At 60.8% G+C, this 112,932-nt stretch carries 110 protein-coding genes, 1 tRNA gene and 11 pseudogenes (2 of these 122 cut by a window edge); 73 read left to right on the top strand and 49 right to left on the bottom strand.

What is annotated here, in order from left to right; translation table 11 throughout:
- On the bottom strand, positions 1-87 hold the start of the coding sequence (locus FOM02_RS45905) for an ATP-binding protein (protein WP_027564670.1). It extends 2,127 nt beyond the left edge of the window; 87 of the gene's 2,214 nt are visible here — the first part of the coding sequence; its start codon is at positions 85-87; the stop codon falls past the left edge of the window.
- Positions 88-599: 512 nt separating this feature from the next.
- On the opposite strand from FOM02_RS45905, the gene FOM02_RS45900 reads away from it, so the two are divergent.
- From FOM02_RS45900 to FOM02_RS45875, 7 genes are all read left to right on the top strand, one after another.
- Positions 600-1,676, top strand: a complete 1,077-nt coding sequence (locus FOM02_RS45900) for a sensor domain-containing diguanylate cyclase (RefSeq protein ID WP_265441298.1) — start codon at positions 600-602, stop codon at positions 1,674-1,676.
- Positions 1,677-2,123: 447 nt separating this feature from the next.
- The gene (locus FOM02_RS45895) at positions 2,124-3,683 is read left to right on the top strand and encodes a winged helix-turn-helix domain-containing tetratricopeptide repeat protein (RefSeq protein ID WP_027564671.1); all 1,560 of its coding nucleotides are present in this window, start codon (positions 2,124-2,126) and stop codon (positions 3,681-3,683) included.
- A gap of 358 nt (positions 3,684-4,041) precedes the next feature.
- Positions 4,042-4,494: an Hsp20 family protein gene (locus FOM02_RS45890; protein WP_027564672.1), complete on the top strand. Its 453-nt coding sequence runs from the start codon at positions 4,042-4,044 to the stop codon at positions 4,492-4,494.
- Positions 4,495-4,579: 85 nt separating this feature from the next.
- Entirely contained in the window at positions 4,580-4,903 is a 324-nt protein-coding gene (locus FOM02_RS45885; RefSeq protein WP_084335052.1) for a hypothetical protein, read from the top strand.
- Positions 4,904-4,924: 21 nt separating this feature from the next.
- Positions 4,925-5,143: a hypothetical protein gene (locus tag FOM02_RS45880; protein ID WP_027564673.1), complete on the top strand. Its 219-nt coding sequence runs from the start codon at positions 4,925-4,927 to the stop codon at positions 5,141-5,143.
- 1 nt (position 5,144) lies between these two features.
- The gene (locus FOM02_RS47465) at positions 5,145-5,369 is read left to right on the top strand and encodes a Lar family restriction alleviation protein (RefSeq protein ID WP_084335054.1); all 225 of its coding nucleotides are present in this window, start codon (positions 5,145-5,147) and stop codon (positions 5,367-5,369) included.
- Between the two features lie 695 nt (positions 5,370-6,064).
- Positions 6,065-6,637, top strand: a complete 573-nt coding sequence (locus FOM02_RS45875; RefSeq protein WP_265442279.1) for a polysaccharide deacetylase family protein — start codon at positions 6,065-6,067, stop codon at positions 6,635-6,637.
- A 1,725-nt stretch (positions 6,638-8,362) separates the two neighbouring features.
- Here the strand turns inward: FOM02_RS45875 and FOM02_RS45870 are convergent.
- The 8 genes and pseudogenes from FOM02_RS45870 to FOM02_RS45830 form a co-directional block, all read right to left on the bottom strand.
- Positions 8,363-8,830: a low affinity iron permease family protein gene (locus tag FOM02_RS45870; protein ID WP_322596943.1), complete on the bottom strand. Its 468-nt coding sequence runs from the start codon at positions 8,828-8,830 to the stop codon at positions 8,363-8,365.
- 569 nt (positions 8,831-9,399) lie between these two features.
- Entirely contained in the window at positions 9,400-9,576 is a 177-nt protein-coding gene (locus FOM02_RS45865; protein WP_167336538.1) for a hypothetical protein, read from the bottom strand.
- 284 nt (positions 9,577-9,860) lie between these two features.
- Positions 9,861-10,100: a hypothetical protein gene (locus tag FOM02_RS45860; RefSeq protein WP_027565142.1), complete on the bottom strand. Its 240-nt coding sequence runs from the start codon at positions 10,098-10,100 to the stop codon at positions 9,861-9,863.
- Positions 10,101-10,573: 473 nt separating this feature from the next.
- Positions 10,574-10,789 carry a hypothetical protein gene (locus FOM02_RS45855; RefSeq protein WP_265441297.1) on the bottom strand — a complete coding sequence of 72 codons (216 nt, stop codon included), beginning with the start codon at positions 10,787-10,789 and terminating at the stop codon, positions 10,574-10,576.
- A gap of 176 nt (positions 10,790-10,965) precedes the next feature.
- Positions 10,966-11,190, bottom strand: a complete 225-nt coding sequence (locus tag FOM02_RS45850) for a hypothetical protein (protein ID WP_265441296.1) — start codon at positions 11,188-11,190, stop codon at positions 10,966-10,968.
- Between the two features lie 393 nt (positions 11,191-11,583).
- A complete protein-coding gene (locus tag FOM02_RS45845; RefSeq protein ID WP_035730367.1) occupies positions 11,584-11,763 on the bottom strand; it encodes a hypothetical protein in 180 nt (59 codons plus the stop codon).
- 63 nt (positions 11,764-11,826) lie between these two features.
- Complete coding sequence (locus tag FOM02_RS45840) at positions 11,827-12,042, bottom strand: hypothetical protein (RefSeq protein ID WP_027565144.1); 216 nt, start codon at positions 12,040-12,042, stop codon at positions 11,827-11,829.
- Between the two features lie 391 nt (positions 12,043-12,433).
- Positions 12,434-12,700: pseudogene (locus FOM02_RS45830) on the bottom strand (hypothetical protein); the annotation flags it as partial.
- Positions 12,701-12,871: 171 nt separating this feature from the next.
- Here FOM02_RS45830 and FOM02_RS45820 point away from each other — a divergent pair.
- Entirely contained in the window at positions 12,872-13,102 is a 231-nt protein-coding gene (locus tag FOM02_RS45820; protein ID WP_027565146.1) for a hypothetical protein, read from the top strand.
- 194 nt (positions 13,103-13,296) lie between these two features.
- Here FOM02_RS45820 and FOM02_RS45815 read toward each other — a convergent pair whose 3' ends face one another.
- On the bottom strand, positions 13,297-14,052 hold the full coding sequence (locus tag FOM02_RS45815; RefSeq protein WP_265441295.1) for a ThuA domain-containing protein: 756 nt from the start codon (positions 14,050-14,052) through the stop codon (positions 13,297-13,299).
- 322 nt (positions 14,053-14,374) lie between these two features.
- Here FOM02_RS45815 and FOM02_RS45810 point away from each other — a divergent pair, with 322 nt between their 5' ends.
- Positions 14,375-16,351 carry an adenylate/guanylate cyclase domain-containing protein gene (locus FOM02_RS45810; protein ID WP_051378234.1) on the top strand — a complete coding sequence of 659 codons (1,977 nt, stop codon included), beginning with the start codon at positions 14,375-14,377 and terminating at the stop codon, positions 16,349-16,351.
- 401 nt (positions 16,352-16,752) lie between these two features.
- Here FOM02_RS45810 and FOM02_RS45805 read toward each other — a convergent pair whose 3' ends face one another.
- Positions 16,753-17,607, bottom strand: a complete 855-nt coding sequence (locus FOM02_RS45805; protein ID WP_265441294.1) for a hypothetical protein — start codon at positions 17,605-17,607, stop codon at positions 16,753-16,755.
- Positions 17,608-17,697: 90 nt separating this feature from the next.
- Here FOM02_RS45805 and FOM02_RS45800 point away from each other — a divergent pair.
- Together FOM02_RS45800 and FOM02_RS45795 are read left to right on the top strand one after the other, a co-directional pair.
- A pseudogene (locus FOM02_RS45800) lies at positions 17,698-18,126 on the top strand (ATP-dependent DNA ligase); the annotation flags it as partial.
- A gap of 44 nt (positions 18,127-18,170) precedes the next feature.
- The gene (locus FOM02_RS45795; protein ID WP_265441293.1) at positions 18,171-18,506 is read left to right on the top strand and encodes a hypothetical protein; all 336 of its coding nucleotides are present in this window, start codon (positions 18,171-18,173) and stop codon (positions 18,504-18,506) included.
- Positions 18,507-18,745: 239 nt separating this feature from the next.
- Here the strand turns inward: FOM02_RS45795 and FOM02_RS45790 are convergent, their stop codons facing one another.
- The 3 genes from FOM02_RS45790 to FOM02_RS45780 all read right to left on the bottom strand — a co-directional run bounded on the left by FOM02_RS45790 (position 18,746) and on the right by FOM02_RS45780 (position 20,175).
- On the bottom strand, positions 18,746-19,072 hold the full coding sequence (locus FOM02_RS45790; protein ID WP_265441292.1) for a hypothetical protein: 327 nt from the start codon (positions 19,070-19,072) through the stop codon (positions 18,746-18,748).
- Between the two features lie 70 nt (positions 19,073-19,142).
- Complete coding sequence (locus FOM02_RS45785; protein ID WP_265441291.1) at positions 19,143-19,634, bottom strand: Hsp20/alpha crystallin family protein; 492 nt, start codon at positions 19,632-19,634, stop codon at positions 19,143-19,145.
- Between the two features lie 82 nt (positions 19,635-19,716).
- The gene (locus FOM02_RS45780) at positions 19,717-20,175 is read right to left on the bottom strand and encodes an Hsp20 family protein (protein WP_265441290.1); all 459 of its coding nucleotides are present in this window, start codon (positions 20,173-20,175) and stop codon (positions 19,717-19,719) included.
- Positions 20,176-20,505: 330 nt separating this feature from the next.
- Here FOM02_RS45780 and FOM02_RS45775 point away from each other — a divergent pair, with 330 nt between their 5' ends.
- The 4 genes from FOM02_RS45775 (at position 20,506) to FOM02_RS45760 (ending at position 22,181) form a co-directional block, all read left to right on the top strand.
- Positions 20,506-20,733, top strand: a complete 228-nt coding sequence (locus FOM02_RS45775; protein WP_416207751.1) for a hypothetical protein — start codon at positions 20,506-20,508, stop codon at positions 20,731-20,733.
- Positions 20,730-20,909: a hypothetical protein gene (locus tag FOM02_RS45770; RefSeq protein ID WP_194482988.1), complete on the top strand. Its 180-nt coding sequence runs from the start codon at positions 20,730-20,732 to the stop codon at positions 20,907-20,909. Before FOM02_RS45775 ends, FOM02_RS45770 begins: the two co-directional genes overlap by 4 nt.
- Positions 20,910-21,729: 820 nt before the next feature.
- Complete coding sequence (locus tag FOM02_RS45765) at positions 21,730-21,912, top strand: hypothetical protein (RefSeq protein WP_035730357.1); 183 nt, start codon at positions 21,730-21,732, stop codon at positions 21,910-21,912.
- Positions 21,913-22,004: 92 nt separating this feature from the next.
- Positions 22,005-22,181, top strand: coding sequence for a hypothetical protein (locus FOM02_RS45760; RefSeq protein ID WP_265441289.1), 177 nt, complete (start codon positions 22,005-22,007; stop codon positions 22,179-22,181).
- 621 nt (positions 22,182-22,802) lie between these two features.
- Here the strand turns inward: FOM02_RS45760 and FOM02_RS45755 are convergent.
- Together FOM02_RS45755 and FOM02_RS45750 are read right to left on the bottom strand one after the other, a co-directional pair.
- Positions 22,803-23,087 carry a hypothetical protein gene (locus FOM02_RS45755; RefSeq protein ID WP_265441288.1) on the bottom strand — a complete coding sequence of 95 codons (285 nt, stop codon included), beginning with the start codon at positions 23,085-23,087 and terminating at the stop codon, positions 22,803-22,805.
- Positions 23,087-23,449 carry a hypothetical protein gene (locus FOM02_RS45750; protein WP_231164208.1) on the bottom strand — a complete coding sequence of 121 codons (363 nt, stop codon included), beginning with the start codon at positions 23,447-23,449 and terminating at the stop codon, positions 23,087-23,089. Before FOM02_RS45750 ends, FOM02_RS45755 begins: the two co-directional genes overlap by 1 nt.
- 304 nt (positions 23,450-23,753) lie before the next feature.
- Here FOM02_RS45750 and FOM02_RS45745 point away from each other — a divergent pair, with 304 nt between their 5' ends.
- On the top strand, positions 23,754-24,524 hold the full coding sequence (locus tag FOM02_RS45745) for a class I SAM-dependent methyltransferase (protein ID WP_265441287.1): 771 nt from the start codon (positions 23,754-23,756) through the stop codon (positions 24,522-24,524).
- 1,703 nt (positions 24,525-26,227) lie between these two features.
- Positions 26,228-26,587: a YybH family protein gene (locus FOM02_RS45740; protein WP_265441286.1), complete on the top strand. Its 360-nt coding sequence runs from the start codon at positions 26,228-26,230 to the stop codon at positions 26,585-26,587.
- A 187-nt stretch (positions 26,588-26,774) separates the two neighbouring features.
- Here the strand turns inward: FOM02_RS45740 and FOM02_RS45735 are convergent, their stop codons facing one another.
- From FOM02_RS45735 to FOM02_RS45725, 3 genes are all read right to left on the bottom strand, one after another.
- A complete protein-coding gene (locus FOM02_RS45735) occupies positions 26,775-27,029 on the bottom strand; it encodes a hypothetical protein (protein WP_265441285.1) in 255 nt (84 codons plus the stop codon).
- A gap of 38 nt (positions 27,030-27,067) precedes the next feature.
- Entirely contained in the window at positions 27,068-27,370 is a 303-nt protein-coding gene (locus FOM02_RS45730) for a hypothetical protein (protein WP_265441284.1), read from the bottom strand.
- A gap of 668 nt (positions 27,371-28,038) precedes the next feature.
- A complete protein-coding gene (locus tag FOM02_RS45725) occupies positions 28,039-29,760 on the bottom strand; it encodes an extracellular solute-binding protein (protein WP_265441283.1) in 1,722 nt (573 codons plus the stop codon).
- Positions 29,761-29,916: 156 nt separating this feature from the next.
- Here FOM02_RS45725 and FOM02_RS45720 point away from each other — a divergent pair, with 156 nt between their 5' ends.
- From FOM02_RS45720 to FOM02_RS45690, 7 genes are all read left to right on the top strand, one after another.
- Positions 29,917-31,179: a GMC family oxidoreductase gene (locus FOM02_RS45720; RefSeq protein ID WP_265441282.1), complete on the top strand. Its 1,263-nt coding sequence runs from the start codon at positions 29,917-29,919 to the stop codon at positions 31,177-31,179.
- On the top strand, positions 31,089-31,583 hold the full coding sequence (locus FOM02_RS45715; protein ID WP_265441281.1) for a GMC oxidoreductase: 495 nt from the start codon (positions 31,089-31,091) through the stop codon (positions 31,581-31,583). Before FOM02_RS45720 ends, FOM02_RS45715 begins: the two co-directional genes overlap by 91 nt.
- 62 nt (positions 31,584-31,645) lie before the next feature.
- Complete coding sequence (locus FOM02_RS45710; RefSeq protein ID WP_265441280.1) at positions 31,646-31,786, top strand: hypothetical protein; 141 nt, start codon at positions 31,646-31,648, stop codon at positions 31,784-31,786.
- Between the two features lie 298 nt (positions 31,787-32,084).
- Positions 32,085-32,624: a hypothetical protein gene (locus FOM02_RS45705; RefSeq protein ID WP_265441279.1), complete on the top strand. Its 540-nt coding sequence runs from the start codon at positions 32,085-32,087 to the stop codon at positions 32,622-32,624.
- Positions 32,625-33,051: 427 nt separating this feature from the next.
- A complete protein-coding gene (locus FOM02_RS45700; RefSeq protein WP_265441278.1) occupies positions 33,052-33,285 on the top strand; it encodes a DUF2188 domain-containing protein in 234 nt (77 codons plus the stop codon).
- An 835-nt stretch (positions 33,286-34,120) separates the two neighbouring features.
- Complete coding sequence (locus FOM02_RS45695; RefSeq protein ID WP_265441277.1) at positions 34,121-34,345, top strand: universal stress protein; 225 nt, start codon at positions 34,121-34,123, stop codon at positions 34,343-34,345.
- A 37-nt stretch (positions 34,346-34,382) separates the two neighbouring features.
- A complete protein-coding gene (locus FOM02_RS45690; protein ID WP_265441276.1) occupies positions 34,383-34,823 on the top strand; it encodes a DUF1772 domain-containing protein in 441 nt (146 codons plus the stop codon).
- A gap of 473 nt (positions 34,824-35,296) precedes the next feature.
- Here the strand turns inward: FOM02_RS45690 and FOM02_RS45685 are convergent, their stop codons facing one another.
- Together FOM02_RS45685 and FOM02_RS45680 are read right to left on the bottom strand one after the other, a co-directional pair.
- On the bottom strand, positions 35,297-35,785 hold the full coding sequence (locus FOM02_RS45685) for an Hsp20/alpha crystallin family protein (RefSeq protein WP_265441275.1): 489 nt from the start codon (positions 35,783-35,785) through the stop codon (positions 35,297-35,299).
- A 76-nt stretch (positions 35,786-35,861) separates the two neighbouring features.
- The gene (locus tag FOM02_RS45680; RefSeq protein WP_265441274.1) at positions 35,862-36,518 is read right to left on the bottom strand and encodes a BON domain-containing protein; all 657 of its coding nucleotides are present in this window, start codon (positions 36,516-36,518) and stop codon (positions 35,862-35,864) included.
- An 818-nt stretch (positions 36,519-37,336) separates the two neighbouring features.
- Here FOM02_RS45680 and FOM02_RS45675 point away from each other — a divergent pair.
- Entirely contained in the window at positions 37,337-38,044 is a 708-nt protein-coding gene (locus FOM02_RS45675; RefSeq protein WP_265441273.1) for a helix-turn-helix domain-containing protein, read from the top strand.
- Positions 38,045-38,583: 539 nt separating this feature from the next.
- On the top strand, positions 38,584-39,381 hold the full coding sequence (locus FOM02_RS45670; RefSeq protein ID WP_265441272.1) for a universal stress protein: 798 nt from the start codon (positions 38,584-38,586) through the stop codon (positions 39,379-39,381).
- 446 nt (positions 39,382-39,827) lie between these two features.
- Here the strand turns inward: FOM02_RS45670 and FOM02_RS45660 are convergent, their stop codons facing one another.
- The gene (locus tag FOM02_RS45660; RefSeq protein WP_265441271.1) at positions 39,828-40,100 is read right to left on the bottom strand and encodes a hypothetical protein; all 273 of its coding nucleotides are present in this window, start codon (positions 40,098-40,100) and stop codon (positions 39,828-39,830) included.
- A gap of 246 nt (positions 40,101-40,346) precedes the next feature.
- Here FOM02_RS45660 and FOM02_RS45655 point away from each other — a divergent pair.
- The 3 genes and pseudogenes from FOM02_RS45655 to FOM02_RS45645 form a co-directional block, all read left to right on the top strand.
- Positions 40,347-40,475, top strand: a pseudogene (locus FOM02_RS45655) (DUF5335 family protein); the annotation flags it as partial.
- Positions 40,476-40,545: 70 nt separating this feature from the next.
- The gene (locus FOM02_RS45650; protein ID WP_322597005.1) at positions 40,546-40,695 is read left to right on the top strand and encodes a DUF5335 family protein; all 150 of its coding nucleotides are present in this window, start codon (positions 40,546-40,548) and stop codon (positions 40,693-40,695) included.
- 367 nt (positions 40,696-41,062) lie between these two features.
- Positions 41,063-41,458, top strand: coding sequence for a DUF3775 domain-containing protein (locus FOM02_RS45645; protein WP_265442275.1), 396 nt, complete (start codon positions 41,063-41,065; stop codon positions 41,456-41,458).
- 245 nt (positions 41,459-41,703) lie between these two features.
- Here the strand turns inward: FOM02_RS45645 and FOM02_RS45640 are convergent, their stop codons facing one another.
- The 5 genes from FOM02_RS45640 to FOM02_RS45620 all read right to left on the bottom strand — a co-directional run bounded on the left by FOM02_RS45640 (position 41,704) and on the right by FOM02_RS45620 (position 46,810).
- Entirely contained in the window at positions 41,704-42,717 is a 1,014-nt protein-coding gene (locus FOM02_RS45640; protein ID WP_265441270.1) for a quinone oxidoreductase family protein, read from the bottom strand.
- 125 nt (positions 42,718-42,842) lie between these two features.
- Positions 42,843-45,275 (bottom strand): endopeptidase La, encoded by a 2,433-nt coding sequence (lon, locus tag FOM02_RS45635; RefSeq protein WP_265441269.1) that lies wholly within the window; start codon positions 45,273-45,275, stop codon positions 42,843-42,845.
- A 16-nt stretch (positions 45,276-45,291) separates the two neighbouring features.
- Complete coding sequence (locus FOM02_RS45630) at positions 45,292-45,699, bottom strand: Hsp20/alpha crystallin family protein (protein ID WP_265441268.1); 408 nt, start codon at positions 45,697-45,699, stop codon at positions 45,292-45,294.
- A 155-nt stretch (positions 45,700-45,854) separates the two neighbouring features.
- Complete coding sequence (locus FOM02_RS45625) at positions 45,855-46,673, bottom strand: universal stress protein (protein WP_265441267.1); 819 nt, start codon at positions 46,671-46,673, stop codon at positions 45,855-45,857.
- Between the two features lie 8 nt (positions 46,674-46,681).
- Positions 46,682-46,810, bottom strand: a complete 129-nt coding sequence (locus FOM02_RS45620; protein WP_265441266.1) for a hypothetical protein — start codon at positions 46,808-46,810, stop codon at positions 46,682-46,684.
- A 223-nt stretch (positions 46,811-47,033) separates the two neighbouring features.
- On the opposite strand from FOM02_RS45620, the gene FOM02_RS45615 reads away from it, so the two are divergent.
- Positions 47,034-47,198, top strand: coding sequence for a hypothetical protein (locus tag FOM02_RS45615; RefSeq protein ID WP_265441265.1), 165 nt, complete (start codon positions 47,034-47,036; stop codon positions 47,196-47,198).
- A gap of 135 nt (positions 47,199-47,333) precedes the next feature.
- Here the strand turns inward: FOM02_RS45615 and FOM02_RS45610 are convergent, their stop codons facing one another.
- The 5 genes from FOM02_RS45610 to FOM02_RS45590 all read right to left on the bottom strand — a co-directional run bounded on the left by FOM02_RS45610 (position 47,334) and on the right by FOM02_RS45590 (position 52,328).
- Positions 47,334-47,573 (bottom strand): hypothetical protein, encoded by a 240-nt coding sequence (locus FOM02_RS45610; protein ID WP_265441264.1) that lies wholly within the window; start codon positions 47,571-47,573, stop codon positions 47,334-47,336.
- Positions 47,574-47,656: 83 nt separating this feature from the next.
- Entirely contained in the window at positions 47,657-48,979 is a 1,323-nt protein-coding gene (locus tag FOM02_RS45605) for a PQQ-dependent sugar dehydrogenase (protein WP_265441263.1), read from the bottom strand.
- Positions 48,976-49,407 carry a DUF2231 domain-containing protein gene (locus FOM02_RS45600; protein WP_322596942.1) on the bottom strand — a complete coding sequence of 144 codons (432 nt, stop codon included), beginning with the start codon at positions 49,405-49,407 and terminating at the stop codon, positions 48,976-48,978. Before FOM02_RS45600 ends, FOM02_RS45605 begins: the two co-directional genes overlap by 4 nt.
- A 298-nt stretch (positions 49,408-49,705) precedes the next feature.
- A complete protein-coding gene (locus FOM02_RS45595) occupies positions 49,706-51,400 on the bottom strand; it encodes a thiamine pyrophosphate-dependent enzyme (protein WP_265441261.1) in 1,695 nt (564 codons plus the stop codon).
- A 175-nt stretch (positions 51,401-51,575) separates the two neighbouring features.
- Positions 51,576-52,328, bottom strand: coding sequence for a TMEM175 family protein (locus FOM02_RS45590; protein ID WP_265441260.1), 753 nt, complete (start codon positions 52,326-52,328; stop codon positions 51,576-51,578).
- A 465-nt stretch (positions 52,329-52,793) separates the two neighbouring features.
- Here FOM02_RS45590 and FOM02_RS45585 point away from each other — a divergent pair, with 465 nt between their 5' ends.
- Positions 52,794-53,627 (top strand): universal stress protein, encoded by an 834-nt coding sequence (locus FOM02_RS45585; RefSeq protein ID WP_265441259.1) that lies wholly within the window; start codon positions 52,794-52,796, stop codon positions 53,625-53,627.
- A 257-nt stretch (positions 53,628-53,884) separates the two neighbouring features.
- On the top strand, positions 53,885-55,129 hold the full coding sequence (locus FOM02_RS45580) for a hypothetical protein (protein WP_265441258.1): 1,245 nt from the start codon (positions 53,885-53,887) through the stop codon (positions 55,127-55,129).
- A 295-nt stretch (positions 55,130-55,424) separates the two neighbouring features.
- Here FOM02_RS45580 and FOM02_RS45575 read toward each other — a convergent pair whose 3' ends face one another.
- The 4 genes from FOM02_RS45575 to FOM02_RS45560 all read right to left on the bottom strand — a co-directional run bounded on the left by FOM02_RS45575 (position 55,425) and on the right by FOM02_RS45560 (position 59,661).
- A complete protein-coding gene (locus tag FOM02_RS45575; protein WP_265441257.1) occupies positions 55,425-55,889 on the bottom strand; it encodes a host attachment family protein in 465 nt (154 codons plus the stop codon).
- Positions 55,890-56,838: 949 nt separating this feature from the next.
- The gene (locus FOM02_RS45570) at positions 56,839-58,452 is read right to left on the bottom strand and encodes a PAS domain-containing hybrid sensor histidine kinase/response regulator (protein ID WP_265441256.1); all 1,614 of its coding nucleotides are present in this window, start codon (positions 58,450-58,452) and stop codon (positions 56,839-56,841) included.
- Positions 58,364-58,915 (bottom strand): PAS domain-containing protein, encoded by a 552-nt coding sequence (locus tag FOM02_RS45565; protein WP_265441255.1) that lies wholly within the window; start codon positions 58,913-58,915, stop codon positions 58,364-58,366. The genes FOM02_RS45570 and FOM02_RS45565 overlap by 89 nt, the downstream gene beginning before the upstream one ends.
- Complete coding sequence (locus FOM02_RS45560) at positions 58,912-59,661, bottom strand: PAS domain-containing protein (protein ID WP_265441254.1); 750 nt, start codon at positions 59,659-59,661, stop codon at positions 58,912-58,914. The genes FOM02_RS45565 and FOM02_RS45560 overlap by 4 nt, the downstream gene beginning before the upstream one ends.
- 760 nt (positions 59,662-60,421) lie before the next feature.
- Between FOM02_RS45560 and FOM02_RS45555 the strand changes: the two are divergent.
- The 15 genes and pseudogenes from FOM02_RS45555 to FOM02_RS45485 form a co-directional block, all read left to right on the top strand.
- Positions 60,422-62,079, top strand: a pseudogene (locus FOM02_RS45555) (Clp protease N-terminal domain-containing protein); the annotation flags it as partial.
- Between the two features lie 10 nt (positions 62,080-62,089).
- Positions 62,090-63,529: a UDP-glucose dehydrogenase family protein gene (locus FOM02_RS45550; RefSeq protein WP_265441253.1), complete on the top strand. Its 1,440-nt coding sequence runs from the start codon at positions 62,090-62,092 to the stop codon at positions 63,527-63,529.
- Positions 63,530-63,649: 120 nt separating this feature from the next.
- Positions 63,650-64,450: pseudogene (locus FOM02_RS45545) on the top strand (DEAD/DEAH box helicase); the annotation flags it as partial.
- Positions 64,451-64,513: 63 nt separating this feature from the next.
- Positions 64,514-65,410, top strand: a complete 897-nt coding sequence (locus FOM02_RS45540; protein WP_322597004.1) for a GDP-L-fucose synthase — start codon at positions 64,514-64,516, stop codon at positions 65,408-65,410.
- A 76-nt stretch (positions 65,411-65,486) separates the two neighbouring features.
- Positions 65,487-65,939 carry a DUF2231 domain-containing protein gene (locus FOM02_RS45535; protein ID WP_027564439.1) on the top strand — a complete coding sequence of 151 codons (453 nt, stop codon included), beginning with the start codon at positions 65,487-65,489 and terminating at the stop codon, positions 65,937-65,939.
- Positions 65,936-67,270 carry a PQQ-dependent sugar dehydrogenase gene (locus FOM02_RS45530; RefSeq protein WP_027564438.1) on the top strand — a complete coding sequence of 445 codons (1,335 nt, stop codon included), beginning with the start codon at positions 65,936-65,938 and terminating at the stop codon, positions 67,268-67,270. Before FOM02_RS45535 ends, FOM02_RS45530 begins: the two co-directional genes overlap by 4 nt.
- 32 nt (positions 67,271-67,302) lie before the next feature.
- The gene (locus FOM02_RS45525; RefSeq protein WP_027564437.1) at positions 67,303-67,506 is read left to right on the top strand and encodes a hypothetical protein; all 204 of its coding nucleotides are present in this window, start codon (positions 67,303-67,305) and stop codon (positions 67,504-67,506) included.
- Between the two features lie 40 nt (positions 67,507-67,546).
- A complete protein-coding gene (locus FOM02_RS45520) occupies positions 67,547-67,717 on the top strand; it encodes a hypothetical protein (protein ID WP_167336494.1) in 171 nt (56 codons plus the stop codon).
- 442 nt (positions 67,718-68,159) lie between these two features.
- The gene (locus FOM02_RS45515; RefSeq protein WP_027564436.1) at positions 68,160-69,548 is read left to right on the top strand and encodes an MFS transporter; all 1,389 of its coding nucleotides are present in this window, start codon (positions 68,160-68,162) and stop codon (positions 69,546-69,548) included.
- A 118-nt stretch (positions 69,549-69,666) separates the two neighbouring features.
- On the top strand, positions 69,667-70,494 hold the full coding sequence (locus FOM02_RS45510; protein ID WP_027564435.1) for a 3-keto-5-aminohexanoate cleavage protein: 828 nt from the start codon (positions 69,667-69,669) through the stop codon (positions 70,492-70,494).
- A gap of 135 nt (positions 70,495-70,629) precedes the next feature.
- Positions 70,630-71,835, top strand: coding sequence for an MFS transporter (locus FOM02_RS45505; RefSeq protein WP_027564434.1), 1,206 nt, complete (start codon positions 70,630-70,632; stop codon positions 71,833-71,835).
- A 153-nt stretch (positions 71,836-71,988) separates the two neighbouring features.
- On the top strand, positions 71,989-73,218 hold the full coding sequence (locus FOM02_RS45500) for a CaiB/BaiF CoA transferase family protein (RefSeq protein ID WP_027564433.1): 1,230 nt from the start codon (positions 71,989-71,991) through the stop codon (positions 73,216-73,218).
- Positions 73,219-73,222: 4 nt separating this feature from the next.
- Complete coding sequence (locus tag FOM02_RS45495; protein ID WP_027564432.1) at positions 73,223-74,098, top strand: 3-keto-5-aminohexanoate cleavage protein; 876 nt, start codon at positions 73,223-73,225, stop codon at positions 74,096-74,098.
- Between the two features lie 170 nt (positions 74,099-74,268).
- On the top strand, positions 74,269-74,484 hold the full coding sequence (locus tag FOM02_RS45490; RefSeq protein WP_027564431.1) for a hypothetical protein: 216 nt from the start codon (positions 74,269-74,271) through the stop codon (positions 74,482-74,484).
- A gap of 89 nt (positions 74,485-74,573) precedes the next feature.
- On the top strand, positions 74,574-74,966 hold the full coding sequence (locus FOM02_RS45485; RefSeq protein WP_265441252.1) for a RidA family protein: 393 nt from the start codon (positions 74,574-74,576) through the stop codon (positions 74,964-74,966).
- Positions 74,967-75,031: 65 nt separating this feature from the next.
- Here FOM02_RS45485 and FOM02_RS45480 read toward each other — a convergent pair whose 3' ends face one another.
- The gene (locus tag FOM02_RS45480; RefSeq protein ID WP_027564429.1) at positions 75,032-75,694 is read right to left on the bottom strand and encodes a TetR/AcrR family transcriptional regulator; all 663 of its coding nucleotides are present in this window, start codon (positions 75,692-75,694) and stop codon (positions 75,032-75,034) included.
- 316 nt (positions 75,695-76,010) lie between these two features.
- Here FOM02_RS45480 and FOM02_RS45475 point away from each other — a divergent pair, with 316 nt between their 5' ends.
- From FOM02_RS45475 to FOM02_RS45465, 3 genes are all read left to right on the top strand, one after another.
- Positions 76,011-77,246, top strand: coding sequence for an acyl-CoA dehydrogenase family protein (locus FOM02_RS45475; RefSeq protein ID WP_265441251.1), 1,236 nt, complete (start codon positions 76,011-76,013; stop codon positions 77,244-77,246).
- A 127-nt stretch (positions 77,247-77,373) separates the two neighbouring features.
- Positions 77,374-78,432 (top strand): phosphotransferase family protein, encoded by a 1,059-nt coding sequence (locus tag FOM02_RS45470; RefSeq protein WP_027564427.1) that lies wholly within the window; start codon positions 77,374-77,376, stop codon positions 78,430-78,432.
- A 210-nt stretch (positions 78,433-78,642) separates the two neighbouring features.
- A complete protein-coding gene (locus tag FOM02_RS45465) occupies positions 78,643-79,269 on the top strand; it encodes a LysE family translocator (protein WP_027564426.1) in 627 nt (208 codons plus the stop codon).
- A gap of 119 nt (positions 79,270-79,388) precedes the next feature.
- Here the strand turns inward: FOM02_RS45465 and argE are convergent, their stop codons facing one another.
- The 4 genes and pseudogenes from argE to FOM02_RS45445 form a co-directional block, all read right to left on the bottom strand.
- On the bottom strand, positions 79,389-80,576 hold the full coding sequence (argE, locus tag FOM02_RS45460) for an acetylornithine deacetylase (RefSeq protein ID WP_027564425.1): 1,188 nt from the start codon (positions 80,574-80,576) through the stop codon (positions 79,389-79,391).
- A gap of 361 nt (positions 80,577-80,937) precedes the next feature.
- A pseudogene (locus tag FOM02_RS45455) lies at positions 80,938-83,524 on the bottom strand (PAS domain S-box protein); the annotation flags it as partial.
- Between the two features lie 118 nt (positions 83,525-83,642).
- Entirely contained in the window at positions 83,643-84,089 is a 447-nt protein-coding gene (locus FOM02_RS45450) for a hypothetical protein (RefSeq protein ID WP_194389464.1), read from the bottom strand.
- Between the two features lie 30 nt (positions 84,090-84,119).
- Entirely contained in the window at positions 84,120-84,488 is a 369-nt protein-coding gene (locus FOM02_RS45445; protein WP_231164280.1) for an antibiotic biosynthesis monooxygenase family protein, read from the bottom strand.
- A 97-nt stretch (positions 84,489-84,585) separates the two neighbouring features.
- On the opposite strand from FOM02_RS45445, the gene FOM02_RS45440 reads away from it, so the two are divergent.
- From FOM02_RS45440 to FOM02_RS45420, 4 genes are all read left to right on the top strand, one after another.
- The gene (locus tag FOM02_RS45440; protein ID WP_027562320.1) at positions 84,586-85,059 is read left to right on the top strand and encodes a MarR family winged helix-turn-helix transcriptional regulator; all 474 of its coding nucleotides are present in this window, start codon (positions 84,586-84,588) and stop codon (positions 85,057-85,059) included.
- Between the two features lie 856 nt (positions 85,060-85,915).
- Positions 85,916-86,122, top strand: coding sequence for a hypothetical protein (locus FOM02_RS45430; protein WP_265441250.1), 207 nt, complete (start codon positions 85,916-85,918; stop codon positions 86,120-86,122).
- Between the two features lie 681 nt (positions 86,123-86,803).
- Positions 86,804-86,926 (top strand): hypothetical protein, encoded by a 123-nt coding sequence (locus tag FOM02_RS45425; RefSeq protein ID WP_265441249.1) that lies wholly within the window; start codon positions 86,804-86,806, stop codon positions 86,924-86,926.
- Between the two features lie 654 nt (positions 86,927-87,580).
- Positions 87,581-88,102, top strand: coding sequence for a hypothetical protein (locus tag FOM02_RS45420; protein ID WP_265441248.1), 522 nt, complete (start codon positions 87,581-87,583; stop codon positions 88,100-88,102).
- Between the two features lie 85 nt (positions 88,103-88,187).
- On the opposite strand, the gene FOM02_RS45415 is transcribed toward FOM02_RS45420, so the two are convergent.
- The 4 genes from FOM02_RS45415 to FOM02_RS45400 all read right to left on the bottom strand — a co-directional run bounded on the left by FOM02_RS45415 (position 88,188) and on the right by FOM02_RS45400 (position 91,414).
- Complete coding sequence (locus FOM02_RS45415) at positions 88,188-88,784, bottom strand: anthranilate synthase component II (RefSeq protein ID WP_092220783.1); 597 nt, start codon at positions 88,782-88,784, stop codon at positions 88,188-88,190.
- Positions 88,781-90,175 (bottom strand): aminodeoxychorismate synthase component I, encoded by a 1,395-nt coding sequence (gene pabB / locus FOM02_RS45410; RefSeq protein ID WP_265441247.1) that lies wholly within the window; start codon positions 90,173-90,175, stop codon positions 88,781-88,783. Before pabB ends, FOM02_RS45415 begins: the two co-directional genes overlap by 4 nt.
- Positions 90,176-90,328: 153 nt before the next feature.
- Positions 90,329-90,646, bottom strand: coding sequence for a Dabb family protein (locus FOM02_RS45405; protein ID WP_265441246.1), 318 nt, complete (start codon positions 90,644-90,646; stop codon positions 90,329-90,331).
- 132 nt (positions 90,647-90,778) lie between these two features.
- Positions 90,779-91,414 (bottom strand): GntR family transcriptional regulator, encoded by a 636-nt coding sequence (locus FOM02_RS45400; RefSeq protein ID WP_265441245.1) that lies wholly within the window; start codon positions 91,412-91,414, stop codon positions 90,779-90,781.
- A gap of 114 nt (positions 91,415-91,528) precedes the next feature.
- Here FOM02_RS45400 and bioB point away from each other — a divergent pair, with 114 nt between their 5' ends.
- The 6 genes and pseudogenes from bioB to FOM02_RS45370 all read left to right on the top strand — a co-directional run.
- Positions 91,529-92,584: a biotin synthase BioB gene (bioB, locus tag FOM02_RS45395; protein WP_265441244.1), complete on the top strand. Its 1,056-nt coding sequence runs from the start codon at positions 91,529-91,531 to the stop codon at positions 92,582-92,584.
- Positions 92,575-92,928, top strand: a complete 354-nt coding sequence (gene panD, locus FOM02_RS45390) for an aspartate 1-decarboxylase (RefSeq protein WP_027562312.1) — start codon at positions 92,575-92,577, stop codon at positions 92,926-92,928. The genes bioB and panD overlap by 10 nt, the downstream gene beginning before the upstream one ends.
- 76 nt (positions 92,929-93,004) lie before the next feature.
- Positions 93,005-94,155: pseudogene (locus tag FOM02_RS45385) on the top strand (8-amino-7-oxononanoate synthase).
- Positions 94,155-94,790, top strand: a complete 636-nt coding sequence (gene bioD / locus FOM02_RS45380) for a dethiobiotin synthase (RefSeq protein WP_265441243.1) — start codon at positions 94,155-94,157, stop codon at positions 94,788-94,790. The pseudogene FOM02_RS45385 and the gene bioD overlap by 1 nt, the downstream one beginning before the upstream one ends.
- Positions 94,787-96,052 carry an adenosylmethionine--8-amino-7-oxononanoate transaminase gene (locus FOM02_RS45375; RefSeq protein WP_265441242.1) on the top strand — a complete coding sequence of 422 codons (1,266 nt, stop codon included), beginning with the start codon at positions 94,787-94,789 and terminating at the stop codon, positions 96,050-96,052. Before bioD ends, FOM02_RS45375 begins: the two co-directional genes overlap by 4 nt.
- Before the next feature lie 976 nt (positions 96,053-97,028).
- Positions 97,029-97,802 (top strand): annotated as a pseudogene (locus FOM02_RS45370) (metal-dependent hydrolase family protein); the annotation flags it as partial.
- A gap of 60 nt (positions 97,803-97,862) precedes the next feature.
- Here the strand turns inward: FOM02_RS45370 and FOM02_RS45365 are convergent.
- Positions 97,863-99,920 carry an ATP-dependent helicase gene (locus FOM02_RS45365; protein WP_027559992.1) on the bottom strand — a complete coding sequence of 686 codons (2,058 nt, stop codon included), beginning with the start codon at positions 99,918-99,920 and terminating at the stop codon, positions 97,863-97,865.
- Between the two features lie 128 nt (positions 99,921-100,048).
- On the opposite strand from FOM02_RS45365, the gene FOM02_RS45360 reads away from it, so the two are divergent.
- Entirely contained in the window at positions 100,049-100,639 is a 591-nt protein-coding gene (locus FOM02_RS45360; protein ID WP_265441241.1) for a TMEM175 family protein, read from the top strand.
- Positions 100,640-100,651: 12 nt separating this feature from the next.
- Here the strand turns inward: FOM02_RS45360 and FOM02_RS45355 are convergent, their stop codons facing one another.
- The gene (locus tag FOM02_RS45355) at positions 100,652-101,032 is read right to left on the bottom strand and encodes a YciI family protein (protein WP_027559990.1); all 381 of its coding nucleotides are present in this window, start codon (positions 101,030-101,032) and stop codon (positions 100,652-100,654) included.
- A gap of 196 nt (positions 101,033-101,228) precedes the next feature.
- Here FOM02_RS45355 and FOM02_RS45350 point away from each other — a divergent pair, with 196 nt between their 5' ends.
- The 6 genes and pseudogenes from FOM02_RS45350 to FOM02_RS45325 form a co-directional block, all read left to right on the top strand.
- Complete coding sequence (locus FOM02_RS45350) at positions 101,229-101,408, top strand: hypothetical protein (protein ID WP_027559989.1); 180 nt, start codon at positions 101,229-101,231, stop codon at positions 101,406-101,408.
- Positions 101,409-101,435: 27 nt separating this feature from the next.
- Complete coding sequence (locus tag FOM02_RS45345; protein WP_027559988.1) at positions 101,436-101,639, top strand: hypothetical protein; 204 nt, start codon at positions 101,436-101,438, stop codon at positions 101,637-101,639.
- 327 nt (positions 101,640-101,966) lie between these two features.
- A tRNA-Gly gene (locus tag FOM02_RS45340) sits at positions 101,967-102,040 on the top strand.
- Between the two features lie 133 nt (positions 102,041-102,173).
- On the top strand, positions 102,174-102,920 hold the full coding sequence (locus FOM02_RS45335; RefSeq protein ID WP_265441240.1) for an outer membrane protein: 747 nt from the start codon (positions 102,174-102,176) through the stop codon (positions 102,918-102,920).
- A gap of 135 nt (positions 102,921-103,055) precedes the next feature.
- Positions 103,056-104,159 (top strand): acyltransferase family protein, encoded by a 1,104-nt coding sequence (locus FOM02_RS45330; protein ID WP_035729581.1) that lies wholly within the window; start codon positions 103,056-103,058, stop codon positions 104,157-104,159.
- Between the two features lie 197 nt (positions 104,160-104,356).
- Positions 104,357-104,824 (top strand): annotated as a pseudogene (locus FOM02_RS45325) (GDP-mannose 4,6-dehydratase); the annotation flags it as partial.
- A gap of 142 nt (positions 104,825-104,966) precedes the next feature.
- On the opposite strand, the gene FOM02_RS45320 reads toward FOM02_RS45325, so the two are convergent.
- Together FOM02_RS45320 and pobA are read right to left on the bottom strand one after the other, a co-directional pair.
- Positions 104,967-105,386 (bottom strand): PaaI family thioesterase, encoded by a 420-nt coding sequence (locus FOM02_RS45320; protein ID WP_027565041.1) that lies wholly within the window; start codon positions 105,384-105,386, stop codon positions 104,967-104,969.
- Positions 105,387-105,619: 233 nt separating this feature from the next.
- Entirely contained in the window at positions 105,620-106,789 is a 1,170-nt protein-coding gene (gene pobA, locus FOM02_RS45315; RefSeq protein ID WP_027565042.1) for a 4-hydroxybenzoate 3-monooxygenase, read from the bottom strand.
- Between the two features lie 264 nt (positions 106,790-107,053).
- On the opposite strand from pobA, the gene FOM02_RS45310 reads away from it, so the two are divergent.
- The 6 genes and pseudogenes from FOM02_RS45310 to FOM02_RS45285 all read left to right on the top strand — a co-directional run.
- Positions 107,054-108,070 carry a TRAP transporter substrate-binding protein gene (locus tag FOM02_RS45310; RefSeq protein ID WP_027565043.1) on the top strand — a complete coding sequence of 339 codons (1,017 nt, stop codon included), beginning with the start codon at positions 107,054-107,056 and terminating at the stop codon, positions 108,068-108,070.
- Positions 108,071-108,296: 226 nt separating this feature from the next.
- Positions 108,297-108,806 (top strand): TRAP transporter small permease, encoded by a 510-nt coding sequence (locus FOM02_RS45305; protein ID WP_027565044.1) that lies wholly within the window; start codon positions 108,297-108,299, stop codon positions 108,804-108,806.
- 2 nt (positions 108,807-108,808) lie between these two features.
- Positions 108,809-110,126 (top strand): annotated as a pseudogene (locus FOM02_RS45300) (TRAP transporter large permease).
- A gap of 12 nt (positions 110,127-110,138) precedes the next feature.
- On the top strand, positions 110,139-110,600 hold the full coding sequence (locus FOM02_RS45295) for a DUF3237 domain-containing protein (protein WP_027565046.1): 462 nt from the start codon (positions 110,139-110,141) through the stop codon (positions 110,598-110,600).
- 259 nt (positions 110,601-110,859) lie between these two features.
- A pseudogene (locus FOM02_RS45290) lies at positions 110,860-111,668 on the top strand (crotonase/enoyl-CoA hydratase family protein).
- Positions 111,665-112,932: the 5' portion of a feruloyl-CoA synthase gene (locus tag FOM02_RS45285; RefSeq protein ID WP_027565047.1), read on the top strand. It continues 619 nt past the right edge of the window; 1,268 of the gene's 1,887 nt are visible here — the first part of the coding sequence; it begins with the start codon at positions 111,665-111,667; its stop codon lies beyond the right edge, outside the window. Before FOM02_RS45290 ends, FOM02_RS45285 begins: the two are co-directional and overlap by 4 nt.

The raw sequence follows: 112,932 nt of genomic DNA, 5'->3' as shown, positions 1-112,932 counted from the left end.
CTCAGCTGCCGCGCCAATGAGGCCGCCCGCGGCAGTGAGGATCCCGGACATGAGCAGAAGTTGCTTTTGGGTGTTCTCTGAGATCATGCTTTTCAACTCTCGAAGATTTTCTGCTTGAGTTTGAAAAAAGCAAAGCCGTCGCTGAGAGCCAGACCGACATCCCATGGAAGGCAACATTCCGAGCCTGATCTTGCTCGGACGCCATTATCGCTGCTGGGGAGCGCGTGAAACTATCGCGGTCTTATCGAAGATCGAGTCATCATCTGCTCCTCAACGGAACGACTCGGTCTAATGTTAATATGACTCTGCTGGAAGGTGTGTGAAGAGGGTCACACTTGATGATGGCAAGTCAACAGCATTTCCGGTTGTGGCCCATCGGCGACGTTGCGCCGCGTCTGACGGAGGTCCGCCTATCGCGGCAGAGCGGACCAGATTTGCTCCACCTGAGTTCTTAAGCATTTTGACCCGTTGCAGACCTCGAGCACGTTCGGCGAAGATATCTCCAATTTTACCTATTGAGAGAACCGGGCGTTCAGCGCAATTGTGAACTTGGTAGCAATCGAGACGTGCTCAAAGGTCAATGCCTAGGGAGCTATCAAGTGTTGCCCAACATACAGTTTATTGATCCAAAATTGCCGCATTCAGCGGCCCGCAGCCTTCAATCGATGCTCGCGGATGAGCGCTTTCTGCTCCCTTACCTGCTAGCGCTAGCACTGTTTTCGACTGCGTTGGGGCTGACGGCAGGGGATGTGGTGATAACTTCCTTGGCGATGACAAACGTCACGTTGGCTCTATTTCGCATCGGGTTCGTAAAACTATGCAGGTCAAGCCCCGCTTATTTGCCGACCTTGCTAGCGATTGGCGTCACTTATTCCGCGTTACTCGCTGCTCTCGTTGTGCGAGCATTCTCGCTCGGGAATGAAGTTGCTATCGCTCTTGTGGTGCTGGCCGCTTCGGGGCACATTCCCGCCGTGACCATCAGAGGCGCTGCAGTACCGGCGCTCGCAATTCCGAACGTCTCCACGCTGTTTGCGTTGCTTACTACAGCGGCGCTGGCGCACGGCACCGATTATTGGGCAGTTGCAGCGATACTAATATGCTTTTGGATTGGGACTCTTCAGCAGATAAATTCATTGCACAGCCGAGTTCGTGATCAGCTCCTTGCAAAGGAATACATGTCACGGGCAGCTCTAACAGACGCATTGACGGGACTTGCAAACCGTGCAGCGCTCGAAGATGCGCTTGAGCGACAGTTAGCATCTGGCGTCACGGTAGTCGCCCTGATTGATCTAGATCGATTTAAGGCTGTCAATGATACGTATGGGCATGACACGGGCGACGAACTGCTCAAGTCAGTTGCTACACGGATCCTCGATGAGCTCGAAGGCCATCATCTCGTTGTGCGTCTCGGCGGCGACGAGTTCGCCATACTTTTTGAAACAGGATTCGGAGCGGCGAATGCTACACGCGAGGCAGAGCGCATTGTATTGGCACTTGAAAGACCTTTTGTCATTGGCCCCAACATGGTCACTATAGGCGCGAGCATCGGCATAGCTGCAGCGGTTCACGGAGATACTGCCCGCTCACTCAAGCGGCGCGCAGACGACCGTCTCTACGATGTAAAGCGCGGAGGGCGTGGATACGTCGCCCATGACAGTGCTATCGCCGCTGCTTGACCAGGGACATCTTAGTACGACGACTGCTTCTGGCCCATCTGCGAAGTGGCGCCTCGTCTGCCCAAGGTCCGCTAATTGCGCCCGAGCGGACCAGATTTGCTCAATCTGAGTTCTTCGCAGTTTGACCCATACCGGAAGTCGGCATCTGTGCCACGATGCGGCTGGCCGAGTCCAATTCCGACCGGCCACCACTGCCAGTTTCGACATCGCAGTCGCTCCCATTTCCGCCATTCTTGAAACGCGCCCGACAAATTCTTGAGGGTGCTGGGATCGCGTCGCTGCGACACGGTCGTCTGAGCTAATTTATTTCCACTCAGACAAGGCGCCAAGTCCCCGGTGAGCACGCTTGACGTGCTGCTTACATTTTCTTTACCGGCAGCTTATTCTTTGTGTTCCAAGTGTCGATAGAGCCCCGATGACCGGAGACCCCCTAAAGGGATTGGCAGCTTGCGCTATCTTTTCGAGAAGTACGCATTCGACACCGACCGGCGCGAACTGCATCGCGGGGCAGACGTCGTCTCCGTTGCGCCCCAGGTATTCGACCTGATCGATTACCTGATCCGCAACAGGGAGCGAGTTGTCAGCAAGGACGACCTCATCAAAGCTATTTGGAATGGGCGCAGCGTATCCGACGCGGCGCTGACAACCCGTCTGAATGCCGCCCGGACTGCAATCGGCGATTCCGGCGAGGAACAGCGCTTCATCAAGACACTACCGCGCAAGGGCTTCCGTTTCGTCGGAGCAGTCCGGGAAGCGAAGGAACCAGCAGGCGCAGCAGTTGCCGACGACCAGCTAGAACTTCAAAAGCCCGACCTTGCGCTCCCCGACAAACCTTCCATCGCCGTGCTGCCGTTTGAGAACATGAGCGGCGATCCCGAGCAGGAATATTTCGCCGACGGCATGGTGGAGGAAATCATCACTGCGCTGTCGCGCTTTAAGTCTCTGTTCGTTATCGCACGTCACTCGAGCTTTACCTTCAAAGGCAAAGCTGTCGATTTCAAGGAGGTCCGACGCGGGCTTGGCGTGCGCTATGTGCTTGAGGGATCTGTGCGCAAGGCATCTGGGAAAGTTCGCATCACAGGGCAATTGATTGATGCGGTGACAGGTGCCTATCTATGGGCGGACAGATTCGAGCGCGATCTGACGGATATTTTCGCTCTCCAGGACGAAGTAACGCTCGCCGTCGTCTCGGCTGTTCAGCCAAAGATGCTTCAAACAGAAATCGAAATGGCGACGCGGCGGCGACCAGAGAACCTCACTGCCTATGACTTTTTTCTCCGATCCATACAACAGTATTACCTGACGACCCGCGAAAGTTTGGCCGAGGCGATCAGGCTCGCTCATCGCGCTTTGGAGCTAGACCCGAAGTTCGGCTCTGCGGCGGCTCTGGCAGGTGACTGTCATGCGAGCAACGTCGCTTTAGGCTATGCCAACGATCCCCAGTTCGACTGCAAGGAAGCAGTTCGGCTTGCTCGTTTGGCATTGAGGATCGATGATGGTGATCCGGACACGTTGTCAAGGGTTGCCGTAATCTTGGCGGGCATGGTCGGCGATAGTGAAGCCGAGATCGAAATGGCTGACCGGGCGGTCGCGCTCAACCCAAACTCATGGCGCACTTGGAACAACAGAGGCTGGGTCTATATAATGGCGGGGCTGCCGGAGGAAGCGATCCGAAGCTTTGAACGCGCCATTCGCATGAGCCCGGTAGACCCGCTGCTGCACATGACGTTTCTTGGCATTGGGCATGCCCTTATGGGGCTTCGCCGCTTTGACGAGGCGATCGTCGTATTGAAGAAAGCCCTTCGTCAGAATCCCTTCTTTGTGCCAGCTTGCCGCGGCCTCGCGTCCGCCTTCGCCCATCTCGGACGCGACGCTGAGGCGCACGCCGCGGCGGCGCGCGTGCTTGAGATCGATCCCGCCTTTACAATATCGGCGCATATCGCCCGGGTCCCCAAAAACTCGAAGCTGTTTATTGAGGGTCTTCGGAAAGCGGGGTTGCCCGAATAAGCTTCCTGCGCTGTGCGGACGATGTGATCGAATGACCGCTTCTGGCCCTTAGCCGACCCGAGCTGAGGCATGACCATGTCGGCTATTTGGACGCAGACCGCCGCTTGTGCCCCCGAGCGGCCATAGAGCGCAGCGAAGCGGTTGAGACCTTCCACGACAAACAACAACGCTTAGCCAGACCGCCCGTTAAGGCCCTAAAATTTTTCGTTACCCTCTTGAAACTTTTTTGCCCGTGGCAGATTTTTTGGTCGCCGCAGACATGGCGGCCGGGGCGCCTTCGGGGCCCCGAAAACAAGGCGGGCGCCGGACGGTGTCCGGTGCCAGCTCGTACCCAACTTGCTCTTTGGAGGATTTGGCTATGAGGTATGATTGGACTCCCCTGTGGAGGTCGACGATTGGGTTCGACCACCTGTTTGACGTTCTCGACGAGGTCCAGCGGACCGCCGAAGAGAGCTATCCCCCCTATAACATCGAGCGGCTCGACGAGAACCGGTTCCAAATCTCGGTGGCGCTCGCCGGATTCTCACCGGACGAGGTGGGCCTTACGGTGGAGCAGAATGTCCTGACGTTGGAAGGCCATAAGGCCGAGAAGGACGAGAAGACCTTTCTGCATCGCGGAATGTCGACACGCTCGTTCAAGCGCCAGTTCACCTTGGCTGACCACGTCGAGGTCAAGGGCGCGCACTTCGAGAATGGTCTGTTGGTCATCGAGCTTCAACGCGAGATTCCCGAGGCCATGAAGCCGCGGCGCATCGCCATCGCGGGCGCAAGCGCCGGGCAGGTCAAGCAGATCGAGGGCAAGGCCGCCTGACCAACGCGGCTTGGTTCCGATCGCCGCCGCGCGGGATTGCTCCCGCGCGGCCACCTTAATGCGACTTATGATGGGAGGTTGAGCCATGCGGACGACGCCCGCACACGATAACGTCTTCGATTTAAATGCCCTTCTTCATCCCGGCACGGTGTTCTCGCATCCGCGCGACGTCGTCGCTGACCCGACTTTGAGTCTGGCCGAGAAGCGGGCCATCCTCGCGTCATGGGCTTCTGACGCCTCGGCGATCGCGTCCTGTCCAGCGTTGCGCTCACCGGTGGGACTAAAGGCGTCTGTTCGTATCGACGAAATTCTGGAAGCGCTACGCGCGCTGAATGGGAACGGTCCGCGCAACCCGCCGCGCGGCAAGCCCATGCGTCTGCGCTCGACTGAGCGTTGCGCTGCGGCGTGAGCGAGGGTCTCAAATGATTCCATGACTGACGTCACACAGCTGATTCCAGGTCGCTTCTATTGGGTCCTTGTGCGCTCAAGCACGAAACATCCCGAGTGGCAGCCGGCACGTTTCACCGGCACTACTTGCCAAGAGGACGGCGCGAAGTGGGACTTCATCGGCTTCAACAGCGACGTCGGTCATCATTTCGTCGAGGTCGTCGACATCGGCCCAGAACTACTGCCTAAACGCTCGTGTTAAGATGCCTAGGAAGCCTAGCGACAGCCCAGCTATCGATCCACTGCGCGGACTCCCCATTTCTGTACAACCGCTGCGGCCCTGTCCTTTCTGCGGCAGTTCGGAAGTTTGGATCAACAGCGACATCGATCCAAAATTTGCAGTATGTAAGGAATGTTCAGCTTTCGGCCCCAATGCGCCGACCGTTAGGCAGGCGGCCGAGCATTGGAACAAACGAACCAGCTCCTAAGGCGCACGCGATACATGCCTGCTCCGCGCCGCTCGATCTCGCATACGGGATTTTTTGCCGCAGCGATGTCCGCTCGTGGCCCTTAGCGGACCAATCGCGGTTTGTGTGCCACGGCAGCTTTTGACCCAAGTCCGACATGCGGGGAGCGATCCCTCGCGATGGCATCCCGGGACATTGTCGCTATCACCGGCTTAGCGAACGGAATCCGCCGGCAGGCCCTCGTAGCCACAATTGGGTAATCACTATTGCCCTCGGCTGTACCCTAATTCTCAACTCTCTTCCTACATTTGCGTCGAAGTTTACGAGCAGAGTGCGATTTTGGGGGGACAGATGGCTGCATTTGATGCCCCAGTAGCTGTCATTGGTGTTGGTCCATTCGACGCATCGACCGCCACGCGTTTGCGGTCTTGGGGCGTAAACCTTCTTATCTTTAGCCCACCCGTCAACTGCCGGCGCAAGTCTGAGCGCTTTGCTTCCAGTTTGGCGGATCCGGCCGAGTACTACTCTCTACAGAAGTCCCGCAAAAGGGCAGCGCGGACGTTTTCTGAAGCTGACCGTCCTGACCGAACGGATTTCTTCCGTGGAGGTAGCCTCAAGTGAAGCAGCTGTTAAAACATAGCCTGTTTTATGGAGTTAAGGGTCTCGGACTTCTCCCGGTTTGTCGCAGATTTTTCGCTGGCAGAGCGGTCATCTTGATGTTCCACGAGATTCAGCGAGATTGTCGGTCGGAATTGATGACCGGCGCTTCGGTTGAACTTTTCGAGTTTTTGGTAGATTGGCTGCAACGAGAAGGATGGGCGATCGTTAGTCTCCAAGAGTGCCTTAAGCGCTTGGCCGAAGATGACCGATCTCGCCGCTATGCGGTCGTCACTTTCGATGACGGGTACCGGGACAATGTCTCGGTAGCGCTTCCGATCCTCGAGCGCCACAACGCTCCATTCACAATGTATGTGCCGACAGATGCTTTAAAGCGGACCATGCAGTGCTGGTGGCTGGGAGTGCGCGAACTAATTCGCTCGAGAGAAGCGGTAACGATCGACGCAATGGGTGCGCGGTTTCGTTGCCCTGATGAGCGGAGCAAGCGAGCTGCCCTCGGCAAAGTAAGAGACTGGGTGCACCAGGATTATAAACGTGCCGCGTCGCTCACGGCGACATTCGAAAACGCCGGCATTTCCACGGCGGCGCTGAATGATCGGTATTTCCTGGATCCGGGCGAGCTCCAAAGTCTGGCGCGTCATCCTCTCGCGTCGAGGATGAATACCCTGTAATTATGGTGCACGGATGCACGCCAATTGCTCATTTGTCACCCAGAAAGTCGGCGTGCATCGCGAGGCAGCCGCTCGCTTATATTGTTGTAAAAATTCCTATGCAGGGTGAAAAATTTAGAGCTACCCAAATCGGGAAAAAGTGGCAATGGGAACTGCGCTTTGCTGCGTGTTTATCGGCGCAAGCCGCTAGTTACCCAGAGCCACATCCAGCCAAGGAAGAAGAGAAACCGGCCGCCGGGTAGGCCGGTTTTGGAATCGCAGAAACAGGTGGCCTTGGCGGGAGGAAAATCGCACAAAGGTGCCTTCGTCTTGAACGGCGCACAGTCACTATCGTACTTGGCCCGGACCGCAGCCGATGCGCGCTCGTAAGCGCGCATGGGCATCGCCCTTCCAAGCGAGGATGGCCATCGAGCCAGCAACACAGCCCCAAAGCAAAGAAAGAACCATTCAAAGCAGCAGCAAACGCCTCGCCGGATTCATGGTCTCCTCGACTAAGAATGGAGGAATGCGGTTCTTAGATGCCAGGCTAAGCTCTGCGCCCAAATTCGGCCCATCGTCGGACCCAAACCTTTCCGCCACATGATTACGCACGCAAGTACTCTTCCGCGCTAAGTGACCAAGTCGGGCAGTTCATCGGGAAGCCTTCGCGCTCCATTAGACGTACCAAAGTTGCGAGCTGTACCGGCACGACATACTCACCAGGCCTCCAAGACCGCACGCTGCGCGGCGCGGCAGCAATGCCACGGACAAAGCTCGATTGATTGTAACCAAGTGCGATTAGAGCGGCGTCGAGCTGCTTTCTGCAGCGCTGCGGCGGCTCATCCTCGTGCGGAGCCGCACCCTGTCAACTCGGAGGCGGACAATCGTGACGCCGGTATGTATCGGAAAGCGGACGACCGCCCCGGCCAGGCAGGGGACATGCTGCTGAAGGATGTAGGCCGCGGCCGCGACTGGAGGTGCTTGGTCGGTTGCACCAAGCAGAGGTGTGGTTTGAATGGAGTAGCCCTTTCCGCCGACGAGAGCACCTGCCGCTTATAGAGAGGGTCGCGAGCGCTCGGATGGGATCAGGTGAATCTGCCGCAGATTGGGAAGGTGCGGCTGACGACGGGCGAGATAGCGGTGCCGAACGAACGCGCCCGCGTGGCGTCCCCTTCGACGCCATGGCCTTCCACCAGGGGATCTGATCCTGTGACGGCTTGCTGAAGTGGTGACCGCGATGCAATCCTGTTACTTGGATCGTTTACTGCGCCGGTCGCTTTGCTGCTGGCTTGCGCGAGATGATCGCCTCCACCTTCCTCAGCGTCTCTGCAAACTCAGATTGGAGAAATTGTTCATGTTCTCGGTCTTTCGGCTCAGAGAGGAACGCGACCTTCACGAGGAAACGGTTTAATAGCGACGCAATGGCAAAGTTGTCCGAGTGTTGCGAACGGAGTGCCGTGAGTTGCCGACGCATCTCAAGGAGATCGAGGGCGCCGCTGTCTGACTGCCTTTTCAAATGAAACTCGCGAGATGCCTGCAATCAAACGAAGCCGCCGCGTTGAGTATGACGGCTTCGCCATCGGGGGACTCGGACCATGGGCGATGTCCGGCCGTGAGAAGCTAACGCTCCGCAGCTTCGCTGCAATCAAAGTCTGGAATTAAGCTTGATGTCGCGGTGTCGGGTTAATTCCGGAACCGCGACGGTGAGCATTCAACGCGACCGAGTTGTTTAAATTAGACCGCGGCTCACGATGCACGCACCTCTGCTCGTTCCCGCTCGACTTCCTCAGCGTCCTTGTCATCGATATTCATAAGCGAGTTTCTGGCGTCCGCATGAACTTTCAGGAGTTCGTCGAGCTTGGCATGAATAGCTCGCGTGTCGCGATGCTCGGCGCGCTGGATCACGAGGGTTCTCCAGGTCACGAGAGTGGCAAGCGAATGCCACTCTAGGCTCTTGCCGAAGGCCATCCAAAGCGCGGCATAAACGAGAAACACGACGAACGCGGCTGGCCGTGCAGCCAGCACGCCGATATTGGTCAACCAGCTTCGGACTTCCTTCAAGGCCATGGCAATCAACGTGGCGCTGCTTTTGTGGGTTCCACGAACCTCTACAGATCGCGATCCATTGCCGTATGCCGGCGGTTCTTCACTTTGGTCCAATGCTTTCGGCGCCCGAACACGCGGTAGGTTCCTGAGCCAGAGCGAAATTTCCATGGCCGCGCCTGGGAATGGAGCGTGACCTTGAGCGGTTCATTGCCTTCCAACCAGCGAGGAAGGTCATGACGACGAAGACGAAAAAGGAGCTGGCGGTTTTGACCCTGAGTACATTGGCAGCTCTGCCGGCATTCGGCGCTGTTGGCCTTTTTATGTTGGGCGTAATTGCTTGGTAATGTCGGTTGGCTGGAGGCCACGCGGGCCCATGCCATCAGAAAAAAACCGGCAACGGGTGCGAGCGGAAGCTGAACCATCATGCCGTCAGCAAACGCCAATGCCGTTGTAGGGGTCGTATTGGTCGCGGCGCTCCTTTATCTGATTTTGCGCACTAATTGCCCGCGGCCGAACGACGCCGGATCGCGCCTCGGCACGTTCAGCCAATGGGCGCGCTGCACGCGTTAGTTAGCGCTTGCTCTTCAGAGACGCTCCGCAGAGCTCTGAGCGCTCCGTTCCATAGAAGGCCCTATCGCAGTGATCGACCGGAAGCGGCCTTGCTAAATAGACTTTGCAGCTGCTGCTGCAACAGCAGACGGCTAACACAATGTTCATGTGACGTTGCGGACGAAAGGTTACGCGGCGAGATCGAAGGACGCGATCAGGGCACGCACATCATCAGCCAGTTCATGATAGTGCCGGCTAGCCCGCCGGTACAGATCGCGATTGCTTCCTTCCGATTTCTTGGCAATTTCCTCGCACTCGGCGGCGAGGCACTCAAATCGATCCAGTTTCGCCTGAAAAGCACTCATGAAAAACGCCTCTCACATTGGTGATCCGACGTTTAGCCGCAGCGATCGGCGAGAGTAAACACAATTCGATGCTGCGCTGCGGCGGCTGATGGTTCTCAGCCACGGGGATCGGGTCGGCACTTATACCGGCCTGGCGCGGGTCTCCCTCGCGCCAGATAGGCGGCGAGCAGCCGCCGGCTGAAACAACTCTGCTATTGTTGACGGGGTTCCCGCGTGGGCGCGATCGGGCACCGATCCTTTGCCTATCTAGCGACCGCCGACAACAAGGCCCCAGAAAAGTGCCTTCAGTTATGCTCAGCTCTTTCTCCGGCAACTGAGCCCGGCGGCGGCTTCAATTGCTCCATACCTGCTTCAATGATCGCGAGTTCGTCTTGGACATCCTGAATGGCCTTCGCGGCATCGACGCTAGAGATGCCGCGAAGGTCGTCGAACATTTTGCGCCGGTGTGCAAGCAACTCGGAAAGCGCTCGTTCGTCTCTTGCGGTGACGTATCCGGCGACAATCAGCTCCATCGCTTTCGACATTTGGATCGCTCCTTGGCGCCGGTTAATTCCTGGTCTTTGAAAGGTGGACGGCTGAGGTGTGGCTGCGCCGTTCCTTTGCTTCGGTGCTGAGGCGCGGGACCGTTGTGACAATCGCCGCAACGAGCGCGATCCAGAAACAGACACCGAAGATGTACAAAAGCAATTTGCGCATATCGCTTTTCGCGCAGAGGGACGGAGCCGACGCGCCGAATATAATGGCGCGCCGACTTCGCCACGGGGCCGGACGAGCAACATCCGGTGGCGGTAAACCTAGCGGAGCCGGCTGCCGTCGCAACCAAAGTCGCGAATTAAGCTTGATGTCGCAGCTACAGGTTAATTCTGGAACTGCGAATTTGATGCACGGCAGTTCTTGGTACGTGCGTGATCTGATGACCGACAAAAGCGCCGCGAGCGAAGGCTTGTTTTGATTGAGACTAACGAGCGCGCACGCAAGCGGCGCGCGCCGCCTACTCCTATTCAGGGCCGCCGATGTCAAACGCGCCGAGGCGAAAATCCTCGTCGGACTGCTCCACCATGGAGCCCGCGATCAAAGTGAATGCAGCTTCCGGGTAGCGAGCCCAGACTTCGATGTCCTCTGACGTGACGGTTAGGTATCCGAAAAAGCACCTGTATCGGCCCGGCTCAGTCACCCGGCCGATCTTGTCCCACGTGATCTTGTTAACGCGCATCTCTGTCGATCAAAAAAAAGAAGCCCGCTCACCAAGCGGCGAGCGGGGCTCCTCATGCCCATGTGTATCGCCCTGTCCGGTAAGTGAGGCGCTATCAAGCATCATAGAGACTGGTTTCCAACCGGCTACAAACGCGAAATGAGCCGATCAAACTGAGGCGAACTCACTGGTCCCACTCATTGTGAGGCAGTGCGCCGGGCGGTGGCTTGAGTTTCTTCGAGGCCAGCTTCGATCAGCGTTAGCTCTTCTTGGATCGCTTTGACCGCGTTTTCAGGATTGATGCCTGACAAGCCTTGCAGCTGACCGAGGACCTTGCGGCGATGCGCCAGCAAATTCGTCAGGGGGCGCCGATCGCGCACCTTGACGTAGCCAGCGACGATAAGTGCCATGGCCTTCGACACCTGAGCTTCCTCATGCAGTCGCTTCTATTCAGGGGTCCGTTGCGGGCATTGTACAGTCGGCTTCAATCGCGGCCGGCTGAGTGCCGCCAGTCCGGCTTCGGTAATTCGATACTCGACACCGGCTTTGGATGATCGTGTCTGCATCCATCCGCTGCGGACAAGGGTAAGCTTTGTTCCGGGTCTGTCGTCCAATTTCGAGCTCGCTACCCATTCAAGGTCGCGCAGCCGATCGAGAAATTGTCGGTGGTGCTGGTTAAATGTCGGAGGGCGTTTCGCCTTTCCTTGGAGGCTTCGCACGATGTCTCCTAGAGAGCGTTCTGCTTCTATGGGCGTGCAAGATCGCATAGCAATGTTGGTGATGTGTTTGCCTTCGGGAAAGTTCGGCAATGTCTTCTAAAACCTGTCTGGACTATTCTCGAGGCAATGGACCACGACGATATACCTGCGGGGTTCGCGGTCAGTGTGCTCCTCGGCGGTCTCGGTCCATGCCCGGCCAAGGTGGGCGCCGAAATCATCGAGCACGAGATAGATGTCCCGATCGGAGCCGGGCACAATCGAGGGCGAGATACGCATGACGCTTGCTCCATCAACCCGCTAATCCAATCGGGTCGCACCGAGTGCGTCAAGGTCGCCCTTTCAGGGTTGAAGTCTTGAAAGCAAGCGCTGGCGATCCTGATTGCGGCGCCGCTGCTCTGCGCGCAACCGTTCGAGTTCGGCTTCAGCGTCGGCGGTGTCCCCCTTCTCTCGCTTCAATGCGAAAACGAGCGCCTCTTGCTCCGCGAGCCGACGTTCGCCTTCAACGACTTCGCGCTCGACTTGTCTCAGTTCGTCCCATATCGCAGTCTGGTCCATCGCGAACCTCGGACGGCAAAGGAAGGAAGACGGCCCCGGCGGGGATGCGATGATGGGGATTGAACCGGGGCCGCTCCACCAGCTCTTAAGCCAGCGAAAGAAGAACCGCCGTCGCGTTTGCCAGTTCCTATTGCCCGGAGAGCAGGTCTTCCCTTCGGATCAGGCGCACGTAGGTGCCGCTCTCGTGCAGCTCAAGCCAGCCCTTCTCGATTGCATACTTGATCCCAGCGCCGAACTCTGACCGCTGGCCTTGAGCGTGAAGAGGAACGGCGCGTTGATCTTCTCGATGTGGATGCGGCCGTTTTGGACCGGCGCAATGCTGGCGGCGAGTTCGATCAGCTTGCCGCGGTTTCGGGGTCGGCGAAGGCCCGTTCATCGGTCAGTTTCAACTTCAGCGCTCGCCCGGCCACCAGATCGACGGCGGGTCAGTGGCTGAGATTCTTGTGGTCCGCAAGGCCACCAAATGGCTGCGCTTGAACGGCCGTTCTTGGCGATCAGAGCACTGCCGACAACGCATGTAGCGCTCCAGCTCGTGAATAGGGGCGGTCTTCGCGCGCCTGACAACGTCCAGCGCGACGGTCTGGTGGGCGTCGCAGCCCAGGCACTTCACCTCCAGATAGTGCTAGCCGGCATTGAGAGCGTCACCGAGCATCGCGGACCGTCAGCGCAAGGAAATCCTCCAGCTCCAGCGGGCCGGGATAGGGACGGCATCGGCCGAAGCCCTCCTCGCGCGGATGCAAGCGAAGGTGGATGAACTCTGTGCCCAGCGGGATGAGAAGAAGAAGGCTGAATCGCGCGAGATCAAGCCGCGGGTGCTCGGGGGGCGGAAATGGTGAGAGTTCATCCGCAGTATTTCTCGGACTGGGACAACCCGCCCGAATACATCAAGGCGTTGGAACTGGTGAGAAGGCTCGGCACCCTTGAGGGCTGGTGTCACGACCACGTCCTCGCCATCCAAGTCGCCATCGACCAGTACGCCGAGGCCGCGCTAGGCAACCGTGAGTTCTTCCTCAACAAGCCGTACGGCATCGGGCCTCGGAGCCAGACTGATATCCCGTAGTTATTTCTTCTCGGCCTGACCGTGGTTCGTGCCGCTTTCCGGTCCGATGTAGATGCCGGTACGCATGCACTACTCGCCGTCGCAAAGGCTCTTGTTGATCCGCTTCACCACGCAAACAGGCGAGCGGCATTGTCGATAGCCGCCACAATATTTGCCTGTAGGAAAGGCACAAGCGGCATAGCAATCCGGTTGCACTAGGCCGACCTTCTCGTAGACCAGACGATAGCGTTAGTGAGGATTTTCTGGCAGCGAGGGTCCTGCCAGACCGACGCCTCGTGGCCAAGCGCCGAATAGAATACTCGCCCCTCGCCGTAAAATCGTTTCCAGGCGAGCGGCCAACCATAGAAGCGTTGATGCACACCGGCCTTATTGAGGTCCACCGAGCTTTGGTCGAGGCGCAGGAGCACGCGTGATCCACGATAGTCGAAGTCGCTAATCTGGTAGATTTCATCGTTCAACTGCAACGAATTCCCCAGAAACGCCACCAGTGGATCCGCAACATCAGCCACCTCGATGGTCACACCCTGATGCCAGGGATGACCGTTGAAGTAGCCGCCGATCAGATCGAGATAGTCTGGCCAAGTGTAGAATGTGTCCGTGGCCGAGTGGACGCTGAGAAAGCCACGGCCCGAGCGCACAAAGTTGAGAAGTGCTAGCTTTTGGGCGCCGCTCATCGGAATTTCACCGCTTGTGTAGAACATCACAGCGGCGTACCGCTCGAGGTTTCCGGTCGAAAATTCAGACAAGTCTTCCGTTGCGATGACTTCAAAGGCACCGGAATTCCTTCCAAGCTGCGTCAGGATTGCTTCGGAAAGTGGTATCACGTCGTGCCGATAGCCGGCCGAGTATGTGAAATAGAGGACACGTTCTGGCGGGCGCTCTGCACGCGCGCCGAGCGGTCGGATTGCCGCCGCGCTGCTGACGAGTGCGATGAACTCGCGTCGCGTCACAGTCCTCTCCCGATGCTTAACCGGCCAGAACAGCTTAGCACATATCAGCGCGCCGCGCGCCAAGCGGCGCCACTCTACGCCCGCGGTTCAATTGATAGCCTCGACTTGGCAATGTCGCTTAATGGCCCATCGCTGCCGCATCACACGACCGAGGATATGTCGGCTGTCAGGGGTAGACCGGGCCTAACTTAAGCGGGGCCAGACTGTCGCGATTGACCGGATTCGAACATTAGCGGCGCCAGACTATCAATTCGACCACACTGACCCGCGGCGCATGTGGTAGCTTACCCTTGGCAGAAAGGCTTCGGAATCGGGGACTGCTATGCCTGAAAGCCAGTTGCGCAGGCTCACAGCCATCCTGGCAACCGATATCGCCGGGTACAGTCGCCTCGTCGAAAATGACGACGAAGGTACGCTGGCCCGGTGGAAGGCACATTGTCACGAGCTCATCGAACCTAACATCAAGGAATTTCACGGGCGGATAGTAAGGGTCATCGGGGACGGAGCAATCGTAGAATTCGCAAGCGTGGTGGACGCTGTGCGGTGTGCCGTTGAGATACAGCGCGGAATGGCCGCACGCAACGCTGACGTGCCGCAAGAAAAACGAATCGTGCTCCGTATGGGCATCAACTTCGGAGAACTCATCCTTAATGGCGGCGACGTTTGGGGCGATGCTGTGAACATAGCGGCACGTTTGGAGGCGCTGGCGGAGCCTGGGGGCATTTGCGTTTCCGGCAGGGTACAGGAGGACGCCCGGGGCAAGCTCGACGTCGTCTTTGAGGACGCGGGTGAGCAGCAGCTAAAGAACATTGCACGGCCAGTGCGCATATACCGCATAGGCATAGGTTCGGGGGTGTCTTCTCCTCCGGTCATCCGGCGGAAACCGGGCGCCGCCAGATCCAGGCTGCGGGTGGGCCTAGTCGCGGTCGCACTGCTTTTCCTGCTGGGCGGTGTCTGGCAACTGGTCTTCCACCCGTTCTCTCTATCGCAGGTATTCCCCGAGGTGCAGACCCCAGCTCTGCTCCCTGACAAGCGCTCTGTTGCCGTGCTCCCCTTTCTCAACATGAGCAGCGACCCTGACCAAGAGTATTTCAGCGATGGGATGACCGAGGATCTCATTACGGACCTCTCCAGGCTCGAAGGGTTGGTCGTCATCGCCCGCAACTCCGTTTTCACATTTAAGGGCAGGGCGGTCAAACCAGCCCAAGTGAGCCGAGAGTTAGGGGCACGATACCTCGTCGAGGGAAGCGTGCGCAAAGCCAGCAACCGAGTTCGGATCACGGCACAGTTAATCGACGCCAACACGGGTTATCACATGTGGGCCCAGTATTACGACCGGGACTTACAGGACGTCTTTGCCGTGCAAGAGGAGATCGCCCGGAGGATCACGAGTGCGTTGGCAGTGACGTTAACAAACGAGGAGGATAAGCACATGGGACGACCATACACGAGCAGTGAGGTGGCTTGGGAGTATTTCATGCGCGGGGCAGAGCTCTATCGACGCTTCACACCCACGGACAATGCGCATGCGCGGGACCTTTTCGAGAAAGCTATTGGCCTGGACCCGGAGTTTGCAAGGGCGTACGCGAATCTGGCCTCCACCCATCGGACAGATTCCAATGGGAGTTGGACTCAGGACCCCGAATCTTCAAAGGAGCTGGAATTTCGCATGGCGCAAAAGGCGGTTGAGCTGGCGAGAAGGGAGCTCGAACCTAAACCTTCGTTGCCATTTGCTCTCGAAACAATGGGCCGGTGTCTCTTGTACAGAGAGAGACAACAAGAGGCCCTTCAGGCGGCAGAGGAGGCGGTCCAACGCAATCCCAACTACGCGGATGGCTATTCCTTATGGGCGCAAGTGCTGGTCTATTTGGGTAAACCGGAAGAAGCGCTTCGCAAGTCGCAAGCAGCTATCGACCGCAATCCCATATATCCGTTCTACTACGCCTTCTACCGCGGCCAGGCTTATTACGTCTGGGGCGTCCTGACCTCAGCACAGGACCCCAACGCCAGCAGGCAACGTTTTGAGGAGGCCGAGACACACCTTCGGGAGGCCCTCAGCAAAAACGAAAATTTTAGGCCGGCCCGCTCGTACCTCGTGGCTGTCCTCAGTGAGCTTGGTCGGCAAGACGAGGCGGCGCAGGAGATGAACATATCCTTAGAGAAAGGTGAGCCGTTGGCCAAGATCTTGAAGGGTGGCAACCAGCAGCTCGTTGAGGAGCATATCCGCAAGCTAACCCCATATACAAATCAAGAGATCAGAAACCGCCTTGCGAAGGCCTGGCGGGAGGCGGCGAGTTGAAGAAGGCTCCACAAGCATAGAAAAGGTGCCCCGAGCTGTAAAACGGCGTCAACTGCCCGTTCAGATTCGCCAGGACGTCAAACACGTTGGCGATGGTTTTCGGCATGTCCCGCTGACAGCTCCGGTAAGGGTTACATCAACCCTGCGAGCAGGCTGCACTCGTGGTTTGTTGCAGCGCATGAGTCCGTTCATGGCCCATCAGCGAAGTTGCGCCTCGGCTGACGGAGGTCCGCTCGTTGCGGCAGAGCGGAATTTGCTCACTCTGCGTTCTTTGCATTTTGACCCAACTCAGACATAGCTGTACATGTGCATTCGGCAACCTTATGCGAGCGATGGCACGCCGCAAATTCGCGCCGATGAAGGGCCGAAGACATCATCGCAACCAAGCTCGGTCGTTCGTCTCAATATATGACGACACCGCTGGATACGTCGCTACCTGCGCCCCCGGAAACGCATTGAGTAGGTGGATCGTTGAAGCAGCCGACCCTCACGCCCCCGCTGGACGCAAAGCCACAGCTTGGGTACCCGACGCAAACGCTCACGCAGCTTGCGCATGATCCCTCGCCGACGCAGCGGCTGCACCTCGGCGGAGTACCGCGCCCGTCACACCCCCCGCCACCAACGCCGCCATTCGAGCGCTGCATCGTTTGATACTGCTGCTCTGCGTCTTTGGGCATGGGCACCGGCCAAGACCACGAGATGAAGAAATCTTTTGTGTCGGCATCGCCGGAATCGATCGGGAGGGGTGTGTCCTTGACGGCGTCCTGCATGCACTTGAGAGCAGCGTGGTTCTGCTCATGGTCAAGCACCGTCGAATGGGCCAGAATCACCTTTTCAGGCATCCAGTACTTGTCCCGCCTCGCGAAGGTGTATTCCATCCTGATATCGCCCGTTCCTTTGAGAGAGTCCCAGCAACTCTTGAGACGGGTCGTCACCTTGTCATGAAAATAGGTGGCCACGCGCTTTTGGGCCGCGACCTCCTTGGCCAGTTCACCCTTGGAAAGTCTCTCAGGACCAAAGCGTCCGTGAGCAGTGGGTCGGTCCAGCATATCGGACTCGCTCATGGATCGAGCCGGCGTGCCCGACTGGGTTGGCTGGTCGGCTGCACCGGATTGAGCGTTATTGGACAGGCTCTGTTGGGAGAGGCCGGGCGTTGACCCAAACAAGGCAAACACCAGGCCGAAGACTAGCACGAGATCTTTCTTCCGATTTGGCGCTAGCAACAGCAGGCTCAAGATCACGGACAATCGTCTCATGGAATCCTCCCCTAGCTACGCGGGCGGTCCCCTAGTGGACTGTAGCCCCTCGCGACAGGTATTTGCAACCTTTGGTAACCTTGTGGTAGGCTGTCACCCGGACACCGATGGCTGTTCAGTGACTGCCACGTCGATGGCGATGACGGCCGCGCCTACACGCGAAACGGCCACCACTGGGTTCACAAATTCTCCGTCATCGCCGGCGCCTTCGATGTCCAAGGTCAGGCCATCGTTGACGGCGAGGTCGTCGTTATCCACGAGGGGCGACCCAACTTCTCCGAGCTGCAGGCCGACCTCGCCAGAGGCGATCAGGATCGCTTAGTTTACTTCGCCTTCGATCTCCTTTGGCTTGATGGCCACGATCTCCGGAAGCTTTCCCAGCTTGCGCGTAAGGAGCTGCTCAAGGAGCTAATCGAGAGCAACGAGATTAAGGATCCTATTCTCTACAGCGAACACCATGAAGGTGACGGGCAGGCGCTGTTCGAGGCAGCCAGCAGGCTGAAGTACGAGGGCATCATCTCCAAACGAGTGGATGCTCTTTACCGATCGGAGCGGGTTGAAACGTGGCAGAAGATCAAGGCCGTTCAGAAGGGAAAATTCCCCGTCGTCGGCTTTACAAAGATCCCACCGGTGTTGCCGCTCTCTATCTCGGCAAACAGGAAGGGAAGGAGCTGCGCTATATGGGCAAGGTCGGCACGGGATGGAGCCGAACCACCTCGCGCAAGATCAGGGATGCACTCGATACTGTAGTCAGCCCCAAGAGTAGATTGAGTAAGCAACTCAAAAAGCCCAAAGCCACTTGGGTCGAGCCGAAGTTTGTTGCTGAAATCGAGTATCGCGACATAACTTCCGAAGGGCTGCTCCGCGCCAGCTCATTCAAAGGTCTAAGCCGGAAATAAACTTATGTCTCTGCGGCTGTCTGCACGCCGACGTACAATCAATTCGTCAGCAGAAGGAACATGCGATGGGATTGAAGCGCCCAGGATATGCGTGAGCGCGCAGACGGAAACGGTCGGGCTCAGGATAATGCGGAGCCTATCAGTCCCAAGCCCCTGCCCATACTGCGACGAACGGAACGGCCCATGTCGCCGAATCGTGCCCGATCAGAACCATCGTCATGACGGTGCCTGCGTGAATATCATGCCGACCTCCGGAGCGCGGCGGCCCAAGGCCGCCGCCGCCGCATCGGCACCCCGCCAGGCGGCGGGTCGTCGTCTTCGCCGTCGAGCCGCCGCAGCGCGGCGAGGATCTCGGCGAGCCGGATGGCGTGGCTCATGCCAGGTACCTCGCGCAAGGCGGGAAAGGACTCGACGGCGAACATATCGGACGCCCAGGACGACAGGATGATCCGCTTCTCCGGCGCGGAGAGCTCCGGATCGTTCAGGACATCTTCCGGAGACGCATAGTGCGCCGCCGGATGGAAGAGGGGATTGAGATTGCCTGCGTTCGTGCCAGCTTTTGTCATCGATGCCTCCCTTTACGCTCCTTCCTCGGGGGGTCTTCGGTGAGTTCGGGGTCGACCGCCGCCCGGGTCTTTACTGCGACTTGATCGCGATGCGCTTGACGCCCGCGCGCGGATTCTCGGACTTTGGTATCGAGATCGTCAGGACGCCGTCCTTGAACAAGGCCTCGGCCTTGTCTTCCTCGACGTCCTCGAGGGCTTTCTGCCGCTGGAAGGAGCCGTAGTAACGCTCGGTGAAGTATCGGCCGTCGTCCTTGCGCTCGCTCTTCTTCTCGCCGCGGATGGTCAGCATCCCGTTCGCGATTTCGATCTGGACATCCTTCTCCGTCATGCCCGGGAGCTCGGCAGAGATCGTCAGCCCCTTGTCGGTCTCGCTGAGCTCGATCTTGGGCCAACTGAATTGCCCCTCGATGAGCGGAGACAGGCTTGTGCCCCCGAGGCCGCGGAAGACATCGTCGAAGAGCCGGTTCATTTCGCGGTGAAGCGTCATGAACGGATCGCGGGTGCCGCGCGCCGGTGCGACCTCCTGGTTTCTGGACCAGGGAATGAGATCACGAACTGCCATGGTTTTTCTCCCTCATTGCATGAGCCAGGGAGCGCGGCCGGGCTTGCGCGCGCCGCGCTCCGCCGTCGAACCTTGGCCGGCCTCAGGCCGCCTTCTGTTCGATGTGTGAGGCAGGAGAGGCGCCACTTCCGATCTGGATCCGGCGCGGCTTCATGGCTTCCGGCACCTCGCGGACCAGATCGATGATCAGTAGTCCGTCGCGGAAGGAGGCATCCTTCACCTGGACGTAGTCGGCCAGGTTGAACACACGCCGGAACGGTCGCGCAGCGATGCCCTGGTACAGGTACTCGCCGGCCGCCTTCTCGGGCTTCCTGCCCTCTATGGTCAGCGCGTTCTGCTCAGCGGTCACGGCGATGTCGTCGGTGCCGAACCCGGCGACGGCGAGCGAGATCCGGTAGTGGTCATCGCTGGTGCGCTCGATGTTGTACGGGGGATAGTGGTCTTCGCTCGGCTGGCGCAGCGTGCTGTCGACGAGGTCGGCCAGGTGGTCGAAGCCGATGGTGGAGCGCCACAGGGGCGCGAAGTCAAAGGTGGTCCTCATAACCAAGTCCTCCAAAGAGCAATCTGGATACAAGGAGCGCAAGGCAGGGTCAGAGCGGGTCTGGTACCCGGCCGGCGCCCGCGCCGGACCCGTGACGGCGCCCGGCACACCGCTCTCGCGGCGAAAAAAACTTAGAAAAACGCAAGGGCGATTCAAGGGGGGGCGAAATTTTTTGAGCTCGCGGATTGGTTAACACGCCACCGCTCAAGTTTGACGCACTGCACCACTACAATCTTGACAGCGATTTCGCGCCGAATATTTTTTCGGCGGGAGTTCGATTTCCCGTTTTTCGAACCGCAAAAAGGACCTTAGAGACCGTCAGGAGTGGCGATGATGATCGATGAAGATTTTGCCCGCATTCGCGCGCACCGCAACAACATCCACCGCTATCGGAGACTTCTGAAGACGCGGCTCTCCGACCTCGAGCGCCAGTTCATTGAACGGCGTCTCTCCGAGGAGAGTTCGGCGCTGGAGGCGTTGACGATCGAAACCTTCCCCATCGCATTCACCAAGCTCCAGAGGCAGTGCTCGCCTGCGACCGCGGGGTCGGCGTCATGACCGACGTCAGGGACCTGCTGATCCGCGGCAGCGAAAAGGTCATCGCCCACTATCGGCTGCTGCTTGCGAGTGCGAAGACCGAGAAGGAGCGCGAACTCTACCTGAGCCGGATCGAACGCGAGCAGCGGCTTCTGGACCAGCTCCAGGGCGGCTTGCCGGGACGGATCGCGGCATGAACACTCGAACCGGCGAAGAGAACTACGCGGGCTTCGATGTCGTGTTGAAGCGACGCGGGCGCGGCCGATGGAAGTGGGCCGTCTGCGCAGCTGGAGGCGAGGTCGTGATGTCCGGCTCGGAGTGCAGCCGCGACAGCGCCAGGCCGCAGGGAGGGCACCGCCCGGGGCTGGCGGCAATGGGCGGGCTCTACAACCTCAATACGACGCCTCTTCTTTCCCCAACGACCCGTCCCAGGCTGTCCTTTTCGCCTCTTCAGGTTAAGCGGTGGTGATGACGACCGCAGTTCATCCTACCCAGCCAGGGCACTTTCGGCCTTCCGGTGCATTTTGGGGTCACGGAAGAGGACGCTGTTAGATACCTCCGGCAAGCAAAGGACTGCCTCGATGAAGCTCAAAAAGCGAAGCGTCGAGCGGACAAAGAGGCGTGGCTGAAACTGGCGGAAGAGTGGATGGCCATGGCAGAGAAAGCTCGAAGGCCAAGGTTCGACGAGAACTAACCTTCAGCACGTGGTCACCGCGGATTCCACGCGGTTCCGTTAGCCTATGTGTTTTGAGGTATGTACACTTTGGTACAGCGTGAGCGGCTTACTAGGAATGGAAGTAGCCGTGGACGACGCCAACGCAGCCGCCCGATCTTCCCGGCCTTGCTGTCCGACCTGCTCGGCCACGCCACGCCTTGTGGCCTCCATGTTCGATTCCAAGAAGGGAGGGGTTGTCAGGGTCTACGAATGCCCATGCGGGAAGGTCGTCTGGGACCCCTCGGAACCGGCCGATGTAGCCTGAGTTGATCTCTTCGGGTAAGCACCTGGGAGAGGCGCCAATGTTGCCAAGCGACTGGGAATGGCTGCGTCACTGCCTGAAAGCCTGCGATGAAAGACACCAGGCCAAAGACGACACGACGCACGAGATGTTGCGTCGGTCATGGGAGGCGCTGGCGCGCTCCGAGGAATTGTTGAGAGCGCCGGTCCCGGTCGTCTGGCATCCCGAGCCGCTTAAAGAGTAGGAAGGCTCAGTCGGCGGATTCAGTTTGTTCTCGAAAGTGACTGTACGTCTTTCTGTTAGGATGTCATCGACAACGGCTCTAAGAGGCTCGCGATGACCCTGCATCGCCGTCGAGTGAAGCAGACCCGATCCCTTGAAGAGCGGATGGCCGAGCAAACCGCTCGGCTGAAAGAGCGGGCCAGCCAGTTGCCCGCCGGGCCAGAGCGGGAAGCTCTTCTCAAAAGCGAGCCAGCATTGCGGAAACCGGCGCGCACATTAGCGATCGGCTGAAGTCCGCCGGCCTTCAGCCTCCGGAATAAGCTCAGCTCTAGAAACGTACGCCCCGTTTGTTACCTGTACGGGATGCAACGGGTTTATTTGGTTCGGGTCACAACCGATAGCGGCGAACGCCAGCTCTGGCTGGCAGCGACGGAGCGAGGGGCTGCTGTGGATCGAGTGCTCGACGCCATTCCCGAAGGCTGGGCGGCGAGCCTCGTTGAACGGGAGTTGGATGCGGACCTGACAGCTTCATTGAACATGCAGCCGGGCGAAGTCCGGCGACATCGGGTGTCCTAATTTCCCTCTGCGGGTACGAACGGCCCCGGGCATCTCCGGGGCTGGACCGAGACGCACCGAGACCGCCCGACGCACCATACTCAACGCGGCACGCCGGTTGACAGCGTCTCGCCCGCGATTCGCTCCCCGAGTCTCAAATGATAGAGTGTCCGAAATTTAAGCTGCGGGTGTCCTAATTAGAGCAGCATCCTTCAGAGAGGCCGCGCTCCGTGTTTGTTGAGCAGACGTAAGTTCCGCTCTCGTGCAGCTCCAGCCAGCTGCACTGGACAGCATGGATCGGCAGCTTCAAGTCGATGGCGTGCCAAGCTATAGGACGATTTCGCGCCTTTCCTACGTTTAGTCCGGCTTCTGCTGTCCAGCGAGCAGGTCTTCGCGCTGGAGCAAGCGAACATACGTGCCGCTCTCGTGCAGCTCGAGCCAACCATGCTCGACGGCGTATCGGAGGCCGTTCCCGAACTCCGGATACCCACGGCTGCCCTTCAAGAGGGCCACGAATTGCGCGTTGATCCGCTCGATGTAGATCCGGCCATCCTGCACGGCCGGCGTGGCGGCGGCAATCTCAACCAGCTTGCGCGCGGCGGCTTCGGGGTCGGAGTAGGGGCGGGCGTCAAGATGTTTCACTAGCGAACCTTTCCCTCGGTCTGCGCGGCATAGATGTGGGCCCGGTGCGGGTAGCTCTCATCGGGCTTCCAGCTGTCGAACGTGGTGCCGCAGGGACAGCGCATCAGGGTTCTCCGGATGATCTCGCTCGCGAGCTTCTCGCCGCGGGCGCGTTTCTGCGCCACCTCGGCGCGCCAGTCGCGATCGCTACGCCATTCGGCAAAGGCGGTGTCAGGGATGATGGGCAGCAGGGCGGACCATGCGGCCTCGAAGTCCTCGCGGGCGGCATCGAAGCTCGAGGCGATACCGCCCCGCTGCGTGCCCGGCTCCATACCCAGACAGAAGCCGAAGGACCATGCCCATTGATCGGCGTGAACGCGCACGCCGGCGCGCTCGCCGACCCGCCGACGCGGACGTCGTCGAAATAGATCAGCCAGGTCTCCCCGTGCGGGTTGTCCCTGTGACGGCGCCTGAGTGCGGTCATGGGGGCGTCTTACGAGGTGCAGAGAGGGCCTTAGCCACGCCAGCCCCAGGTTGACGCAATCCCAAAAACAACAACGCCGCGGGCAAACCTGGTGCCAACGGACTACCTCCAATGATTGGCTTCAAGCTCAACTTACGAGCGCTAGAATGCGTCAAACTGTCGCGATTACCAGTGTTGGCCGCTATTTATGATGCGAGAGAACGATGCAGCGACCCGATCCGAAATCATTTGACCGCTACTTCAATACCGCAGAAAGCGGGATGGTCCGCGGAAATCACCGTTTCTATGTAAACTATCTTTTTGAAGGAATCGATTTCAAAGGCAAGACGATGCTCGATATTGGCGGAGGCGATGGGATGCTGTCGCTTTACGCCGCATGTTCAGGAGCAGAAAAAGTCATCTGCCTTGAACCGGAGATCGCGGGTTCGACCACTGGCACAAGCGCTGCGTTCCAGCGCACTGCCTCCGTCCTTGGCCAAACAGAGGTGCAACTGCTTCCTAGCCGGCTGCAGGACTATGACCCCGGCGATGGCACGTTTGACATTTTACTCCTGCACGCATCGATCAATCACCTGGACGAAGCCGCGTGCATCGAACTGGCTCGCGATCGCGAAGCGCAGCGCTCGTATCAGCAGTTGTTTGGAAAGCTTTCCTCCTTGGCACGTCCCAACGCAAAACTCAACGTTGTTGACTGCGCTCGGCGAAACCTGTTTGGCGACTTGCGCCTAAAGAATCCGTTCATGCCCACGATAGAGTGGCACAAGCACCAGTCGCCACAGTTGTGGGCGCGGCATCTTGCTCAGGCGGGCTTCGACAATCCCATCATTCGATGGCATTCATTCAACACCTTAAGATCCGCCGGACGGCTGCTTCTTGGCAACCGCGTAGCCGCCTACTGTCTCACGAGCTCGTTCTGCCTCACCATGGAGAAACGGCCCGAGGCCTCGGCCGGTTCGCTCGCGCATGCCGGGTGAAACGAGGTTTCTCGGTCACAGGCGGTCTCGACGCGAGACGTCCGGGACTTCATCGGCCTCTCAGCCCTCGAAGTCGGCTCGCAACCGCGTTGAGGGGAAATTGGCACGTGACCCCGCGACAACCACCGGTCACTAGAATTACTTCGTCGCGGAGTGGTGACGAGTACCGCGGTACGCATGGGCATTGAGACCCGTGCACCCAGGCCGGCGGCTTTTTCCTTTTGAGCTGCGACTGGGGCGCGGCCCACCGCTCGTCGCCTTCTGGGGACTGCATCATCACGTATGATGGTGCTCTATGCAGTGCCTCAGAGCTCGCCGGCCCGCGCGCGCTTTCACTTGTGGACGTCTTCCCTCTCGCGTCGTAAGGGCGGCATCTGCGTCTTGGGTGTCTGGACTGGTGTGTCCGGCACCGCATCTGCTTCTTCCTCCTGCTTTCGGCGGACGAGCACACCGATGATGCCGATGATGACGAGCGTAGCACCCGTGACCAAAAGCCAGAAAGCAAGCGCCTGCCGATTGACGTTAGCGGGCCGCTACATCGGCAGTTGGAGAAAGCCATAGGCGCCAAGGCCCAACAGCGCGGCTTTATCGCAACTCCTCAGAAAAACGGAACATGACGCTACTCCGAAAGAACTAGGGGTAAGACTATCACCGAGAAGGTGTGACATGGCTAGACCGTCGACCCGATTCACCGGGCGGGTTCCCGTTGTAGCCAAATCGCGTGCGCCCCTAATCATGTGGAGCATCGCGGCCCGGCTGCAGGCTCCTACCAGCGCGACGCTTGGCGGTCATCTCTTTGTCAGCCGACCTGTGGGATTTTGGGCAACACATGCGGGATAATGGGCAAGGGATGGAACAGCGGCTGGGAGATCAGCTTGTGTCTCCGGCGACGGCCTCAGTCCCACGAGGCACGAGCCTGTCCGGAGGCCCCAGCATCATCATGCCCCCCGGCCCGATGCTGGGGCCACCACGGGGAGGCTGAATTGGAAGAGACTTGGAGAATCGCTGTCGCGATTAGTGCGACCGCTATAGTCGCCGCAGGCTCCTTCTTTGCCATCCGGTTTATTATCGGGTTGCACCTATGACTCGACCCTAGGCATGACTTACAAACGCTACCGCGGATCAGCGCGTCGTTACGCCTACAGCGACGGAATAGCTGACCATACTGCTGCTTGGGGCCAAGGCGGACACAGAGCGAGGCGCCGAACGGCTATCAGATAAAGCCTTCGATGTATGCTCGCGCGGTCCTCGTGTCGCCAGCCGCGGCGGCAATGATGCCGAATGCGTGGATTTCACGAGGTAATCCGCCGCTCGGGCTCTCCCGCATGTCCACCATCATCGAAGAAACCGCCTCTCGTATTCGGCCAACGCTCAGAAGCGCGAGCGCATTTTCCTTGCATCGTTTGAGATATGCTTCTCGGGTCAATGGGGTCGTAGTTGTCATTGATCCTTGGTTCAGTTTGAATCGGAGTTCGGTCCTAGCCTATTGCCACTGTTTCCCGGCGTAAAGTTTACTTTTAGACACCGGTCTCGAACACGCATTTTCGAATTCGAATGGCTATCACCAGCGGATAAGCATCGCCCTATGGCACTCGGCATATGGGCTTGGCCGAGTGAAAATCAAAGAGTTCGCGAGTCGATTGGCGAAGAGATTCAGCTGGGTACCTAGCCAAATCTCTGTGTCTGGCGCGGGAGGTGCTTGTATGTCTTTTGACCCGATGGCCGCCGCCGTCGACTGGTTTGATGCCTACCGCGCCGGCGATATCGAAACACTACTCGAAATGTACGCCGAAGATGCCGTGGTCTACTGCGATTGTGACCAGTTGGCGATCTCCGGGAGACAAAACCTGCGTGGCTACTGGGCTATCCATCTGCAGGAACACCAAGCTGCCGAGCTGGACAATCTTCAGCCCTCGGAGGGGGGCGCAACAATCTCGTACGTCAGCGGGGAAAACGTCGTGCAGGCCGTCTTGGACTTTGATGATGCCGGGAAGATCAGGACACTGAGCTGCAGGCCGATACGTCAGGCTTCGTCCATCGCCTGCCAAGGCGTAGTGTGCTAGGGGTCAAAAGCTGCCCTCGGCGTCTCCCTTATGGCTTTCCGCTCAGCCTAAGAAGCGGACCCTGCGCGGCCAAGGGGGAAAATCAGCCACGGGCTATCTCCGGCCTCATGCGCGGCAGCAAAGGCGGCACGGTGATGCCGAGAGCGTTCGCCGCCACCAGTCGGCCTTGCCGACCGTTCGACAATGACTAATCCCCCTCACCACGACGTGTATTCCACTCGTCATCCGGCAGTGATCCGCGCGGGGGCGCAAGCTCTTCGAGGCCAGCTTCGATCAGCACCACTTCTTCTTGGATTGCTATTACCGCATTCTCTGTGGTGACGCCCGAAACGGCTTGCAATTGAGCGAGCATCTCACGGCGATGAGCCAGCAACTCCGTCAGAGCGCACCGATCCCGCACCTTCACGTAGCCAGCGACAATTAGCTCCATGGCCCTCGACATCGCGCCGCTCCATGCAATCACTGCTGTTCAGGTGCTCGCTAGAAGGCTCCTGTCGTCGCTTTCAAACGCGGTTGGGTAAGCGCCGCCAGTCCGGCTTCAGTGATGTGATACTCGATACCGGTTGCAGACGACCGCATCTCCATCCATCCATTGCGGATGAGGGTGAGCTTTGTTTTGGGTCTGTCCTCCAATTTGGAACTCGCCACCCACTCAACGTCACGTAGCCGATCGAGAAGCTGACGGTGGTGTTGATTGAAAGTCGAATGACGCTTCTCCCGCTTGCGCGTGTCCCGCAAAGTATGCTCGAGCGGCGACCGTTCTGCTTTCATAACCATCAACATTGCATTTCAATATTGAGGATTTCTTACGGCCGGGAAGATCTAGCAATTATCAAATCAGCGGAAGGCGCACGACGGTTCGTCTTTACCAATGCCCGTGCGGCCAACGCATCTGGGTGAGTAAGGGTGCCCTAGTTGGCAGCCCCTCCTTCACGCTGGCGGCTGTCTCACTCGTCTCAAAATAGAACGCTGCCGGGCTCGAAATAAACGTCCCGGCAGCGTTTCAGTCCCGGACTGAGCACTGAAATCCCAGTCAGCTTAGCTTTAGCAATGGCCATGCCACAGGGTTTTCATAATGCAAAAACGGCCTCAGCAGTTCCGGGGCTGGCTTTTCGAGAGCACAACAGCCCGCCGTAGGAGACGCAATAATCGAATTGTCCGTTTTGGACTTTTCAGTGAGGGGCGATGGACATGAGAACTCGCGTCGCTCCGCATCGTCGAACGTATCGCGCGGAGACGTCGGGCCTTTCGGGTGCGCGCTTCGCGCGCGCCCACGGGTCAGTACTGAAACGCCGCCGCCTTTCTGGCTGATGAGATGTCAGAGGCGAGGCGACAACGAAGCCGTTTCTTCCGGCCGTCTACACCACCGGGATACGATAGCCCGTGCGATAGTTTGCGAATGGAGGTGATCGAGCCAAGTCCGGCAACATCCAGCCAGATGGAACACGAGATCATGATCGCTTGACGTTGGCCAAATGCCGCTCCTGCTTCAAGACTGCCTCGATGCGGTGCTGCGCATCGGTCAGAGCCGCCGCGTCTGGTTTGCGACCGGTCAGTGCGTCATGCACCTCCTCACCAATGATCGTTTCGACAGCGATGTAGCCTGGCACCGCCGGACGCTGCCAAGTCTGAAGCTGCCCGCGCCGAGCCATTTGATCGATGGCGCGCACGATCGGGGAGCCCGCGGTCGTGTCCGGATTGGCGGCCATGCTGAAGCGCGGTAGGACAGGGAAGCCATTGTCGATCTGGTTCTGGATCGATTCGCGCGAGGTCATCCTGCCGATCGCGGCCGCGGCGGCCTCGACGCGATCTGGCGGCAGATTGGCCGGGATCGCCAGCAGGAAGCTGCCGAGCGGCGTGACATTGCCGCCACGTGGCCCCGCCGGCTGCGGCAGGTAGCGCACGCGGCGCTTGACCCGCGAGCGCATATCCGCCTCGAAGCGCACTGCGCGCATGGACCAAGCGTAGGCCATCGCCGCGCGACCGGTCAGGAACAACTCGACTGAGGGATCCCAACTGAGATCCAACACGTTCGGCGGCGAAATGGTGCAGAGCCGGTGCATATAGTCGAGCGCCGCGCGCGCGGCGTCACTGTCCAGGGAGGGCATCAGTTCGGCGGCACTCCAGTCGATCACACGGTGTGTGGCGGGACCACGTGGTCCCTCCAGCACGGCGCCGCCACAGCAGCCGACCAGGGACATGAAGCTTGACGCGATCGGCATGCCGCGCACGCCGTTCCAGGTGATGCCAAAACGCCCTTCTGCGGGCGCGTGGAGCTTCCGCCCGGCAGCGACTACCTCGTCGAAACTCCGGGGGAAGTTGAGCGATTTCTCGGCGAACAGATCGGTGCGCGCGGCGAACAGTTCGATCGAAGAGACGATCGGTACACCGTACTGGCGGCTGGCCCATCGCCCGGTCGCCCAGACCGAAGGATCGAAGTCCAGCGAGTCGATGCCGACATTCAGCAGATGTGCATCCAGGCATTGCACCCGCCCGCTCTCGGCGAAGGAGCCGAGCCAGGGCGCGTTCAGGGTAATGACGTCGTATTCGGAGACCGGACGCTGGGCATTGGCAACGGCGCGCTTATACATGTCGTCCAGCTTCAGCAGATCGAAGTCGCGGCGAGATGACAAGTTGTTGCGCCAATCGGCCCAGAGGTCGCGCATCGCAGCGAAGAAGGCATCGTCCTGCAGCAGGAAGCGCAGAGTCCGGCCGCTGTCGATCGTGCGCTGCATGATGCTAGGAGGTGGCTTGAGAAAGGTGTCTATGCGGTCCACGCCGAAGCTGAAATCCTCGGCGTTTTCCGCGCTCGACCGCACGCCGACGGTTTGCGCAAGCACGGACTTGATGTGCCGGGCATAACCGGTGAAGGCGGCCATCATCGGCTCGCCTGGATGCAACGTGAAACTCTTTCCCGTGCGCGTGCGTGGGAGACGAATGATCCAGCCGCTCGCGATAAGCTCATTGATCCGGCGCAGCGCGGTCGCGTGAGGCACGCCCGAGAGCTGGGCTAGTGCGGAGATGGTCAGGATTTCGCCGCGCAGCTGCGCTGTCACTAGGCTGGTGACGATGGCCCAAGTCGGATCCTGCTGGGCAACAGGGAATAGCTCACCAAACGGCTCGTGCAGCCGGTCGAGGAAACCGATGACCCTGAGCAGCTCTCCGTCGTTCATGCCGACGAAAATCCATCTTTAACTTATTTTTGTTCAGTATGGATAAAACCCTAATTGCCGCAAGACTGCACAAAGCGGACGGTGGTCTCCAGAAAAGAGGGAGGACAAGTTCATGGCGGTTCGGACGCGAGCGCGGGTGGCGCGCGGGTATCCGGCATGATCGCGGACTATGTCATCGTCGGCGGTGGCAGTGCCGGTGCGGTGCTGGCATCGCGCTTGTCGGAAAGTCCGGCGAACCGTGTGGTCCTGCTCGAGGCAGGCGCCGATACGCCGCCGGACGCCACGCCCGCCGATATTGACGACACTTTCCCGAGCTCGAGCCTCAACCCCGGATATTTCTGGCCGGAGTTGCAGGCACGCCGGCGGGAGGGCGGACCGCTCCATCCCTATCCGCAGGCACGGATTATGGGCGGGGGTTCCAGCATCATGGGCATGTGGGCCTTGCGCGGCATGCCGTCGGATTATCGGCGCTGGACCGAGGCCGGCGCCGAGGGCTGGGACTGGCCGGACGTCTTGCCCTATTTCCGTCGCGCCGAGGCGCACGCCGATGAGCCGTCATCGGGCGGTCCCTACCCGATCCGTATCCCGCCGCGCGCGGAATGGCCGGGCTTTGTGCGTGCCATCGAGGCGGCGATGCAGACCCGGGGTTTTGGCCATATCGAAGACATCAATGAGACGCCCGGCTGCGGCTTCTTCGCCATGCCCAATGCCGCGACCGCACATAAACGTTCCTCGACCGCGTCCCGCTACTTGACTGCTGCCGTGCGCGCTCGGCCAAACCTGATCATCCTTGCGGGCGCCACGGTACGCGCACTCCGGATCGAGAACGGTCGCGCCATGGGCGTCAGTGTGGAGCAGGCGGGCGCGAGACGAGAACTCGCGGCCGGCGAGGTTATCCTCAGTGCCGGCGCCATCCATTCGCCGGCGTTGCTCATGCGCGCCGGAATAGGTAACGCCCAGTCGCTGTGCGACCTCGGCATCGAGCCGCGCCTCCACCGCCCCGGCGTCGGGCAGAATCTGCAGAACCATCCCTATCTGCATATCGCGATGACGCTGCCGGCACGCGCGCGGCTGCCGGCGGAGTTGCGCCGCTTTGCGCTGGCTGGCGTGCGGCATTCGTCTGGTTTGGCGGGTTGCCCAGCGGGCGATCTGGTGTTGACGGCGATTGGCCGGGTCAGTTCCTACCGTTTCGGGGTCGATCTCGCCATGTTCAGCGCGGCACTGTATGCGCCGTTTTCGCGGGGCACAGTGGCTCCGACCAATGCGCGCCGGAAGCGCCGCCGGTCATTGATTTCCGCTTCCTGGACGATCCGCGCGATGCGCCGCGGATGCTGCAGGCCGCTCGTTTCGCTGAAAGCCTGCTTGCCGACCCTCTCTTCGGGCAGCACTACCATGACGCCTTTCTGCTGCCGCCGGTGATGTCGCTCGATCAATTCGGCAAGACCGGGCTTGCCGGTGCGTTGACCGCGCTGGGGGCATCCCTGGTGCTGAACGCGCCGCCGCCCATTTCGCGTCTCATATTGTCGCGCCGGTTGGCGCCTGGTTTCTGGATCGCCAACCGCGGCCACCAGCGGGTGTTGAATGACGACGATATCTTGAGCGCCATTGCGCCGATGGGACATATCTCCGGCACATGCCGCATGGGACATGTCGAGGATGCCGGTGCGGTTGTCGATACCCATTGTCGCGTCATCGGGATCGAGGGCTTGCGCGTCGTCGACGCGTCGGTCATGCCTTGCGTGCCTAGCGCAAACACCAATTTGCCGACGATCATGGTCGCGGAGAAGGCTGCCGACCTCATTCGACGCGTCCGTGAACGTTAGGTCCCGATCGATGCGCCGTGACTGTGCGCCCACGGGTGAAACCGCAGTTTGGGCGACGACCGGTGTCAGGAGTCGTCCCGGCGGGTGTAGAGCGCCGCAGCGAGCACGATTACGATGCCTTTGATGATCAGTTGGGCCTGGACCGGGATGCCGAGCAGCAGGTGCGCTTGCGCGCCGATCTCGACGAAGCCAAATGGCGATGATCAGTCACTCATAGGCGCGCCCCGTGGACTACTTTGGCTCGATCTACCCGTCTAATTCGGTCGGCTGCCCGTATTGCCTGTCGTCAACGCGTTCATGCGCAATGGCCGGAGATCTCCGTCAATACCTCGCCTATGAGTAAGATTGGATGAGATATCGTAGGTTTGGTTGGTGTGGGGCAAGGCGGTCGCGCTCCGGTGACTCGAACCCCCGATGTTTCGAATATGTCGATCTGCCAACCACGACGAACTTTGCGGTTGGATTTCTCATTGTAAGCCATTGATCTCTAATGATCGGCTTTTGGCTCAGTTGGAAAAAACCTCTTGTAAAATCAATGATCGTATCGTGTCTCTTAATCAGCGGCTCTATCGGGAACGCAGGGGCGCGCCATTTATCTTCGCATTAGAGCGCGCGCAGCAACTACGTTCCCTTGGGTGTCTGATGCGTGCCGAAGAAGCAGCTCTTCATTTGGAAATGCCTGCTAAGCAATTGATATTACAAGAGGCGAATTCTGCGATTTCTTCCAAATGCGCGTTGAAATCGTTGAATAATCAAACTGATTTTGATTCCGCCATTCGGAGGTTCGATCCCTCTCCCCCCCCCCCCCCCCAGCCATTTGATGTTGCTAGAGAAATTGCCTTTTCAGCTATCTCATTTGGAAATTGGGTAGTCCGCTGCCCCTCGAAAAGAACGCCGCTGTCGCTTGAAATTCCTTGCTACTCGCCAGCTTCATATCCGCTCCGTCCGCAGCCGCAGGGTGTTACCGACGACGCCGATCGAAGACAGTGCCATCGCGGCCGCCGCCACGATCGGCGACAGCAGAAGGCGAACGCTGGATAGAGCGACCCTGGCGTTCGCCTACCATGCAGCGGGCATTCCGATGTCTACCCGAGCGTGGTCCGATCAGATTGGGCAGCCAGCAACGAATAGTGGACTTCAACGAAACGACCAAAGACGTAGGGCGGCGGAGCAGATCCGAGCGGCGCGTCTTGCAGGGAGGCCGTCCCGACCTCGCGGGCACCGCTCTGACACTTGTGCGCGCCGACGCTGCTCATCGTCGCAGGAAACGACTTCGAGGTCATCGAGCTGCATCGGGAAGCACTCAAGCACCTGAGATGCGAAAAGAAACGCGCCCTGGTGCCTGCCGCAACACATTTTTTCGAAGAACCGCGCGCGTTGGACCTTACCGCGTGAACGATTGACGTCTGTCAGCGTGCTTCAACGCTTCTGGCATTATCCAGCTTTGAGATTACCACGTGGAGCTCAGATGATGTCAGATGCCGCGGTTCACGTCATCCCCGACGCCAATTTCGAGGACTGGATCGTACGCGCCGACGCGGGCAATGAAGTCGCTCATTATGCTACGCGCGAAGCGGCGGAGCTGGTCGCCCGGCAGATCGCACAAGAGCGGGCGATCGACCTTGTCGTTCATCTTCCTGACGGAAGAACCACTCGAAAGAGCTTCGCAAAGGGATGGCTATCCAAGCTATTCGGAGAATGATCATTGCGATCGCCGCGGCTCACGCGCTCACGGCTGCAACATGCACTCGCTCCGTGCCACGAGCTGCGACAAGATCATGAGTCCCGATCTGCGCGCGTTTTTTGCGCGGAGCGCAACAGCATCTGGGGCGGGGACACCCTGGATCGAAAATCGCCGCTCCGGCGCTGTAACGGCATCCACTTTGATCAATCTAACCTCTGGCTCGAGCTGGCCGGCAAAGCGCACGCCAACGCGATCTGCTCCCAAGATCGGTGCTCCGACCTCGGAAATTGTCCGGATAATCGTTGACGAACGCCAATGCGCGAGCGGAGCACGCGGGTAGCATCTCCATGGCGATGGGCTAGATGGGCTAAGTATACGTAAACTGCGTTGTCGGGTTGGATGCTCAATTCGTCAGGCAAACAAAGTGGAGATCTGCGATGAAGAAGGCTCTGACCACACTCGCCATTGGAACGTCTTTTGCATTTGCCGCAATTGCGAGTCCGTCGTCGGCGCAAGCTCGCTGGAGGCACCCTAATTTCCCGGTCGCTCCTGTGGTGGGCGGGCTCGCGGCAGGGGCTCTGATCGGCGCTGCGCTCGCGGCACCAAGACCGTATTACGTATATGAGCCTGTCTTCTACGGACCGCATTGCATCGTCAGACGCGAACGGGTCTGGGATGGATGGGCTTGGCGATTTCGCAGCGTAGAGGACTGTTACTGAGCTTGCCTAGGAGTGGGGTGCGCCGGAGAAAATCTACGGAGTATCGACGCTCGTGGATGGCAGACCCGAAGGACGTGCCCCTGAGCAATGCGCGCAGTTTGGACGGGAGAGCATCGGATGATCAAGGACGTCAGATGGCGGACCATCTCGCCCGGCACGGTGTCAAGGTCGAGGTCGAGGCCATGCCGGCTCCCGACATCGATGTTGCAAGTGCCATTCTGTCCTATGCACCTGATTGCTCAGCAAGTCCGATCGTTATGGGCGGCTATGGCCACGCCCGGATGCGCGAGTTCATTCTCGGCGGTGTCACCCGTGACATGTTGAAGTCCATGACCGTTCCGATGTTCATGTCGCACTGATCATACAGTTTCTGGATCTGTGTCGGGAGCCCGCAGCATGCGGCCTGGTCTTTACGCCTTCGCTGTCGCCGCCGCCTTTCTTGGGGCGACGCTCTATATCGGGGTAGTCGAGCAGCCAGCCCGTCTGAAGCTCGGCGGCCGCGCGATGTTAAAGGAATGGACTTTTAGCTTTCGTCGCGGCACGCTCACGCTGTCCGTCCTCGCGGTCGCGTCCGCAGTCCTCGCTTCCATTCAATTCAGGCTTGATGGCGACGTGCGCTGGATCATTGGCGGCATCACGATCCTGGCGAGCTGGCCATATGCATATTTCGTAATGATGCCGATGAACATATGGCTCTGCGCCATGTCACCCGGACAGGCGATCTCTCCTGTCCGCAAGCTGATGCGGGATTGGGGGTTGCTGGAATGGGGGCTCACGTTGATCGGTTTCGCTGCCTGTTGCTCGTTCGCCTGGGTGCTTGAACTGCCGGCTCACTGACGTTCGTCAGCTTGGCAGGCGAAGTTCGTGGCACGGCTATACAGGAGATCTTCCGCTGCTGCTGAGATGAGGCCACCATGCTTCACATCGATATTCCGGCGCAGACGAAGTCAAGAATGTGGCTCTAGGGAAGGGCGAAACCTGTGTCTCACTTTAGATGCCACGTCGCGCCTCGGCACGCGCCCCGGGTCAATCGTCATTTTCGAGTTTTTGAGGATAATTGTCGGGGAGCGCTGGCGCAGCTGAATGGGGCTGGAGCAGATAAGAGCCAGGTTGCCGTTTTCGAGCAGCGCATTGATCGCATCGGGGGGCTGATCTACGGGGGCTGGTTTTCCTCCGCCGTGCGGAAGAGCTCGCTTCTTGGTAGGACTTGTGGTGTTGCGATCGATCAGCTTAGTCATCAAGCGAGGCGGGACGCGCCTGGGCCGTTGGGAGGGAAACGGCAGGCGCGTCCCGCAAGCCGCCTGGGGACTTCAAGCGGCTTGTCTGGTTTCTTCCTTACCTTCCTTGACCTCGATTTTCTTCGGTTCGGGTTTGGCCGGCTTGGGAATCGAGATTTTCAGGACTCCGTTTGACATTGTCGCCTGCACGCTCGATGGGTCGATTCCCGGCGGAAGCTGCAGCACGCGCAAGAACACGCCGTAGCTGCGCTCGCTGTGCTGGACGTTCTTGTCCGTCTTGTCGTCCTCGATTTTCTTCTCGCCACGAATGGTGAGCATGTCGTCGTCGATCGATATCTCGACGTCCTTGCGCTCGAGGCCGGGCATTTCAGCGCTGACCTCAATCGCTCTATCGTTTTCCGAGATCTCGACCTTCGGGACAAGCTGCGCGCCGTTTTGGCCAATGCCCTGGGCGACTTCATTGAACAACCTGTCTATCTCGCGATGCAGGCCGAATAAACCGAAATCCGGCTGCATCAGCGCGCCGGGTTCGCGGAACGGGACAAGTGATCTCAACCTCATGGGGAATCTCCTAATCGTTTGGGTCGACTTGTGGTTTGCTTGCGACATGAGACCCGCGGACATCGCGGGCGATGGCTTAGTAGGGACTGACCACGATGCGATCGTCGACCGTAGTGACGCCAGGTGCCGACCAGGCAACGCGCTCCGCTTCCTCGCGTTCGATCCAGGAGCGAACGGTTCCTTTCAGGACCACCTCGCCGCCATTCGCTTCGACGGAAATATGGTCCGCATCAACCTCCGCATTCCGCTTGAAGGCGTCCATGATCTTGCGCTTGATTTCCGTCGGCTCAAGATTCGGCTTGACGGTGATGACGTTGGTCACGCCCTTGACGCCCTTGATCTTCCGCACCGCGTTTTCAGCGGCCGTCTTTTGATATTGCCACTCGACGGCCCCTTCCAATGTGATCCACCCGTCCTTGACGACGGCCTTAATCTTCTCGTGGGAGATGGGCAACTCCTGCTTCAGCGCCGAGACCGCATCTCGCGCGATATCCGGATCGGGGCGCTGATCGATCGAAGGCAGCCGAACCTCGATGTCATTCGCCACAGCCTTGACGCCGGCCACGCGCTTTACTGCCGACTCCGCTTCAAGCCTGTCGGCATAGCTATGGGTGAAGCCCGTAAGGGTCACCACGCCATCCTTGACCGAAACGGCGATATCGGAGGCGTCGAGATCTGGATCCCATTTCAACTCGTCGCGGACATCGCGTTCGATTTCGCTGTCGGATTTCATTTTCGTTGTCTCCTTGCTGCTTCAATTGCGCGTCGGCTCACCAAGTTACCGATCGCCCCAGTTTAGAAATGGGGACCGCCGAAGCCATGACGACCGTCAACTCCTGTACTTCGTTTCTTCCCTGCATCGATGATGCTTAGGGCACAAGCTGCACTAAAGGGCACTCCCAGGGCATTCATCGCCCCGCTCGGAATCCGGTCGCGGCGAACGGAGCGGACACTCTGTGCTTCTTGAGTCTCGATCTCGGGGGCGTGGACTGCTTCGCCGCCACGCTTGGTCAAGATTTTCTGGACTATCATCTCGTTCTCTGGGTGAGTGTGAGTTGACCCGTACCCAGATCTGCAAAACATTCCACTCAGAGATTGCTTCCAGTCCCTCGCGAGTTCTGGCTGAAGGGACGGCGCACCGCATTGTTGGCAATTCCACTAGCCAAAACGCAAAACAAAATCGGTCCGAAGCGCAACGGACATAATAAACTTATTGTCGAAGACGAGGTAGACCGGGGTGCCTACTGCCAATACCAGCCAAATTCTCTCCTGATTGCGATGCGTAGAGAATAGCTCGGCACGTCCAGTGCGGCGCTGACTGTTGTCAATTTGGATTGTCTATTCGTTCGCGCCGGCTGGGCCGAGGCGCTTGATCATCCTTGTCTCCGCGAGGGGCTTTGCTCGGCCCCTCACACCTGGCAGCGTTAAGTATTATTACTTATCGCAGATTTCCCCAATTTCTGGGTTGTTAAGGCGGATCGATAGTTTGGTCTCGCTCGGTGAGAATTTCTCAGGACACTAAAGAGCTGCTTGCCAGAAAAGGTGACGCCTATGAAGGTTACAATGCACGCGGCAGATCACTATCGTCGAATGCTGTCGGTTCAGCCTCATGCGTTGAGGCGACTTGATGGGTCAGCCACAATCTTGAAATGCAATCGGGATCAGGAAATTCCGGACCGTTCGGAGACTGCCGGGCACTGGTGCTACCTCATCGCTGGAGCAGTTCGCCGCAGCATGATACGACCTGACGGACGGCGACAAATTCTCGAACTCATGTTGCCGCGCGACTTCTTTTTTGTTTCTGACGATCAAAGGGAGGAAACGGTCGAGGCGATCGCTGAACCGACGGTTCTCGCGAGCTATCCTGCTGAACGTGTCGATTTGCTTGCCGACCGTGACCGCGAGCTTGCGCGGGAATTGCGAGGACTTTCGTCCCAGTTGCTGAGGCGAACCAGGGATCAGCTCATGATCCTCGGGGGCGTCACCGCCGTTGAAAAAGTCGGCTGGTTTTTACTGGCTCTTGAGAAGCGGGCGTCCGATCAAAAGGGACAGGTGGAACTTCCGATCACCCGGTATGACATCGCCGAATACCTGTCGGTCTCGGTCGAAACGGTTTGTAGAGCCATCACAGATCTGCAGCAGCGCGGCATTATTGTCCTGGTGGGCACGCGGAAGATCAAGATTCTCGACAGAACTGCCTTGGAGGAGCATGGTGGAAAGACGCCGCAAGGCTGCAAACCGGGTTTGATCGCAGCCTAACCCTCGTGATGGTAGTCGAACCTGGCCGTGCCCCGCTCCCGAGGCGAATGAGCTCAGTCGCTTGGCGTATTCTACGGCCCTCGATCATCCGCGCTCGATGACCCTGACCGTGCGCAGCTGATTCCGAGATCATAGGCGAGCAGCTTGTTCGGTACGCGAGGGCTGCCACAACGGTGCTGGCTTCGGCAAGCCCCATTATACCCGCGATCGTGAACACATCATGATATTGCAACACCGAGGAAAGCGCCGTGATAAAGATCAATTTTATGCCGCGCAAGAAAATCGCGCGTAGCTGACGATCATCAATGGGGAGGCCGGCCTGCGCACTGTATCATGCGCCGAGGGTGGCCCCAAGGCGAACGGCCGCTTGCTGTTGGAGCCGCTCGACCTGCCGGACTGATCGAATGCATCGATGAATTCGAGAGGCTCGACAATGAGATCGAGTTGCGGTCGATCCTCGAGCTGCGAGAACGGCAGAGTAGCCAAACATCGCGACGGCAGTCGTGAGGAGGGAGAGAGCAATGATCAGGGATGTAATGGTGTGGCTGGACGGCGGCGCCTCCGACGAAATTCGCTTGGCAGCCGTCGCCGATATCGCTCGCCAGCTCGAGACCCGCGTGGTCATCGGGTTGTATCTCAACGTTCTGCCATTGCCGGGACCGATCGAGGGCGACGCCACCGCCGCGATTGTCGAGCATGCGCGCGAAACTGGCGACGCGATGGAGGATGCGTTAGCCAAGCGGCTGCGTATGCTGGATCGGGCGGTCGAGATCCGGCGGTTCGATGTGCTGTCCGACGACGTGGCCAGAATTGCCGCGCGAGAGGCGCGCTCCTCCGACACCTTCGTGGCGCTTCGTCCCAATGGCGCGATGGATCCGGAGCAACTCGTCGAAGGCGTGCTGTTCGGCTCGGGCAGGAACGTCTATCTCGTTCCTGAGACGGAGCGGCCGAAGATCGCTTTCGACAGCATTATGGTCGCCTGGAACGGGAGCCGGGAAGCCGCTCGTGCGCTTGCCGAAGCGATGCCGTTTCTGCACAAGGCCGAAAAAGTGTCGGTCATCGTTGCGACCGGCGAAAAGCCAACCGAGGAGGACGCCGTGATGGGGATCGATGCCGTCAATCATCTTCGGCATCATGGAATCGAGGCCAGCCTGCATCGCATCAAGTGCCGCTCTGGCGAAGTCGGCCCGCAATTGATGGCGGAGGCCGAGCGCCGGAAGGCGAACCTTATTGTCATGGGCGGATATAGCCATATGCGCCTGTTCGAGCGGCTGCTCGGCGGGGTGACCTACAGTCTGATGCATGAATCGTCGATCCCGCTGCTGATGGCGCACTAGGAAAGAGATCGCACCCTGCCGCCGACAGCGAGATTGCAGATGCCGACTTTGAAAGCCGCCGCGACCGCCAAAAGACACTCTCAAACGACCGAATGTAGCCATCCTGGTCACCGACGGCTTCGAGCTCGTCGACCTCACCGGACCGCGGAAGGCCCTGAACGAAGCTGGCGCAACCACAAAGATCGCATCACCGATGCCTGACCGCGTGCGAGCCCGGAATTCCCTGACTGGAGGAGCGTGGAAGTCCTGGTCAATCTGGCGCTTGAGCAGCCTAGGCCAGCAGATTGGACGTTCTGCTGCCTGGCGGCGTCGCCAATCCCTACAAGAGTTGCGCCGGTGGACCGTTATCCAAACCAACGCGGCGCACGGCTGTCGCATGACCTGCTTGTCGGAGATGACGAAGCGCAGGTCGGCCTGCCAATCTGACTTGGAGACAGACTCGGCTTTCAGCGGTTATCCCGCCGCCACTCTTCCGTTGCCAGCCGCATGGCTTCCGTGCGGTCGCAGCCGGTCCGATCCATCCAGCGCTTGATCAAGCCCTCTTTCCCCTGCGCGCTCGTCATCGCAAAGACGCGCTGAAAATCCCGCTGGACATCAGATTGCCGTCCCAAGTCGGGAGCCGGCCGCAGGGCGTGCGATCTATTTTGCGAGAGGTAATAGGCGACGCCGCCGACTAACAGCAGGAGCAATAGAGCCAGAGCGATTTGTACCGTATCCATGTTCGCCACTCCGCTTGTGAAGGGCGCAATATCCCTCCGGGTCCGGCCATTTGCATTGACGGATAGCAAGCCGGTGGGTGACGGATCGCTAGCTTGCTTCCTGAGATGATGACGTCGGGTCTTGACAGCACGCGTCGCGCTGGCAGGAAAGACTTCGTCTAAATTGATCGTTGTCAGCGCGCAGAAACGGGCTGCTGGCTTGTAATCATCGAGAACCCGTCGGACTCTCACTCGGAGACTCGAACAATGGCGAAGAAGCTCGAAAAATCGCAGTGGAGCGTCTATTTCGATCTCATATCGAAAGCGCTGACCGGCAAGCGTGCCGAGATCGAGGTGGCGTCGCTCAATCGCGGCGATCAGATCGAGGCGGAATGGCTACCGTTCTATGGCATTTCCTATGATCCAAGAAACGACGTAGTCGCGCTCGCTCTAAGGACACGACCATCTGATCCACAAGCCCAGAGAGATATACATCGAAGGAGAAGGTCTGGAGTCGTCCAGTCTCGAGGTTATCGATGCGGATGGCGTGCGGCAGATCGTCGTCCTCAGAGATCCTCTGATGCTGCCAGCGCCATCCGCGGCAAAAGCGGGCTGATCGCCCCAACGATCCGAATAATCAAACGGTCTGCGTCGGAGCGCGTAGCGCCTCTAGACGGCAACTCTAGCGGTTGCCAGGTTAAGGTGGACTCGCACAAGCGTGGTTCGGAGCGGATCTAAGGCATCGAGGGCCGGCCGACAATGCTGTAGCATCGACTTGAGGATGAAAGGCAGTTCCGGCTTCACCATCCAACTCCACGAACCTGTCAATTGATCGCAGCGCATAATTGTCGGCGCGTCCGCCGAGCAAGGCCGGCACGCTGCGGATTTCTGCAGTTTGGTCCAATTGGTCATCTCGCCGCCAGGCGCGTTAATCCTATTCCTAAGGAGCGAGCGATGCTCGAACTAGCCACTTCTCGCGAAAAATCAGCTTTCTGATTGAAAAGGCCCACGAGTTTGATGTCAAGGATTTGCCGACGGATGAGGAATCCGGATCGAATCCTATTGACGATGCTGAAGTCGACGTATTGCAGGACGATGGTGGCGACTCGGTTGCTGTCGAGTTAGCGAGCTTCATCAGGGCCTTGAATGAGGACGAACAGATCGATCTCATTGCGCTGATGTGGCTCGGACGGGGCGAGGGCACGATCGACGAGTGGGACGATCTGCGTAGCCGCGCAGCTGGGCGGCGGAACGGATATCGCAACCTACGCTGGGAGACCGCGCACTACCTGCTCGGCGAGCCGTTGTTGGGCGATTTCCTGGCCGAGGGCCTCGACGAGTTCGGAATTTCCTGGATCGACGAGGTCCGCGCGCCCTGATGAGCACAATCCGACGCCGAAATTGGGTATGATCACGATACATTTGCGATCTTGATCGGCGGACTCGCACGCCCTCGAGCAGCACTGACCGTTGTCAATTAGCAAGAGCGTTGGATCTGAGAGCATCGCGCGCCGGAGCTAGGTGCCTCGCATCGTCCGGGCCGCGTCAGGCCATGACGCCGTCGGTGTGGACACCCAATCCGCGCCGGCCGATACTCCGTGGGCGCAAGCCAGCTATCTTGGCGTCAGGATGCGTGTATCGAGAGGACGATCTTGCCAACCACGTGCCCATCGGCAAGTCGCTCATGCGCCTTATAGGCGCGCGCGAGGGGATAGCATTCAGCGATCGCGACCTTCAGTCTTGCAGCCTGCGCCGCCGCGTTGAGACGTTCGAACTCGCGAAGGCCGGAAATGCCGTCGTAGCGGATCAATTCGAGGCCGCGCCGCTTCTTCGGCGCCGGCTGAATACCATTCGGGTGCGCCAGCCGGCCGTTGGGCTGAAGCACATTCATGCATTTTTCCAGCGCGTCGCCACCGGCGAGCGCCAGTATGGCGTCGGCGCCATCGGGAGCGAAGCGTCGCGCCTGGTCATCGATATCGATACGCTTGCCATCGACAGTCACGTGGGCGCCCAGCTCCCGCACCAGTTCCACGCCTTCCGGGCCGGATGCCGTTGCGAAGACTCGGGCTCCGCGAAGTCTTGCGAACTGCACCGCGAGGGTTCCAACACCGCCTGAGGCGCCGTGAATGATGACGGTCTCGCCCTTCTTCAGTTTTAGAGCGTCGTCAATGCCTTGCAGCGCCGTCAATCCTGTGGTCGCGATCGCGCCGGCGTGCCGCAAGTCAAGCCGCTTTGGGATCCGCGCGACCTTGTCGGCGGGTACAGCGACGTATTCGGCATAGAAGCCGCCTTTCGGGTTCTCCCAATTGTAGGAATAGACCTCGTCGCCGACTTTAAGCCTCCGCACCCGTGATCCAACCGCGGCGACAATGCCGGAACCGTCGTAGCCGAGTACAAAGGGAAAATGCGGCTTGCGGGGCGCATAGTCCCCTTCGCGGACGTCGGCATCCCACGGGCCGACGCCGGCGGTGTCGACAGCGATCATGACTTCGTCGACGCCCAGCGGTGGCACCGGCAAAGCGTGACCGGTGATCACCTCCGGTTCGCCGAAGCGATCGATTGCCGCAGCGAACATGGTGCGGGGGACCTGCATCATCTGGTGCCGGGGTAGTGAAGCATTACGGGTACGATCGAGCATATTAGTAATCTCGCGGGGTTTTCACCTGCATGGACGACATTGCCGGGCGCTACGATGACGTCGGTCAATTTTGCGAGGCAAATTTGCGAGGCAAATGCACGGCCACAGGCCGCCAGACCGGCCTGTTAGCGGGACCGCGCCGCCCGCCGTTCCGTCGTGGTCGCGCGCGTCATCCCGGGCAGGTCCTGCTTGTCGGTTTGCGGAGGATCAAAGGCGGCTTCGACAGCTTCATCGACCCGTTCAAGCCAGACGAAGCGAATCTGCTTGCGCGTTTTTTCGGGCACGTCCTCGATGTCCTTGCGGTTGCGTGCCGGCAGCATGACCGTGGCGATACCGGCTTGGATCGCCGCCAGCACTTTCTCTTTCACGCCGCCGATTGGAAGCACCAGACCGCGCAGCGAGATTTCGCCGGTCATGGCCGTGTCGCTTCGGATTGTGCGCCCCGTCAGAAGCGACGTCAGCGCCATAAACATTGCCACGCCGGCGCTTGGACCGTCCTTCGGGATCGCGCCGGCCGGAACGTGAACGTGGACGTCGGCCTTCTGCAACCTTTTCGGGTCGATGCCGAATTCGAGGGCGCGCGACTTCACCAGCGTCAGTGCAGCCTGGGCGCTCTCCTTCATCACCGCGCCAAGCTGACCAGTGAGGATCAGATTGCCGCGGCCGGGAATGCTGGTCGCCTCGACGAACAGTATTTCGCCTCCGGCAGGAGTCCACGCGAGCCCGGTCGCCACGCCGGGTACGCTGGTCCGCATGGCAGTCTCCGGCTCGTACCGCTTCGGTCCCAATATGCTCTGGAGATCCGCCACCGCGATGACGACGCGCGTCGATTTGCCCTCGGCGATCAGCATCGCGGCGTGCCGACAAAGTGCGCCGATCCGGCGCTCGAGGCTTCTCACCCCGGCCTCGCGCGTATAATCGTGGATGACTGCCCGCAGGACGTCGTCGTCGATCTGGCATTGTTCTTCACCGAGGCCGGCCGATGCCAACTGACGTTTGATCAGATAACGTTTCGCGATTGCCAACTTCTCGTCCTCGATGTAGCCGGGAATTTCGATGACTTCCATCCGGTCGCGTACCGCGGGAGGAATGTTATCCAGCACATTGCCCGTGCCGATGAACAGGACTTTCGAAAGGTCGAAGGGAACGGCAAGATAGTTGTCGCGGAACGTCGCGTTCTGCTCCGGATCGAGAACTTCCAACAGTGCGGCGGCGGGATCGCCGTGGAATCCAGCGCCCAACTTGTCCATCTCGTCCAGCATCATTACCGGGTTGCGGGTGCCGGCCTTGTTGATCGACTGGATGATGTTGCCGGGCAATGCGCCCACGTAGGTGCGACGGTGTCCGCGTATTTCACTCTCGTCGTGTACGCCGCCGAGGCTGAGACGCACGAACTTTCGATCGGTTGCGCGCGCGATGCTCTGGCCGAGCGACGTCTTGCCGACGCCGGGAGGGCCGACGAAGCAAAGAATGGGACTCTTGCCTTCCGGATTGAGCTTGCGTACCGCCAGATATTCCAGAATGCGACGTTTTACTTTCTCGATGCCATAGTGATCCTCTTCGAGGATCTGCCGCGCTGCATCAACATCAATGCGCCCGGGATCGCACTTTGACCACGGCAACTCCACGAGCCATTCGAGATAGCTCCGCACCATGCCATATTCGGCCGCTATCTCGGGTAGCCGTTCAAGGCGCTTCAGTTCCCGCCGGGCCTGCTCCTCAGCGTTCTTTGGCATGCCGGCCTTGTCGATTTTTTCTCCCAGCTCCTTCAATTCCGCGGATTTGGGGTCGTCGTCGCCCAGCTCCTTCTGGATGTGACGAAGCTGTTCGCGAAGAATGTGTTCGCGCTGTTGCGATGACAGGGTTTGTTCGGTTTGCTCACCGATTTGCTTCGAAAGTTGCAGCACCTGGATTCGCTTCGCTAACAGCCCGAGTAGCTTGTCAAGAAGCTGAGTGACGTCGAAGGTCTCGAGCAGATCCTGCTTTTCGGCGACCGGTATGTCGATGATCCCGGCGAGGAAGTCGGCGAGCGCCGACGGTGACTCCAAGCCCTCGATCGCAGGGCCGATCTCTTGCGGCAGGTTCGGTAGCAGCTGAATCGCGTCGCGCGCGCGCATCTTTAGTAGATGCATCCGCGCTTCAATCTCGGGTGTGATCACCTCCGATACGCCGATCTCCTTGACCCGCGCTACCAGAAATGGATAGCCCGGGAGAAAGTCTCCCACACGGAATCGTCGTAGTCCCCGGCAGATGACGTAGTGGGTTAGCTCCGAGGTGACATAGCGTAATATCTCGGCAATGGTGCCGACGCGCCGCAGTTGCTCCGGCTCCGGCTGTTCGATGTTGGGATCGTCCTGCAGCAGCAGGCCGATCTTGCGTGCGCTTCGAACAGCCTCCTGGACCGCCGCGATCGAGGACGGTCTGGCGATCGTTAACGGCAACACAACGCCCGGAAACAGCAACGTGTTTCGGATGGGGAGGATAATCGTAGCATCATCCGGAATGACGGGATGGCTTTGAGTGGCCGCGGCGCTCGAATTGCCGGTCGCATCAGGCATGGAGCCGTCCTTCCATCTAGGGTTGTTTGGTGAACCTCAGCGAGAGGCAGCCAAAGGCCAGTTCGGACTCACTAAGCTGAAGCCCCCTGCCGGTGAAACTAATCTGCCGTTCAAACCTTCCGTAGGGAATTTCGAGCCGATGAACGCGGCTCTCGCGCGGGATCGAGCTCGGACGCCGCGATCCCACCACCAGAACGCTGTCGGCTCCGACCGAGACCTTCACGGCATTCTCGTCAACGCCGGGGAGAGCAACGGTGATCAGGATATCGGACTCTGTCTCGACAATATCGACTGGCGGTTCCCAAATTGCGTCGCCGATTGACTCCGCTGTAGGCCGGAAGAACTGGCGGTGCAATCGCTCGGCGCGATCGATCAGTTCACATGCCCTGGTCCACATCAGCGCCCTTGGATCGATCGCGGCCATGAAACGGTTCCCGAGCTGAGCCGAAAGCGCGCTAGGCTTTCCGCCGTCCAGCTACTTCCAATTGGTTACCCTGTCGAGACACCCTATGATGCGCCGCGCGAGCCAACCTTGACAGCCGTCAATCGCGAGTTCGAGACGTAAGATCGGCCTTGGAACTAGTGCGCGATGAGCAAGGGAAGTGGCGCGATGCGCAGGATCCGGGTGGTCGTGCTGCCTGGCAGCAATTCGTGCAAGCCTGAGTGACCGTAGCTGCCCATCACTAACACGTTCGCACCGAGGCTGCGGCATTCTGCGACCAGGATGTCGGCCGTATCGTCTTCCTCACCGACTGAGCGATATTTGACGGCATCGATGCCATGATGCCGGAGGTGTTGTACGGCATCATTAGCCTTCAGCGGATCAGCTCTGCTTTGCTCGCCTTCTACTACAAGCACGCCAACCTTCTTCGCAACTTGCAACAAGGGCAGGGCCTCCGCAATGGCGCGCGCGGACTCTCGGCTGCCATTCCAGGCGACGATCGCGTTGTCCAGGGGCTTGAAGCCGGTCCAGTCATCGGGAACCAGAAACAGATGGCGTCCGGTGCCGAAAAGCAAATTGTCGATCAGGTCATGCGGCTCATTCGACCGACCGTTCGGCCGGAGCGCTATAAATGTATCGGCGGTGCGCGCCATCAGCAATGCGGTCTTGGCCATATCAAGATCGCCAGTTACGTCGAAGCGACGTAAGTTTGCTGAATGCTGCAAGCGTGTGAGACGCTGGAACAGTATGGCTTCAGTGGCGTCGCCGGCCTGCCTTGCTGCCTCTTTCGATTTTGCGGTTTGGTCGGCGCTGCCGCCTTCAAGTTCGTCCCGAACAATATTGAAGAACAATCCGGTGATATGCCCGTCGAACATTGCTGCGATCTGGGCAGCGGCGGCCAGGCGCGCGTCATCCGCAGATGTCCCGTCCAGCCGGAGCATTACGTCCTTGATCATCGCGTTCGTCATAGCTTGAGGTCAAGTGCGAAAGAGGTGATCAGACCCATCGACAGCAGGACCGCGTCGACTGCGTCCTTGAGATCAGCCAGTTGGATGCATTCAGCCCGCTCAAGTACCGCAGATAGGGTCGCCATGGCGTGATCCTTTCGTCGGAGCAAATAGTCAACGTTTTCGCAGGGAGGACCATGATGGTCGTCAATCGGAACTCGGTAAAAGAAGGACCGCGCGGCTTTAGCCGGCGGTCCAAGTCGGGGCCCGGGAGAAGGGCAAGCGACGTGAGGAGTCGCAAAATGCAATTTAGCAGAAGGAAGAGCCGCATGCGTTGACAAGGCTCAATTTCTGCTTAGGGCACCTCGCGTGCAGCGCGCGATCTTGAGCCAGGGCGCTCACGATTCCGATGCCGTGGTTGATCTCGCGCGGACGCTGATACGTTGGCCGGATCGGGCGGACGATTTCGTCATCAAGCTGCTCGCTATAGCGGACGAGATTTGGCAGGCGTTCCACGAAGATCGCATCGCATGATCATTCAACGTGAATTGCGACCTTTCGGAGAGAGCTGGTGGGCGAGGGGCGTCGTGCCGCTTTGCTGCAATGAGCGAGGCAGGCCGGTTGAATATTCTTAGTACGCGCCGTCCGCGGCTGGCTGCCTGCGCGGTCTCAGCCCGGTCTCCCACGCTCGTCCTCGTCGCTCTCCGCCGGCTTGATCAGCACCACCGGTTCGTTATAGCCGCCGCGGCTGCTGTAGAACACCAGCGTCATCAAGCCGACGCCCACTACCAGCGACAACACCACCCCCATCACCAGGGCGACGTAGCCGGACTCCGGCACCTGGATATCCGTACTGGTCCAGCCGAGATAGCCGAGCACACAGGCCGCGACGAGCAGTGCGATCAGCACGGAAATGATCGCTCACCTGGCGAGCTTGCCGTCTCGCGGGTTGGATGTCTCGATCGTCGGGGGTCCATATCGGCATCGCGCGCTCATTTACCGTTGGCAGAGCCGCTCACTCTCCAGACCGCGTTCCCGACATCGTCCGCGACGATGAGTGCACCGGTCCGGTCAAGTGCCACGCCGACCGGCCGCCCATGAACCGTTTTTTTATCCGGCGCGAGGAAGGCCGTCAGCACCGGGATCGGCATCCCGCTCGGCCGTTCGTTTGCGAAGGGAACGAAGATGACCTGATAGCCGTTCAGTGGATCCCGGTCCCAACTGCCATGTTCACCCACGAACGCCCCATTGGCGAATTCCGGTGACAGCGTTTCCCCTTGACTAAATACAAGGCCGAGTGCCGCAACATGGGAGCTAAGGCCATAATCCGGCTTGATCGCCTTCGCCACCATCGCAGGGTCCTGCGGATGGACCCGTACGTCCACATGCTGTCCCCAATAGCTATACGGCCAGCCGTAGAACCCGCCGTCCTTGATGGATGTAAGGTAATCCGGAACTAGATCGGGTCCGATCTCGTCCCGCTCGTTGACCACCGCGAACAATTGGCCCGTTCCTGGCTGAATGGCAAGGTTCGTTGGATTGCGCGTTCCTGTCGCGAAGAGGCGCTTGGCACCGGTGAGCCGATCTACTTCGTAGATCGCTGCACGCCCTTCTTCGATGTCTAGCCCATTCTCGGTGATGTTGCTGTTAGAGCCGACCCCCACATAGAGCTTTGATCCATCGGGGCTGGCCACCATTGACTTGGTCCAGTGGTGATTGATCTGGCCGGCAGGCAAATCGGCGAGCTTCGTTCCGGGCGACGTAATCTCCGTCTGGCCCGGCGTGAAGGGAAACGCGATGATCGCGTCGGTATTGGCGACGTACAAAGTGTCCGCGACCCATGCGACGCCGTATGGCGAATGAAGATGGTCGAGCAGGATAGTCTTCATTTCCGGAACGCCGTCGCCGTCGGCGTCGCGCAACAAAGTGATGCGATTGCCGCCCTTGTCGGACGCACCGGCCCGTGCCTTCACTTTGCCTGAGATGTAATCCTTGGGCCGGAATGGCTTGGTGCCGGGACCGTTGGCTTCAACGACGAGGATATCGCCGTTAGGTAACGGGTAAACGATGCGCGGATGCATCAGTCCGGTCGCCATCGCTTGGATGCGCATGCCCGCGGGAACGGTGGGCGTTTCCCCAGTCTGCCAGCCAACCGCCTGCGGTACGCTCATGGGCGGCACCAGATACTGGCGAGCGTCAGGAAGCTCGGGATTCGGTCCATATTGTTTGGATGGATCGCCGCCTTGGTCACTGCAGGCCGCGAGCAGCGCGAGAATCATCAGTCCCGAAGTCATTCGAACCGGGTTCGCGATCATTCGCGTTCTCCCCGGTCCGCACTCTTTACAGCGGTAAGGCACCAGCCCCGAAGGCCGACGGCAAGCAGGAGGATCGTGACGATCGTGGAAAGGGTGATGCCAGTCGGGACAACGGAAGTCCACGCATCTCGCGTATGAACGAAGGCGTTGACCAGGGAGAGGATTGCGGCGGCAACTAGCAACCGAAAATCGAGCCAGCGGATCGCCCCGGCCTTCCCGAGCGCGACGTCAATCACCACGAAGATCGTGGCGATGAGGGCCAGCACGAGGCCCCCTGTGATCAGCCAGACCGAGAAGTTGGCCCACTGCGACAGCGAGTTGCTCGCATACATATAGTCGGTGAACAGTGCGGCCATGAGCAACGCACCCCCCAATCCAACGAAAAACGGGTGCAGTGGCGTACTAATCCCGCTAATTGGCCGCGCCATGTCTTCCTCCCGTTTACTTCGAACCAGAGCAAGGTTTCTTCGCAAGTGCTACCGAGGCTGAGCCAACATGGGATATCCATTAAATACGATGCGCGGCGAGCGCGTTGACAGTCATCAATTATGGTCGCGTCTGCGCCGCTGTCAGTGGGTCCGAATTCAGGACCGCCGATGTAACGGCCGGCTCTTGCAAACGGAGCCTCCGGTATGATGCTGGTCACACTAAGAGCCGACCTCACTGACAATCGTCAAAGGCGGTCTCGCTCGAGCAGACGACCAATGCAAAGAGTGTTCGATCGCATCAACCGCCCGTTACGGCGAGAACCGCCTCCTTGATCTTGGCGAGCGCAAAGTGCCCGACCTGCTCCAAATCAACATGGGGCACGTTCGGCATCTCGTCAGCGAGCACGACGGCGTCCACGATTGCTGGCCCTTCGGCGGCAAATGCCTCCGGCAGCGCCGACATCAGTTCCGCCGGATTCTTTGCCGGGAAGCCGTGCCCTCCGCAGGCCCGCGCCAGCGCGGCAAAATCCGGATTAGGAAATTCGATCGCCTGGCGGAACGGCACGAGACCGACGCTCTCGGCCTCGAGCTTGATTAGGCCGAGCGATGAATTGTTGTAGATGACGACCTTGACTGCCAGCTTATGTTGGACTGCCGTGAGGAATTCGCCCATCAGCATGTTGAAGCCCCCGTCACCGATCAGCGCGATCACTTGCCGCGAGCGTTCCAGGGCCTGCACGCCGTTGGCCTGCCCAAGGGCCGTCCCGACGGCAGCATTGTTGAAGGAGCCGAGAATCCGCTGCGAGCCGGTCTGACGAATCCAGTTGGCAGACCACAGCGTATTCAGCCCGGTGTCTAGAGCGAAGATCGCATCGGGGTTGGCGAGATCGCTGACTGCGCGCGCCACCACCTGTGGATGAAGCTTGTCCTTGCTGCGGCGCAGGTCGGCCTGCTTGTCGAGCATCTCGTCCCATTTCCGTCGTTTTCGCGTAACCAGGTCCCAGAACAGGCCATCGGTTTTTGGGGCGACCTCGGCGAGCAGCAGCGCCAGCGTCGGCCGCGCAGAGCCGGTGACGCCAAGCGTCGTCGGCGCGCGCCTGCCCAGAACTTGCGGTCGCACGTCGACCTGAATCACCTTTTCTTTGTCGGGCAGGAAGTTGGAATAAGGATAGTCGGTACCGACCATCAGCAAGAGCTCACAATCCCGCACCGCTTCGTAGACCGGCTTGGTCCCGATGATGCCCAGTCCGCCCATCCAGCGGGGATCGTCATAGGCCATCAACTCCTTGCCACGAAACGAATGAACCAGCGGTGCCTTAAGGCGGTCAGAGAGCTTCCGCAGTTCTTCGGTCGCACCGCGGCAGCCGGCGCCGCACATGATCACGATGCGGTCGACGGCATCGATTCGGCGCGCCATCTCGGCAACGTCATGCTCGTTTGCTGCAAACTCCGGCCGCGGTTGGAGGGTGGCGATGCTGGCAACACTGCCCTCGGCCTTCGTGGCCAACACATCCTGCGGGAGCGTCAGATGCGCGACACCAGGCCCTGCATAGGCTGCCGCGATCGCCTGATGGATCACTGCTCCGGCCTGCGCCGCGGACGCAATCGTTTCGGTGTAAAGCGAGACGTCCCGGAACAGGAGATCGGGCTCGGTGGTCTGGATGTAGTCGGTGCCATGGAATTTGCGCGGCATATCGCCTGAGAGCGCCAGCACTGGAGCGTGATCGCGGCAAGCCTCATAGAGGCCGGCGACAAGATGGTTGCTGCCTGGACCCGTCGTGCCCGCGCACACCGCGAGCTGCCCGGTCAACTTTGCTTGTCCCGCAGCTGCCAGCGCCGCGCCTTCCTCGTGCCTGACGCCGATCCATTCCACCTTGCTGCGGCGCACGGCATCGGCAAGCGGATTGAGTGAGTCGCCAATCAAGCCGAAGATGTGTTTGACGCCGATCTGTTCGAGTGCGCCAACCAGAACGTCCGCAACTGTCCTTGACATCTTGCGCTCCCTTCCCGGTCGCCGTACCCGAGAGGTTTAATGCCGCGATCAATGCGTGCGCGCCTTGACGGGCGTCAACGTAGCCACCTGGCGCGGTCGATCCGGTAATCTGGCAGGACTGGCTAGCGGCGGCGCAGACCTAAGGAAGGGACAGTCAAAAAAGCCATGGTAGCTATTAGGCGGGGTCTGCAACGCGCTTGATCGCAGCCTCGCGCTGGGCCTTGCCAAACTGCAAGCGTATCCGGGTCTCCGTGAGGCCTTCGCTGGTGATCCCGTAGAAGACGGGCAGCGCCAGGAAGATAACCAAAGCGAGCTTCGGCATCGACAGCCCCGCGACGCCCGCCACCGTGTAGCAGACGACGCCAAGGATGGCGCGCAACCGTTCCTTGGGAAAGAAATCAGAACCGATGTGGTGCTCGACGAGCCAGGGATGAATGCTCAGAACGTGAAACAAGATGAGCCACGCCAGGCACATGCTGCCGGCAATAGCGGCATAGAGCACGACGGCGATCCTCGCATCAAAATCATTGCCGGTCTGCAGCGAGGACGAAAGGATCGCGGTCGGGAACGGGATGAGCCCGGATGTCAGCAGCAGAAACAGATTGGCAAGATGCAGGCCGCGGTCGCAGTAGCGCACGCGGGAAAACACCGCGCGATGATTGAGCCAGATGACTCCCGTGTAAAAAAATGACGCGAGGAACGCGATGTAGCTGGGCCATTGCTCGACCAGCCTGGTCAGGAGTTGACCGGGCGCATGTTCGGGCCGGACAATTTCGGCGACGAGCAGCGCTATTGTTATCGAGAGTACGCCATCACTGAAGGTTTCCAGTCGATCGGTACCGGATAGCCGTACCTGCGGCCATTGGGACGTGTCCACCGCTGCCGCCGTGCGGCGCAAATCCCGCCTCGATGTGCTTTCATTTTTCACGAAGAATACTCCGCTCTACAGGAGGACTTAACAAGCATGGGCCGATTCCGGGAAATTCAATTGATAACCGTCAGGGTAGGGGCGGCATGATGATGTGAAGATGCCGCGGAGCCGGATCTGTTGCGGCAAAACAGGTGGAACTCTGTGATGAAGAACAGCCTGATCACGATCGCGGCGGCCGCCACGTTGGCGATAGGCGCTGCCATTTCCCCGACCGTGGCAGAGGCGCGATGGCATCAGGCTTTCCCGTCGCTCCCGTTGTAGAGGGCGGCTTGGCGGCGGGCGCATTGATCGACGCCACACTCGCCGCGCCGCGTTGTTACTATGGGTACGAGCCAGTCAGCACGGACTGGGCTGTGTCCTCCGGCGTGAACGTTTCTGGAATGGATGGGGCTGGCACGTTCGTCGCGGCGAGGATTGCTACTGATGCCGAAAGCGTGTGCCGGACGTAGAGGAAACTTCTCGATGATCAAGGATATCGTCGTCAATCTGGAGCATGACGTTTCACGCGACCGGGCGCGCCAGTTCGCGATCACGGTTGCGGAAGCGTTCGATGCTCACATTGCAGGCGTTGCCTTTGCTTATGCGCCGGACTTCCCAGGCTACGTGATGCTGGAGATTCCGCCTAATATCGTCGCAATGATGGTGGAGGAGAGCAAGAAAGCCGCCGAGGCAGCAATCAGGAGGTTTGACGAGGCCGCAAGGAGCCGCCTGCTGTCGGCGGAACATCGTCTCGTCAGGACCGTGGGGGCGGAGGCGCCCACACTGTTTGCGGCGATCGCCCGGCGCTTCGATCTCAGCATATTTCTTCAGTCCAGCCCAGACGGGGTAGCCAGTGACGACATGATCGAGAGCGCGCTCTTCGAGTCGGGACGTCCAGTCATCGTCGTGCCATACATCGACAAGAACGGATTGAAGCTCGACCGCGTGGTATGCTGCTGGGACGGCAGCCGCGCGGCGGCGCGGGCAATCAACGATGCGCTACCACTGCTGGCGAGGGCGAACCAGAGTGATCTGCTGATCATCGAGAACGACAAGACGAAGAATGAGGACACCGAGATTCGCGGGGTCGAAATGGCAAGCCACTTGGCGCGCCACGACGTCAAGGTCGAGATCGAAATCATACCGGCACCGGATGTCGACGTGGCAGACGCGATCCTGTCTCATGTCGCGGATGCGTCCGGAACCCTGATCGTGATGGGTGGCTATGGTCATGCCAAGCTGCGCGAAATCATTCTCGGCGGCGTCACCCGCGCCATTTTGAAGTCGATGACGGTTCCGGTCTTCATGTCGCACTGAACGGACCGCGGTTCGGCGGTGACGTGTCTGGATCATCGGCGGCCTCACGACCATGACAGGCTGGCCTACGATTACTACGTGCTGGGACCGGTGAGCATCTGGCTCTGCGCCATTCCGCCTGAGAAAAGGCTCGGCACCGGCGCGCAAGTCGATGCGCGATTGGGGTTTGCTGGCCTGGGGTTATACCCTGATCGGATTGGCTGCCTGCGGCGCATCTGCTTGAGCGCTCAAGCAGCTTCCGTGATTGACGATCGTCAATGTCATTCGGCGATGATATCGCGAGAATCTGCATTGTGTTTACCGGCACCCTTGAGGACCCGATGCTTCACATCGATCTACCAACCGTGGCAGAGTTCAGGGATCTAGCGCAGCTAAGGGCCCAGTTCTGTGTTTCCCTGTACATGCCAACGTCGCGCCTTGGCGAGAAGGCCGAGGCGAATCGTACGCTGTTCAAGGATTTGGCGAAGCAGGCGCTCGCGCAATTGCGCGACGCTGGCGCCGACAAGCGTGTGATCGAAGCGTTCGAACAGCGCTTCGAGCAGTTGGCGGGCGGCCAACATGACCCGGATCAAGGCAAGGTCCGGCAGCGCCAGCGGGCGAAGCCGGACGAGGCTCTCTCGTTCTGGAATCATCAGGGTAACGGACTTGCGGTGCTCGCGCTGCCTGAAACCTTGCGCACCTTCCGTCTGGCGGAAGCGCCAAAGCTGCTCGCCGAGGTCGCGGATCGTTTGCACCTGACGCCGCTGTTGCGGGCGATGACCTCGCGGCACGATGCTTTCGTGCTTGCACTTGCGGAAGAGAGCGTCCGGCTCGTTCACGTCTTTGCCAATTTCCCGCCGTCGCGGGTATGGGTGCCAGGATTGCCAAAGAATGCGGAAGAGGCAACGCAACGTCCATCATTCCATGTCCGCGCGCCGCGCGGACATTTGCAGAACCGTGAGGGCGAGAAGGTGCTCTTGCACCAATATGTTGAGAAGGTGGATCACGCCGTCCGCGATACATTACGCGGACATACGGCGCCGCTCATCCTCGCCGCCACCGAGCCGCTGGCTTCGATGTTCCGTGCGATCTGCGACTATCCGGAGTTATCCGAAGAAGTTATAGAGGGAAATCCTGACCGATCTACCGACCCCGTGCTACAGGATCAGGCGATCCCGATCCTCGATCGTTCGACCGCGCGGGAAATCAGGGACTTGATCGCGCGGTATGACGAGTTGAAGCCGCGGCGCGGCACAACGGATGTTTCTTACGCAGCCCACGCAGCAACCGCAGGTGCGATCGAGCAGTTGCTCGTCGACTTCGACGCCGTCGTGCCAGGGCTCGTGAGCGATATCGACGGCAGCGTGACTTATGCCGCTTCCGATGATGCGGAGGTCTACAGCGTCGTCGACGAGGTGGCACGGCGCGCGCTATGCACCGGGGCAAGGGTATTGGCCGCATCACGAGAACAATTGCCGGAGCGCGCTCCATTGACGGCAATCCTTCGCTATCAATTCATTTGACCGCAACCGGCAGACGGTATTCGGCTCGCTGCCCCGGTGCCACGGCCAGCCGTTCGTCGTGCTGTAGAACATTAGCGCCAACAACACGACGCCGATGAGCAGCGGGAACATCACCCGGTACAGCGCGAAATTGCGGAGGGCGGAACATCCATGATCGACCGTCAAGCACCGATAAGGCCATGAAACGGCAGCCGCGAGCAGCGGCAATAATGCCGCGCCACGGCGCGCCAGAGGCGAAAGGCATCTAAGATTCAGTTCGGGAGCGGCGGGAACGCCGGCCAGCAATATGAACCAGCTACGATCGGGCGGCGAGATATTGCGAGATGTCGTTGACGCTTAGGCCGGTCAAGTCCTTTGCAAGCTCCGCAACAATAGACTTTTGGACTGTGGGAGAAAGTGATCGACGCAGGTCTGCGAGTGTTCGCGGCGGTGCTACGATTACAAGACGCTCTGTTTGTAGCTCTCCCAGAAGGCGATCCAGAGCACCTGCGACGGTGCGCGCGAACCTATGCTTCTCGATGTCATGCCAGTCCATCTGCTCCATCGCGCTGCGGTTCGGCTCGGTGGCAGACAGAGCTCGTCCGGGCTTGTCCGATCCTTGCTCGTGAGTCGGCGGGTTCTCATCTTCAAACGCCTGTTGGACTACAAGGTGTGGTTTTAGACCATCCCCTTCATTGAGAAGAATAAGGGCCTTGCTGCCGTCTCCGACAAAAACGACCGCGCGATGCGGCAACCTGATGTAGGGCTCTTTTTTCGGCATGGACGCCTCGCAAGGTTGAGGTTTCAATCACTCCCTGCGAAAGAGCTAGCGATCGCAGGGAAGGGGTGCGGATGGCCTGCATTCGAATGCACGAAATCCGTCCGACCCATTTGCGTTCTGTTCTTGGCTGTGGTGTTCATGGACTCGGTGCCATTCGCTAGTGCCTCCCGGGATCCCTATTGTGCCATCCGGTCCTCTGGACTCCATCATGACCTCTTGTTCGGAGCAGGGCGCGTCTAGGTGTGGTCGTGAGCACGAGAGAAATGGGAGGTCACCTGCCGGCCCGCCAAGAGTGGTCGGCCGACCTCGTGCATCGTCGCTCCAGGATGCCCGCAAGACTCTCGATTGAGCGTCGATGCGCCATGACGGCCGTCAATATTCCGGCACGCTTTCCCGCATCAGATTGACACACTCGGCCGCCTGATCACACGCGCCTTGCGGGGTGACACCTTTCCCACCCCTGTTTAGGTGGTGGCCCCCTTTCTAATTTAATTGTTGGCCCCTTGCCGGTCGCCGCCCAAACCTCATGTTCTGAGCGGGGCGTTTGGAGAGTTCATATGCATACCGAACATCAGACCTTTCGCGGCTACGAAATCCAGGTCGCGAACAACCCCGCCCTTTGGTACGCCGCGATTTATCGGACAAACCCGACGCTGCCGGAGATTGATTGGGTGGCCTTGAACATTCGAGCCACTAGCGTTTCACCAGCATTGCAGGAAGCAAAGCAAGTAATCAATAGGGCCTTGGGTAGGTAAAGGTCTATCACTTGAGTAGACCTGTAGGGGCCGCCTCAGTCGGCGGCCTCTTTCTCATAAGGGAGACCTAAGCCGTGAACCCATAAAGCTGCCGAGCTGAAGTCTAGCGGGACTCCGCTGTGCTCCGGTCGCGATCAAATTCCGCTTGCAGCGAAACGACGCGATGGGCCAACAACTGATATCGGAAGCTCGCACTATTTAAGTGCAGCGTCGATCGTGTTAACCAAGTCATCTTCCGTGAAGGGTTTCAAGATTATTCGCGAGTCCTTGAGTTCCTTCAGGAGGTCTAGATCGCTATAGCCGGTCATGAGGATGACTGGCAAAGTTGGCCGCATCGCGCAGATCACTTTCGCAAGCTCACCGCCGCTCATTTCCGGCATCGCGAAGTCCGCGAGAACGATATTTATTGTTTGATTCCCTGCGAGCAGCCGGAGCGCTTCATTGGCGCTCTCCGCTGACGCCGTTGCATATCCGAGAAACTCGAGCATCCTGACCGTGGACTTGAGGACAGCCTTGTCGTCATCCACGACCAGAACACGCAATCCCGTCATAGTCTGCGGACCGTTGCTCGCATCAACGAAGTCCGCCTGGTCATCAGAAAGGTCGACCCAAGCGCGCGGCAAGAAGATCGTAACCGCCGTACCCTGACCGAGGCCCCGTCTCAAGACGCACGCCACCACAGGATTGTTTGGCAAAACCGAAGACTTGCGCCAATCCGAGGCCTGAACCCTTCCCCGGCTCTTTCGTCGTGAAGAGGGCTCGAACACAAGCGGCAGCACGTGGTCTGGGATACCGGTGTCGGTGTCCTTGACGGCGAGACCCACGTAGTCTCCGGGCGACGGCTCTTCCGGCCGGACGGGCTCGCTTTCGATAACGGTGTTGAACGTCTCGAGAGTGAGCGTGCCGCCCGGCTGCATCGCATCCTTGGCGTTAATGGCAAGGTTGAGAACGATCATTTCGATTTGGATTGGATCGATCAAAGCGGGCCAGAGATCCGGAGCAAGCGTCCTTTTGAGTTGCACCGTGCCGCCCAAGGTGACGCTGAGTAGATTGAGCATCCCGACGAGCTTGCTGTTTAGATCGACCTCATGCGGTTCAAGCCGCTGTTGGCCCGAAAAGGCAAGGAGTTGCGCAATGAGCTTCGCGCCCCGATCAGCAGCGGTTCGGATCAATTCGATGCCTTCCTGCTCGTCAGGTCTTTGCACTGTGCGGGAAAGCAGACGCGCATTGGTGAGCACGACACTGAGCAGGTTGTTGAAATCGTGTGCTATGCCTGATGTGATCTGTCCGACCGCATCGAGCCGCTGCAGCTGCTGGACCTCGGCTTCGGCGAACTCCCGTTTCTCCATCTGAGAGCGCAGCTCCCGGTTGGCCTCCGCCAGTTCGCGCGTCCGGTATTCAACGCGGCGCTCGAGTCCTCTTTCAATAAGTTTGCGATTGGTGACCTCCAGAGCGACGCCGAAAAACGAAACCGGCACGTTGTTCTCGAAATTGGTCTGCCCACGCGTCCCGATCCAGCGTTCCACACCGTCCGTTTTTCCGACCACCCTATATTCGATTTCGTAGACTCCATCGCCCCGTGGATCGGTGCACCGCTGGATCGCAGCCTCGACGCGCGCGAGATCGTCTGGATGCACGCCGGACCTCCACACCTCGTAATCGACAGGCGCGCCTGCAGCCACGCCCCACATTGCCCTCAGCGTGTCGTCCCATTGCAATTCATTGGTTTGCGGATTCCATGCAAAGCGGCCGAGCTTCACGAGATCGACGGCGGCCTGCAGCCGCGCTTCGCTTTCGCGCAGACGCATCTCGGCGTGCTTCTCCCGGGTGATCTCGCGAACGGCTCCAACGACCCCCCCGGGCCTTACCGTCCACAAAAGTGGTCTTGCCGCAGCTCGAAACCCAGCGTTCGAGCCCATCACTAATGCCGATAACGCGAAACTCGACGTGAAATATGCCTGCGCCCTGCAGATCGTTGGCCCGTGCGATGCTCGCATCAAGGCGGGGAAGGTCATCCGGGTGGATGGCCGAGCGGGCGAGAGCGAGGTCGACTTCCGCTTCGGGAGGCAGCCCCCAGATCGCCTTGGTACGCTCGTCCCATTCGACCGTACCAGCCGACAAATCCCAGGAATAGACAGACAGGCCTACCAGATCGACCGCCGCCTGCAGCCTCGACTCGCTTTCGCGCAGTGCCCGTTGTGCATACAATCGTTCGGTGATGTTTCGCGCGATTTTTGACGCGCCGATGACTCTGCCATCCTTATCCTTCAAGGGCGACACTGTGAGGAAATATCTACTGGACTTCCGTCTTTACGCCGGCGAACGGTTTCGTAAGAATCAATGCGCTCGCCTCTGCGGAGGCGCTCAAGAATTGCGGCTTCTTCGTTGTGGCGATCCGGGGGGATCAGAATCGTAATCGGCTTGCCGATGACTTCCTCGGCCAGATAGCCAAAAATGCGCTGCGCGCCGCCGTTCCAACTCATTATCGTGCCATCGAGATCTTTGCTGACGATCGCGTCGTCGCTTGATTCGATGATAGCGGCGAGCCGTATCGCGGCCTCCTCACCACTTTTGCGCTCCGTAATATCCTGGAAGCAGTTGACCGCGCCGACAATGTTTCCATCGCTATCCTTGATTACGTCGATATCGATGAGCGCAATGCGACGCAAGCCGTCCGGTCGCTCAATGTGTACTTCCTGTTCGCGCACGGCAACACCTGTGCGCAGCACATCTGCCATGGGGCATTCATGGTGCGGGAGAAGACTGCCGTCCGGGCGGAACATTCGATACGATCCGCAAAACCGTTCATTAGGATCGCCGATTTTAGGCGACCGGCCCCATAGTTCGGCGGCGCGGCGATTGTATCGAAGAACGAGACCGTCCCGGTCACAAAGATAGACGGCAAACGGCAGTTGTTCGAACAGCTGCGCGAGCACTTCGAAGGCCTGTTCCTCGTGACGCAAACCAAGGGTGACGCTGGCTGCGTTCGCGACCGGATCCTCGATAGAGGTGGTCACGGTTTTGCGTCCTGATTTTCGTTTTGCTGCCGACCAGCAAATCAGCCTTTCACAAGGCGGCATATGTCCGATTTAGGTCCGAGGGTCATTCGCGACCTTCAACGGCTTAGCGCTACGGTTTTGGTACAAAACGGTGGTACAATGTCCCTTGCGATGTCATGTCCTTGGAAGCATCCTAAAACAGGCATCTATCAGGCCCGGATTGTGGTGCGTCTCCGGCCGATTATGGGGTCGTGGCCACGGGCTCTGCGCGAGCCAGCTTTACCTCATTAACGAGCCTTCTGTGATCAGCCGAGGAAGGCGTGCGTCAATCATCTCTTATTCTCGATCGAGCCAACAGAAAGGAATGGGCGCACGCGACGTCGAGTCAGAGTACGTCGAAGGACTATGCGCTACGATTGTAGCGTTCGAGCGGCGAGATTGGCAAACGTCTTGAGCGATGCGAGCCGGCTGCGGGTGAGACGCGCTGCCCGAGCGGTTAGCTGGCGCGGATAGCTAGGGCACCGGTCAAACTGTCGCGGTAGCCTTTAGCGCCGACGACGGAAAGCCGCTCGGCGAGTTGACAAATGTCAGTGCGAGCTTGCGGAAACCCAAAGAGCATGCGGTATGCGTGCCTCTACGCATCATTCGCTAAACGGCGTGCGGTTGGCGAGCAGATCGTGGATCTTCAATACTTTGACCGCGATCGAGCGAGAAGCCGGTACCCTCCTATTGCTGATCGCACTTCGGGGGCGTGGCGGCACGCCGAGGGAAGACGACGATGAATATTGAACAATATACCGAGCGCTCGCGCGGTTTCATCCAATTGGCGCAGTCGCTGGCGATGCGAGAAGGTCATCAGCAGTTTTCCACGCTGCATCTGCTGAAGGTCCTGCTTGATGACAGCGAGGGCCTTGCTGGCGGTCTGATCGACCGCGCCGGCGGCAATTCCCGCGCAATCCTGAAGGCGACCGAGGACGCCCTGAACAAGCTGCCTAAGGTCTCTGGCGGCGGCGCCGGGCAGGTTTATCTTGCTCCCGAACTCGCGCGAGCCTTCGACGCCGCTGAAAAGGCAGCCGAGAAGGCCGGCGATAGCTTTGTCACGGTTGAGCGTCTCCTGCTTGGCCTCGCCATGGACAAGAACAGCGAGGCGGGCCAGCTCCTGGTGAAGGGCGGCGTTACCGCGCAGAACCTGAATGCTGCGATCGAATCCCTGCGAAAGGGCCGCACGGCGGATTCCGCGACCGCGGAGAATGCCTATGACGCGCTGAAGAAATATGCCCGCGACCTGACCCAGGCCGCGCGCGACGGCAAGCTCGATCCGGTCATCGGCCGTGACGAGGAAATCCGCCGCACCATCCAGGTGCTGTCGCGCCGGACCAAGAACAATCCGGTCCTGATCGGCGAGCCCGGCGTCGGCAAGACGGCCATCGCTGAAGGCTCGCGCTGCGCATCGTCAATGGCGACGTGCCCGAGAGCCTGCACGACAAGAAGCTGCTCGCGCTCGACCTCGGAGCGCTGATCGCCGGCGCGAAATACCGCGGTGAGTTCGAGGAGCGGCTGAAGTCCGTGCTGCAGGAAGTCACCGCGAGCGAGGGCAATTTCATCCTGTTCATCGACGAGATGCACACGCTGATCGGCGCCGGCAAGGGTGATGGTGCGATGGACGCGTCCAACCTGCTCAAGCCCGCACTCGCCCGCGGCGAGCTGCATTGCATCGGCGCGACCACGCTCGACGAGTATCAGAAGCACGTCGAGAAGGACGCCGCGCTGGCGCGGCGGTTCCAGCCGATCTTCGTCAACGAGCCCTCGGTCGAGGACACCATCTCGATCCTGCGGGGGTTGAAGGACAAGTACGAGCAGCACCACGGTGTGCGCATTACCGATTCCGCGCTGGTTGCGGCTGCGACGCTTTCGCACCGCTATATCACCAACCGTTTCCTCCCCGACAAGGCGATCGACCTCATGGACGAGGCCGCAGCGCGGCTGAAGATGCAGGTCGATTCCAAGCCGGAAGAACTGGATTCGCTGGATCGGGAAATTGTCCGGCTGAAAATCGAGCAGGAAGCCCTGAAGAGGGAAAGCGATCCCGGCTCCAAGACTCGGCTGCAGTCGCTGGAGAAGGAGCTCGCCGATCTCGAGGAGAAGGCCGCGGCGCTGACGGCGCGCTGGAGCGCTGAGAAGAGCAAGCTCGTGAACGCCCAGAAGCTGAAGGCCGAGCTCGATGGGCTGCGCGTCGAACTCGCCAATGCGCAGCGACGCGGCGAATTCCAGAAGGCGGGCGAGCTGGCCTATGGCCGCATTCCACAACTCGAGAAGCAGCTTGCCGAGATCGAGGCCAAGGAGAACTCCGGCGAAATGGTGGAGGAAGCCGTCACCGCCAACCACATCGCGCAGGTGGTCTCGCGCTGGACCGGCGTGCCCGTCGACAAGATGCTGAGGGTTTTTCATGCGAATCGCGATGATCGGCACGGGTTATGTGGGACTGGTATCCGGGGCCTGCTTTGCGGATTTCGGTCACGACGTCACTTGCGTCGACAAGGATGAGAAGAAGATCGCTAGCCTTCATCGCGGCGAGATCCCGATCTACGAGCCCGGGCTGGACGAGCTGGTTGCGAACAACGTCAAGGCCAAGCGGCTGGACTTCACCACCGATCTGTCGAAGCCGGTCGCCGAGGCCGACGCCGTGTTCATCGCGGTCGGCACGCCCTCGCGCCGCGGCGACGGCCACGCCGACCTGTCCTATGTCTATGCCGCCGCGAAGGAGATCGCGCAGGCGCTGTCCGGCTTCACCGTGGTGGTGACCAAGTCGACCGTGCCGGTCGGCACCGGCGATGAGGTCGAGCGCATCATCCGCGCGGCCAATCCGAACGCTGACGTCGTCGTCGCCTCCAACCCCGAATTCCTGCGCGAGGGCGCGGCGATCCGCGACTTCAAGTTCCCCGACCGCATCGTGGTCGGCACCAACGACGAGCGCGGCCGCAAGGTGATGGGCGACATCTATCGCCCGCTGTCGCTGAACCAGGCGCCGCTGATGTTCACCGCGCGCCGCACCGCGGAGATGATCAAATACGCCGCGAACGCGTTCCTCGCGACCAAGATCACCTTCATCAACGAGATCGCAGACCTGTCCGAAAAGGCCGGCGCCAACGTCCAGGAGGTCGCGCGCGGCATTGGCCTGGACAACCGCATCGGCACCAAGTTCCTGCATGCCGGTCCCGGCTTCGGCGGCTCGTGCTTCCCGAAGGACACCAAGGCGCTGATCAAGATCGCGCAGGACCATGACGTGCAGCTGCGCATCGTCGAGTCCGTGCTGGCGGTCAACGAGAACCGCAAGCGCGCGATGGCGCGCAAAGTCAGCCAGGCGCTCGGCGGTTCGTTGCGCGGCAAGACCATCGCGGTGCTCGGCCTCACCTTCAAGCCCGACACCGACGACATGCGCGATGCGCCGTCGATCCCGCTGGTGACCGGCCTGATCGATATGGGTGCGACGGTCAAGGCGTTCGACCCGGTCGGCATGGAGCAGGCCAAGGGTGAGCTGCCCAGCATCACCTATTGCGAGGACGCCTATTCGTGCGCGCAAGGCGCCGACGCGGTCGTCATCGTCACCGAATGGGTGCAGTTCCGCGCGCTCGACCTCGACCGGCTGAAGAGCGCCATGGCACAGCCCATCGTCGTCGACCTCCGCAATATCTATCGCCCGGAAGAGATGGAGGCCGCGGGCTTCACCTACGAGAGCGTCGGGCGTCTATCGCCCGGAAGAGATGGAGGCCGCGGGCTTCACCTACGAGAGCGTCGGGCGTCCGCCGGTGCAGGGCTGACGCTCCCACGACAGTGCATAATTCCGTCATGGCCGGGCTTGTCCCGGCCATTCACGTCTGTTTTCTAATCCAAGACGTGGACGCCCGGGACTTTTGTGCGAAGACGCGCTTCGCGCTTTTGCCCGGGCATGACGAACGGATAAAGCTATTTGCCTCGCACCTTCGACACCCCCCTCCCGATCGATGCCGTGCTCGACGACCTCTCGCGCACGCTGGAGGCGCATAACGCCGCCGTGTTGGTGGCGCCGCCCGGCGCCGGCAAGACCACGCGCGTGCCGCTGGCGCTGCTCGACGCACCCTGGGCGCAGAATAAGAAGATCATCGTGCTAGAGCCGCGCCGCATCGCCGCGCGCGCCAGCGCCGACCGCATGGCCAAATCGCTCGGCGAGCGCACTGGGGAGACCGTCGGCTACCGCGTCCGCTTCGGCTCGAAGATATCTCGCGCCACGCGCATCGAGGTCGTGACCGAAGGCATTTTCACCCGCCAGATCCTCGACGATCCCGAGCTCTCAGGCGTTGCCGCGATCCTGTTCGACGAATTCCACGAGCGTTCGCTCGATGCCGACATGGGCCTCGCGCTGGCCCGCGATGCGCAACTCGGCTTGCGCGAAGACTTGCGCATCCTCGTGATGTCGGCAACGCTCGACGGCGCCCGCGTCGCCAAGCTGCTCGGCGAGGCGCCTGTCGTCGAGAGCGAGGGCCGGGCGTTTCCGGTCGAAACGCGCTATCTCGGCCGCAAGGCGGACGCGCCGGTCGAGCGGCAGATGGCGGATGCGATTGCCTCCGCGCTCCGCGCCGATAGCGGCTCGGTGCTGGCCTTCCTGCCGGGCGCCGCCGAGATCCGCCGCACCCAGAACTTCCTCGGCGAGCGCGTGCAGGACGCTTCCATCGAGATCGTGCCGCTGTTCGGCGCGCTCGACGCCGCCGTGCAGGATCGCGCCATCGCGCCGGCGCGGAAGGGCACGCGCAAGGTCGTGCTGGCGACCTCGATCGCGGAAACCTCGCTCACCATCGAAGGCGTCCGCATCGTGGTCGATTCCGGTCTTGCCCGCGTGCCGCGCTACGAGCCCGACATCGGCCTGACCCGGCTCGAGACCGTGCGCGATGCGAGGCTCGTCACGGTGGACCGCCGCGAGCTCGATCTCTGCAACCAGGCCGCCGTGTTCGACTGGTTCGCGCGCGTGCGGCCGCAGGTGATCTTCCTTGCCGCCGCCAAGGTTGGCGGCATCGTCGCCAACAACACGCTGCGCGCCGAGTTCATCTACGACAACATAGCGATCGCGGCCAACGTGATCCATGCCGCGCACCAGAACGGCGCCGAGAAGCTGATGTTTCTGGGCTCGTCCTGCATCTATCCGAAGCTGGCGCCTCAGCCGCTGCGCGAGGATTCCGTGCTGACCGGCCCGCTGGAGCCGACCAACGAGCCCTATGCGATTGCCAAGATCGCGGGCATCAAGATGGTGGAGGCCTATCGCAGCCAGTATGGCAGCGATTTCATCAGCGTGATGCCGACCAATCTCTACGGCCCCGGCGACAACTATCATCCTGAGATGAGCCACGTGGTCGCCGCCCTGATCCGCCGCTTCCACGAGGCGAAAGTGTCCGGCGCGACGAATGTCGTAGTCTGGGGCACCGGCACGCCGCGGCGCGAGTTCCTCTTTGTCGACGACATGGCGGATGCCTGCGTGCACCTGATGAAGACCTATTCGAGGCCTGAGCTCATCAACATCGGCACCGGCGAGGACATTGCCATCGCCGAATTCGCGCGTGTCGTAGCCGAGATCGTCGGCTACAGCGGCGAGATCAGCTTCGACACCTCGCGTCCCGATGGCACGCCGCGCAAGCTGCTCGACGTCGGCCGCCTCAATGGGCTCGGCTGGCGCGCGACCACCTCGCTTCACGATGGCTTGAAGCGCGCCTATGCGGCCTATCTGGCCGGCCTGGCATGACTGCGCAGGTGTAGGAACCTTCGCTGCAAGCACGAGTTGGCCGGTCGGGCAGGGCGAAAGCCACATGAGGCCAACCGTGCAAGAAGCTGTGCGCGTGCGCTCCACCGCGCAAATCGCAGGCCATCCAATTCATCCAATGCTGGTGCCGATCCCGATTGCGTGCTTCATCGGCGCGCTCTTGACCGACATCGCCTATGTCGTCAGCGCCGAGATCATGTGGGCGGATTTCTCCGCCTGGCTTCTGCTGTTCGGCGTCGTCTTCGGCGTGCTGGCGGCGATCGCGGGCCTGACCGATTTCCTCGGCAACCGCCTGGTGCGGGCACAGCCGCCGGCCTGGCCGCATCTGATCGGCAACGCCGTGGCACTGATCCTGGCGATTTTCAACCTGCTGATCCACACGCGCGATGCCTGGACCTCGGTGTGGCCGACCGGGCTCATCCTCTCGGCGATCACCGTGCTGATCCTGCCCGTCACTGGTTGGCTCGGCTGGGCCATGGTGTACCGCCACGGCGTAGGAGTTGCGCGATGAAATTCTCAATTGCCCACGCGCTTGTATGCTCGTCGCTGCTGTGCCTCGCGGGGTGCAATGACGGCAGCGGCGATCCCAAGGCGCAGATCGGCGCCAATCCAAAACTGCCCGACATCCAGCAATATCTGCTGCCGCCGATGCACATCGCGCGCATCGTCGGCTGGAAGAAGGACGAGACGCCGACTGTTGCGCAGGGGCTCCAGGCCAAGGCCTTTGCGACCGGCCTGCAGCATCCGCGCTTCCTCTACGTGCTTCCGAATGGCGACGTGCTGGTGGTGGAATCCAAGGCGCCGAAATCCGCGCCGATCAAGCGGCCCAAGGAAATCGTGATGGGTTATGTCGAGTCCTGGGCGACATCGGGCGGCGATACCGGACCGAGCAATCGCATCACGCTGTTGCGCGACACCAACGGCGACGGCGTGCCTGATGCGCAGAGCGTCTTCCTCGATCACCTCAATTCGCCCTTCGGCGTCGCGCTGGTCGGCAACGACCTCTACGTCGCCAACACCGACGCGATCGTCAGATATCCCTACACGGAAGGCGACACCAAGATCACCGCGCAGGGCACGGTGTTGACGGAGCTGCCGGGCGGTCCGATCGATCACCACTGGACCAAGAGTCTGGTCGCGAGCCCCGATGGCTCGAAGCTCTATGCCGGCGTCGGCTCCAACAGCAACATCACCGAGAACGGCATGGAAGCCGAGCACAATCGCGCCGCCATCCTCGAGGTCGACCGCGCCAGCGGGCGCTGGCGGATCTTTGCAAGCGGCCTGCGCAATCCGAACGGCCTCAGCTTCGAGCCGCAGACCGGCGTGCTTTGGACGGTGGTGAACGAGCGCGACGAACTCGGTCCCGATCTCGTGCCCGATTACATGACGTCGGTGAAGGACGGCGGCTTCTACGGCTGGCCCTACAGCTATTACGGCCAGCACGTCGATCCCCGCGTCAAGCCGGAGCGGCCGGATCTCGTCGCCAAGGCGATCGTGCCTGATTACGCGCTGAGCTCGCATGTCGCGCCGCTCGGCATGGCCTTCACCACCGGCACCAGCCTGCCGAGCGCCTATCGGGGCGGTGCCTTTGTCGGCGAGCACGGCAGCTGGAACAGGCAGAATCTGAACGGCTACAAGGTCGTGTTCGTGCCGTTCGCGGACGGCAAGCCGAGCGGCCCGGCGCAGGACGTCGTGACCGGCTTCCTCGACAACGACAACCACGCGCGTGGCCGCCCGGTCGGCGTCGCCATCGACAAATCAGGTGCGCTGCTGGTCGCCGACGACAGCGGCAACACGGTGTGGCGCGTGACCGCCGCGCACCCGCAGCTCACGCAACGATAGACACGGATTGGAAAGAGCTGGAGGAGGAGACCATGGGCCTTGCTCAATACACAATTGTGCCGGTGCAGGACGAATGGGGCGTGCTGCACGACGGCGACGTCAAGAGCAGATATGCCACCAAGGAAGCCGCATTCGAGTCGGCTGTCGCGGCAGCGTCCCTGGCGCTGCGTGAGGGCCACGAAGTCCATGTCAGCGTGCCCGGCCGCGACGCCGGCGAGAACGCGCTGGGAATTTGAGGCGTCCGACAGCGGACCTGCAAAAAACAAGGAGCTCATGATGAGCAAGCCTCGTGAGCCGAACGGCGTCGAACCTTCACGGTCCGAAGACGACATCCAGCGTGATCAGTTGGGCCCCCGAGGTGTGCCCAACGCACCTGACCCGGCGAAGATGACGCCTCAGCGTGACAAGAAGACGCCGAAGCAGGTCGATCCCGGCCACACTGCCTGACTGCGCGTTTGCTGGTCTTGTGTGACTGGAAGCCGCGGATGGCGTGCACTGCACGACGACAGTCAACCGGCCGGTGCCGCGCCGAAGCCGCCGCGGAAATGGCGATGAATGGGTGTGCTGATAGCCGAGCTGAGTCTGATCGGCGTCTTTCGCCATACCTTCAATCAGCCTGAGTTGATCTCTCTGTAACAGCTTGTTGGGTCGGTCCGCGCCCATGCTGTGGGGGGTGAGCCTTCGCGTGCAAATAACATCATGTTAGGTTTCTCGCATAACTGGGTAATTGTGTTAGCCCAGCGATAGCCTATTGTCGCGACCAATCAGACACCTATCGGCAGTGACAAGCGCTCGCGAAGCTTTCGCAGAGCGGGCGGAGAGTGCTGCCCAATTGCTCCAAGAAGCCCGGCAGCGGGACGTCAGAAAAACCCAGTGGAGGAATTTTGAGATGACCGCGACCCGTCAGACGAGTCAGTCCAGGAAGGCCGCTGCCAGCGGCTGGATCGGTTCGGCTCTCGAATATTATGACTTCTTCATCTACGCCACCGCCGCCTCGCTGATCTTCCCGCAAATCTTCTTCCCGTCGGACAATCCCACGGTTGCCATCGTCGCATCGCTGGCGACCTATGGCGTCGGCTACGTGGCCCGGCCGATCGGCGCCTTCGTGCTCGGACATTGGGGCGACACCCATGGCCGCAAGACCGTGCTCATCGTCTGCATGTTCCTGATGGGCATCTCGACCATGGCGGTGGGGCTTCTGCCGACTTATCAGCAGGTCGGCATCTTGGCGCCGATCCTGCTCGTCATCCTCCGCCTCGTGCAGGGTTTTGCCGTGGCCGGTGAAATCTCCGGCGCCAGCTCGATGATCCTGGAGCACGCACCGTTCGGACGGCGCGGCTTCTATGCGAGCTTCGCGCTCCAGGGCGTGCAGGCCGGACAGATCCTGGCGGCGGCCGTGTTCCTGCCGCTGGCGGCCTATATGCCGACCGAAGCCTTCAACAGCTGGGGCTGGCGGATCCCGTTCCTGCTCAGCTTCTTCGTCATCGTCGCCGGCTACATCATTCGCCGCGAAGTCGACGAGACCCCGGCCTTTGCCCGCGAGGGCGAGCGGGGGGAAACGCCGCGGGCGCCCATCGTCCAGGCCATCAAGCTGAGCTGGCGCGACATGCTCAGGGTCATCTGCATGGCGCTGATGAACGTCATCCCCGTCGTTGCGACCATCTTCGGTGCGGCCTACGCGGTGCAGCCCGCCTACGGCATCGGTTTCGCCAAGGACGTCTATCTCTGGATCCCGGTGCTCGGAAACATGCTGGCCGTGTTCGTCATTCCCTTCGTCGGCCATCTCTCCGACAAGGTCGGCCGCAAGCCTCCGATCATCGTGGGCGCGCTGCTCTCCGGTCTGCTCGCGTTCGGCTACCTCTATGCCATCAGCATCCGAAACGTGCCGCTCGCGATCCTGCTGTCGCTGTTGATGTGGGGCGTCGTCTACCAGGGCTACAACGCGATCTTCCCGAGCTTCTACCCGGAGCTGTTTCCGACCCGCACCCGCGTGTCGGCAATGGCGATCTCGCAGAACATCGGCACGACCATCACCGCGTTGCTCCCGGCCTTGTTCGCGACCGTGGCGCCTCCCGGCTCGGCCAACATTCCCTTGACGGTCGGGGCGATCGCTTTCGGCATCACGGTCATCGCGGCGCTGGCGGCGGTCACCGCGCGGGAAACCTACCGGATCAGCATCGACGATCTCGGCAATCCCAAGGCCGTGCCGATGCCGCGGGCCGATTATGAGCGGCAGCGCGCGGAGGCGGCGGGCGGTGCGGCCGCAATTCCGACCTGAAGAGTGTAAGGAGCCATGCCGCTGCGAGCGATGATGTTTGCAGCGGCAGGCTCGACGCATTACGTAATTGCCCACTCGAACCTTCTGCGCGCGAGCGCGATCATCATGAGGTCAAGGGATGAACCCCGTCGTCGTTGCTGTCGCTATCACCGGCTCCGTTCCGCGCAAGAAAGACAATCCGGCGGTGCCCATCCTGCCGTCGGAACAGATCGAATCGACGCAACAAGCCTTCGAGGCCAGCGCTACGCTGGCCCACATCCATGTTCGCAACGATGACGAGACGCCGTCCTCCGACCCCGAGCGCTTTGCCCTCGTGCAGGAGGGCATCAAAAAGCATTGCCCGGGAATGATCGTTCAGTTCTCGACCGGCGGGCGAGGCCGCGATCCCTCGGCGCGCGGATCGTCGCTCTATCTGAAGCCCGACATGGCTTCGCTGTCCACGGGCTCGGTGAACTTTCCGACGATCGTCTACGAGAACAGCGCCGCCCTGGTCGAGACCCTCGCCACCGGCATGAAGACGAATGGCATCCGGCCGGAGATCGAGATCTTCGATCTGTCGCATCTGCATGGAGCTCGCCGCCTGATCGAGGCGGGGCTGATGGACCAGCGTCCGCATGTGCAGTTCGTCATGGGCGTCAAGAACGCCATGCCGGCTGACGAGCACGTGCTCGACATCCTTCTGGGAGAGTTGAAACGGCTGATTCCGAAGGCGACGTGGACCGCGGCCGGGATCGGGCGCCACCAGGCCGAGGTCATGGGCTGGGCACTCGCGCGAGGCGCTGATGCGGTCCGCACCGGGCTCGAGGACAATATCAGGATCGACAAGACGCGCCTGGCCGCCAGCAACGCCGAGCTCGTGACCGTCGCCTGTGAGGCTGTCGCGCGCCACGGCCGGCGCGTCGCGACCTCGGCCGAGGCGCGATCCCTGCTCGGGCTCGCGGGGTAGGGGCTACTGCCTCCTGCTGACATGCTCCCGGCTGCATTCTGCCATTTCGGCGGCTGGCGTTCCCCCGCGCTGAGTCTCCGGGTAAGACGGGCGTCACAGGCGTGATCGGCGCCTGCCGGGCAGGCGACGGTTGGAATGCGGTTCTTGAAATCTGACAGCAGGCTCATCGGCGTCCTGCTGGTGCTGGCGATCACCCAACTCATTGGATGGGGGACGATCGGGCTTCCCGCCATCGTCGGGCGCGATCTTGCGGCTGACCTCGGCATGAGCCTGCCGGCGGTGTTCGGGGGCACCTCCGTTCTCTATGTCACGATGGGCCTGTGCGCGCCCTGGCTTGCCAAGGCATTCGCGCGGCATGGCGCGCGCAAGGTCATGATGGTCGGGACGGTCCTCACCGTGCCCGGATTCGTGCTGCTGTCCTTCGCGCGCGAGCCGGTGCTCTACTTCGCCGCCTGGACCATCTTCGGCGTCGCCGGCAGCGCCACGCTCTCGACCGGCGCCTATATCATGCTGAACGAGATCGCCGGGCGGCAGGCCAAGAGCGCGATCGGCGCGCTCATGCTGGTGACGGGCCTTTCCAGCAGCATCTTCTGGCCGGCCACGTCGTTCCTCAGCGGCCATCTCGGGTGGCGCGGGACCTGCCTCGTCTATGCCGCGATGCTGATCCTCGTGTCGTTGCCGCTCTATGCGTTCGCAGCACCGCGCCAGACCGTCGCGAAGGACGACGGTGCTGCGCCGGCGAAGCGCGCGGAGGCGCCGCGGATTGCGCGCAGCACGTTCGGCCTCGTGGTCTCTGCGATCACGCTCAATGCCTTCGTCAATTTCGGCCTCAGCGCCGTGTTCATCGAGCTGCTGCGGGCGGAGGGACTGGCGCCGGCGCAGGCGATCGCGTTCGGGTCCATGCTGGGCGTGATCCAGGTCAGCGCCCGCGGGCTCGACTTCCTCGGCGGCGGACGCTGGGACGGCATCACGACCGGGCTCGTCGCCGGTACGGCGCTGCCCGTCGCCATGCTGCTCCTGATGCTGAGCGAGGGGGCGACCTGGGCGGTCGCGGTCTTCATCCTGCTCTATGGCGCCGGCAGTGGTGCGATGGCAGTGGCGCGGGCGACGATCCCGCTGGTGTTCTACGACCAGGCGGAATTCGCCAAGGCGATGTCGATGATCGCGCTGCCGCTCAATCTTGCCTCGGCGATCTCGCCGCCGCTGCTGGCCGGCCTGCTCACCGAGTTCGGCAGCCGCGGCGCGCTCGGTCTCACCTTCGTGTTCTCCTGCGCCACGGTGCTGATCCTGGTGCTGCTCGGCCGGCGAAGGCCGCAGGTGGCTGCGGCGGTCGCGACCTGAGGCTATCTTCGCGGCGCGGAAATTCGCTGCCGCCGGGGCGGGGATGGCCGTATGCCTGGAGCGCAGTGCTCGGGGAACGAAAATGGTGTATCCGCAGGGAGCGCGGCCTGGCTCGAGCCGCCGCGCCAACACCAGTTCCCGGAGGAAACTTACATGTCGGCCTTGCCGCTCTCAGGCATCAAGATCCTTGACCTCACCCGCGTGCTTGCCGGCCCCCTGTCGGCCCAGATGCTGGGCGATCTCGGCGCGGAGGTGATCAAGATCGAGCGGCCGGGCACCGGCGACGACGCGCGCGCCTTCGGCCCGCCTTACCTGACCGATCCCGAGGGCAAGGCCAACAACAACAACTCGTTCTACCTTTGCGCCAACCGCAACAAGAAATCGGTGACCGTCAACATCGCCAAGCCGGAAGGGCAGGCGATCATCCGCGAGCTTGCCAAGGACGCTGACGTCTTCATGGAGAACTACAAGGTCGGCGATCTCAAGCGCTACGGCCTCGACTATGAGACGATCAAGGCGATCAACCCAAAGATCATCTACTGCTCGGTGACCGGCTTCGGCCAGACCGGCCCTTACGCGCCGCGCGCCGGCTATGACGCGATCCTCCAGGCGATGGGCGGCCTGATGAGCGTCACCGGCCATATCGACGGCGAGCCGGGCGAGGGGCCGATGAAGGTCGGCCCCTCCATCGTCGACTACATGACCGGCATGAACACCTCGATCGGCATCCTCTCGGCGCTCTACCATCGCGACGTCAATGGCGGGCAGGGGCAGCACATCGACGTCTGCCTGTTCGACACCGTGATCGCCTCGTTGTCGCACTGGCTGCAGATCTACCTCGTCAACGGCAAGATGCCGCCGCGCCGCGGCACCTGGGGCAATGGCGGCATGCCGGCCGGCGTGTTCCGCTGCACCGACGGCGAACTGATGCTGGTGGTCGGCAATGACGGCCAGTTCCAGCGCACATGCGCCGTGCTCGGCGAGCCCGGGCTCGCCACCGATCCGCGCTTCATCAAGAACAACGACCGCGTCGTGCACGGCAAGGAGATCATGGCGATCTTCGCCGGCCTGTTCCTGAAAAAGCCGGTGGCGTACTGGCTGGAGAAGCTGGAGGAGGCCGGCGTGCCGTCGGGCCCGATCAACAATTTCGAGCAGGTGTTCTCCGATCCGCACGTGCAGTCGCGCGGCATGCGCGTGAAGGTCGACCATCCCTTCGAGCCCGATCTGTCGCTGATCCGCAACGCGCTGACCCTCTCGGAGACCCCGATCGAGACCTACCGCGCCCCGCCGCTGCTCGGCGAGCACACCCAGGAAATCCTCGGTGGCAAGCTCGGCTATGATGCGGGGAAGATCGAGGAGCTGAAGAAGCAGGGGATCATCTGATTTTATGACCGGCAAAACCATCATCACCTGCGCCATCACCGGCAACCTGACAAAGCCCGAGCAGTCGCCGTACCTGCCGATCACGCCCGAGCAGATCGCGACCTCGGCGCTGGAAGCCGCCGACGCCGGCGCCGCCATCGCGCACATTCATGTGCGCGATCCCGCGACGGGGCGGCCATCGATGGAGATCGATCTCTACCGCGATGTCGTGGATCGCATCCGCGCCCGCAACAAGAGCCTCATCATCAACCTCACCACTGGTCCCGGCGGCCGTTTCGTGCCCTCGGTCGAGGATCCTCGTGTCGCCGCCCCCGGCACCACGCTGCTTCAACCTGAAAAGCGCGTCGCGCATATCGAGCTCATCAAGCCCGACATCTGCACGCTCGACCTCAACACCATGAATTCCGGCGGCGAGGTCGTGATCAACACGCCGCGCAACGTCCGGATCATGGCCGAGCGGATGAAGGCGGCGGGCGTGCTGCCGGAGATCGAGCTGTTCGATTCCGGCGACTGTCATCTGGCGCGCGACATGCTCGCTGATGGCTCGCTGAAGGGGCCGGGCCTGTTCTCGCTCGTGCTCGGTGTCAAATACGGCTTCTCCGCGACGCCGGAGACGATGTTCTACGCCCGCAGCCTGCTGCCGCCGGGCGCGATCTGGTCCGGCTTCGGTATCGGCCGCGCCGAGTTCCCGATGGTTGCGCAGGCCTATTTGCTCGGCGGCCATGTCCGCGTCGGCATGGAGGACAATCTTTATATGTCCAAGGGCGTGCTTGCGAAGACCAATGCCGAGCTGGTCGCGCACGCCGCCGGCATTCTAAAAAGCCTCGGCGCGAGCGTTGCGACCGCGCAGGACGCGCGCGCGATGCTGGGCCTAGCGTAGCACGACGCCGGCGCCGGAATGTTGAGCATGGATTGGTGACCTCAGTGTGGCGCAGACCGGGCCTTGCGTAGAGCTTGCGCGCAATCCCCAGATAAACCCGGTCCGTAGTCGCACAGGCTTCCGCTTCGCGCGCGAGTCTGATCTCCTCCCGTAAGTCGGGAGGGAAGCGCATGTCCTATACGATCGGGTTCCAGGCCAAGGACCAGAAGGCAATTCTGGCGACCGAGGCGGCCACCGCCAATCAGGCCGTCGCCATCATCGCCGCGCTGCGACAGAGCGCCGACGAGATCAAGTTCATCCGCTCGCCGCAGGAAGGCGAGATGGGCATCGAGATGCTGCTGCTGCTCGCCAAGGAAGAGGCCGAGGAGATGCCGCAGCGGGGCTAACCCGCCGCCACACTTCGATCAGAAGCGAAACATGCTGGCTGCAGAATAATGTAGTCAGGCACCAGTCTCGCTCGAACCGAAGGTGGTCCATGAAACGCGAAGCGCTCCTCGTCGAACCGATCTCGTCCTTTCTCGATCGCTGGAAGGCGCCGACCTCGCCGGTGACGCGCGCCGGCAACATGATCTTCGTCGCCGGCCTGCCGCCGTTCGATCCCGAGACCGGCGAGCTTGCGGAGATGCCGATCGAGCGGCAGAGCGAGATCATCATGGAGCAGATGAAGCTGTGCCTCGAGACGGCCGGCGCCTCGCTCGACAACGTCATGAAGTGCAACGTCTACTGCACCTCGACCAAACACTTCGCCGCGTTCAACGCGGTCTATGCCCGCTATTTCCCCAATGATCCGCCGGCGCGGATCTTCGTCTGCACGCCGGAATGGTTCGGCCCCTTCGACGTCGAGATCGACTGCATCGCGATGATGTGAGGATCAATGCGTTTTCGAGCGAAGTGGATGCCGGTTCGCGTAAAGAAAACGCGTCAAACGAGAGTTTAGCGCGCAGCGATCTTCGCCGGCGCCTTCGCCTCCGTCCGTCCCGCCGTCAGCGCCATCGTCGCGACGCTGACGACCCGCTCCACCACGTCCTCGACGTCGTCGAGATCGCATTTACCTTCCGACAGCTTCGTCAGCCGCTCGCTCTCGCGGATGGTGTGGTGCGCCATCGCGAGTGCGAAGTTCAGGCCCCAATAGATCTCGACCTCGCTGCGGTCGGGCAGGGAGCGGCGCATCGCGCCGGCGAATTTGCGCAAATGGTCGATCTCGCGGTTCTTGATGCGGCGGATCGGCGGCACGGATTCGATCGAGGCGCGGATCATGAAGCGCGCCGCGGTGGAGCGCTGGTTCTCGGGTCCGAGGCAGCCGCGCAAGGTCGGGCCGACCAGCGCATGCAGGATCACCTCGATCGGTGCGCGGCCGCCGCCTTGCTCTTCCGCCGCCTTCAGTTCGCGCAGACGCTCGCGGTTGGTCGCGATCGAGCGGGTGACGAACAGCTCCGCGATCAGCTCGTCCTTCGAGCCGAAATGATAGTTCACCGCGGCGAGGTTGACCCCGGCCTCCGCGACGATGTCGCGCAATGTGACGTCGCCAAAACCGCGGTCGGCATAAAGCCGTTCGGCGGCGGCGAGAATGGCGGACCTGGTGTGATCGCTGGCCATGGCTTGGACCTCGTCATTCCGGGGCGCGGCGCAGTCGCGAACCCGGAATCCCGCGCCGCAATCTCTGGATTCCCGGTTCGACGCTTCGCGTCGCCCCGGAATGACGTGCGAGGCACGAGGCGTCGGGAGTTGCAATTCAAACAGTTGTATGAAACTATCGTTTGAAGGCCGGGAAAAGTCAATCCGCAATCGGGACTCGTTCGCAACTCGCGGGCCGGTTCCACTGAAACGCCCGCAAGTCGCGCTTGCGGGCCGTGCGCGGCGGGAGGACAGTCCGGCGCAAAACGACCAGTGAGAGAAAAACGAGGAGCGTCCCATGGATTTCGATCTGTCGCCGAAGCAGAAGGAATGGCTCGACCGCGTGCGGTCCTTCATGGCCAAGCACGTGCGTCCGGCGGTGCCGATCTATGACGAACAGGATCGCAGCGGCGAGCGCTGGAAGGTGATCCCCATCCTCGAGGACCTCAAGAAGAAGGCGAAGGCCGAAGGCCTCTGGAACATGTTCATGCCGCCGAGCGAGCATGAGGACGACGAATTCCGCGGCGCGGGATTGACCAATCTCGAATACGCGCTGCTGTCGGAAGAGATGGGCCGCATCACCTGGGCTTCCGAGGTGTTCAACTGTTCCGCGCCCGACACCGGCAACATGGAAGTGTTCATCCGCTACGCCACCAAGGAACAGAAGCGCAAATGGCTGCGCCCGCTGATGGACGGCGAGATCCGCTCGGCCTTCCTGATGACGGAACCGGCGGTCGCATCGTCGGACGCGACCAACATCGAGACCCGGATCGAAAAGGATGGCGACCACTACGTCATCAACGGCCGCAAGTGGTGGTCGTCCGGCGTCGGCGATCCCCGCTGCAAGATCGCGATCCTGATGGGCAAGACCGATCCGTCGGCCGCCAAGCACCAGCAGCAGTCGCAGATCCTGGTTCCGCTCGACACGCCCGGCATCAAGGTTGAGAAGATGCTGCCGGTGTTCGGTTTCGATGACGCGCCGCACGGCCATGCCCAGGTGCTGCTCCAGAACGTGCGGGTGCCGAAGGAGAACATCCTGCTCGGCGAAGGCCGCGGCTTCGAGATCGCGCAGGGCCGCCTCGGCCCCGGCCGCATCCATCACTGCATGCGCACCATCGGCAAGGCCGAGGAGGCGCTGGAGAAGATGGTGAAGCGGCTCGCCTCGCGCACCGCGTTCGGCAAGAGGATCATCGAGCACAGTGTGTGGGAGCTGCGCATCGGCGAGGCCCGCACCGACATCGAGATGAACCGCCTGTTGTGCCTCAAGGCCGCCGACATGATGGACAAGGTCGGCAACAAGACCGCGCAGCTCGAGATCGCCATGATCAAGGTCGCAGGTCCCAACATGGCCTTGAAGATCATCGACCAGGCGATCCAGGCCTTTGGCGGTGCCGGCGTCTCGGATGAAGCGGGCCTTGCCAAGGACTACGCCCATATCCGCACGCTCCGTCTCGCCGACGGTCCGGACGAGGTGCACAATCGCGCCATTGCCAGACTTGAACTTCGGAAGTATGCAAACTCTCCCAGTCATTAAGAGGGAGAGCCAAAGCGGCGCTCCCGACTTGAAGAAACGACAGGGCACGATCGAGGTGACCGCTTGACGCAAGTGCGTCAGCGGTTACCGATTAGGATCATGTCCCGACTGAAGAGGGAGCGTCACCGTGGCTGACGGCGTCAGGAAAGACGAAGAGTTCTCGGGCACCAAGCCGGTCGAGGAGCGGCATCGTTTCGACGAGCTGCGCCTCGAGGCGTGGATGCGCGAGAACGTCGAGGGTTTTGAAGGCCCGCTGGTCGTGCTCCAGTTCAAGGGCGGCCAGTCCAACCCGACGTATCGCCTCAACACGCCGAAGCGTTCCTACGTGATGCGCAGAAAGCCGTTTGGCAAATTGCTGCCGTCGGCGCACGCGGTCGATCGCGAATATCGCGTGATCGCGGCCCTTGGAAAGCAGGGATTTCCGGTCGCACACGCCTACGCGCTGTGCCAGGACGACGGCGTGATCGGCGCTGCCTTCTACATCATGTCGATGGAGGAGGGGCGGGTGTTCTGGGATCCGACGCTGCCGAGCCAGGACGCCGATGCGCGGCGAAAGATCTTCACCAGCAAGATCGAGACGCTGGCCAAGCTGCACATGTTCGATCCCGTCGCGATCGGGCTCGGCGACTTCGGCAAGCCCGGCAATTATTTTGCGCGGCAGATCGACCGCTGGACCAAGCAGTATCGGGCGTCCGAGACGCAGCACATTCCGGAGTTCGAGAAGGTCGCCGAATGGCTGCCCAAGACCGTGCCGGAGCAGGCGCGCGTCTCGATCGTCCATGGCGACTATCGCCTCGACAACATGATTTTCCACGCGACGGAACCGCGCGTGCAGGCCGTGCTGGATTGGGAGCTGTCGACGCTGGGCGATCCCATGGCCGATTTCACCTATCTGCTCATGCAGTGGATCATGCCGGGCTTGCAGGGCGTCGACATCAAGGCGCTCAACATCCCGAGCCTGGAAGAGGCGGCGCAGATCTATTGCAACGTCACCAGGATGAGCGTGCCCGATCTCAACTGGTATTTTTCGTACAATCTCTTCCGCCTCGCAGGGATCACGCAAGGTATCGCCGGCCGCATCCGCGACGGCACCGCCGCCAACGCCAAGGCGCTCGAATCTGCCAAGCGCACCGTGCCGCTGTCGAAAGCGTCATGGGAGTACGCGCAGAAGGCGGGCGCGGTTTAGGAACGACAAAGGCGCGGCTGATGGCCGCGCCTTTTGCTTTGGTGCGCTGCTGTTTCCACAAGCTCAGTGTCATTGCCCGCGAAAGCGGGCAATCCAGTATGCCAGAGGCAGCAGTGCTTGAGCCGAAAAGCCGCGGCGTACTGGATGCCCCGCTTTCGCGGAGCATGACATCGGCTTCGTAGGGACACTCGCGAAAGAAATGCTGATCACATGATCGACCACGCGACCCTCATCACCTACATCCTCATCGTGCTCGGCTTCGTCTTCATCCCGGGCCCGGCGACGCTGCTCACCATGGCGCGGGCGGCAAGCTCGGGAACGAAGGTCGGCATCGCGACGGGGGCGGGCATTGCGGCCGGCGATCTGATCCACACCTCGATGGCGATCGTCGGGCTGTCGGCGATCATCGCGACCTCCGCGCTGCTGTTCAGCATCGTCAAATATGCCGGCGCGGCGTTCCTGGTCTATCTCGGCATTCGCGCCATGCTCGACAAGGCGCCGATCGAGCTGAACGGAGGCGCGCCGGCGATCGGCGCGGGCCGCGCCTTCCGGCAGGCCGTCCTGACCGAAGTGCTCAATCCCAAGACCGCGCTGTTCTTCCTGGCGTTCCTGCCGCAATTCGTGAAGCCGGAGCACGGCGCGACCGCGCTTCAGCTTGCCATCCTCGGCGTCGTCTTCGTGCTGCTCGGCCTGCTCAGCACCGTCGTGTTCGCCGTCGGTGCCGGCCGTCTCGGCAATCTCCTGCGCCGTCATCCCGCGGTGGTGAAATGGCAGGGCAAGGTGGTCGGCACCATCTACTGCGCCGTCGGCATCAGGCTGGCCTTGCAGGAGCGCTGAGGCGCGTCGCTCTTGTAGGGGGCAAAAGCGCGCAGCGCCGTGCCCACGGTTTCCTCGCGATGATAGTAGAGTCGTGGGCACGCTTCGCTTTGCCCACCCTACGGCAGGGTCGCTTGCGGCTACCCCTTCGCACAATGCGCGATCAATCTCTCGACGAAGCCTGCGCATTTCTCCAGCTCCGCCATCTCCACGAACTCATCCGGCGTGTGTGCCTGCGCGATCGAGCCCGGGCCGATCACCACCGACGGGATATCGGCCATGCTGGCGAACAGGCTCGCCTCGGTGCCGAAGGCGACTTTGGCGTGGTCGTTGCGCCCCGCAAGGCTCTTGGCGAGCGTGACGATGCCGGCGTCGGCGGCGGTGTCGAGCGCGGGATAGTCGAGGATCTCCTCGAAATCGATGCCGCACTCGGGATTCCTCGCCTTCATCGCCGGCTCGAGCTCGGCCTTGGCCCAGGCGACGATCGCATCCGTCACCTCGCGCGACTCGGTGATGCCGATGCCGCGGCATTCGAAATCCACCGTGCAGGTGTCGGGCACGATGTTCAGCGCGGCGCCGCCATGCACGATGCTGGTGAGCAGCGTCGAATGCGGAACGTCGTAGAGGCTGTCCGACGACCGCGCGGCCGCGAGCTTCTCTGCGCGGCGGCGGATCTCGACGATCAGCTCGGCGGCATATTCGATCGCGTTGACGCCGTCGGGCGCGATCGAGGAGTGGCGGGCGAGGCCATGGAACGTGGCGCGCACGCCGTGCTTGCCCTTGTGGCCGATGATGACCTGCATGTGGGTCGGCTCGCCGATGAAGGCACCGAGCGGCCTGACCTTCTTCTTTGCCACCTCGCGCAGCATCGGCCGCACGCCGACGCAGCCGATCTCCTCGTCATAGGAGATCGCGAGATGAATCGGCGTGTTCAGTTTGGCTTCCAGCATCTCCGGCACCATGGCAAGGCACACCGCCACAAAGCCCTTCATGTCGGTGGTGCCGCGGCCAAAGAGCTTGCCGTCGCGCTCGACCAGCTTGAACGGATCGTGGCTCCAGTCCTGGCCGATAACAGGCACGACGTCGGTATGGCCGGACAGCACGAGGCCGGGGCGATCCTCCGGCCCGATCGTGACCCACAGCGAAGCCTTCTGCCCGGTCTCGTCGACAATGCGCTCGCCCTTGACGCCGAGGAAGGCGAGATAGCTCTCGATGTGGGCGATCAAAGGCAAATTGGTGCGATCGCTGATCGTGTCGAAGTCGACGAGGTCGGCGAGGAGGTGGCGGATGCGATCGGCTCTGGAGCTCGGGAAGATCGGGTTCGGCATTGTCTTTTCTTGTCGGGGATTGGAGAGGCTGAAGTTGCTTGCATGAACCATACCAACGTGAAGGTCCAATGAGCAAATCAACACGGAGGTTCCGTAGCGCGGATGGAGCCAACGGGTCGCGCGAATGCGCGCCCGATGACAGGCTCCGCGCAATCCGGGCTACAAGGCCTCGGGCTACGAGATCTTGCGTTGCCCGTCGGGCAAAACACCCAAACCATCGGTCAACGCCGCGCGCCAAAAATATTCCACTTTACCGAAATTCGGAAATCGCGTATGTGTCGCCGCAACCCGGCCCAAGGAAGAGGGGCGTATCGCGATCGTCACGAACGTGGACCGGGCGGCGGTGGGCGTGGGCCACATTGGTGGTGAAGAAGGGATCCAAGACGCGGTCCGCGTCGTTCTCGGCGATGCCGATGCCACAATCGGTCACGGCAAGGTGGACGTGCCCCAGATCGTTCTTTGATGATTGAATCAGCAGTTCGCACGTCCGGTCGGTAACTGCCTCCATGGCTTCGATTCCGTTCATCACGAGATTGATGATCACCTGTTGTAGCTGAATCCGATCGCCGAGGATCCTAGGCAGCCCTGCCGTCAACTCGGTTCGTAACGTCACTCGGTGGCTCACCAGCTCTCGTGTTACCAGCGCAATGACGTCCTTAACGACCTCGTTGATATCGAGCGCCGCCATCTCAATCTCGCCCTTCTTCGCGAGCGCGCGAATACGACGGATCACCTCGCTTGCCCGGATTGCGTCTTCGATGATCCACTCCACCGAAGAGCGGGCGGCGGAAAGATTAGGCGCTTCCCGGCCCATCCAACCGAGGCACGCATCGGCGTTGCTGATAATAGCGGCGAGTGGCTGGTTTATTTCGTGGGCGATGGAGGTTGTCAGCTCTCCTAAAGTCGTTACACGCGTCACATGCGCAAGCTCCGACTGTGCCCTTCGTAGTTCTTGTTCGGCTTGATCGGCGCGAATGGTAGCGGTGATGTCAGTGCTGACGCCGCGGTAGCCGAGAAAATTGCCCTTTCCATCGAAAAAAGGCTTGCCACTCGTGCGGACGTAGATCGGAGAACCTGTCCGATTCACGGTGCGGTAGACGAGATCCCGAAACGGAAGATGGGCCTCCAATGTCGCCCGATGCTGCCGCCACTTCTCGGGTTCCTCTTCGAGGTCGCACGCAATGTCCCAGCGAAGCAGGCCGATCAATCCTGTCGCCAAAATTCCTGCAGCGCTGGTGTGCTCGGATAAGCGAGTGACCTGATGATCCGGCCCGGTCTCCCAGAGCCAGTCGGAAGCTGTTTCGGCGTAGTCGCGAAAGCGCTGTTCACTTTCGCGCAGCGCGGCAAGTGTGTTTTCCAGGCGTTCCCTAGCTGCGTGTTGCTCGGTCACATCCATATGTGTTCCGATCAGCTCGCTGACGTTGCCATCGCTGCCAACCACCACGTGCGCAACGGAGTGTATGCGTCTTATCCCGCCATCCGGTAGAAGGATACGAAAATCATATTCGAACCGCCGCTCCTTGTGTTCAATCGCCTGGCGCTGCACCTCCTAAATCATATTCGAACCGCCGCTCCTTGTGTTCAATCGCCTGGCGCTGCACCTCCTCCAGCCGCGGCAAGTCGTCCGGATGGATGCGCGATCGAATGGTCTCGATCGACACCGGCTCTTGTGGGCTAAAGCCGAACAGACGATCGACCTCGGCGGAGCGATACACGAAATCTAGACCGTAGACGTCCCAGGACCAGCTGCCCGTGTGACTGAGATGCTGGGCCTCGGCCAGATAGGCCTCGCTGCGGCGCAGCTGCTGTTCTGCTCGCCTCGCCGCCGTGATATCCGTAGCTGCCCCAACAAACTCGATGTCACCAGAGGCTGTTCTCGTCGCCCGCGCCTGCGCATGGATGTGCTTTACCGAGCCGTCCGGTAGCAGAAGCCGGTATTCGTGCTCGAAATCGCTCGGGTCTCGCATCGCGCGATCGATAATTTCTTTAACCGAAGCCCTATCATCTGGATGAGTGCGCTCAACGACGAGCTGCGGCCCCGGCTGCACTCTGTCAGGATCTAATTGGAAAATGCGAAATGTTTCCTTTGACCAGAAGGCCTCGCCCGTAGTGGGGTTCCAGCTGAAGCTGCCTGTGTGACTCAACTCCTGCGCCTGGGCTAAATGTGCTTCGCTCCGCTGCAGGGCAAGTTCGGTCCGCCTTCGCTCCGTGATATCTTCGCAAGCGATAAGGACAATGGGCTGCTCATCGCCCCAGAGCATGGCTTTGGCGTTTTCACGTACCCACAACACCGAGCCGTCCTTCCTGACTTTGCGGACGTCCCACGTGCGCGTTTGTCCGACATCCTCAAGGCACGTCCGAACGCATTCGCGAACGAAAACGCGATCCTCCTCGAGAAATACGTCCAGCACTGATCGAGCGATCAGTTCAGCAGGAGCATAGCCGAGTTGTGTCGCGCCGAGCGTATTGACGTTGAGGATAATGCCGGCTTCATCGACCATGAAGTACATGGCGGGATTGTGCTCGAAGATGGCGCGCCACCGCTTTTCGCGATCCTCCAAATCGGCCGCACTCCGCTGAAGCTTGGCCGCAACGACACGCGCACCCTCTCTTTCCTGGCGGAGCTTTCCGATCAGGTGCGCTCCCACAATCGAGGCAATAAAGAATGCAACAACCACCGGCAGATCTTGGGGGTCATCGATACGCAGGCTGAACGCCGGCGGCGCAAAGTAGTAAGCGAGACCAGCGATGGTTACGATGCAAAGCGCCGACGACGCGATGAAGCTGCCCATCAGCGAAAACAGCAAGATCACTAACAAATACGCGAACGCCGTCGCGGCGAAATGCGCGTGAAGGTACAAGCAGGCCAGTGTTACCACGGTCAGGGTTATGCTGCCGAGGGTAAACTGAAGGGCCGAACGTTCTAAATTGCTGATCGGGCTACGCATTCTGATACCATCCGGCCTGTTCTCCGGCGGGAGAGCTATAACATTTTAGGGCGCGTACTGATAAGCCACGACAATACCGGGCCTCAGATCAGTTGGCCGCGCAGTTCAGTTCCGGTGATCAAGCGGGTTTGTGGCGCAACCATCCCTTCATTTTGAGACCGTCCCGCATGTTGAGAGCAAGAAGTGTAATGTTTGTTGCGCCCGCGACGAGCTCGATCACCTGCACAGCATAGAACGTGGCATCGAATTCAGCCACCTGAGCCTTGGACGCAAGGAAGAGCGCAGACGGAATAAGAATCAGGATGCCGTTTCCTGCAATGAATGGCATGCGCTTGAATTTGGTCCCGATCAGTCCGGCCCGGCGCGCCTTTGCCAAGATGACACCTGTACCACCGGTCGCCGCGAGCGCCGGAATCAGCAACAAGAAACCCCACGGTATGGTGCTCTTAACCGCTGCAACCGTGGCATGGGACGCGAACAGCTCACTGAGTACCGTCGACAGCCAAAATGTGCCGATCGTTCCGATAGCCAAGGCGCCAGCGACAGGATGGATCAACTTGATCATGAGTATCTTCCCTTCCTAAAAAGAGCAGGGCTAGGCGACGCAGATGCCGGGCACGGCAACTTTCTGGAACAGATGAGGGGAGGCTATCGCGGAGGCCGGATAGCTGGCGATTTTTGCTAGAAAGTCAGGATGGGTGAAGGCCGCGCGGAAGTGTGCGGTGGATTCCCAGACGGCGTAGTTAAGATAGGTCGAGCTGTCGCCGAGAGCTCTGTGCAGCTGAGTGGAAATGAAGCCCGGCTGTCGCTTCATGAACGCTGCGTCGTCCTGCCAGGTCTTGAGAAAAGCCGCCTCATCGGCTTTGTCTAGAGTGAATGGGTTCACCAGGACGACCGAATTTGCGTCGATAGCGATCTGGCGGTCGATCGGGAAGGAAGGGTCGAGTGGGCGTAACAGCGACATGAGTGCCTCCATTGCTATTTGATACGTGATGTCTAATTGGTATTATGATCCCATACCACTTTGACATCATGATGTCAATACAAAGCAATGGTGACAAATGAAAAGAGCCAAGCGAACCCCGGAGGGTGACGCCCTGACCGACCTTGTTCTCGATCTATTCAGGCTCGACAGCCTATTTCTGACGGCCGGCGACCGTCTGGTCGCCCCGCTCGGCCTAACAAGCGCTCGCTGGCAGGTGCTTGGCGCCATTGTGTCCGCTGAACGTCCCCAACCGGTCGCTTGGCTCGCACGTGACCTCGGCGGCAATCGTCAAAACGTGCAGCGGATTATCAATGATCTGCACAGAGAGGGACTCGTATCTTTTGAGGTCAACCCGCATCACCGACGGGCACAGCTCGTCGTGCTCACTAAGAATGGACAGCGCGCCTTCGAAGCCGCAATGGAGTTGCAGGCTCCCTGGATCAACGATCTTTCAGAAGGGCTGTCGGTCAAGGATATACGGATTGTCCATCGCGTGATCACGGCCTTGCGAGATAAGCTTGAGGGCAGTCGTGAGGACAAGTCGGCCTGACATGGCAAAAGCATTGTGATTGGCCCGGCGCCCGTGATTCAAGCTCCCAAACTGGGGCTTCGAATCATGCGCCATGAACTAACGGACTACGAATGGGCAGCTATCGAGTCTATGCTACCAAACAAGCCGCGGGGAGCCCCTCGGGTAAAACGACCGACGCGTCCTCAATAGTGTCTGCTGGATGCTGCGATCTGGTGTATGGTGGATTTAATGAGTTTCAACCTTAGTACGCGGTTCGCGCGCCGATTGCCCTCAACCGCACGACCTCATCGCGCAGAACCGTCCTCGGGATATCGTGCGGACTTCGAGTGTACAAAGCATCCAACACTGATCTTGTTAAATCATGATTATCGAGAATTAGCGGGAGGTGTTCTGCGGCCGACCTAAGGTAGGCAGTTCGTCTAGGAATTGCCGTGTGCATCTTCCAGAATAGCCTTAGGCCGCGCGGCTCCCTTTACCAGCTCGCGATCCAGGTCCGCTTTGATGGCCACGGCATAATCGTTGCCGAACTCTACGGCGTGGCCCGAATCGTTGTGGTCCAGTTCCTGAGGGCAGGAGCTGATAGGCTCTTATACCCAGGGCGTGCGTATCGTTCGCGCAGCAGCAACTCGTGCTTCATCATAGGGCGGGGCTTCGACTGTCGGCAGCAGATCGGCATCCAGCGCATCAGTTTAACTCCCCCACGAATACGCCTGGAGATCGATCAGAGAGTCCTCACATATGCTGTGGAATGTCGGCGCGCGCGTATAGGACGTGCCGTCGTATCGCTTTGCGTGCAAGATGACATGCAGTTTGTTAACGCCTTGATCGCCGTTATGTTCGCTTGCGTGCAACGCTGCTCCAGGTCCCCAGCCAGATGGACCAACAAGCTTCAGCGCGCGCAACCTTCTTCCTCAGAGCGCGAATTGTCTTTGAGGATCGCAATCGCCGCCGGAAGACCTTCGAGGATGCAAGTTCCCTGGTCGTGTTCATCCTTGCAATCAAGAGCGTCGTCATATGTCGGCCGATCGATGTCGATGTCGACGAAATGCCAGCGGTAGGTATCCTTTCCTTCTGGCGTTGAATTTATAGTCGTACGCCCGGTTTGAGATGGCGGCCAACGAAGTGTGCCGATCGGCTCCTTGAGCTTGGGCCTGCGCTGCCGGACTTAAGTGCCGCTACGCCAGTTCCGCAATGATAGAATGACGTGGCTGGCCCCACGCTAGGGAAGATGTGCTGCCTACAGCAGCGGTGCAGATCGCAAGTATGGGTCTGAGTGGTTGCCCAATATTGATGAACTGCGACAAGTCGTTTGCGGACAGAGGCAGGTGCCTGGGTTACGGCACGTCGACCGGGGGCATGGATGCCGTCGGACGTGGCACGAAGCCATTTTGGTGCAGGTCACGTGCTGCCAACATGATCGTATAAGCCGTGAGGAGGATTAGGAGAGCGCGCATGCAACAAGGATTACTCGAAACGATATATCGCAATTATGAAACGACTCACAGCGCGGGCCTGGGAGGAGGGGCGGCTCTTACGGGGCATCCCACGGCCTATTGGCCAGCAAACACCCCACAAATTTTGATACTCGTTCGTTCTCGCCGGCAGCCGCCGAACAGTGGGACGATTGCGCTTAAAAAACGCGTTTTCCCTTGCAGACTGCGGGAATAGTGCAGAAAATTTGAGTAGGAATCCCGTGATTGGCTATTCACCACGAAGGCAACCGCCCCCTCGTGCTGCTTCCGGGCGCCATGAAGGACGGTTCATGAGCAATCATGACATTGTGTCCGGCAGCCTGTTGGCGCTGACCGCGGCTGGGCTTGCGCCGCGTTGCTCGAGCCTGCTCGCATTTGCTTTCATCCCGCGGCCCGACCTGTGGTCGCGCTAGGATCCCTGCGAGACCTCATGCAAGATGGTACGCAGCTGGACAGGGGCGCTGGTATGTTTTCCGCGTATGGAGGCCTGGCGCTTGCAGATGATCTGCTCAGGAATCCGTAGGGATCCGCTTCCTCGATTCGCGTCGTTTTCGCATGTAGTTCCGGTCTTTCTGAACGGCCGACCTGATCTCCTGGCTGGCCTTCGTGCAGTTGCCCATTAACAACGCAATTCCCCTCCATCGAACAATATAGTTAGTCTTATGATTGCGCTCGCATCACGCGTTTGTTGCGTGGGTTGCGCGGCATTTTTGCGCCAGGTCAACTTCGACGCTACGACTTCCGACCCTCGAACAATCAGGCAAAGGACCGCTGGAAGCCTCACCTAGCAAATCCCCGACGCGCATTGCCTTTCGGTGAGGCGGCCCTCTCAAGAGCACAGGTATGAATGTGCTTCACGGGTAATCCCCTCTACCGGCCCTCATTATTTACCTCACCACCTGCAGCGCAGTGCTCGCAAAAACCCTGATGCGATCAAGACCCGGCTTTGGGGACAACATTGCTGAAAACGATGCAGCGGGGGTTGCGGCTCGAGGCAGCTCTTGACCATCTTCTGCTCTCGCGGCAACCAGAACAACCAAAGCAGATCGAGATGATGAGAGCGGGGTGTGGCTGTGACGGATCAATCCCAAGCTTCGGAGTTGCTGCCGGTCCTGCAGAGACCGTTGAAAGGCTTTCGGTGGATCTTTGCTCTTCTAGCCGTATTGCTCGTTCTTTGCGCCGGAGGAGTCTATTTCTTTACGAATATCGAAACGTTTGCCGAGGCGCCCTCGGCACATGAAGTCGTGCCTCCCACGCTTGGCTTGTCACCTGATGATAGGGACGTGCTTTTAGGGATCCAATCGGGGCAGCAGAAGACGGCCGATGAAATTGCCGAGCTCAATCGCAACGTCGATGCGCAGCAAGCCGAGCTAAAGCGGATCTCGGATCAGATCGCAGCCCTGACCCAAAGAATCGAGCAGCTGCAGAATCCGGCACTTGTTGTGTCTCCTGCTCCTGCTGCTTCTTCGCCACCAGTGCGCACCACATCCAAGCCGGCCAAGAGGGACGTCCGGCCCTTAAAACCGCAAGGTCCGGTTTCTGTCGGAGGCGCGCCGCTGACTGCGGAGCCGAGCACGGAACAGCGCTGATTACCACAAAATGCCTACCATATGGCGGTGCTCGTAGAGACGCGGACACCAACGGTGCACCATCTTGATCGGCAGGCCGAGCCTCTCATTCGTCCGCGTGGTTTCGCAAATCCTCTGCGAGTCGCAAGAAGTTCATAAGCAGGACGTCCCCCTGTGAGGTAAGGATCGATTCGGGATGGAACTGGACGCCACAGGTGAGATGATAGCGATGCGTGAGGGCCATGATCTCCCCTTCCTCTGAACGCGCTGTCACTATGAGGTTCTGCGCACATGACTGCTCAAACTCGACGATAAGAGAATGGTAGCGCCCAACGTCAAGCGGGGTTGGCAGCCCCTTGAATAAACCTCGGCCGTCATGCGCAACGTATGAGCGCCGACCGTGCATGGGCCGTTGTGCGCGCGCAACCCGTCCTCCGAAAGCGCTAGCAATACACTGATGTCCAAGGCAGATGCCGAGAATTGGTACGCGTCCTGAAAGTTCGCGGACCACTGCTCTCGATATTCCTGCCTCAGTTGGGGTGCAGGGACCGGGCGATATCACCACCGCGCGCGGCTTGAGACCAACGAGCTCGCCGATGCTGATAGCGTCGTTTCGGATCACTTCCGTTGCTTCACCGAGCTTGTGGAAATAGCGGGCAATGTTGAACACGAACGAATCGTAATTATCGATGATGATAATCAAAATGCGCCAGCTCGTTCAGAACCAAATGCATCAAAGATTCGCTCTGCCTTGGCGAGCGTTTCCTCGTATTCGACCTCGGGCTCCGACAGGGCCGTTATACCGCTGCCCGCATGAAACACAGCCATGTCGCCGTCGATCGTGACAGTGCGGATCGCAATATTTGTGTCCATGTGCCCGTTGAAGCCGATGAAGCCGATCGCACCACAATAGACCTCCCGCGCTATGCGCTCGATTTCTGTAATAATTTCCATCGACCGCACCTTTGGCGCTCCCGTAATGGAGCCCCCCGGAAAGCAAGCACGGAGCAGGCTAACGGCGTCTTCCCCTCCGGCAAGTGCCCCCGTAACGATCGACACGAGATGGTGCACCGAGGCATAGGACTCGAGATCGCATAGAGCCGGAACCTCGACCGAATGCGCCGTGCAAACGCGGGACAGATCGTTTCGCAAAAGGTCCACAATCATCGTGTTCTCGGCATGATCCTTTTCAGAAGCGAGGAGAACAGCCGCACGGCGGTGGTCTTCATTGAAATCAGGCGAACGTGCGATCGTGCCCTTGATGGGCCGTGTCTCGACTTGTTGCTCGTTAAGCTTCAGGAATCGTTCCGGCGAACTTGAGGCGATGGTCAACTTTCCCCATCGCAGCAGGGCCGCAAAAGGCGCCGGATTCAATGATCGTAGCTGGCAATAGAAGGCGAGCGGATCAAACGAGGTCGGCAGGCGGGTGCTGAAGCGCTGCGCAATATTCGTCTGGAACACGTCACCCGCCCGGATCAACTCGATCACGCGTTGTACCGCCGCAATGTAGCCCTCGCGGCTGAAGTTCGAGCTCCAAGCGCCTGCTTTGCTGGGATAACCATTCTGTGGCGCCATCGGACCGTCAAGCAATGCTGCAAACTCATCGGCCCGACGACGCGCTCGGTCGCTCCGTCGCACGCGATCCTGCTCCGGCCATCCGGTCGAGACGATCCAGCATTTGTTATCCCGGTGGTCGAAGCTGATGACCACGTCATAGAAATTCAGGATGGATTGGGGCAAACCCAGACCGGCAATTGCCGGCGCAAACAATCGCTCCAATGTCCTGTTCATGTCGTAGGCAAGATAGCCTGCCGCTCCTCCCTGGAATGGCGGGAGATCGGGACGATACTCTTGCGGGTACTTCGCGAGTAGCGTGCGAAGGACCTTCCATGGATCGGCCTCGAGAGTCAGTCCGTTCCAACTGGCTTGGCCGTTCGCGACCCTATAGGTGCTGAACGGGTCGCACGTTACATATGAGTAGCGGCCAAGCAGCTCGTGCCTTGCTGCGCTATCGAGAAACGTGAGATGCGAGCGATGCCCAAGACGTCGCATCGCTGTGAAAGGTTCAACCCACTGCAACTCGCGAACGTACATCGGATTATCGGCCGCCGGCCGCTGTCGTCGTGAAAGTGCCGTTCCATCTGTTGCCCCACCCGATGAGAGCGACGCCGGTCTCCGATGGCATGAAACTTGAGGCCATTGCCAAGTTAACCCGGCGGTGGACCTTTTGCTGCCACAGCACCTCGATCATCCTGCCGCTGAGGCGAAAGGAGTATCTAGTGATACATCGTAATCGGCCGCGAACCGCAGCTCGCGGAGCGGTCGGACACGTTTGATCGCCTCCTGGTAGAGATTGTGCGCTTTGTACGCGGCGAGCTCCGTCTCGCTGTCAAACTCACCATAGACCACGATGTCAATATCGTTGCCGAGCTGATCGGTCTTGCGGTTGCGGGCAACCTCAAGCCGGCGCGCATGTGGTATCGCGGTGAGACGCGAAAGACCTTCGATGATCTGGTCGATATGCGCCTTGTCCTTGGCGCTGAAGAAGACGATGTGACGAATCATGGCCGTCCGGAGATGTCGCTAGCGGGGCATAACTATCTGGGAATAGAACCCGTTGCAATGAGGCTAGTCACTTGCTGCATGCTCCGTCGCTTGCGATCGTCCGCGAGCCGCAATGATGCTTGCCAGAGTTGCTCAGGACGCCGGAAGGGTAAGGCGCTCAATGGTTTGAATGTGCCGCGTCAGCAGATTACAGGCTTGATCGATATTGCGCGTTCGCAAGGCTTGCAGAATCAGCCGGTGATCTTGATTGGAGCGCGGTCGCCAGCCCACCGATCGCGCCATCGCGAATACCAATCGAGAATTGGCAAGCTGCAGTCCATCGAGGCTCGCGAGCAGACGCGGCATTCCGCACGGCGCGACCAAGGCTTGGTGAAAGGCGCGGTTGGCCATCTCAAACTCCTCGATCGTCTTTGCGCTGTCTCCTTCGATCACGGTGAGCTCGATCCGAGCCAAATGAGCTGTTGTGAGCCTTGGCCCGGAATGGCGCAACGCCACCACTTCCAGCGCAGCGCGCATTTCGGCGATCTCCTTCACTGAATGGGTATCGAGCGGGGCAACCCGAACACCACGGCGTGGCACAGCGACAACAAGATGTTGTGCCTGCAGCTGCCGAAAGGCCTCGCGCACCGGGACGTGGCTGGAACTGAATTCTCGTGCAACGTGATCCTGACGCAGTGGCGCGCCTGGCTCTAAGGCGCCGCTGATAATGCGCTCAGCGATTGAATCCGCGATGCGCGCGACCGTCGTCATGTTGTCAGCAGTGATCATAGATTATCTACCGCAATAGTCGGTGCATTTGCGAGGCAGCTCGATTAGCATCTCTTCGAGAGCGATGACTATAGATAATTCATGCGATTATCTACAATTGAGCGGGATTGGATTATGGATGCTGCTGCGCAAGTCCACCGGAAGGAAGCGAGCAAAGGGGCGCAGGTTCGTCATCATTGGAACGTCGAACGGGTGAAGGCGCTCTACGACCTGCCTTTTGCCGACCTGATGTTTCAGGCGCAGCGCGCTCATCGCAAGCACTTCGATCCAAACCACGTCGAAACCGCGAGCCTGCTCAGCATCAAGACCGGCGGCTGCCCGGAAGACTGCGGCTACTGCTCGCAAAGCGCGCATTACGAGACCGGCCTGGAAGCCACCCGTCTGATGCATTGCGCCGATGTGGTTGCGAGCGCGCGGCGCGCGAAGGATGCGGGCGCGACGCGCTTCTGCATGGCAGCGGCCTGGCGCACGCCAAAAGATCGCGATCTCGATTCCGTCTGCGACATGGTCAAGGCGGTCAAGCGACTCGGCATGGAAACGTGCGTCACGCTCGGCATGCTGACAGCGAACCAAGCCGCGCGCCTCGCCGGGGCTGGCCTTGACTTCTACAATCACAACGTCGACTCATCACCCGAGTTTTACCGCAAGATCATCACGACCCGTAGCCTGCAGGACCGCATCGATACGCTGGCGCACGTGCGCGATGCCGGCATCAAGATCTGCTGCGGCGGGATTATCGGCATGGGCGAGCACATCGAGGACCGCCTAGGTATGCTCGTGCTGCTCGCCAATCTTCCCAACCATCCCGAAAGCGTGCCGATCAACCTGTGGAACAAGATCGAAGGCGTGCCGGTGGAAGACCACGCGGAGCTTCCCGATCCGATCGCGCTGGTCCGCCTGGTGGCGACCGCGCGGATCACGATGCCAAGGAGTGTGGTTCGCTTGTCCGCCGGGCGGCAATACATGAGCGATGAATTGCAGGCGCTTTGCTTCTTGGGCGGAGCAAATTCGATCTTCATCGGCGACGTGCTCTTGACCACCAAAAACCCGAAAGTTGATCGTGATGCGGATCTGCTGGCCCGGCTCGGCATCACGTCCGGGCTCGCCGGAGGGAAGCAGTGCGCGCAATATGTTGCCCCTACATCCCGCCTAGGTGAACAATGCAGATAACTTTGATGAAGGGAAAAATCCATCGCGCCTCAGTAACCGAAGCTGATTTGCACTACGAAGGCTCGATCTCGATAGATCGTACGCTCCTGGAGGCGGCGGGAATGCTGATCAACGAGCGCGTCGAAATTTACAATGTCGAAACAGGGGCGCGCTTTGCCACCTACGTGATCGAGGCGCCGCCGGGGTCTGGCACGATAAGCCTGAACGGTGCGGCCGCCCGACTCGCAATGCCCGGAGACAAGATCATTATCGTTGCATATGCCTCATTCGACGAGGTCGAAGCAAAGATATTCAAGCCACGCATTGTGCGTGTGGACCAAGACAATCGCATCCTGGCAATTTGAGCCTCAAGGGCCATCCATCCTTCTTCAACGGCCAACGGATCTTTTGCGTGATTTGATGCGATCCTGGGAGCGATGAATGCGGTCAATGCAAGCAGCTAGACTTAGTCCCTACGTCGCAGCGTTGAATGCCTTGAACGAAGATAAACGGCTGCGCTGCCTCAAGCCGCGCGTGGGGATAGATTTCGCATCAAACGACTATCTGGCGCTCGGGTGCGCCCCGCGCATCAAAAAGGCGATGGTCGCCGCGCTCGAGGCGGGCACTCCGGTTGGGGCCGGCGGGTCGCGGCTTCTGCGCGGCAACTGCGAAGAGCATGAACGGCTCGAAGCGGAGGCGGCTCAGTTCTTTGGTGCGGAGGCAGCGCTTTTCTTTGGAGGCGGCTATATCGCAAATTTTGCCCTCCTGACAACGCTACCGCAGCGCGGCGATCTGCTCGTTCTCGACTCGCTCGTGCACGCCAGTATTCACGAGGGGGCGCGAGCCGGCCGCGCAGAGTGCCGAATTCACGCGCACAATGATCCCCAGTCGATCGAAGATGCAATTCGCGATTGGCGAACCAAAGGTGGAGCGGGCCGCGTCTGGATTGTGGCCGAAAGTCTCTACAGTATGGATGGCGACTTCGCTCCGCTCGAAGAGCTGGTGGCAATCGCCGATCGCCATGACGCGTTTCTGATCGTGGATGAGGCTCATGCCACCGGAGCTTACGGGCTTCATGGACGAGGGCTCACGGCCCCTTATGTGAGGCGCGACAATCTCATCGTCGTTCATACCTGCGGCAAAGCGCTCGGTGCGGCGGGTGCACTTGTTACGGCCTCCGGCATCCTGCGCGATTTCATGGTCAATCGCTGCCGTCCGTTTATCTTTGCCACGGCCCCATCACCATTGATGCCGTTGCCGTTCGAGAGGCACTCCTCATCCTGCGGGAGGAGCCGGAGCGGCAGCAACGGCTGGCCGAACTTGTTTCGTTCGCGCATCGGCAGATCACCTCCCTTGGTTTGCACACGCCGTCGACCTCTCAGATCGTGCCGTACATAGTGGGTGACAATGCTCATGCGATGCGACTTGCCTCTGCTCTGCAGGGGCGCGGCTTTGACATCCGCGGAATTCGGCCGCCAACCGTCCCAACAGGCACCGCCCGTTTGCGGATTTCGTTGACACTCAATGTTGGGGAGGCGGACGTGCGCGCAATGCTCGATGCGCTTGTTGAGGTGACGAGGGGCTCGTTTTGATGAATAAGCGGATCGTCGTGGCTGGTACGGACACCGGAGTCGGCAAAACGGTATTTTCCGCAGGGCTCGCCGGCCTTCTAGGCGCGAATTACTGGAAGCCGGTCCAGGCCGGGCTCGAACAAGAGACCGACTCCGAGTGCGTCCGCCGCCTCGGCTGCCTCTCGTCCGATCGCATTGTCCCGGAGCTCTATCGACTTCGGACGCCTGCCTCGCCCCATTACGCCGCGGAGATCGATGGCGTTCGCATAGACACAGAGACGCTTGGACTGCCGGACAGCGGCGAGCGGCAGCTCGTGATTGAGGGTGCCGGCGGACTCATGGTGCCGCTGACAGCGCGCACTCTTTACATTGACATCTTCGAACGCTGGCAGCTTCCCGTCGTGCTTTGCGCCAGGACGGGACTGGGCACAATCAATCACTCCCTGCTCTCCATAGAGGCTCTGCGGAAGCGTCAGATTCGAATCCTTGGAATTGCGTTCATTGGCGAAAGAAACGCCGAAACTGAAAGCGCGATTTGCGAGATCGGGAGAGTGCGTTGGTTGGGACGGCTCCCGTGGCTTGTACCCCTCACGGACGAAGGGCTGCAGGCCGCTTTCAAAGACTCCTTTCTTGGCAGTGATTTCCTGAACCTATGACGATAGCCAAAAGGTCGTCGGTCTGGCACCCGTTCACGCAGCATGCTCTACAGCGGGACATGACGAAGGTGCTGCGGGGAGAGGGGGCCTATCTCTACACCGAAGATGGCCGACGCCTTATCGATGCAATCTCCTCCTGGTGGGTCGTGACCCACGGCCATTGCCATCCATGCATCGTGAACGCGATCCGAGAACAGGCAGGCAAGCTCAACCAGGTCATCTTCGCCGGATACACTCACGACCCGGCTGAGCAAGTTGCGACGGAACTATTGAAGGTCACCCCCCCGGCGCTCGAGCATGTGTTCTTCTCCGATAGCGGATCAACCAGCGTCGAAGTCGCTCTGAAAATGGCGCTCGGCTACTGGCACAATACCGGAAGACAGCGAACCCAAATTGTGGTGATGCAGCACTCGTACCATGGCGACACGATCGGGGCGATGTCGGTGGGTAGCCGAGGCGTCTTCAATGCGGCTTACGGTGCGCTGATGTTCGAGGTGACCTCGATTCCGTTCCCGGCAAGAGATCGTGAGCAAATAGCGCTCGATGCGCTTGAAAACGCCTGTCGAAACGAACATCCTGCAGCCTTTATCGTGGAGCCCCTGATACTGGGTGCCGGTGGAATGCTGATGTATTCTCCCTCGGTGCTAAGAGAGATGAAGCGGATCTGCGAAGCCTTCGACGTCCTGTTCATTGCCGACGAGGTCATGACGGGCTGGGGCCGGACGGGTAGCTTGTTTGCGTGTGAGCAGGCCGATGTCACGCCCGATATTGCCTGCTATTCGAAAGGCCTCACGGCTGGGGCGCTGCCGCTCGCCGTCACACTCTGTCGTGCCGATATTTTCGATGCGCATTATTCTGAAGATCGCACGCGTACGTTTTTCCATTCTAGCTCATATACGGCCAATCCAGTGGCCTGCGCCGCCGCCAAGGCCAATCTGGACCTATGGCAGCAACAGGAATATCGCAGGCGAGTGGCATCCTTGGCCAGGATGCAAGAACAGGCACTCGCGCCATTTTGCGCCGATTCACGGTTCGCAAACGTCCGACGCACAGGAACAGTCACAGCGCTTGAACTCAACACGAGCGATGCCGGCTATCTGGCGGACATCGGGCCGAAGCTTTTGGCGTTCTTCCAAGCGCGGAATCTGCTCTTACGCCCACTCGGTAACACGATCTACGTGATGCCGCCTTACTGCGTTACGGCGGCCGACCTTGATGAGATCTATGCTGCCATCCGTGACGCTGCGTACTTGCTGATGTGAGGTGCCATAAAAGTGCAATCGTCTGCAGTGACAGGATCTTGCAAGGCGAAAGTGTCCGTATTGCTGCCGTTTGAAAGGGTAAGGAGGATGCTGCGCCCACGGCTAGCAGGCTAATCGCGCTTTAAGCACTTGCTTTAATCGCACCTGATCCAACTGGCGCAGCAATCCTGCGGACTAGCTATGAAAGCGCAGCATTTAGCTGAAATGCCGGCCGAATTGTCTCAATCACGATAGAAAAATCCACTATCTTTGAGGAAATTCTCGGCGAGGCATTCTGTGGAAAGTACTGCTTCGCGAGGCAGCCGCACCTCAGAGTCAAGGCTCTTTGATGGCTGCAAGACCAGGGAGACGGCCCGCCGGGCGGCCGCACCGTTGGTGCATGCGTGGTGCTGCCGTGAGGGTTAGCGGGGCTTCCCAAGTAAATGTCGACAGGAGGCGAGAAATGCACGTTGGCTTCCGTAATTCCCTCGACCATTCAGCCGCATGCTGCGCGATATGCGGCGGAAAGTTTGGGCTGATCCGCCATTACTGGTGGCGAACGGCCCTTTGCTCCAAGCAATGCGTCAACCGCTTCAAGGCGCGACGGGAGGCCGATCAGAAATGGCTTCGATGGTTGCGAGCGGCGTAGGACTGGGCCGAGCTGTGCCGGTACCGCCCTGGTCAGACTTGTTGCGAATTCGAGTGGGCCTATGGAGCGCGTGGAAATCAAGTGACAGAAGCATCGGCAAAAATAATCGACTTCAGGGCCTACAGGGCCGGCAGGCTGGCTCGGTCTGAGCGCCTTCGCGACGACGTCTACTCGACCGCGACTCTCGCTGCGTTCACAGCGGCCTGTCAGCTTTGGACGTTCCTGGCCTGCCATCCGTTCGCTTTGCTCGGCGCGCTAGCGCCGAAGCAGGAGCCTCACGAGTACCCCTAGGGCATGATCCGGAAAAGTGCGCAGCGGTTTTCCGAAAAGATCATGCTCAAACAACACTGCGTGCGCGTCGGCGCGCTGGCGCGCGTCGCCGACGGCGTCGACGGCGTGCGCAGGGCGGCGCGCGAAGAACTGCAGATGGGGGCCGACCAGATCAAGATCATGGCCTCCGGCGGCGTGGCGTCGCCGACCGACCCGGTGGGTGCCTTCGGCTACTCCGAGGACGAGATCCGCGCCATCGTCGAGGAAGCGCGGGGCCGGCAGACCTACGTGCTCGCGCATGCCTATACCGCTGCCGCCATCGAACGCGCGGTTCGCTGCGGCGTCCGCACCATCGAGCACGGCAATCTGGTCGATCCTCCGACCGCCCGCCTGATGGCCGAGAAGGGCGCCTATGTGGTGCCGACCCTCGTCACCTACGAGGCGCTGGCCAACGAAGGCGCCCAATACGGCCTGCCACCGGAGAGCGTGGCCAAGATCGCCGATGTTCGCGACGCCGGCCTGCGCTCGCTCGCGATCTATCGCGACGCCGGCGTGAAGATGGGGTTCGGCAGCGATCTGCTCGGACCGTCCCAGCGCCTGCAGAGCGATGAGTTTCGCATTCGTGCCGAGATCCTCGGCCCGCGCGCCGTCATTGCCAGCGCGACATTGATCGGCGCCGAGGTGCTCGGCATGGAGGGCAAGCTCGGCTGCATCGCGCCCGAAGCCATCGCGGACCTGCTGGTGGTCGACGGCAATCCGCTGCGCGATGTCGCCTGCCTGCTCGGCCAGGGCGAGCACATCCCAATGGTGATGAAGGCGGGCAAGGTCCAGTTCGACAGGCTGAACGCCTAGAGCGTTTTCAAGCGAAGTGGATACCGGTTCGCGTAAAGAAAACGCGTCAAAAAAGCGTAACTACCGCCACATCCCGCGCATCTTCGCCCCGATGTCGATCTTCGGTCCCTGCGCCGCGGTGCGGGCTGCGCCTGCGGCGGCCTTCGGCCAGGCGGTGCGCTCGAACAGATAGACCAGCTGCTCCGGGATGAAGCGGGTGCGCGAGGCATAGACGTGGCGGTCGCCCTTGGCTTGCTGGCCGTGAGTGAAGAAGCGCTGCGGCACCACGAGGTGCAAATCGTCCTTGGCACGCGTCATCGCGACATAGAGCAGGCGGCGCTCCTCCTCGATCTCGGCGCTGGTGCCCGCGCCGAGATCGGAGGGCATGCAGCCGTCGACGACGTTGAGCACGAACACCGACTTCCACTCCTGGCCCTTGGCCGAATGGATGGTGGAGAGGATCAGATAATCCTCGTCGCGGAGCGGCGGACCTGATTTGTCGCTGGTCGCATCCGGCGGATCGAGCGTCAGCTCGGTCAGGAATTTCTCGCGTGAAGCATAGCCGCTCGCGATCTGCTCGAGCTGCATCAGGTCGGCGCGGCGGGTCTCGGAATCCTCGTGGATGCGGTCGAGATGCGGCTCGTACCAGAGCCGCACGCGCTCGAGATCGGCCGGCCATTCCGAATAGCGCAGATTCTGGGTCGTGCGGACGAAGTCGGTCCAGTCCGCGCCCGTGCGCGCCGGCACCGGAAGCTGGCTGAGTGTGTGCAGCGGGTCGGTGCTCTCCGCCATCTGGTCGAGCACGCGCTGCGCGGTCGCAGGCCCGATGCCCGGCAAGAGGTGCAGGATGCGGAAGCCGGCGACGCGGTCGCGAGGATTTTCGGCAAAGCGCAGCAAGGCCAGCACGTCCTTGACGTGCGCGGCGTCGAGGAATTTCAGCCCGCCGAACTTCACGAACGGGATGTTGCGGCGGGTGAGCTCGATTTCCAGAGGGCCCGAATGCGAGGAGGTCCGGAACAGCACCGCCTGGTGCTTGAGCAGCGCGCCTTGCTCGCGATTGGCCAGCACCTGTTCGACGATGTAGCGGGCCTGGTCGGCCTCGTCGTGAACCGTGACGAGCTGCGGCTTCTGCCCGGCGCTGCGGTCGGTCCAGAGATTCTTGGTGAAGCGTTCGCGCGCCAGACCAATGACGCCGTTGGCCGCCGCCAGCACGGCTTGCGTCGAGCGATAATTGCGGTCGAGCGTGATCATCTCCGCGCGGGGCGAGAAGCTCTGGGGAAACTCCAGGATGTTGCGCACGGTCGCGGCGCGGAACGAGTAGATCGACTGCGCGTCGTCGCCGACCACGGTGAGCCCGCGCCCGTCGGGCTTGAGCGCGAGGAGGATCGAGGATTGCAGGCGGTTGGTGTCCTGATATTCGTCGACCAGGACGTGATCGAAGCGGCCGCCGATCTCCTCGGCGATCAGCGCATCGCCCATCATCTGCGACCAGTAGAGCAGGAGGTCGTCGTAATCGAGCACGTGCTGGGCCTGCTTGGCCTCGACGTAAGCGGCGAACAGGCCCTTCAGCTCCGCGGCCCAGCCGGCGCACCAGGGATAATGCTGTCCCAGCACCTTCTCGATCTCCATCTCGGCATTGACGCAGCGCGAGTAGATCGACAGGCAGGTGCCCTTGGCCGGAAAGCGGCTCTCGGTCTTCGACAGGCCGCGCTCGTGCCGGACCAGGTTCATCAGGTCGGCGGAGTCTTCGCGGTCGTGGATGGTGAAGGCTGGATCGACGCCGATCCGCTCGGCATATTCGCGCAAGAGCCGCGCACCGATGCCGTGAAACGTGCCGGCCCAGGTCAGGGCATCGCGCATGATCGCGGCGTTGTTCTCGCCAAGCACCTTGCGCGCGATGCGCTCGACCCGGCCGGCCATCTCGGCCGCGGCGCGGCGCGAGAACGTCATCAGGAGGATGCGGCGCGGATCGGCGCCCGCGACAATCAGATGCGCGACACGATGGGCCAGCGTGTTGGTCTTGCCGGAGCCCGCGCCGGCGATGACGAGCAGGGGGGCGCCCACGGTCGCGCCGTCGGCCACGCCATGCTCGACGGCGCGGCGCTGCTCCGCATTGAGCGTGTCCAGATATGTCGCCACGAATCGCCCCGGTGAAAGGCGACAGAGTCGGCGATCCCAACGCGAATCGCAATGCGGCTGGACGGAACCGGTGTTAAGTCCTAGGGACAACGCAGCCGAAGGTTCCAGCCCCAAAAGCACGCACCGGCATGACCGAGCTCAAGCCCGACCAGTTCGAGATGCGGCGGCTGGAATCGCTCAGCAATACCATCTTCGGCGTCGCCATGACGCTGCTCGCTTATGACCTGCCCAGGGCCGCGGTGTTCACCAGCGCGCCCGGCTGGAGCGATCTCGCCCAGACCTATTCCGGCAAGCTCGCGGGCTTTGCGCTTAGCTTCATCATCGCCGGCCTGTTCTGGATCAGCCACCATCGCCGGCTGGCGCGCCAGGCGGTCGGCACTCGCGGAGCGGTGATCCTCAATCTGTTCTTCCTGCTCTCGATCGTGCTGCTGCCGGTGACCAACGGCCTCTACACCAATTACTCCATGAGCAGCGCGGTGGCGGTGCTCTACGGCCTGCATTTGACTGCGATCGCCGGCCTCAATGCCTGGCTGTGGTGGACGATCCTGGGCGGCTGGCGGCGTGAAACGATGGCCTCGCTGTTTCCGCTGCTCGTGTTCATTCCGGGCACGATCGTGGCGGCGTTCGCGCCGCACATCGCACCCTTCCTCTGGTTCATCGCTTTCGGCGGGATTTTGATCCGGCGCTTCTATGCCGCGCCGGCGGACCAGGCTTCGTAAGGCGCGCGCCGGTCACCCCGGCGTCGCGCCGAACCCGTCGGCCGGGACGTAAAGCATGACGGGGCGGATTTCGTAGACCGCGGTCGGATTGACCTCACGTAGCTTCCGCGCCGCCGCGACGGCCTCGTCATCCCCGGCGCAGTTGACGAGGTGGAAGCCCAGGAGCTGCTCCTTGGTCTCGGCAAACGGACCGTCCAGCACCATGCCGGCGCCGGGGCCGCGCAAGGTGCGGGCCTTTCGGGTCTCGTCGAGGCGCGCGGCCGGACCAAGCAGTCCGCTGGCCCTCATGGGTTCCTGCACCGCGATGACCTTGGCCACGACCGCAGCGTCCTGCTCCGGCGACCAGGACAGGACCTCGTCTTCCACATGGTAGGCCAGGATGGCGTAAAGCATCGTCACCTCGTTGATTTCTACTGCGCGCGCCTAAAGGACGTATCACCACAGCCTGCGCCGACAATGGCGCCGGGGAAAATATTGCACCACGGGGCCGGCGAAGAAACCGTCCGGAAACCCGATTGCCGCTCGGAGGTGTGAACGCCGCCCGGAACCGGCGCGACTGATGGCCACCAAGAACACTTCGGAGGCGGCCATGTCGACCATCAAGATCATCTGCGACGCGCGCCGGGCGGGGAAGGCCGAGCCGGCGGATCTGCACGACCAGAGCGGCCATCACCGCTATTACGGCAGCTCCGCCGAGAACGGCGGCGAGCGCATCGTCGAAAGCCGCCGCGGCAAGCAGCCGCGCACCCTGAACGTCTGCGGCTTCTAAGCCCGACGCCCCGACTGGCGCGCGCCAATGAACCTCTTGCAGATATCGATCGCCGCAATACCGTTCCTGCTCTCGCTCGCGAGCCGGACCAGCAAGGCGATCGCCCCGTGCCTGCTCGCGGGCGTCTTCACCGTGCTGCTCGGCGACGAGCCGCACCGGGCGGTGATGGCCTGGTGCGTCGGCATCCTGATCGCCGCCGTGGCGGTGCGCGAGCGGCTCCGCGCCATCTGAGCCGGCCCTCCCGAGGCAAAGACTCAAAAGAAAAGGCGCGGCGGGGAAGCCCCGTCGCGCCCGATTTCTTGCTCGCTGGTCCAGGGCTGAGAGCGCCCCGATGCCAAGCCTTAGAGCTTAGCGGGCGATCCCAGCGAGGTGACAGCGCTTGAGATAAGACACTGGATCACCTCCTTTCGTTGGTTTCGGGACCCTCAATATAGGGCGAAACCGCTTTGTCGTTAAGGGGCAGGGCCAGGAGAGGGGAACAAGCCCGGTCGAGAGGCGGGAAAGACCGGCCAGCGGCAGTTGAGACCGCCAACCGGCCGTGTTAGGTGATCGACCGATGCGGGTGTAGCTCAATGGTAGAGCAGCAGCCTTCCAAGCTGAATACGAGGGTTCGATTCCCTTCACCCGCTCCAGTCCTCCTTATGACGCTCCAGTCCAATTTCAATGCACGGTTGCCGCATGCATTCCGGTCATCGTGGCCGTGCGGCAACAGCCTTCGGTTCCCGAGGCGGGTATGATCCTGCCGATACTTGAACCGAGGTTGAAATGAAAAAGCTTTGCTTTGGTCTCGTTGCGGCGCTTGCGGTCGCGAGCGCTCCTGCTCTGGCCGCGGACATGGCCGCCAAGGCACCGATCTACAAGGCACCAGTGCCGGTCCCCTTTGTCTGGACGGGCTGCTATGTCGGCAGCAATGTCGGCGGCGGCTGGGCGCACACCGGCTATCGGGTCGACGACCCCACGCAAGGAGCTTTCAACGGCAGCAGCCTCGGTTCTAACAATGGCTCGGGCGTTGTGGGCGGCGGACAGGTCGGCTGCGATTACCAGACCGGAAACTGGGTGTTTGGCGCCCAGGCGATGTTCGACGCCGCCGACATCAAGGGCAGCCATCTCGACCCCATCAACGCATTCCCGCTGGTTTGGACGAGCAAGATCTCGTGGCTCGCGACGGCGACCGGCCGGGTCGGCTACACCGTCGCCCCGCAGGCTCTGCTTTATCTCAAGGGCGGTGCCGCGTGGGTGCGGACGCATGATGACCGCACCGGTCCCGCGCTCGGAATCATCCTGTCCTACACCACGCCCGATCGCAGCGACTTCGGCTGGACCGTCGGCGCCGGCTTCGAATATCTCCTCACGCGCAACTGGTCGGTGTTCGCGGAATACAATTACATCGATGTCGGTGCCCACCGCGCGAGTTACACGCGCAACACCGACGGCGCCTCGTTCTTCGTCGATGCCAGCCGCCAGGTCCATATGGCGACGGTCGGCGTGAACTTCCGGTTCGGACAGCCCTGATCGGCCGGGGCTGGCGGGCCGCATTCGCCGCGCTCGGCGCATCCCCAAGTTCTATGCGGACGATGGTCTGCCTGGTCGAACAAATGTCCCCTTCTTTCCCCGGCCGAAGCGCTTTAAGTTGCCGTGGATGGAGACATGATGGACCGCAGGAACAATTTTGATCTGTTGCGACTTTTCGCGGCCTGTCAGGTCGTATTCATGCACAGTTCGGGGCATCTGCTCCTGCCGAAAGCCGGACTGTTCGAGGTGCTGCTACAATTTCCGGGAGTCGCAGTATTCTTCGTGATCAGCGGCTTTCTGGTCTCGGATTCATATTTGCGCAGCACCAGCGTGACGTCTTTCGCCTGGAAGCGAGCCGTGCGGATTTACCCCGCGCTCATCGTGAATCTCCTCGTCCTCGAACTCGTCTTTGGTGCGACAGGCGGCATCAGCACGACCGCCTGGGCCTACGCGAAACATCTCATCGTCTACCTGCCGACCGCCTCGATTCATTTCGCCGGGACGGTGTTTCCCGACGCCATCTACGCCCAGTCGTGGCTTTTCCAGGGGTACCCGAGCGGGGTGCTCTGGACACTGACGGTGGAGCTATCGTTCTACGTAGTTCTACCATTTGTCCTCAGCCTTGCAGCGGTATCCAAGAAAGCGGGATCGCTTTTCATTGCAATCTTGATGATTGGATCATTTTCGATCGCGCATGTGACTGACGATGCATTTTCCCAGGCGCACCCCGCGTTGAACGAACTCGTGACTCCATACTTTTGGATCTTCGGCATCGGCGTTCTCATTCGCCTGTGGTGGGAGCACATCAGCCGATGGTTTGAAGGGCGCGCTCTGTTCTGGCTGGCGGGGTATCTCTTCCTGATTGTCGTTTCCGTCGTAGCTCTCGGGGAGCCCATCAAGCTTGAATACAAAATGGAGCCGAACATCATCACCCTGGTGCGGGTCGTCGTAATGGGCGCAACTGTCATTTCTCTCGCATATACCGCGAAGAGCTGTGCCACGCTTCTTCACGGGAACGATCTGTCGTACGGCCTTTACCTGTGGCACATGCTCGGCGTATCCGTGTTCCTTGGTCTCGGCATCAAAGGACATTGGTGGCTTTACCCGGCCTGTTACGGAATCGGTCTCTCCTTTGCCGCGGCATCTTGGTTCCTGATCGAGAAGCCCGCCCTTGCTCTTAAGCAAAGCAAGATGCGTCGCTTTGCGGCGATCGTGCCAGTTCTCGATGAGGTTAAGTGACTGTTTTTGCCCTCGGAAATGCCTGTCCTCCAGGCTGGATACGAGGGCTCGAGTCCCTTCGCCCGTTCCAAATCCCCCTTTGGTCCCATACGAGTTGACGCTGACGGCCGTTCTGTCCAAGAAGGGCGTCAAATCGACGGATGCCACGTACGCGCGGACCGCCCGTGTCGGGTGGCCGCCGGGAGCTTAAGGGCCATATGACCGAGCGGATCGCTCTCATCACCGGTGTGACCGGCCAGGACGGCGCCTATCTCGCCGAATATCTGCTGTCGCTCGGCTATGTCGTGCACGGCATCAAGCGCCGCTCGTCCTCGTTCAACACCGCGCGCGTCGATCACCTCTACCAGGACCCGCATGTCGGCAATGTGCCGTTCCTGATGCACTATGGCGACATGACGGATTCGACCAATCTGATCCGCCTGATGCAGCAGATCCGCCCCACCGAGATCTACAATCTCGCTGCCCAGAGCCACGTCGCCGTCAGCTTCGAGAGCCCGGAATACACCGCCAATGCCGACGCCATCGGCGTGCTGCGCCTCCTGGAGGCCATCCGCATCCTCGGCATGGAGAAGGAGACGCGGTTCTACCAGGCCTCGACCTCCGAGCTTTACGGCCTCGTGCAGGAGATCCCGCAGAAGGAGACCACGCCGTTCTATCCGCGCTCCCAACGGCTTCCCGCCCAACCCATCCTGACAGACTTCCAAGACACAGGGACCCAGGAGGCCACGCCGTAAGCTGCGGATGGATGGGCCCCGGCTCTGCAGCGCACCGCTGAAGAAGCGCTGCGCTGCGTCCGGAGCACGAGAGTTACCCCGGCTTCGGCACCACGCGGAACGTGCCGCTGGCGCGCGCGATCACGACGCCGTCGGCCTTGATCAGGCACTGAGCGAAGCAGATCGTCTTGCCGGTCTTGATCACGTCGCTCTCGATCGAACACCACTGGCCGATCTCGGCGGAGCCGACGAAATCGACCGAGAGCGAGACCGTCACGAATGACGTGGTCCAGCCCGTCGCCTGTGCGCAGCTATAGCCCATCGCATTGTCGGCGAGCGCGGTGATGAGGCCGCCATGGATCAGGCCGCGACCATTGGTGTGCGGCTTTGCCAGCCGCAGGCCGATGATGACGGCCTTGTCGGTTTTCTTCGCGTAAAGCGGCTCCCAGGGCTCGGTGAGCGGGCTCTTGCGGAACAGCGGCTCGAAGCCGTCGGGGATGTCGGTGGAGGTCATGACTGTCTCGCGTGTGTTTGGCTGCCGCCATTGAACGCGATGTGGGTGACAGTTTCACCGCCTACAAAGTTTTAAACGGGATTTGCGCGGGTGTTTGAAACGGGCGGCACTGCGAGCACAGATGCCGTAGGGTGGGCAAAGGCGCAAAGCGCCGTGCCCACCACCTCTTTCCAACTGAGACTGCTCGTGGGCACGCTTCGCTTTGCCCACCCTACGGCACCGACTTCGCCGCCCTAGAACGGCAGCCCCACGTAATTCTCCGACAACGACGTCATCGCCGCTTGCGACTGCGTGACGTAATCGAGCTCGGCGAGCTGGATCCGTGCGCCGATGGTGCCGGTGTCCGGGAATTTGTGCAGCATCGAGGTCATCCACCAGGAGAACCGCACCGCCTTCCAGACGCGCGCTAGGGCCGTGGCTGAATAGGCGTCGATGCCGGCGCTGGACTTCTCGTCGTAAAATTCCCGTAGCGCGCTCGACAAATAATGCGCATCGCTGGCAGCTAAGTTCAGGCCCTTGGCGCCGGTCGGCGGCACGATATGAGCGGCATCGCCGCACAGGAACATTTTTCCGAAGCGCATCGGCTCGGCGACGAAGCTGCGCAAGGGCGCGATGCTCTTTTCGATCGACGGGCCCGTGACGAGGCTGTCGGCGGCCTCCTGGTCGAGCCGGCTCTTCAATTCGTCCCAGAAGCGGTCGTCCGGCCACTGGTCGACATGGTCGTCGAGCGAGCACTGCACGTAATAGCGGCTGCGCTTCATGGAGCGCATGGTGCAGAGCGCGAAGCCGCGGGCGTGGTTGGAATAGATCAGCTCGTGGCTGACCGGCGGCGTCTCGGAGAGGATGCCGAGCCAGCCGAACGGATAGACCCGCTCGAACTCCTCGATCGCGGAGGCCGGGATGCTGGCGCGGCTGATGCCGTGAAAACCGTCGCAGCCGGCGATGAAATCGCAATCGAGCGTATGGGTGACACCGTCTTTCACATAGGTTACGCGCGGGTGACTGCCGTCGAAATCATGGGGCTGCACGTCCCTGGCTTCATAGACCGACACGAGACCGGCGGCCTTGCGCGCATTCATCAGGTCGAGCGTGACCTCGGTCTGGCCGTAGATCATGACCGTCTTGCCGGTCGCCGCCTTCATGTCGATGCGGTGACGGCGGCCGGAAAAGGCAAGCTCGATGCCCTCATGCACGAGACCCTCGGCATGTGCCCGCGCGCCGGCGCTGATCTGGTCGAGCAGCGCCACGGTTCCCTCCTCCAGGAGACCGGCGCGGATGCGGCCGAGCACGTAGTCCGGGCTCTGCCGCTCCAGAATGACGTTGTCGATGCCGTACGCATGCAGCAGTTGCCCAAGCAACAATCCAGCCGGACCGGCCCCGATGATTGCGACTTTTGTCCGCAATACTTGCTCCTCCCGATTTTGTAGAGTGCGGCGCGGTCACGCTTGTCGCGTCGATCCGCAGACGATAATTATATCATATAATCGTTGGGAAAAAGGGGAACGCTCGTCGCCGCACCGCGACAAACCCATGCAACATGGCTGACGTAGATGACGCGACAAGGTGCGCGCCAGTTCCGGCTTGAACCCGCCGGCCAATTAGATAACATGTTAACTAACGAGACCGGGCCAGTGAAGCCCGCCGTCAGAAAGAGGGAGAGACGTGTGATGAGGAAAGCCTGTCTGGCTTTGCTGCTGGCAGCAAGCGTGACGCCTGCGTTCGCGCAGGACAAGACCTTCGACCTGAAGGTTTCGCACTGGGTGCCGGCGTCGCACCCGCTGCAGAAGTCCCTGGAGGACTGGGTGGCCGCGGTGAACAAGGATTCCGGCGGCACCATCACGGGCAAGGTGTTCCCGGCCCAGCAGCTCGGCAAGGCCTTCGACCATTACGACATGGCGCGCGACGGCATCGCCGACGTCACCTATGTCAATCCTGGCTACCAGCCCGGCCGCTTCCCGATCATCGGCGCCGGCGAATTGCCGTTCCTGATCTCCGACGCCAAGGGCGGCTCGATGGGCCTGGACGCCTGGTATCGCAAATATGCCGAGAAGGAGATGAAGGACGTCAAATACTGCCTCGCCTTCGTCCACTCGCCCTCCTCCTTCCACTCCAAGACCAAGAAGATCGTCATGCCGGAGGACGTGAAGGGCCTGAAGATCCGCCCGGCGCACGCCACCATGGCGAATTTCGTCACCTCGCTCGGCGGCACCAACGTGCAGTCGTCGGCGCCCGAAGTGCGCGACATCATCGAGCGCGGCGTCGCCGACGGCGTCACCTTCCCCTGGGGCTCCCTGGTGCTGTTCGGCATCGACAAGGTGACCAAGTACGACATGGAGGCGCCGCTCTACACCACGACCTTCGTGTTCGTGATCAACAAGGACAAGTACAATGCGATGTCCGACAAGCAGAAGGCCGCGATCGACAAGAACTGCACGGTCGAGATGGCGGGCGCGGTCGGCGAGCATTGGGGCAAGTTCGAGGATGCCGGCATCGACAAGGTGAAGGCGGAATCCGGTCACGAGGTCTACAAGCTGACACCCGAGCAGACCGCCGCCTGGAAGAAGGCCGCCGAGCCGCTGGTGAAGACCTGGGGCGACGGCGCCAAGAAGGCCGGCGCCGATCCGGATGCCGCGCTGAGCGAGCTGAAGGCCTCGCTGAAGAAGTACAACGCGCTGGCGGAGTGAGGCCGCGACGCGATCGGTCTTTCCTCCCCCTCTCCCCGTCCTTACGGGGAGAGGGTTGGGGTGAGGGGCTGCTTTCTACAAAGACGGTGACAGCGCGCTCGCGGAGAGTCCCCCTCACCCGAATTCGAGCTGCGCTCGAATTCGACCTCTCCCCGCAAGCGGGGCGAGGTGAAGTCCGCGGCGAGACCGAGATCAAACAATGAGCTCACACGACGACACACTTCCCATGAAGCGCTCCTGGATGGACCGCATCATCGACACGATCGAATGGATCGCGGCCGGCTTCGTCGGCATCGTCGCGCTCGACATCTTCCTGTCGGTGCTGCTGCGCAACACGCTGAACTATTCGATCCCCGACAGTTTCGACATCGGCCGCATGCTGCTCGGCATCCTCATCTTCTGGGGCATCGCGGCGACCTCCTATCGCGGCACCCACATCACGGTCGACCTCGTCTGGGGCAATGTCGGGCCGCGCTATCAGCGCTGGATCGACGTGTTCGCAACGCTGGTGCTGCTGTTCGTCGTCACGGTGCAGACCTGGACGCTGTTCGACAAGGTGCGCGGCACCTACAACGACAACGTCCAGACCTTCGACATGCATATGCCGACCTGGCCGTTCTTCGCGATCGCCTGGATCGGCGACGTCTCGGCCGTGCTGCTGATCGCGATCCGCACCTACCGATTGATCTTCCATCCCGAAGAGATGCACGACCCCAAGCTGAAGGCGACGGAGTAATCATGAGCACCGATGCCGTTGCCGTTATCGGCTTCGTTTCCCTCTTCGTCCTGATGCTGCTGCGCGTGCCCGTCGGCATGGCCATGGGCCTCGTCGGCGTGTCCGGTTTCGCCTATCTGGTCAACGGAACGGCGGCGCTGAAGCTGGTCGGCCAGACCTCGATGCGCACGGTCACCGACTACACCTTCGGTGTCATCCCGATGTTCCTGCTGATGGGCTCCTTCGTCAGCCATTCCGGCATGAGCCGCGAGCTGTTCCGCGCCGCCAACGGCTTTGTCGGACACTTGCGCGGCGGGCTCGGCATCGCCACCGTCGGTGCCTGCGGCGGCTTTGCCGCGATCTGCGGCTCGTCGGTGGCGCCGCCGCGACCTTCTCCGCGGTCGCTATCCCGAGATGCGCCGCTTCGGCTATCCGCAGTCCTTTGCGACCGGCGTGATCGCGGCGGGCGGCACGCTGGGGGCGATGCTGCCGCCCTCCACCGTGCTCGCGGTCTACGGCATCATCACCGAGCAGGACATCGGCAAACTCTTCATCGCCGGCATCATTCCGGGCCTGTTGGCGATGACCATGTACATGATCACGATCTTCCTCATCGGATACTTCCGGCCCGACTTCCTGCCCAAGGGCAAGATGTTGCCGTGGCGCGAGCGCTTTGCCGGATTGAAGGACATCTGGGCACCGGTGCTGCTGTTCGTATTCGTGATCGGCGGCCTCTACGGCCTGCCCTTCCTGCCGCGCTTCACGCCGACGGAAGCCGGCGGCGTCGGCGCGGCCGGCGCGTTCATCATCGGCGTCGTCACAGGACGGCTCGACCGCGAGAAGATCCTGGCCTCGCTGCTCCAGGCGACGCGCACCGCGGCCGCGGTGTTCACCGTGCTGATCGGCGCGCTGATCTTCGGCTATTTCCTCACGGTGACGCAGACGCCGCAGAAGGTGACGGAGTTCCTCACCGGGCTCGGCCTCGGCCCCTACGGCGTGCTGGCGCTGATCATGGTGATGTATCTCGTGCTCGGCTGCCTGATGGACGCCATGGCGATGATCATCCTCACCGTGCCGATCATCTTCCCCGTGATCACCCATCTCGGCTTCGACCCGATCTGGTTCGGCGTCATCATCGTCATGACCGTCGAGCTCGGCCTGATCCATCCGCCTGTCGGCATGAACGTCTTTGTCATCAAGAGCGTGGTGAAGGATGTGTCGTTCTCCACCATCTTCAAGGGCGTGATCCCGTTCGTGGCGACGGACCTGATCCGGCTGTTGATCCTGATCGCGTTCCCGCTGCTGGCAACCTGGCTGCCGACGCGGATGATGGCAAATTGACGAGGTGAAGCGATGGCCACACCCATCCTCGAGACCAAATACGTCTTCACCATCACCGCCCGCATCGGCGACGTCGTCACCGCCGGCGAGACCGGGATCGGCGTTCGCCGCATCATTCCGATCATCGGCGGCGAGGTCACGGGTGCGATCACCGGAAAAGTGCTGCCGTTCGGCGCCGACTTCCAGACCATCCGCCCCAACGAGCTGATCGACCTCGAGGCCAAATACGCGTTCGAGACCGACGACGGCGCGACGGTCTATGTCGAGAACAAGGGCCTGCGCTTCGGCCCTGTGGAGCTGCTGCAAAAGCTCAAGCGCGGCGAGCCGGTCGATCCGAAGCTGATCTATTTCCGCACCATGCCGCGGTTCGAGACGGGGCACGAGAAATATCGCTGGCTTATGGAGCACATCTTTGTCGGCTCAGCGGCACGGCATGCGGACCGTGTGGTGATCGACGTGCATCAGGTGATGTGAGCACACACTCCGCCGTCGTCCCTGCGAACGCAGGGACCCATACCGCGTGATCTATCGATTTTGGACGGTCGGTTGTCGAACCAAGAGGCTTCGCCAAACCGCGCCCTGGGGTCATGGGTCCCTGCGTTCGCAGGGACGACACCGGAATTGGAGCAGAATCTTTGCCCATCTGACCGGTACCATCCGCAACTCCCGGGCCGCCCCACCTTGACTCCCCCAAAATTCGTTATAGAACATAACTATTCTGACAAGGACGCAAATGACACAGGGAAACGCCGAGACCGCTGATGCGGGCGCCTCCGGACTACTCCGGATCGAGAGGGCGGACCGGGTTCTGACCGTGGGTCTGAACCGGCCGGCCAAGCGCAATGCGCTCAATGACGGCATCATCCTGGAAATCGGCGAGTGTTTTGCCTCCCTGCCCGAGGACATCGGCGCGGTCGTGATCCACGGCATCGGCGACCATTTCTCCTCAGGCCTCGATCTCTCCGAGCTGACCGAGCATGACGCGACCGGCGGCCTGCTGCATTCGCAGATGTGGCACCGGGTGTTCGACCGCATCCAGTACAGCCGCGTGCCGGTCATCGCCGCGCTGAGGGGCGCCGTGATCGGCGGCGGGCTTGAGCTCGCCTGCGCCGCGCATATCCGCGTCGCCGAGCCCTCGACCTATTTCGCGCTGCCGGAGGGGCAGCGCGGCATCTCGTCGGCGGCGGCGGCTCGGTGCGGCTGCCGCGGCTGATCGGCGTTGCCCGGATGATGGACATGATGCTGACGGGGCGCGTCTACAGCGCCACCGAAGGCGCCTCCTATGGCTTCGCGCAGTATCTGACCGAGGCCGGCAACGGGCTCGGCAAGGCACTGGAGCTTGCAACCAAGATCGCATCCAACGCGCCGCTGACCAATTTCGCCGTGCTCCAGGCACTGCCGATGATCGCGGAGGCTAACCCTCAAACGGGTCTCTTGATGGAGTCGCTCATGGCGACCGTCGCGCAGAGCGACAAGGAGGCAAAACGCAGGATCCGCGAATTCCTCGAGCACAAGACCGCCAAGGTAAAGCCCAAGTCATGAGCGCGCAGCCGTCCTCTTCGTCCAGCATGGAGCGCGGCGCGAGCACTTCCCCGCTGCGGCCCATTTCGTTCGGCGATCCCGTCGTCAACATCGAGCGGCGCGACGACGGCACGATCTATCTCAGACCCAAGCAGCCGCTCGGTGATTATCCGGTCCGTATCACCGACCGCCTGCATCATTGGGCGGCGACGACGCCGGACCGCGTCTTCATGGCCGAGCGCGACGGCGGCCGCTCCTGGCGCAAGATCACCTATGCCGAGCTGCTTACCGCGAGCCGGCACATCGCATCGAGCCTGATCGCGCGCGGCCTGTCGGCGGAGCGGCCGGTCGTGATCCTCTCCGGCAATTCGATCGACCATGTGCTGCTGGCGTTCGGCGCGTTCTATGCCGGCGTTCCGTTCTGCCCGGTGTCACCGGCCTATTCGCTGGTGTCGAAGGACTACGGCAAGCTGTCTTACCTGATGAGGCTGCTGACGCCCGGCCTCGTCTTCGCCGAGGACGCCGACAAGTTCGCCGATGCGCTCGCGGCCAATGTCTCGCTCGGCACCGAGATCGCCGCGTCCTATGGCCACGTGCCGGGCCGCGACGTCACCCTGCTCGCCGATCTCATGGCGACGCCTGTTCGCAGCGATCTCGACGAGGTTCACGGCAAGATCGGCCCCGATACGATCGCAAAATTCCTGCTGACCTCGGGCTCAACAGGCAATCCCAAGGCCGTCATCAACACCCAGCGCATGATCTGCGCCAACCAGGTGATGCTGCGCGAGACGCTCGCCTTCCTCAAGGACGAGCCGCCCGTCATCATCGACTGGCTGCCCTGGAACCACACCTTTGGCGGCAACCACAATATCGGGCTGACGCTCTACAATGGCGGCTCGATGTATCTGGACGCCGGCAAGCCGGTGCCCGGCGGCATCGAGGAGACCGTGCGCAATCTCCAGGAGATTTCGCCGACGGTCTATTTCAATGTGCCCAAGGGCTATGAATCGCTGCTGCCGTACCTGCGCGACGACCAGGGCCTGCGCGCAAAGTTCTTCGATCGCCTGCACGCGATGTTCTTCTCCGGCGCGGCGCTGTCGCCGTTCATCTGGAACAGCCTCGACGAGCTCGCGGTGAAGGAGAAGGGCTATCGCGTGCCGATGCTGACGGGGCTCGGCGCAACCGAGACCGCGCCGTTCTTCATGTCGGTCAATCCGCGCACCAGCCGCTCCGGCCATGTCGGCCTGCCGGTCTCCGGCAACGACGCAAAGCTGGTGCCGAACAA

The sequence above is a fragment of the Bradyrhizobium sp. SEMIA genome (genome assembly GCF_014844175.1).
GTDB lineage: Bacteria > Pseudomonadota > Alphaproteobacteria > Rhizobiales > Xanthobacteraceae > Bradyrhizobium > Bradyrhizobium arachidis.
Note: the sequence above shows the minus strand (reverse complement) of the source record. Positions and strands in the feature narration are given on the sequence as shown.

What these genes read in the sequence shown, in the direction of transcription:
- FOM02_RS45330 (WP_035729581.1), top strand. Translation starts at nt 103,056, where the DNA reads ATGATGGACCGCAGGAACAATTTTGATCTGTTGCGACTTTTCGCGGCC.
- bioB (WP_265441244.1), top strand. Translation starts at nt 91,529, where the DNA reads ATGGATGCTGCTGCGCAAGTCCACCGGAAGGAAGCGAGCAAAGGGGCG.
- lon (WP_265441269.1), bottom strand. Translation starts at nt 45,275, where the DNA reads ATGCCTGATGCGACCGGCAATTCGAGCGCCGCGGCCACTCAAAGCCAT.
- FOM02_RS45680 (WP_265441274.1), bottom strand. Translation starts at nt 36,518, where the DNA reads ATGAAATCCGACAGCGAAATCGAACGCGATGTCCGCGACGAGTTGAAA.
- FOM02_RS45880 (WP_027564673.1), top strand. Translation starts at nt 4,925, where the DNA reads ATGACTGACGTCACACAGCTGATTCCAGGTCGCTTCTATTGGGTCCTT.
- FOM02_RS45490 (WP_027564431.1), top strand. Translation starts at nt 74,269, where the DNA reads ATGTCCTATACGATCGGGTTCCAGGCCAAGGACCAGAAGGCAATTCTG.
- FOM02_RS45860 (WP_027565142.1), bottom strand. Translation starts at nt 10,100, where the DNA reads ATGTCGAAAGCGATGGAGCTGATTGTCGCCGGATACGTCACCGCAAGA.
- FOM02_RS45770 (WP_194482988.1), top strand. Translation starts at nt 20,730, where the DNA reads ATGACCGACGTCAGGGACCTGCTGATCCGCGGCAGCGAAAAGGTCATC.
- FOM02_RS45775 (WP_416207751.1), top strand. Translation starts at nt 20,506, where the DNA reads ATGATGATCGATGAAGATTTTGCCCGCATTCGCGCGCACCGCAACAAC.
- FOM02_RS45785 (WP_265441291.1), bottom strand. Translation starts at nt 19,634, where the DNA reads ATGGCAGTTCGTGATCTCATTCCCTGGTCCAGAAACCAGGAGGTCGCA.
- FOM02_RS45450 (WP_194389464.1), bottom strand. Translation starts at nt 84,089, where the DNA reads ATGATCAAGTTGATCCATCCTGTCGCTGGCGCCTTGGCTATCGGAACG.
- FOM02_RS45335 (WP_265441240.1), top strand. Translation starts at nt 102,174, where the DNA reads ATGAAAAAGCTTTGCTTTGGTCTCGTTGCGGCGCTTGCGGTCGCGAGC.
- FOM02_RS45600 (WP_322596942.1), bottom strand. Translation starts at nt 49,407, where the DNA reads ATGGCGCGGCCAATTAGCGGGATTAGTACGCCACTGCACCCGTTTTTC.
- FOM02_RS45375 (WP_265441242.1), top strand. Translation starts at nt 94,787, where the DNA reads ATGACGATAGCCAAAAGGTCGTCGGTCTGGCACCCGTTCACGCAGCAT.
- FOM02_RS45440 (WP_027562320.1), top strand. Translation starts at nt 84,586, where the DNA reads ATGAAAAGAGCCAAGCGAACCCCGGAGGGTGACGCCCTGACCGACCTT.
- FOM02_RS45580 (WP_265441258.1), top strand. Translation starts at nt 53,885, where the DNA reads ATGTCATTCGGCGATGATATCGCGAGAATCTGCATTGTGTTTACCGGC.
- FOM02_RS45890 (WP_027564672.1), top strand. Translation starts at nt 4,042, where the DNA reads ATGAGGTATGATTGGACTCCCCTGTGGAGGTCGACGATTGGGTTCGAC.
- FOM02_RS45630 (WP_265441268.1), bottom strand. Translation starts at nt 45,699, where the DNA reads ATGGCCGCGATCGATCCAAGGGCGCTGATGTGGACCAGGGCATGTGAA.
- FOM02_RS45400 (WP_265441245.1), bottom strand. Translation starts at nt 91,414, where the DNA reads ATGATCACTGCTGACAACATGACGACGGTCGCGCGCATCGCGGATTCA.
- FOM02_RS45465 (WP_027564426.1), top strand. Translation starts at nt 78,643, where the DNA reads ATGATCGACCACGCGACCCTCATCACCTACATCCTCATCGTGCTCGGC.
- FOM02_RS45790 (WP_265441292.1), bottom strand. Translation starts at nt 19,072, where the DNA reads ATGACAAAAGCTGGCACGAACGCAGGCAATCTCAATCCCCTCTTCCAT.
- FOM02_RS45305 (WP_027565044.1), top strand. Translation starts at nt 108,297, where the DNA reads ATGAAGCGCTCCTGGATGGACCGCATCATCGACACGATCGAATGGATC.
- FOM02_RS45595 (WP_265441261.1), bottom strand. Translation starts at nt 51,400, where the DNA reads ATGTCAAGGACAGTTGCGGACGTTCTGGTTGGCGCACTCGAACAGATC.
- FOM02_RS45730 (WP_265441284.1), bottom strand. Translation starts at nt 27,370, where the DNA reads ATGTTGATGGTTATGAAAGCAGAACGGTCGCCGCTCGAGCATACTTTG.
- FOM02_RS45865 (WP_167336538.1), bottom strand. Translation starts at nt 9,576, where the DNA reads ATGAGTGCTTTTCAGGCGAAACTGGATCGATTTGAGTGCCTCGCCGCC.
- FOM02_RS45735 (WP_265441285.1), bottom strand. Translation starts at nt 27,029, where the DNA reads ATGTCGAGGGCCATGGAGCTAATTGTCGCTGGCTACGTGAAGGTGCGG.
- FOM02_RS45570 (WP_265441256.1), bottom strand. Translation starts at nt 58,452, where the DNA reads ATGCGTCTGCGCGAAAGCGAAGCGCGGCTGCAGGCCGCCGTCGATCTC.
- argE (WP_027564425.1), bottom strand. Translation starts at nt 80,576, where the DNA reads ATGCCGAACCCGATCTTCCCGAGCTCCAGAGCCGATCGCATCCGCCAC.
- FOM02_RS45520 (WP_167336494.1), top strand. Translation starts at nt 67,547, where the DNA reads ATGAGCAAGCCTCGTGAGCCGAACGGCGTCGAACCTTCACGGTCCGAA.
- FOM02_RS45345 (WP_027559988.1), top strand. Translation starts at nt 101,436, where the DNA reads ATGAACCTCTTGCAGATATCGATCGCCGCAATACCGTTCCTGCTCTCG.
- bioD (WP_265441243.1), top strand. Translation starts at nt 94,155, where the DNA reads ATGAATAAGCGGATCGTCGTGGCTGGTACGGACACCGGAGTCGGCAAA.
- FOM02_RS45685 (WP_265441275.1), bottom strand. Translation starts at nt 35,785, where the DNA reads ATGAGGTTGAGATCACTTGTCCCGTTCCGCGAACCCGGCGCGCTGATG.
- FOM02_RS45805 (WP_265441294.1), bottom strand. Translation starts at nt 17,607, where the DNA reads ATGAGACGATTGTCCGTGATCTTGAGCCTGCTGTTGCTAGCGCCAAAT.
- FOM02_RS45780 (WP_265441290.1), bottom strand. Translation starts at nt 20,175, where the DNA reads ATGAGGACCACCTTTGACTTCGCGCCCCTGTGGCGCTCCACCATCGGC.
- FOM02_RS45675 (WP_265441273.1), top strand. Translation starts at nt 37,337, where the DNA reads ATGAAGGTTACAATGCACGCGGCAGATCACTATCGTCGAATGCTGTCG.
- FOM02_RS45485 (WP_265441252.1), top strand. Translation starts at nt 74,574, where the DNA reads ATGAAACGCGAAGCGCTCCTCGTCGAACCGATCTCGTCCTTTCTCGAT.
- FOM02_RS45575 (WP_265441257.1), bottom strand. Translation starts at nt 55,889, where the DNA reads ATGCCGAAAAAAGAGCCCTACATCAGGTTGCCGCATCGCGCGGTCGTT.
- FOM02_RS47465 (WP_084335054.1), top strand. Translation starts at nt 5,145, where the DNA reads ATGCCTAGGAAGCCTAGCGACAGCCCAGCTATCGATCCACTGCGCGGA.
- FOM02_RS45620 (WP_265441266.1), bottom strand. Translation starts at nt 46,810, where the DNA reads ATGGCGACCCTATCTGCGGTACTTGAGCGGGCTGAATGCATCCAACTG.
- FOM02_RS45480 (WP_027564429.1), bottom strand. Translation starts at nt 75,694, where the DNA reads ATGGCCAGCGATCACACCAGGTCCGCCATTCTCGCCGCCGCCGAACGG.
- FOM02_RS45360 (WP_265441241.1), top strand. Translation starts at nt 100,049, where the DNA reads ATGACCGAGCTCAAGCCCGACCAGTTCGAGATGCGGCGGCTGGAATCG.
- FOM02_RS45525 (WP_027564437.1), top strand. Translation starts at nt 67,303, where the DNA reads ATGGGCCTTGCTCAATACACAATTGTGCCGGTGCAGGACGAATGGGGC.
- panD (WP_027562312.1), top strand. Translation starts at nt 92,575, where the DNA reads ATGCAGATAACTTTGATGAAGGGAAAAATCCATCGCGCCTCAGTAACC.
- FOM02_RS45550 (WP_265441253.1), top strand. Translation starts at nt 62,090, where the DNA reads ATGCGAATCGCGATGATCGGCACGGGTTATGTGGGACTGGTATCCGGG.
- FOM02_RS45320 (WP_027565041.1), bottom strand. Translation starts at nt 105,386, where the DNA reads ATGACCTCCACCGACATCCCCGACGGCTTCGAGCCGCTGTTCCGCAAG.
- FOM02_RS45810 (WP_051378234.1), top strand. Translation starts at nt 14,375, where the DNA reads ATGCCTGAAAGCCAGTTGCGCAGGCTCACAGCCATCCTGGCAACCGAT.
- FOM02_RS45640 (WP_265441270.1), bottom strand. Translation starts at nt 42,717, where the DNA reads ATGCTCGATCGTACCCGTAATGCTTCACTACCCCGGCACCAGATGATG.
- FOM02_RS45495 (WP_027564432.1), top strand. Translation starts at nt 73,223, where the DNA reads ATGACCGGCAAAACCATCATCACCTGCGCCATCACCGGCAACCTGACA.
- FOM02_RS45820 (WP_027565146.1), top strand. Translation starts at nt 12,872, where the DNA reads ATGGTGAGAGTTCATCCGCAGTATTTCTCGGACTGGGACAACCCGCCC.
- FOM02_RS45425 (WP_265441249.1), top strand. Translation starts at nt 86,804, where the DNA reads ATGAGCAATCATGACATTGTGTCCGGCAGCCTGTTGGCGCTGACCGCG.
- FOM02_RS45870 (WP_322596943.1), bottom strand. Translation starts at nt 8,830, where the DNA reads ATGGAAATTTCGCTCTGGCTCAGGAACCTACCGCGTGTTCGGGCGCCG.
- FOM02_RS45500 (WP_027564433.1), top strand. Translation starts at nt 71,989, where the DNA reads ATGTCGGCCTTGCCGCTCTCAGGCATCAAGATCCTTGACCTCACCCGC.
- FOM02_RS45840 (WP_027565144.1), bottom strand. Translation starts at nt 12,042, where the DNA reads ATGGACCAGACTGCGATATGGGACGAACTGAGACAAGTCGAGCGCGAA.
- FOM02_RS45725 (WP_265441283.1), bottom strand. Translation starts at nt 29,760, where the DNA reads ATGAACGACGGAGAGCTGCTCAGGGTCATCGGTTTCCTCGACCGGCTG.
- FOM02_RS45530 (WP_027564438.1), top strand. Translation starts at nt 65,936, where the DNA reads ATGAAATTCTCAATTGCCCACGCGCTTGTATGCTCGTCGCTGCTGTGC.
- pabB (WP_265441247.1), bottom strand. Translation starts at nt 90,175, where the DNA reads ATGTACGTTCGCGAGTTGCAGTGGGTTGAACCTTTCACAGCGATGCGA.
- FOM02_RS45350 (WP_027559989.1), top strand. Translation starts at nt 101,229, where the DNA reads ATGTCGACCATCAAGATCATCTGCGACGCGCGCCGGGCGGGGAAGGCC.
- FOM02_RS45510 (WP_027564435.1), top strand. Translation starts at nt 69,667, where the DNA reads ATGAACCCCGTCGTCGTTGCTGTCGCTATCACCGGCTCCGTTCCGCGC.
- FOM02_RS45605 (WP_265441263.1), bottom strand. Translation starts at nt 48,979, where the DNA reads ATGATCGCGAACCCGGTTCGAATGACTTCGGGACTGATGATTCTCGCG.
- FOM02_RS45720 (WP_265441282.1), top strand. Translation starts at nt 29,917, where the DNA reads ATGATCGCGGACTATGTCATCGTCGGCGGTGGCAGTGCCGGTGCGGTG.
- FOM02_RS45745 (WP_265441287.1), top strand. Translation starts at nt 23,754, where the DNA reads ATGCAGCGACCCGATCCGAAATCATTTGACCGCTACTTCAATACCGCA.
- FOM02_RS45430 (WP_265441250.1), top strand. Translation starts at nt 85,916, where the DNA reads ATGGACCAACAAGCTTCAGCGCGCGCAACCTTCTTCCTCAGAGCGCGA.
- FOM02_RS45715 (WP_265441281.1), top strand. Translation starts at nt 31,089, where the DNA reads ATGCTGCAGGCCGCTCGTTTCGCTGAAAGCCTGCTTGCCGACCCTCTC.
- FOM02_RS45760 (WP_265441289.1), top strand. Translation starts at nt 22,005, where the DNA reads ATGACCCTGCATCGCCGTCGAGTGAAGCAGACCCGATCCCTTGAAGAG.
- FOM02_RS45310 (WP_027565043.1), top strand. Translation starts at nt 107,054, where the DNA reads ATGAGGAAAGCCTGTCTGGCTTTGCTGCTGGCAGCAAGCGTGACGCCT.
- FOM02_RS45690 (WP_265441276.1), top strand. Translation starts at nt 34,383, where the DNA reads ATGCGGCCTGGTCTTTACGCCTTCGCTGTCGCCGCCGCCTTTCTTGGG.
- FOM02_RS45700 (WP_265441278.1), top strand. Translation starts at nt 33,052, where the DNA reads ATGATGTCAGATGCCGCGGTTCACGTCATCCCCGACGCCAATTTCGAG.
- FOM02_RS45585 (WP_265441259.1), top strand. Translation starts at nt 52,794, where the DNA reads ATGATCAAGGATATCGTCGTCAATCTGGAGCATGACGTTTCACGCGAC.
- FOM02_RS45695 (WP_265441277.1), top strand. Translation starts at nt 34,121, where the DNA reads ATGGCGGACCATCTCGCCCGGCACGGTGTCAAGGTCGAGGTCGAGGCC.
- FOM02_RS45855 (WP_265441297.1), bottom strand. Translation starts at nt 10,789, where the DNA reads ATGCGCGTTAACAAGATCACGTGGGACAAGATCGGCCGGGTGACTGAG.
- FOM02_RS45740 (WP_265441286.1), top strand. Translation starts at nt 26,228, where the DNA reads ATGTCTTTTGACCCGATGGCCGCCGCCGTCGACTGGTTTGATGCCTAC.
- FOM02_RS45625 (WP_265441267.1), bottom strand. Translation starts at nt 46,673, where the DNA reads ATGATCAAGGACGTAATGCTCCGGCTGGACGGGACATCTGCGGATGAC.
- FOM02_RS45475 (WP_265441251.1), top strand. Translation starts at nt 76,011, where the DNA reads ATGGATTTCGATCTGTCGCCGAAGCAGAAGGAATGGCTCGACCGCGTG.
- FOM02_RS45445 (WP_231164280.1), bottom strand. Translation starts at nt 84,488, where the DNA reads ATGTCGCTGTTACGCCCACTCGACCCTTCCTTCCCGATCGACCGCCAG.
- FOM02_RS45845 (WP_035730367.1), bottom strand. Translation starts at nt 11,763, where the DNA reads ATGCGTATCTCGCCCTCGATTGTGCCCGGCTCCGATCGGGACATCTAT.
- FOM02_RS45875 (WP_265442279.1), top strand. Translation starts at nt 6,065, where the DNA reads ATGTTCCACGAGATTCAGCGAGATTGTCGGTCGGAATTGATGACCGGC.
- FOM02_RS45515 (WP_027564436.1), top strand. Translation starts at nt 68,160, where the DNA reads ATGACCGCGACCCGTCAGACGAGTCAGTCCAGGAAGGCCGCTGCCAGC.
- FOM02_RS45505 (WP_027564434.1), top strand. Translation starts at nt 70,630, where the DNA reads ATGCGGTTCTTGAAATCTGACAGCAGGCTCATCGGCGTCCTGCTGGTG.
- FOM02_RS45765 (WP_035730357.1), top strand. Translation starts at nt 21,730, where the DNA reads ATGTTGCCAAGCGACTGGGAATGGCTGCGTCACTGCCTGAAAGCCTGC.
- FOM02_RS45660 (WP_265441271.1), bottom strand. Translation starts at nt 40,100, where the DNA reads ATGGATACGGTACAAATCGCTCTGGCTCTATTGCTCCTGCTGTTAGTC.
- FOM02_RS45295 (WP_027565046.1), top strand. Translation starts at nt 110,139, where the DNA reads ATGGCCACACCCATCCTCGAGACCAAATACGTCTTCACCATCACCGCC.
- FOM02_RS45405 (WP_265441246.1), bottom strand. Translation starts at nt 90,646, where the DNA reads ATGATTCGTCACATCGTCTTCTTCAGCGCCAAGGACAAGGCGCATATC.
- FOM02_RS45355 (WP_027559990.1), bottom strand. Translation starts at nt 101,032, where the DNA reads ATGCTTTACGCCATCCTGGCCTACCATGTGGAAGACGAGGTCCTGTCC.
- FOM02_RS45885 (WP_084335052.1), top strand. Translation starts at nt 4,580, where the DNA reads ATGCGGACGACGCCCGCACACGATAACGTCTTCGATTTAAATGCCCTT.